The organism is Cryptosporangium sp. NPDC048952, from assembly GCF_043197895.1.
In the GTDB taxonomy this organism is placed as follows: Bacteria; Actinomycetota; Actinomycetes; order Mycobacteriales; family Cryptosporangiaceae; genus Cryptosporangium.
In genome coordinates, this window is record NZ_JBICTY010000003.1 from 734335 (window position 1) to 847028 (window position 112694).

The 112694-nt window shown below is 70.8% G+C and carries 109 protein-coding genes (2 of these 109 only partly in view); 51 read left to right on the forward strand and 58 right to left on the reverse strand.

The features are described from left to right. From ACGFY5_RS19475 to ACGFY5_RS19495, 5 genes are all read right to left on the reverse strand, one after another. Positions 1-799: the 5' portion of a sensor histidine kinase gene (locus ACGFY5_RS19475; RefSeq protein WP_392721557.1), read on the reverse strand. It extends 437 nt beyond the left edge of the window; 799 of the gene's 1236 nt are visible here — the first part of the coding sequence; it begins with the start codon at positions 797-799; its stop codon lies beyond the left edge, outside the window. A gap of 7 nt (positions 800-806) precedes the next feature. Beyond that, on the reverse strand, positions 807-1559 hold the full coding sequence (locus tag ACGFY5_RS19480; RefSeq protein ID WP_392721559.1) for an ABC transporter permease: 753 nt from the start codon (positions 1557-1559) through the stop codon (positions 807-809). After that, on the reverse strand, positions 1556-2488 hold the full coding sequence (locus tag ACGFY5_RS19485) for an ABC transporter ATP-binding protein (protein WP_392721561.1): 933 nt from the start codon (positions 2486-2488) through the stop codon (positions 1556-1558). The genes ACGFY5_RS19480 and ACGFY5_RS19485 overlap by 4 nt, the downstream gene beginning before the upstream one ends. Further along, the gene (locus ACGFY5_RS19490; RefSeq protein WP_392721563.1) at positions 2485-2724 is read right to left on the reverse strand and encodes a hypothetical protein; all 240 of its coding nucleotides are present in this window, start codon (positions 2722-2724) and stop codon (positions 2485-2487) included. The genes ACGFY5_RS19485 and ACGFY5_RS19490 overlap by 4 nt, the downstream gene beginning before the upstream one ends. Positions 2725-2813: 89 nt before the next feature. Then, positions 2814-3704 carry a neutral zinc metallopeptidase gene (locus ACGFY5_RS19495; RefSeq protein ID WP_392721565.1) on the reverse strand — a complete coding sequence of 297 codons (891 nt, stop codon included), beginning with the start codon at positions 3702-3704 and terminating at the stop codon, positions 2814-2816. A 190-nt stretch (positions 3705-3894) separates the two neighbouring features. Here ACGFY5_RS19495 and ACGFY5_RS19500 point away from each other — a divergent pair, with 190 nt between their 5' ends. Beyond that, on the forward strand, positions 3895-5496 hold the full coding sequence (locus ACGFY5_RS19500; protein ID WP_392721567.1) for an ABC-F family ATP-binding cassette domain-containing protein: 1602 nt from the start codon (positions 3895-3897) through the stop codon (positions 5494-5496). Positions 5497-5593: 97 nt separating this feature from the next. On the opposite strand, the gene ACGFY5_RS19505 is transcribed toward ACGFY5_RS19500, so the two are convergent. The 3 genes from ACGFY5_RS19505 to ACGFY5_RS19515 form a co-directional block, all read right to left on the reverse strand. Next, positions 5594-6238, reverse strand: a complete 645-nt coding sequence (locus ACGFY5_RS19505) for a hypothetical protein (protein WP_392721569.1) — start codon at positions 6236-6238, stop codon at positions 5594-5596. 224 nt (positions 6239-6462) lie between these two features. Then, on the reverse strand, positions 6463-7689 hold the full coding sequence (locus ACGFY5_RS19510; protein ID WP_392721570.1) for a hypothetical protein: 1227 nt from the start codon (positions 7687-7689) through the stop codon (positions 6463-6465). A gap of 107 nt (positions 7690-7796) precedes the next feature. Continuing rightward, positions 7797-10112 carry a hypothetical protein gene (locus ACGFY5_RS19515; RefSeq protein ID WP_392721572.1) on the reverse strand — a complete coding sequence of 772 codons (2316 nt, stop codon included), beginning with the start codon at positions 10110-10112 and terminating at the stop codon, positions 7797-7799. Between the two features lie 146 nt (positions 10113-10258). Between ACGFY5_RS19515 and ACGFY5_RS19520 the strand changes: the two genes are divergently transcribed. Beyond that, positions 10259-10948 carry an enoyl-CoA hydratase/isomerase family protein gene (locus tag ACGFY5_RS19520; protein WP_392721574.1) on the forward strand — a complete coding sequence of 230 codons (690 nt, stop codon included), beginning with the start codon at positions 10259-10261 and terminating at the stop codon, positions 10946-10948. A gap of 161 nt (positions 10949-11109) precedes the next feature. Here the strand turns inward: ACGFY5_RS19520 and ACGFY5_RS19525 are convergent, their stop codons facing one another. Next, on the reverse strand, positions 11110-11898 hold the full coding sequence (locus ACGFY5_RS19525) for an exodeoxyribonuclease III (RefSeq protein WP_392721576.1): 789 nt from the start codon (positions 11896-11898) through the stop codon (positions 11110-11112). 92 nt (positions 11899-11990) lie between these two features. Between ACGFY5_RS19525 and ACGFY5_RS19530 the strand changes: the two genes are divergently transcribed. After that, the gene (locus ACGFY5_RS19530; RefSeq protein ID WP_392721578.1) at positions 11991-13868 is read left to right on the forward strand and encodes an ABC transporter ATP-binding protein; all 1878 of its coding nucleotides are present in this window, start codon (positions 11991-11993) and stop codon (positions 13866-13868) included. On the opposite strand, the gene ACGFY5_RS19535 is transcribed toward ACGFY5_RS19530, so the two are convergent. From ACGFY5_RS19535 to ACGFY5_RS19545, 3 genes are all read right to left on the reverse strand, one after another. Then, positions 13831-16110 (reverse strand): bifunctional polysaccharide deacetylase/glycosyltransferase family 2 protein, encoded by a 2280-nt coding sequence (locus ACGFY5_RS19535; protein ID WP_392721580.1) that lies wholly within the window; start codon positions 16108-16110, stop codon positions 13831-13833. The two genes, ACGFY5_RS19530 and ACGFY5_RS19535, sit on opposite strands and share 38 nt — an antisense overlap. A gap of 53 nt (positions 16111-16163) precedes the next feature. Continuing rightward, on the reverse strand, positions 16164-16391 hold the full coding sequence (locus ACGFY5_RS19540) for a hypothetical protein (RefSeq protein WP_392721581.1): 228 nt from the start codon (positions 16389-16391) through the stop codon (positions 16164-16166). A gap of 216 nt (positions 16392-16607) precedes the next feature. Continuing rightward, positions 16608-17969, reverse strand: coding sequence for a peptidoglycan-binding protein (locus tag ACGFY5_RS19545; RefSeq protein WP_392721583.1), 1362 nt, complete (start codon positions 17967-17969; stop codon positions 16608-16610). Between the two features lie 269 nt (positions 17970-18238). Here ACGFY5_RS19545 and ACGFY5_RS19550 point away from each other — a divergent pair, with 269 nt between their 5' ends. Continuing rightward, positions 18239-18955 (forward strand): class I SAM-dependent methyltransferase, encoded by a 717-nt coding sequence (locus ACGFY5_RS19550; RefSeq protein ID WP_392721586.1) that lies wholly within the window; start codon positions 18239-18241, stop codon positions 18953-18955. Positions 18956-18984: 29 nt separating this feature from the next. Here the strand turns inward: ACGFY5_RS19550 and ACGFY5_RS19555 are convergent, their stop codons facing one another. The 5 genes from ACGFY5_RS19555 to ACGFY5_RS19575 all read right to left on the reverse strand — a co-directional run bounded on the left by ACGFY5_RS19555 (position 18985) and on the right by ACGFY5_RS19575 (position 25134). Further along, complete coding sequence (locus ACGFY5_RS19555; RefSeq protein ID WP_392721588.1) at positions 18985-19557, reverse strand: helix-turn-helix domain-containing protein; 573 nt, start codon at positions 19555-19557, stop codon at positions 18985-18987. 135 nt (positions 19558-19692) lie between these two features. Beyond that, positions 19693-22527 carry an aconitate hydratase gene (locus ACGFY5_RS19560; RefSeq protein WP_392721590.1) on the reverse strand — a complete coding sequence of 945 codons (2835 nt, stop codon included), beginning with the start codon at positions 22525-22527 and terminating at the stop codon, positions 19693-19695. Positions 22528-22710: 183 nt separating this feature from the next. Beyond that, positions 22711-22965 carry a hypothetical protein gene (locus ACGFY5_RS19565; RefSeq protein WP_392721593.1) on the reverse strand — a complete coding sequence of 85 codons (255 nt, stop codon included), beginning with the start codon at positions 22963-22965 and terminating at the stop codon, positions 22711-22713. 203 nt (positions 22966-23168) lie between these two features. Beyond that, positions 23169-23591, reverse strand: a complete 423-nt coding sequence (locus ACGFY5_RS19570; protein ID WP_392721594.1) for a hypothetical protein — start codon at positions 23589-23591, stop codon at positions 23169-23171. 73 nt (positions 23592-23664) lie between these two features. Then, positions 23665-25134 carry an aminopeptidase P family protein gene (locus tag ACGFY5_RS19575; RefSeq protein WP_392721596.1) on the reverse strand — a complete coding sequence of 490 codons (1470 nt, stop codon included), beginning with the start codon at positions 25132-25134 and terminating at the stop codon, positions 23665-23667. Positions 25135-25222: 88 nt separating this feature from the next. On the opposite strand from ACGFY5_RS19575, the gene asnB reads away from it, so the two are divergent. Continuing rightward, on the forward strand, positions 25223-27154 hold the full coding sequence (gene asnB, locus ACGFY5_RS19580; protein WP_392721598.1) for an asparagine synthase (glutamine-hydrolyzing): 1932 nt from the start codon (positions 25223-25225) through the stop codon (positions 27152-27154). A 52-nt stretch (positions 27155-27206) separates the two neighbouring features. On the opposite strand, the gene ACGFY5_RS19585 is transcribed toward asnB, so the two are convergent. Next, positions 27207-28016, reverse strand: coding sequence for an MBL fold metallo-hydrolase (locus ACGFY5_RS19585; RefSeq protein WP_392721600.1), 810 nt, complete (start codon positions 28014-28016; stop codon positions 27207-27209). Beyond that, positions 28013-28450 (reverse strand): thioesterase family protein, encoded by a 438-nt coding sequence (locus ACGFY5_RS19590; protein ID WP_392721602.1) that lies wholly within the window; start codon positions 28448-28450, stop codon positions 28013-28015. Before ACGFY5_RS19590 ends, ACGFY5_RS19585 begins: the two co-directional genes overlap by 4 nt. Positions 28451-28561: 111 nt before the next feature. Between ACGFY5_RS19590 and ACGFY5_RS19595 the strand changes: the two genes are divergently transcribed. Both ACGFY5_RS19595 and ACGFY5_RS19600 read left to right on the forward strand, forming a co-directional pair. Next, positions 28562-29335 (forward strand): NAD-dependent deacetylase, encoded by a 774-nt coding sequence (locus tag ACGFY5_RS19595; RefSeq protein ID WP_392721604.1) that lies wholly within the window; start codon positions 28562-28564, stop codon positions 29333-29335. A gap of 81 nt (positions 29336-29416) precedes the next feature. Continuing rightward, positions 29417-30697: a phosphatase PAP2 family protein gene (locus ACGFY5_RS19600; protein ID WP_392721605.1), complete on the forward strand. Its 1281-nt coding sequence runs from the start codon at positions 29417-29419 to the stop codon at positions 30695-30697. A 104-nt stretch (positions 30698-30801) separates the two neighbouring features. Here ACGFY5_RS19600 and ACGFY5_RS19605 read toward each other — a convergent pair whose 3' ends face one another. From ACGFY5_RS19605 to ACGFY5_RS19615, 3 genes are read right to left on the reverse strand one after another with little or no spacing between them, the layout of a single operon-like run. After that, entirely contained in the window at positions 30802-32511 is a 1710-nt protein-coding gene (locus ACGFY5_RS19605) for a PH domain-containing protein (protein ID WP_392721607.1), read from the reverse strand. Further along, positions 32508-33014 carry a PH domain-containing protein gene (locus ACGFY5_RS19610; RefSeq protein ID WP_392721609.1) on the reverse strand — a complete coding sequence of 169 codons (507 nt, stop codon included), beginning with the start codon at positions 33012-33014 and terminating at the stop codon, positions 32508-32510. Before ACGFY5_RS19610 ends, ACGFY5_RS19605 begins: the two co-directional genes overlap by 4 nt. A gap of 35 nt (positions 33015-33049) precedes the next feature. Beyond that, entirely contained in the window at positions 33050-33235 is a 186-nt protein-coding gene (locus ACGFY5_RS19615; protein ID WP_392721611.1) for a hypothetical protein, read from the reverse strand. Positions 33236-33451: 216 nt separating this feature from the next. On the opposite strand from ACGFY5_RS19615, the gene ACGFY5_RS19620 reads away from it, so the two are divergent. The 6 genes from ACGFY5_RS19620 (at position 33452) to ACGFY5_RS19645 (ending at position 39206) form a co-directional block, all read left to right on the forward strand. Next, complete coding sequence (locus ACGFY5_RS19620; RefSeq protein WP_392721612.1) at positions 33452-34561, forward strand: AAA family ATPase; 1110 nt, start codon at positions 33452-33454, stop codon at positions 34559-34561. 5 nt (positions 34562-34566) lie between these two features. Next, entirely contained in the window at positions 34567-35616 is a 1050-nt protein-coding gene (locus ACGFY5_RS19625) for a DUF58 domain-containing protein (RefSeq protein WP_392722553.1), read from the forward strand. Continuing rightward, positions 35613-36563, forward strand: a complete 951-nt coding sequence (locus ACGFY5_RS19630; RefSeq protein ID WP_392721614.1) for a VWA domain-containing protein — start codon at positions 35613-35615, stop codon at positions 36561-36563. The genes ACGFY5_RS19625 and ACGFY5_RS19630 overlap by 4 nt, the downstream gene beginning before the upstream one ends. A gap of 63 nt (positions 36564-36626) precedes the next feature. Further along, a complete protein-coding gene (locus ACGFY5_RS19635) occupies positions 36627-37331 on the forward strand; it encodes a beta-ketoacyl-ACP reductase (RefSeq protein WP_392721615.1) in 705 nt (234 codons plus the stop codon). A 17-nt stretch (positions 37332-37348) separates the two neighbouring features. Further along, positions 37349-38128: an enoyl-ACP reductase FabI gene (fabI, locus tag ACGFY5_RS19640; protein WP_392721617.1), complete on the forward strand. Its 780-nt coding sequence runs from the start codon at positions 37349-37351 to the stop codon at positions 38126-38128. Between the two features lie 43 nt (positions 38129-38171). After that, positions 38172-39206, forward strand: coding sequence for a ferrochelatase (locus ACGFY5_RS19645; protein ID WP_392721619.1), 1035 nt, complete (start codon positions 38172-38174; stop codon positions 39204-39206). A gap of 30 nt (positions 39207-39236) precedes the next feature. On the opposite strand, the gene ACGFY5_RS19650 is transcribed toward ACGFY5_RS19645, so the two are convergent. Next, entirely contained in the window at positions 39237-40031 is a 795-nt protein-coding gene (locus ACGFY5_RS19650; protein WP_392721620.1) for a hypothetical protein, read from the reverse strand. A 105-nt stretch (positions 40032-40136) separates the two neighbouring features. Here ACGFY5_RS19650 and ACGFY5_RS19655 point away from each other — a divergent pair, with 105 nt between their 5' ends. From ACGFY5_RS19655 to ACGFY5_RS19670, 4 genes are all read left to right on the forward strand, one after another. Next, positions 40137-40283 carry a GPGG-motif small membrane protein gene (locus ACGFY5_RS19655; RefSeq protein ID WP_157018194.1) on the forward strand — a complete coding sequence of 49 codons (147 nt, stop codon included), beginning with the start codon at positions 40137-40139 and terminating at the stop codon, positions 40281-40283. Between the two features lie 221 nt (positions 40284-40504). Beyond that, a complete protein-coding gene (locus tag ACGFY5_RS19660) occupies positions 40505-41326 on the forward strand; it encodes a DUF3097 domain-containing protein (protein ID WP_392721622.1) in 822 nt (273 codons plus the stop codon). 63 nt (positions 41327-41389) lie between these two features. Next, positions 41390-41824 (forward strand): NfeD family protein, encoded by a 435-nt coding sequence (locus tag ACGFY5_RS19665; protein WP_392721623.1) that lies wholly within the window; start codon positions 41390-41392, stop codon positions 41822-41824. Further along, entirely contained in the window at positions 41824-42957 is a 1134-nt protein-coding gene (locus ACGFY5_RS19670) for an SPFH domain-containing protein (protein ID WP_392721625.1), read from the forward strand. The genes ACGFY5_RS19665 and ACGFY5_RS19670 overlap by 1 nt, the downstream gene beginning before the upstream one ends. 47 nt (positions 42958-43004) lie before the next feature. Here ACGFY5_RS19670 and ACGFY5_RS19675 read toward each other — a convergent pair whose 3' ends face one another. Genes ACGFY5_RS19675 through ACGFY5_RS19695 form a run of 5 tightly spaced genes read right to left on the reverse strand, consistent with a single transcriptional unit; the run spans position 43005 to position 47309 of the window. Then, positions 43005-44240: an MFS transporter gene (locus ACGFY5_RS19675; RefSeq protein WP_392721627.1), complete on the reverse strand. Its 1236-nt coding sequence runs from the start codon at positions 44238-44240 to the stop codon at positions 43005-43007. Continuing rightward, positions 44237-44815 carry a helix-turn-helix domain-containing protein gene (locus ACGFY5_RS19680; RefSeq protein ID WP_392721629.1) on the reverse strand — a complete coding sequence of 193 codons (579 nt, stop codon included), beginning with the start codon at positions 44813-44815 and terminating at the stop codon, positions 44237-44239. Before ACGFY5_RS19680 ends, ACGFY5_RS19675 begins: the two co-directional genes overlap by 4 nt. A 45-nt stretch (positions 44816-44860) precedes the next feature. Continuing rightward, positions 44861-45517: a response regulator gene (locus ACGFY5_RS19685; RefSeq protein WP_392721631.1), complete on the reverse strand. Its 657-nt coding sequence runs from the start codon at positions 45515-45517 to the stop codon at positions 44861-44863. Beyond that, positions 45514-46659, reverse strand: coding sequence for a sensor histidine kinase (locus tag ACGFY5_RS19690; protein WP_392721632.1), 1146 nt, complete (start codon positions 46657-46659; stop codon positions 45514-45516). Before ACGFY5_RS19690 ends, ACGFY5_RS19685 begins: the two co-directional genes overlap by 4 nt. Positions 46660-46673: 14 nt before the next feature. Then, positions 46674-47309, reverse strand: a complete 636-nt coding sequence (locus ACGFY5_RS19695; protein ID WP_392721635.1) for a maleylpyruvate isomerase N-terminal domain-containing protein — start codon at positions 47307-47309, stop codon at positions 46674-46676. An 86-nt stretch (positions 47310-47395) separates the two neighbouring features. Between ACGFY5_RS19695 and ACGFY5_RS19700 the strand changes: the two genes are divergently transcribed. Next, the gene (locus ACGFY5_RS19700; RefSeq protein ID WP_392721637.1) at positions 47396-48190 is read left to right on the forward strand and encodes a TrmH family RNA methyltransferase; all 795 of its coding nucleotides are present in this window, start codon (positions 47396-47398) and stop codon (positions 48188-48190) included. Here ACGFY5_RS19700 and ACGFY5_RS19705 read toward each other — a convergent pair. From ACGFY5_RS19705 to ACGFY5_RS19715, 3 genes are all read right to left on the reverse strand, one after another. Continuing rightward, positions 48172-50094, reverse strand: a complete 1923-nt coding sequence (locus tag ACGFY5_RS19705; protein WP_392721638.1) for an acyl-CoA dehydrogenase family protein — start codon at positions 50092-50094, stop codon at positions 48172-48174. The two genes, ACGFY5_RS19700 and ACGFY5_RS19705, sit on opposite strands and share 19 nt — an antisense overlap. A gap of 75 nt (positions 50095-50169) precedes the next feature. Beyond that, positions 50170-51066, reverse strand: coding sequence for an RNA polymerase sigma factor SigF (locus tag ACGFY5_RS19710; RefSeq protein ID WP_392721640.1), 897 nt, complete (start codon positions 51064-51066; stop codon positions 50170-50172). Continuing rightward, on the reverse strand, positions 51063-51515 hold the full coding sequence (locus ACGFY5_RS19715; protein WP_392721641.1) for an ATP-binding protein: 453 nt from the start codon (positions 51513-51515) through the stop codon (positions 51063-51065). The genes ACGFY5_RS19710 and ACGFY5_RS19715 overlap by 4 nt, the downstream gene beginning before the upstream one ends. 211 nt (positions 51516-51726) lie before the next feature. On the opposite strand from ACGFY5_RS19715, the gene ACGFY5_RS19720 reads away from it, so the two are divergent. After that, positions 51727-52164, forward strand: a complete 438-nt coding sequence (locus ACGFY5_RS19720) for a phage holin family protein (RefSeq protein WP_392721644.1) — start codon at positions 51727-51729, stop codon at positions 52162-52164. After that, positions 52140-52424 (forward strand): DUF3618 domain-containing protein, encoded by a 285-nt coding sequence (locus tag ACGFY5_RS19725; RefSeq protein ID WP_392721645.1) that lies wholly within the window; start codon positions 52140-52142, stop codon positions 52422-52424. The genes ACGFY5_RS19720 and ACGFY5_RS19725 overlap by 25 nt, the downstream gene beginning before the upstream one ends. A 48-nt stretch (positions 52425-52472) precedes the next feature. Here the strand turns inward: ACGFY5_RS19725 and ACGFY5_RS19730 are convergent, their stop codons facing one another. From ACGFY5_RS19730 to ACGFY5_RS19740, 3 genes are all read right to left on the reverse strand, one after another. Next, complete coding sequence (locus ACGFY5_RS19730) at positions 52473-52874, reverse strand: ChaB family protein (protein ID WP_392721647.1); 402 nt, start codon at positions 52872-52874, stop codon at positions 52473-52475. A gap of 73 nt (positions 52875-52947) precedes the next feature. After that, positions 52948-53370, reverse strand: coding sequence for an STAS domain-containing protein (locus tag ACGFY5_RS19735; RefSeq protein ID WP_392721649.1), 423 nt, complete (start codon positions 53368-53370; stop codon positions 52948-52950). Positions 53371-53464: 94 nt separating this feature from the next. Next, positions 53465-54499 carry a Ku protein gene (locus ACGFY5_RS19740; protein WP_392721651.1) on the reverse strand — a complete coding sequence of 345 codons (1035 nt, stop codon included), beginning with the start codon at positions 54497-54499 and terminating at the stop codon, positions 53465-53467. Positions 54500-54595: 96 nt separating this feature from the next. Between ACGFY5_RS19740 and ligD the strand changes: the two genes are divergently transcribed. Further along, positions 54596-55537 (forward strand): non-homologous end-joining DNA ligase, encoded by a 942-nt coding sequence (gene ligD / locus ACGFY5_RS19745; RefSeq protein ID WP_392721652.1) that lies wholly within the window; start codon positions 54596-54598, stop codon positions 55535-55537. Positions 55538-55703: 166 nt separating this feature from the next. Next, positions 55704-56912 carry a SpoIIE family protein phosphatase gene (locus ACGFY5_RS19750; RefSeq protein ID WP_392721653.1) on the forward strand — a complete coding sequence of 403 codons (1209 nt, stop codon included), beginning with the start codon at positions 55704-55706 and terminating at the stop codon, positions 56910-56912. 201 nt (positions 56913-57113) lie between these two features. Here ACGFY5_RS19750 and ACGFY5_RS19755 read toward each other — a convergent pair whose 3' ends face one another. The 3 genes from ACGFY5_RS19755 to ACGFY5_RS19765 form a co-directional block, all read right to left on the reverse strand. Further along, positions 57114-57542 (reverse strand): STAS domain-containing protein, encoded by a 429-nt coding sequence (locus ACGFY5_RS19755; RefSeq protein ID WP_392721655.1) that lies wholly within the window; start codon positions 57540-57542, stop codon positions 57114-57116. A 158-nt stretch (positions 57543-57700) separates the two neighbouring features. Continuing rightward, complete coding sequence (locus ACGFY5_RS19760) at positions 57701-58492, reverse strand: site-2 protease family protein (RefSeq protein ID WP_392721656.1); 792 nt, start codon at positions 58490-58492, stop codon at positions 57701-57703. 125 nt (positions 58493-58617) lie between these two features. Beyond that, positions 58618-60030: an MFS transporter gene (locus tag ACGFY5_RS19765; protein WP_392721657.1), complete on the reverse strand. Its 1413-nt coding sequence runs from the start codon at positions 60028-60030 to the stop codon at positions 58618-58620. A 208-nt stretch (positions 60031-60238) separates the two neighbouring features. Between ACGFY5_RS19765 and ACGFY5_RS19770 the strand changes: the two genes are divergently transcribed. Continuing rightward, positions 60239-61861: an ATP-dependent DNA ligase gene (locus tag ACGFY5_RS19770; protein WP_392721659.1), complete on the forward strand. Its 1623-nt coding sequence runs from the start codon at positions 60239-60241 to the stop codon at positions 61859-61861. Here the strand turns inward: ACGFY5_RS19770 and ACGFY5_RS19775 are convergent. Continuing rightward, on the reverse strand, positions 61858-63228 hold the full coding sequence (locus tag ACGFY5_RS19775) for a hypothetical protein (protein ID WP_392721660.1): 1371 nt from the start codon (positions 63226-63228) through the stop codon (positions 61858-61860). The genes ACGFY5_RS19770 and ACGFY5_RS19775 overlap by 4 nt on opposite strands. A 3-nt stretch (positions 63229-63231) precedes the next feature. Then, positions 63232-63639 (reverse strand): hypothetical protein, encoded by a 408-nt coding sequence (locus ACGFY5_RS19780; RefSeq protein WP_392722590.1) that lies wholly within the window; start codon positions 63637-63639, stop codon positions 63232-63234. A gap of 17 nt (positions 63640-63656) precedes the next feature. Between ACGFY5_RS19780 and ACGFY5_RS19785 the strand changes: the two genes are divergently transcribed. After that, positions 63657-64340 (forward strand): hypothetical protein, encoded by a 684-nt coding sequence (locus tag ACGFY5_RS19785; RefSeq protein ID WP_392721662.1) that lies wholly within the window; start codon positions 63657-63659, stop codon positions 64338-64340. Between the two features lie 13 nt (positions 64341-64353). Here the strand turns inward: ACGFY5_RS19785 and ACGFY5_RS19790 are convergent, their stop codons facing one another. From ACGFY5_RS19790 to ACGFY5_RS19805, 4 genes are all read right to left on the reverse strand, one after another. Continuing rightward, on the reverse strand, positions 64354-64548 hold the full coding sequence (locus ACGFY5_RS19790) for a hypothetical protein (RefSeq protein WP_392721664.1): 195 nt from the start codon (positions 64546-64548) through the stop codon (positions 64354-64356). A 448-nt stretch (positions 64549-64996) separates the two neighbouring features. Continuing rightward, on the reverse strand, positions 64997-66847 hold the full coding sequence (locus ACGFY5_RS19795; RefSeq protein ID WP_392721667.1) for an ATP-binding protein: 1851 nt from the start codon (positions 66845-66847) through the stop codon (positions 64997-64999). Positions 66848-66886: 39 nt separating this feature from the next. Then, complete coding sequence (locus ACGFY5_RS19800) at positions 66887-68119, reverse strand: cation:proton antiporter (RefSeq protein WP_392721669.1); 1233 nt, start codon at positions 68117-68119, stop codon at positions 66887-66889. Positions 68120-68266: 147 nt separating this feature from the next. Then, positions 68267-68755 (reverse strand): cation:proton antiporter regulatory subunit, encoded by a 489-nt coding sequence (locus ACGFY5_RS19805; RefSeq protein WP_392721671.1) that lies wholly within the window; start codon positions 68753-68755, stop codon positions 68267-68269. 111 nt (positions 68756-68866) lie between these two features. Here ACGFY5_RS19805 and ACGFY5_RS19810 point away from each other — a divergent pair, with 111 nt between their 5' ends. After that, positions 68867-69424 (forward strand): methylated-DNA--[protein]-cysteine S-methyltransferase, encoded by a 558-nt coding sequence (locus ACGFY5_RS19810; RefSeq protein ID WP_392721673.1) that lies wholly within the window; start codon positions 68867-68869, stop codon positions 69422-69424. Here ACGFY5_RS19810 and ACGFY5_RS19815 read toward each other — a convergent pair. Beyond that, the gene (locus tag ACGFY5_RS19815; RefSeq protein ID WP_392721674.1) at positions 69421-70005 is read right to left on the reverse strand and encodes a Uma2 family endonuclease; all 585 of its coding nucleotides are present in this window, start codon (positions 70003-70005) and stop codon (positions 69421-69423) included. The genes ACGFY5_RS19810 and ACGFY5_RS19815 overlap by 4 nt on opposite strands. A gap of 109 nt (positions 70006-70114) precedes the next feature. Between ACGFY5_RS19815 and ACGFY5_RS19820 the strand changes: the two genes are divergently transcribed. Further along, positions 70115-72019, forward strand: a complete 1905-nt coding sequence (locus ACGFY5_RS19820; protein ID WP_392721676.1) for an ATP-binding protein — start codon at positions 70115-70117, stop codon at positions 72017-72019. Here ACGFY5_RS19820 and ACGFY5_RS19825 read toward each other — a convergent pair. Continuing rightward, the gene (locus ACGFY5_RS19825; RefSeq protein ID WP_392721678.1) at positions 72016-72816 is read right to left on the reverse strand and encodes a serine hydrolase; all 801 of its coding nucleotides are present in this window, start codon (positions 72814-72816) and stop codon (positions 72016-72018) included. The genes ACGFY5_RS19820 and ACGFY5_RS19825 overlap by 4 nt on opposite strands. Positions 72817-72985: 169 nt before the next feature. Between ACGFY5_RS19825 and ACGFY5_RS19830 the strand changes: the two genes are divergently transcribed. Then, entirely contained in the window at positions 72986-74359 is a 1374-nt protein-coding gene (locus ACGFY5_RS19830) for an NADP-dependent succinic semialdehyde dehydrogenase (RefSeq protein WP_392721680.1), read from the forward strand. Positions 74360-74379: 20 nt separating this feature from the next. On the opposite strand, the gene ACGFY5_RS19835 is transcribed toward ACGFY5_RS19830, so the two are convergent. Further along, the gene (locus tag ACGFY5_RS19835) at positions 74380-75540 is read right to left on the reverse strand and encodes a hypothetical protein (protein ID WP_392721681.1); all 1161 of its coding nucleotides are present in this window, start codon (positions 75538-75540) and stop codon (positions 74380-74382) included. An 85-nt stretch (positions 75541-75625) separates the two neighbouring features. Between ACGFY5_RS19835 and ACGFY5_RS19840 the strand changes: the two genes are divergently transcribed. The 8 genes from ACGFY5_RS19840 (at position 75626) to nagA (ending at position 84294) form a co-directional block, all read left to right on the forward strand. After that, positions 75626-76390, forward strand: coding sequence for a GntR family transcriptional regulator (locus ACGFY5_RS19840; protein ID WP_392721682.1), 765 nt, complete (start codon positions 75626-75628; stop codon positions 76388-76390). Beyond that, positions 76387-77916, forward strand: a complete 1530-nt coding sequence (locus ACGFY5_RS19845; RefSeq protein ID WP_392721684.1) for a glycoside hydrolase family 3 protein — start codon at positions 76387-76389, stop codon at positions 77914-77916. Before ACGFY5_RS19840 ends, ACGFY5_RS19845 begins: the two co-directional genes overlap by 4 nt. Positions 77917-78019: 103 nt before the next feature. Continuing rightward, positions 78020-79318: an extracellular solute-binding protein gene (locus ACGFY5_RS19850; protein WP_392721686.1), complete on the forward strand. Its 1299-nt coding sequence runs from the start codon at positions 78020-78022 to the stop codon at positions 79316-79318. A 117-nt stretch (positions 79319-79435) separates the two neighbouring features. Beyond that, a complete protein-coding gene (locus ACGFY5_RS19855; protein ID WP_392721688.1) occupies positions 79436-80401 on the forward strand; it encodes a carbohydrate ABC transporter permease in 966 nt (321 codons plus the stop codon). Next, the gene (locus tag ACGFY5_RS19860; protein ID WP_392721690.1) at positions 80401-81216 is read left to right on the forward strand and encodes a carbohydrate ABC transporter permease; all 816 of its coding nucleotides are present in this window, start codon (positions 80401-80403) and stop codon (positions 81214-81216) included. The genes ACGFY5_RS19855 and ACGFY5_RS19860 overlap by 1 nt, the downstream gene beginning before the upstream one ends. After that, positions 81213-82223, forward strand: coding sequence for an SIS domain-containing protein (locus ACGFY5_RS19865; protein ID WP_392721691.1), 1011 nt, complete (start codon positions 81213-81215; stop codon positions 82221-82223). The genes ACGFY5_RS19860 and ACGFY5_RS19865 overlap by 4 nt, the downstream gene beginning before the upstream one ends. Then, complete coding sequence (locus ACGFY5_RS19870) at positions 82220-83080, forward strand: N-acetylmuramic acid 6-phosphate etherase (RefSeq protein WP_392721693.1); 861 nt, start codon at positions 82220-82222, stop codon at positions 83078-83080. The genes ACGFY5_RS19865 and ACGFY5_RS19870 overlap by 4 nt, the downstream gene beginning before the upstream one ends. After that, on the forward strand, positions 83077-84294 hold the full coding sequence (gene nagA / locus ACGFY5_RS19875) for an N-acetylglucosamine-6-phosphate deacetylase (RefSeq protein ID WP_392721695.1): 1218 nt from the start codon (positions 83077-83079) through the stop codon (positions 84292-84294). Before ACGFY5_RS19870 ends, nagA begins: the two co-directional genes overlap by 4 nt. Positions 84295-84332: 38 nt before the next feature. On the opposite strand, the gene ACGFY5_RS19880 is transcribed toward nagA, so the two are convergent. Next, positions 84333-85448 (reverse strand): serine hydrolase domain-containing protein, encoded by a 1116-nt coding sequence (locus tag ACGFY5_RS19880; RefSeq protein ID WP_392721696.1) that lies wholly within the window; start codon positions 85446-85448, stop codon positions 84333-84335. Positions 85449-85505: 57 nt separating this feature from the next. After that, a complete protein-coding gene (locus ACGFY5_RS19885; protein ID WP_392721698.1) occupies positions 85506-85925 on the reverse strand; it encodes a MarR family winged helix-turn-helix transcriptional regulator in 420 nt (139 codons plus the stop codon). A gap of 68 nt (positions 85926-85993) precedes the next feature. On the opposite strand from ACGFY5_RS19885, the gene ACGFY5_RS19890 reads away from it, so the two are divergent. The 4 genes from ACGFY5_RS19890 (at position 85994) to ACGFY5_RS19905 (ending at position 90678) form a co-directional block, all read left to right on the forward strand. Further along, a complete protein-coding gene (locus ACGFY5_RS19890) occupies positions 85994-86860 on the forward strand; it encodes an NAD-dependent epimerase/dehydratase family protein (RefSeq protein WP_392721699.1) in 867 nt (288 codons plus the stop codon). A 77-nt stretch (positions 86861-86937) separates the two neighbouring features. Then, positions 86938-87435 (forward strand): NUDIX domain-containing protein, encoded by a 498-nt coding sequence (locus ACGFY5_RS19895; protein ID WP_392721701.1) that lies wholly within the window; start codon positions 86938-86940, stop codon positions 87433-87435. A 108-nt stretch (positions 87436-87543) separates the two neighbouring features. Further along, positions 87544-89211 carry an FAD-dependent oxidoreductase gene (locus tag ACGFY5_RS19900; protein WP_392721702.1) on the forward strand — a complete coding sequence of 556 codons (1668 nt, stop codon included), beginning with the start codon at positions 87544-87546 and terminating at the stop codon, positions 89209-89211. Positions 89212-89229: 18 nt separating this feature from the next. Next, on the forward strand, positions 89230-90678 hold the full coding sequence (locus ACGFY5_RS19905; protein ID WP_392721704.1) for an ATP-binding protein: 1449 nt from the start codon (positions 89230-89232) through the stop codon (positions 90676-90678). A 199-nt stretch (positions 90679-90877) separates the two neighbouring features. On the opposite strand, the gene ACGFY5_RS19910 is transcribed toward ACGFY5_RS19905, so the two are convergent. The 4 genes from ACGFY5_RS19910 to ACGFY5_RS19925 all read right to left on the reverse strand — a co-directional run bounded on the left by ACGFY5_RS19910 (position 90878) and on the right by ACGFY5_RS19925 (position 94745). Continuing rightward, positions 90878-91042 carry a hypothetical protein gene (locus ACGFY5_RS19910; RefSeq protein WP_392721705.1) on the reverse strand — a complete coding sequence of 55 codons (165 nt, stop codon included), beginning with the start codon at positions 91040-91042 and terminating at the stop codon, positions 90878-90880. A gap of 100 nt (positions 91043-91142) precedes the next feature. Continuing rightward, entirely contained in the window at positions 91143-93914 is a 2772-nt protein-coding gene (locus tag ACGFY5_RS19915; RefSeq protein ID WP_392721706.1) for an ATP-binding protein, read from the reverse strand. 95 nt (positions 93915-94009) lie between these two features. Further along, positions 94010-94396, reverse strand: a complete 387-nt coding sequence (locus ACGFY5_RS19920; RefSeq protein ID WP_392721707.1) for a hypothetical protein — start codon at positions 94394-94396, stop codon at positions 94010-94012. After that, on the reverse strand, positions 94389-94745 hold the full coding sequence (locus tag ACGFY5_RS19925) for a hypothetical protein (protein ID WP_392721709.1): 357 nt from the start codon (positions 94743-94745) through the stop codon (positions 94389-94391). The genes ACGFY5_RS19920 and ACGFY5_RS19925 overlap by 8 nt, the downstream gene beginning before the upstream one ends. A gap of 127 nt (positions 94746-94872) precedes the next feature. Between ACGFY5_RS19925 and ACGFY5_RS19930 the strand changes: the two genes are divergently transcribed. From ACGFY5_RS19930 to ACGFY5_RS19955, 6 genes are all read left to right on the forward strand, one after another. Continuing rightward, positions 94873-95697, forward strand: coding sequence for an LLM class flavin-dependent oxidoreductase (locus tag ACGFY5_RS19930; protein ID WP_392721710.1), 825 nt, complete (start codon positions 94873-94875; stop codon positions 95695-95697). Between the two features lie 159 nt (positions 95698-95856). After that, on the forward strand, positions 95857-95997 hold the full coding sequence (locus tag ACGFY5_RS19935) for a hypothetical protein (RefSeq protein WP_392721711.1): 141 nt from the start codon (positions 95857-95859) through the stop codon (positions 95995-95997). A 62-nt stretch (positions 95998-96059) separates the two neighbouring features. Next, positions 96060-97082 carry an aldo/keto reductase gene (locus ACGFY5_RS19940; RefSeq protein WP_392721713.1) on the forward strand — a complete coding sequence of 341 codons (1023 nt, stop codon included), beginning with the start codon at positions 96060-96062 and terminating at the stop codon, positions 97080-97082. A gap of 129 nt (positions 97083-97211) precedes the next feature. After that, positions 97212-97481: a hypothetical protein gene (locus ACGFY5_RS19945; RefSeq protein ID WP_392721714.1), complete on the forward strand. Its 270-nt coding sequence runs from the start codon at positions 97212-97214 to the stop codon at positions 97479-97481. A gap of 65 nt (positions 97482-97546) precedes the next feature. Continuing rightward, a complete protein-coding gene (locus ACGFY5_RS19950) occupies positions 97547-97792 on the forward strand; it encodes a hypothetical protein (RefSeq protein ID WP_392721715.1) in 246 nt (81 codons plus the stop codon). Positions 97793-97957: 165 nt separating this feature from the next. Then, positions 97958-99397, forward strand: a complete 1440-nt coding sequence (locus ACGFY5_RS19955; RefSeq protein ID WP_392721717.1) for a serine hydrolase — start codon at positions 97958-97960, stop codon at positions 99395-99397. Here ACGFY5_RS19955 and ACGFY5_RS19960 read toward each other — a convergent pair. Genes ACGFY5_RS19960 through ACGFY5_RS19975 form a run of 4 tightly spaced genes read right to left on the reverse strand, consistent with a single transcriptional unit; the run spans position 99387 to position 104357 of the window. Then, positions 99387-101309: a glycoside hydrolase family 127 protein gene (locus tag ACGFY5_RS19960; protein ID WP_392721718.1), complete on the reverse strand. Its 1923-nt coding sequence runs from the start codon at positions 101307-101309 to the stop codon at positions 99387-99389. The two genes, ACGFY5_RS19955 and ACGFY5_RS19960, sit on opposite strands and share 11 nt — an antisense overlap. An 11-nt stretch (positions 101310-101320) precedes the next feature. Beyond that, positions 101321-102067, reverse strand: a complete 747-nt coding sequence (locus ACGFY5_RS19965; RefSeq protein WP_392722555.1) for a carbohydrate ABC transporter permease — start codon at positions 102065-102067, stop codon at positions 101321-101323. A gap of 56 nt (positions 102068-102123) precedes the next feature. Continuing rightward, a complete protein-coding gene (locus ACGFY5_RS19970) occupies positions 102124-103050 on the reverse strand; it encodes a carbohydrate ABC transporter permease (protein ID WP_392721719.1) in 927 nt (308 codons plus the stop codon). A gap of 11 nt (positions 103051-103061) precedes the next feature. Then, a complete protein-coding gene (locus ACGFY5_RS19975; RefSeq protein WP_392721721.1) occupies positions 103062-104357 on the reverse strand; it encodes an ABC transporter substrate-binding protein in 1296 nt (431 codons plus the stop codon). A 174-nt stretch (positions 104358-104531) separates the two neighbouring features. Between ACGFY5_RS19975 and ACGFY5_RS19980 the strand changes: the two genes are divergently transcribed. Next, positions 104532-105512: a LacI family DNA-binding transcriptional regulator gene (locus ACGFY5_RS19980; RefSeq protein ID WP_392721723.1), complete on the forward strand. Its 981-nt coding sequence runs from the start codon at positions 104532-104534 to the stop codon at positions 105510-105512. Positions 105513-105536: 24 nt separating this feature from the next. Here ACGFY5_RS19980 and ACGFY5_RS19985 read toward each other — a convergent pair whose 3' ends face one another. Then, complete coding sequence (locus ACGFY5_RS19985) at positions 105537-106295, reverse strand: tyrosine-type recombinase/integrase (protein WP_392721725.1); 759 nt, start codon at positions 106293-106295, stop codon at positions 105537-105539. A gap of 192 nt (positions 106296-106487) precedes the next feature. Here ACGFY5_RS19985 and ACGFY5_RS19990 point away from each other — a divergent pair, with 192 nt between their 5' ends. Genes ACGFY5_RS19990 through ACGFY5_RS20000 form a run of 3 tightly spaced genes read left to right on the forward strand, consistent with a single transcriptional unit; the run spans position 106488 to position 108667 of the window. Continuing rightward, positions 106488-106823 carry an STAS domain-containing protein gene (locus ACGFY5_RS19990; RefSeq protein WP_392721728.1) on the forward strand — a complete coding sequence of 112 codons (336 nt, stop codon included), beginning with the start codon at positions 106488-106490 and terminating at the stop codon, positions 106821-106823. 39 nt (positions 106824-106862) lie between these two features. Next, positions 106863-107582 carry a lysophospholipid acyltransferase family protein gene (locus ACGFY5_RS19995; protein ID WP_392721730.1) on the forward strand — a complete coding sequence of 240 codons (720 nt, stop codon included), beginning with the start codon at positions 106863-106865 and terminating at the stop codon, positions 107580-107582. Positions 107583-107584: 2 nt separating this feature from the next. Beyond that, positions 107585-108667, forward strand: a complete 1083-nt coding sequence (locus ACGFY5_RS20000; RefSeq protein WP_392721732.1) for a magnesium and cobalt transport protein CorA — start codon at positions 107585-107587, stop codon at positions 108665-108667. Here ACGFY5_RS20000 and ACGFY5_RS20005 read toward each other — a convergent pair. After that, positions 108641-109738: a hypothetical protein gene (locus ACGFY5_RS20005; protein WP_392721733.1), complete on the reverse strand. Its 1098-nt coding sequence runs from the start codon at positions 109736-109738 to the stop codon at positions 108641-108643. The two genes, ACGFY5_RS20000 and ACGFY5_RS20005, sit on opposite strands and share 27 nt — an antisense overlap. Before the next feature lie 102 nt (positions 109739-109840). Here ACGFY5_RS20005 and ACGFY5_RS20010 point away from each other — a divergent pair, with 102 nt between their 5' ends. Both ACGFY5_RS20010 and ACGFY5_RS20015 read left to right on the forward strand, forming a co-directional pair. Beyond that, complete coding sequence (locus ACGFY5_RS20010) at positions 109841-112591, forward strand: AAA family ATPase (protein WP_392721734.1); 2751 nt, start codon at positions 109841-109843, stop codon at positions 112589-112591. Positions 112592-112687: 96 nt separating this feature from the next. Further along, positions 112688-112694, forward strand: partial view of an ABC transporter ATP-binding protein gene (locus ACGFY5_RS20015; RefSeq protein ID WP_392721735.1) — the 5' end (the start) only. 752 nt of this gene lie beyond the right edge of the window; 7 of the gene's 759 nt are visible here — the first part of the coding sequence; its start codon is at positions 112688-112690; its stop codon lies off the right edge, out of view.

Consider the following 112694-nt stretch of genomic DNA (forward strand, 5'->3'; position numbering starts at 1 on the left):
GCAGATCGATCGCCCGGTACCCGCGAACCGCCTCCCGGACCTGACGCAGCGAGTCCTGCGCGATCGTCCGCACCTCCTCGGCCCGCTCCGCGGCTTCCGGGCGTCCGCGCCGGGCCAGCTCGGCGACCAGGTCACTGGTGACAGCGATCGCCGACAGGTCCCGCCCGACGATGTCGTGCAGATCGCGGGCGAAGCGCAACCGCTCCTCGGCGACCGCGAGTTCCGCCCGCGTCCGATCCGCGTCCGCCAGCCGCCGGACGAGGTTCACCAGCCAGATCGACAGCTGCGCCGCGACCGCCACCGTGAACAGCAAGAACGACATCTGGACGATCAGCGCGACGAGAAGCGGTGGCTGGTCCAGCACCGCCGACTGGAGCGCGATCGCACCGACCATCCCCAGGCCGATCGGCACGTAGTACCGCGCTCCCAGCGCCCCGAACGGGGCGATCGCGAACGCGGCGATCAGCAGGAGGCCGACGCCGCGGGCGTCCCCGATCGGGAGCAGCGCCACGACCACCGCCGAGATCAGCGTGGCCGTGGCGAGGAGCGCGACATAGGTGCGGGTCAACGGCCTGCCGAGGATCTGCCGGTCGACGATGAACGCGGAGACCACGGACATGCCCAGCACGGCGGCGGTGAGCCCCAGCACCACCGGCTCCGGGAGCTCGTTCGACCGCACGGAGGGCACCGACAGGATGACGAGCGGCCCGATCAGCAGCAACGGGAGCAGGGAACCGCGCGTGTACAGCGTCACCCGGCCGAGATCGTCGGTTTCCCGCCACCATCGCCCTACGCTCATGCCCCGATCATGCCCGGGGCGACCAGCGGAACGAGGCTCGCACCAGCAGAGACCCGAGCACGATCCAGCCCAGCACGATGCCGATCTGCCCGGCCGTCCCCGCCAGGTCGCCCTCACCGAGCCAGCCGTTGCGCGTCAGCTCGAGCACCGGCGCGAGCGGAGTGAACTCGCAGATCCGGGCCAGCGTCGAGGGCATCACGTCCAGCGGAACCGCCAGACCCGCACCGAACAGGAACAGCGCGAGCACCGGCAGGCTGGTGATCTGCACCGACTCGACGGTCCGCGAGATCACCGCGGTGAGCAGCCCGACGATCGCCAGCATCACCGCGCCCAGCACCACCGCCACCAGGACGACGAGCGGGTTCGACGGTGCGGGCAGGTCCAGCACCAGGGCACCGACCACCGCGAACAACACCACCTGGGCGAGCGCGACCACCGTGCCGGGCAGCGCGAGCGCGCCCAGGATCTCAGCGTCGCCGGCCTCACCGGTGCGCAGCCGTTGCAACACGCCTTCTTCCCGGCGCGCGACCGACGCGCTCAGCACCGTGTAGTAGACGACGAACAGCAGCACCATGCCGGTGAACAGGCTCACCATGTCCGCGGCGGCTTCGTCGTCCATCCGCCCGTCCTGAGCGCTCGCGAGCGCGGCGACGAGCCCCAGCGGCACCAGCACGGCGGTGAACAGCAGCGTCTTGTTGCGGCGCAGCAGCAGTACCTCGGCGCGCCCCAGTGAATAGGTGCGAGTCAGCGCGGCAGTCATCGGACAGCTCCCTCGAGCTCGTGGGCGGCGGGTTCGTCGGCGCGGGCCACTGCCAGGAACGCGGTCTCCAGCGACGCGGGCGTGGCGCGCAGTTCGGGCAGCGCGAGACCGTCGTCCTCGGCCCACCGCAGCACGCGGCTGAGCGTCCGCTGCAGGTTGCCGGTGCGGATGACGACGTGCCTGCCTTCGGTCTCGACGGCCTCGCCACCATCGAGGACGCCGGCCGGAGGCCGGCCGACCGCCGAACCCCAGCGGATCTCCGCGCGGTAGGTGCCGACGACCTCGTCGAGCGTTCCCTCGGTGACGATGCGGCCGCGGTGGAGGATCGCGAGCGCGTCGGAGAGCTCCTCGGCCTCCTCCAGATGGTGCGTGGTGAGCAGCACCGCGGTGCCGTTGTCGACCAGTTCGCGGATCAGCGTCCAGATCCGGCGGCGACTCTCCGCGTCGAGCCCGGTCGTCGGCTCGTCCAGCATGAGCAGTTCGGGACGGCCGAGCAGTGCGATCGCGAGGTCCAGGCGACGGCGTTCACCGCCGGAGAGGCTCTTGATCGGCACGTCGACGCGCTCGACCAGGTCGACGGCCTCGATCGCCTCGGTGGCCGGACGGGGTGCACGCATCGTGCCGGCCCACATCCGCACGGCCTCGGAGACGGTCAGTTCGCCGGGTAAGCCGCCCGACTGCAGGACGACGCCAGTGCGGTGCCGGATCGCGCGGCGCTCCCGGATCGGGTCGTGACCGAGTACCCGGACGGTCCCGCTGGTCGGCGCGGCGAGCCCCGCGATGACGTCCATCGTGGAGGTCTTGCCGGCGCCGTTCGTACCGAGCAGGCCGAACACCTGCCCGGGTTGCACGGAGAAGCTGATGCCGCGGACGGCCTCGGCGCCGGACTTGTAGGTACGGGTCAGGTCGCGGACGTCGACGGCACTCATCGCGGGCCCGCCTTCGCGGAGGCCTGCTTGCGAGCGGACAGCACGAGGCGGATCGCCAGGTAGGCGGCGACCACGATGCTGAAGACCGTCAGGAACCCCTGGTTGTCCACGAAGATCCACGCCACGCCGAGGATGATCAGCGTGGAGACGGTGACCGCCAGTTCCCGGCGGACGGTCGGTGCCGAGGTGAACGACATCGAGTCGGCTACGAAGTTCGACAGCGCGTTGTTGGCCATGACTCAAGCCTGGAGCCGGTCGGAGCCTCGAACCTGTGCGCCGCTACACGAGGTTTCGGGTGGGCCTCACGGCCCACCCATGACGAACCTCACGCCTGCTTGAGCGTGTTGCACGACTGCGGGTCACCGCTGTTGCGGCCGACGTCGAACCACTGCTCGCGCTGGGCAGCCGAGCCGTGCGTCCACGTCTCGGGGTTCACCTGGCCACCCGCCTGCTCCTGGATGCGGTCGTCACCGACGGCCTCGGCGGCGCCGATCGCGGACTTGATGTCCTCCTGCGAGACACCCTCGATCAGGCTCTGCGCACCGCCCGTGGCGTTCGCGGTCCACACCCCGGCGTAGCAGTCGGCCTGCAGCTCCAGCGCGATCGAGTACTGGTTCTCCTTGGTCGGGTTCTGCTGCTGCAGCTTGCGGATCTCGCTCTCGAAGCCGCTCAGGTACTGGATGTGGTGACCGAACTCGTGCGCCAGCACGTACGCCTGGGCGAACTCGCCGGGCGCGCCGAAGCGCTGCGCCAGTTCGTCGTAGAACCCGAGATCGATGTAGATGCGCTGGTCACCGGGGCAGTAGAACGGCCCGACGGCGGACGTGGCGTTGCCGCACGCGGTATTGACGGACTGCGTGAAGAACCGCAGTTTCGGGTCCTGATACTGCGCGTCGAGCGCCTTGGTGCCGTCGGTGGCCCAGTAGTCACGCAGGTCGTCGAAGACCGCGACCTGCCGGCACTGGACGAGCTCGAACCGCTGCTGGTTGCTCGTCGCGCACTCCTGCGCGAGGTTCGCCGAGCTGCTGGGCGCCGGGCTCGACGACGAGTCGCTGCCGAGCGTGTTGTAGCCGAGCAGGGCGAGCACCACAGTGACGATCAGCCCCAGTGCACCACCGCCGATGACCATCGGGCCGCCGCCGAAGCCGCCTCCGCCGCCGCCCCTTGCGTCCTCGACCTGGGAGAGATCCAGGTTGGCGTCGTCGTCGAAGTCCATCGTTCGCACCGTCCTAGGCGAAGCGGTCCTAACCACCGCCGATCCGGTACCCGGCCGGAGGCGGTGCCAACCTACCGGGATCACTGCCTCCGAATTCGTTCGGGGCGGCCGGGTAGAATGGTTCTGTGCGCTCGTAGACCGACCCTCGCCTTGTGTCCGTCCGGCCCGTCCGTCTGCGAGGAATAGTTCAGTGATCACCGTTACCGGCCTCGAGCTGCGCGCGGGTGCGCGCATCCTGCTCTCCGACACCACGCTGCGCGTCCAGCCGGGTGACCGGATCGGCCTGGTGGGGCGCAACGGCGCCGGTAAGACGACGACGCTCAAGGTGCTGGCCGGCGAGGGCCTCCCGTACGCGGGCGAGGTCAGCCGACGCGGTGAGGTGGGCTACCTCCCGCAGGATCCCCGTACCGGCGACCTCGACGTCACCGCCCGCGACCGTGTTCTCTCCGCCCGCGGGCTCGACGTCCTGCTGCACGACATGGACAAGGTGCAGGTCGCGATGGCCGAGGCCGTCACCGACAACGACCGCGACAAGCTGGTCCGCCGGTACGGCCGCCTGGAGGACCAGTTCGCGGCACTCGGTGGTTACGCCGCCGAGAGCGACGCCGCCCGCATCTGCGCGAACCTGGGCCTGCCCGACCGGGTGCTCGGTCAGCCGCTCCGCACGCTGTCCGGTGGTCAGCGCCGCCGCGTCGAACTGGCTCGGATTCTGTTTTCCGACGCCGAGACGCTGCTGTTGGACGAGCCGACCAACCACCTCGACGCCGACTCCATCACCTGGCTGCGCGACTACCTCAAGGGCCACAAGAGCGGCCTGATCGTCATCTCGCACGACGGCGACCTGCTCGACGCCGTCGTCAACAAAGTTTGGTATCTGGACGCCAACCGCGCCGAGGTGGACCAGTACAACCTCGGATGGAAGGCCTATCACGCGCAGCGTGAGGCCGACGAGCGGCGCCGCAAGCGCGAGCGCGCCAACGCCGAGAAGAAGGCCGGCGCGCTGATGACCCAGGCCGACAAGATGCGCGCGAAGGCCACCAAGGCCACCGCCGCCCAGAACATGGCGAAGCGGGCCGAGAAGCTGCTGGCGGGGCTCGCCGAGGAGCGGGTCTCCGACAAGGTCGCGAAGGTGCGGTTCCCCACGCCCGCGCCCTGCGGGCGCACTCCGCTCACGGCGTCCGGGCTCTCCAAGAGCTACGGATCCCTCGAGATCTTCACCGACGTCGATCTGGCTGTCGACCGGGGCACGCGCGTCGTGGTCCTCGGGCTGAACGGCGCCGGGAAGACGACGCTGCTGCGCCTGCTCTCGGGGATGGAGCAGCCCGACACCGGCTCCGTGGAGCCCGGGCACGGGTTGAAGATGGGGTACTACGCCCAGGAGCACGAGACGCTCGACACGGAGCGCACGGTGCTGGAGAACATGCGGTCGGCGTCGCCCGACAGTTCCGACGGTGAAATCCGGCGGTTGCTCGGTGCGTTCCTGTTCTCGGGGGACGACGTCGACAAGCCGGCCGGGGTGCTGTCGGGCGGCGAGAAGACGCGGCTGGCGCTCGCCGGGCTGGTGAGTTCGGCGGCGAACGTCCTGCTGCTCGACGAGCCGACGAACAACCTCGACCCGGCGAGCCGGATCCAGGTGCTGGACGCGCTGACCACGTACACAGGGGCTGTGGTGCTGGTGACGCACGACCCGGGGGCGGTCGAGGCGTTGAAGCCGGAGAAGGTGATCCTGCTGCCCGATGGGGTGGAGGACAACTGGTCGGACGATTTGATGGAACTGGTGTCGTTGGCCTGATCGGTTCCTTCTCACGACGAAGGGCCTCACCCCCGCGGGGGTGAGGCCCTTCGTCGTGTGGGTTGTCGCCCGGCTCTGACGGGTGGTCGGTGTGGCTCTACGGAGTCGTGGCGCCTGCTCCCGTTCCGGGGGCGTCGTTGGCGCCCGCTCCCGTGCCCGGGGCGTCGTTGGCGCCTGCTCCGGTGCCCGGGGCGTCGTTGGTGACGCCGGAGGGCGCTGTGGACGGCGCAGGGGCGGTCGTGGGGGCCGTGGTGGGTGCCGTGGTCGTCGGAGCCGCCGTGGGTGCCGTGGTGGGGGCGGTCGTCGGTGCGGTCGTCGGGTCGTTCGCGACCGGCTGGGTGCTCGGGGTGACGACGGCCTTCGTCGGCGACGGCTTGACCGTCGCAGTGGCGCGCGGCTCGACGCTACGGGCGGTGACCGGCTGCTGACTGCTCGTCTCGGACGAGGTGGTGGCCTTCTTGGACGCGGCCGGCGACGTGGTGGGCTCGGCCGAGGCATCGGTTCCGACGGCCCGCTGACCGTCGGGGAACAGGGTGTTCAACCCGACCGAGCTGCCGGTGAAGAGGCTGAAGGCTAAGAGTCCGATGTAGAGCAGGCAGGCGCTGGAGACGACCACACCCACGAAGCGGACTCGACGGCGGCGACGGCCGGTGGTGTCGAGGAAGACCGGGGCGTTGGAGCTGAGTTCGTCACTGATCGGTTCGAGACGCTGAGTGACGTCGGAGGGGGCGACAGGGTTCACGGATTCGACAGTAATGACTGATTAGAGCTTGTTGAGCTCACTGTCAGTAAGGGGTAGTAAGGGTGGTATACGGACAAAGTCACCGCCCAATTGAGGCTTAGATCGGACAAATCCGAGATGGGGTAACGAGTTTGGCTATCAGGTAACTCACAGTTCATTTGTGTCGGGTGTGTGACACATAGTTACTATGAGTGACCGGCCATATGCGAGGGGTGAAATTGGGCTCACGAGGTCCAGGGGAACAGGGTGTCGAGGAGGTCCTCGACGATGCCGCCGTCGCTGGCGGAGGGGGCGGCACTGGCCGGTGTGGACGGGTTCGCCGGCGCGGGGTTCGTGGGTCCGGAGTTCGCCGGGGCCGGCGGGGTGCTGGGGTTCGCGGATGCCTGGGCCGGGCTGGGCTTCGCGGATGCCGCAGGGGTGTTCTGAGCGCCGGCTTTTCGGGGTGTCGCTTGTGAGGTGGTGGCCGCGCTGGGTCGCGCGGGGTCGGGTTGCGCGGCGGGGGCCTGCCCGACGGGGGCGCCGGTGCGGGGGATAGCTGCCTGCTCGCTGGCGACCGGCGCACCGGTCGCGGCGGGGGAGTGGCCTTCCGGCCGGTACTCCGGCGAAGCCAAGGACTGCGTGCTGTGACCGGACAGCAGGCTCAACACCAGCACCGTGGCATAGGTGAGACCAGCGAGGCTCACCAGCCACAGCAACGCCCGCAACCGCCGTCGCCGACGCCCGGTGGTGTCGAGGAAGACCGGTAACGCCTCATCTCCGATCCGCCGCAAAGCCTGCGTATCGGCAGTCGGATTGACCTCCACCTCCGCAGGTCCCGCCCCCACGCCACGCGCCTCCGCGCCGGCGGACTCGCCAGCCACGCCACGCGACTCCGCGCCGGCGGGTTCCGCATCGGTGTCGCGCGTCTCCGCGCCGGTGGAGTCGCCATCCGTGCCGCGCGCCTTCGCGCCGGTGGAGTCGCCATCCGTGCCGCGCGCCTTCGCGCCGGTGGAGTCGCCATCCGTGCCGCGCGCTTTCGCGCCAGCGGGGTCCGCATCGGTGACGCGCGTCTCCGCGGTCGCGGGCCTCGCGTCGGCGTCCGACGCCGTCGCGCCCGCGGGGTCTGCGTCTGTGTCGCGTGCCGTCGCGTTCGCGAGCCTCGCGTCCGTGCCTAACGCCTTCGCGCCGTGCGCCGCTGCGCTCGGTTCTGGTGCGTCCGAGGGCTGGGTCAGCGCGTCCACGCTCTGCGCACGCGCGGCCGGGGTGTGGGGTGTGGGCGTCGGGCCCGTGATCGTGAAGCGGGCTTGGATGCCTGCGGCGGATGCGGGCGTGGCGTCCTCGCGGGGCGCGCCACGCGGGGGCGGGGTGGGGGTGGGTTGCTGCGCTTCGTCAGGTCTGGTCGACTTCGGAATCGAAGGGGTCCAGAACGCCGGAGCGACGCCTGTGGTGTCGTCGGTAGGGACGAGAGGCATGCCCCCAGGCTATGCGTTCCCGAACGTTCTCAACCAACCCCGTACCCTGAAATGTCCCACTTATCGACAACTTCCACTGGGGGCAATAACAATGCCCCCAGCAGAATTCACCCGTTGTTTCCGCCGCCGCGCCGCGGGTTCTCCGACGCGGTCGGGTCGCCCGGCGTGCCTTCGCTCGCCTCGGGAGACGTGCTGCGAGTGCGCGTCCGAGTTGGAGCAGCCTCAGTCGGCTCGGGCTCCTCTTCCTCCTCCGTCGCAGCAGGTGGCGGGGCCGCGGCCGACGGAGTGGGATCGGTCGCCTGAGTCTTCCGGGTAGCCACCGGCGCGGGCGCCGCCGCGGAGGCCGACGCAGACGGCCGCGCCTTCGCCGGCGCGGACGTCACCGACACGGACGGCGACGGAGTTTTCTCGTCCTTCTCGCCGATCGTGCTCTTCATGACGTCCGGCCCCGCGACGAGGCTGACGATGATGCCGATCAGGAACAGCAGCGCGATGATGCCGATGAGGCGGAACAGCAGCTTGAGGCGCTTCTGCCGCTTACCGCTGCTGTCGACGAAGACCGGGCGCAGGTCGTCGGGCCGGTTGAACATCTGCGTGGCCTGGTCGTCGCTGCCGGCCGGCAGACCCTCGATCAGCGGCATCTCTTCCGGGCGCCGGATCATCTGGGTGGCGGCGTCGTTGGCGGGTGGGCCGCCGACCCGGGTCGCGCCGAGGCCTGCCGCGCCGAGGCCTGCCGCGCCGAGGCCTGCCGCGCCGAGGCCTGCCGCGCCAAGGCCCGCCGCTCCGCCGTGGCCGGGCGGCGGGGGGCCGCCCGCGGCGCCCGAGGACGGCCGCGGGATGAACATCTGCGTGGCCTGGTCGTCCTCGTCGCGTAACGCGCGGTCGAGAGGGGACCGGTCCGTGGCCTTGGGGAGGATCATCGTCGACTCGGAGTCGATCTCCGGCGGGGGGACCGGGATGTCGCGGCGCGGCGGCGGACCGTCGGCCGGCGGGCGTGCGGCCGGGATCGGCCGGGTTTCCGGGCCGGACGGGGGCGCGTCGCGGCGGTTCAGGGCCGGGAGGCCCAGGTCCTCCGGGCGGACGCGCCTCGTTGCCTGCTCCGGCTCGTCGTCGTAGCCACCCCGGCCACGGCCCCGGTCGTCGTACCCACCCCGATCGTCGTACGCGGCCCGGTCGCGGTCCCGCCCCCGGTCGCCGTACTCGTCCCGACGCCCCCGCCCGCGGTCGTCGTACCCGCCCCGGTCGTCGTACCCGCCCCGCTCGTCCCGACCCCGATCGTCTCGACCCCGATCGTCTCGACCCCGATCGTCTCGACCACGCCCGTCCCGCGCACCGAGGTCGTCGCGCGCGCCACGCCCGTCGCGGGCACCGAGGTCGTCCCGGCCACCACGATCGTCGCGGGCCCCGCGTCCGTCACGGCCCCCGAGATCATCGCGGCCACCGCGGTCATCGCGGCCGCCTCGATCGTCGAAGCCACCGCGGTCATCGCGCGAGCCGCGTCCGTCACGGCCACCGAATTCGTCGCGTCCGCCCCTGTCGTCGCGGCTACCGCGGTCGTCGCGTCCCGCACGGTCGTCGCGTCCGCCGCGGTCGTCGAAGCGGGCCCGCTCCTCGTACCCGCCGCCGTCGTACCCGCGGTCGTCGCGGCCGGACCGGTCACCGCGCCCGGAGCGCTCGTCGCGTCCGCCGCGGTCGTAACCCGCGCCGTCGTACCCGCGGTCGTCGAAGCTGGGGCGGTCGTCGCGCGAGCTGCCGCGGTCGTCGCGGGCGGAGCGGTCGTCGTAGCCACCGCGCTCGTCGCGTCCGCCGCGGTCGTCATAGCGGGCCTGCTCGTCGTACGGAGCCCGCTCCTCGCGCGCACCACCCCGCTCGTCGCGGGAAGCCCTGTCGTCGCGCCCACCGCGCTCGTCGCGCGCGCTGCGGTCATCGCGTCCGACGCGGTCGCTGCCGCCGCGTTCGTCGTAGCCGCCCCGGTCAGCGGCGCCCCGCTCGGTGCCGATGCGGTCGGTGGCGCCCCGGTCGCTGCCCATGCGGTCACTACCGGCGCGGTCGCCGGCGATGCGGTCGTCTCGGCCGGCGCGGTCGTCGAAGGTGTTGCGGTCGGTGGCGGGACGGTCGTCGCGGGAGGGGCGGACGGGTCGCTCGTCGTACCGGTCGTCCCCGCGACGGCCGGTGTCGGAACGGCGGTCACCGTAGCCCTCGTCGTCGTAACGGTCGCGGGACTGGCGCGGCGGGGCGGGCGGGCCCGGCGGAAGGGGCGGCTGACGGGTTGGCTCGGAGCCGGAACGGCCACGCGGACGGTACGCGTCACCCTCGGACGAACGCGGCTGACGGTAGGCCGTCGCATCAGCGTCCGCACCGCGGGGAAGGTCGTACATCCCACCGCTGGAGCGGGCGTCGTCATACCGATAGCCGGGAGCCATGGCTTTCAGGGTAAAGCGTTCGGTGTGTGACTCACGATCTGGAGGTGACAGTTCAGTCCGTTCGGACACCTAACCGGCAACGTTCGCTCATCCTTGACGGTGCGTAGTCTCGATCCGAACAGGTGCGATCGGGTGGGGTGAGCTGGGTGGACGTCGATCGGCAGGGCGTTCTGACCGTTGTCGTGGGCAACGTCTGCCGATGGGACGGAAACGCGGTTTCGGCGCTGGAAGCGCTCGCTGCCACCGGTCGAGGGCTGTCCGGGGACGTTCGGGTGGTGGTGGTGGAGCTCGAGGGGTCGGTTGCCGCGAGTGATGATTCCGTTGCGGGGAGTGTTCTCAGTGGTCTGTCCGAAGAGGAGTGCGACGCGGTCCTCGCGAGTTTCCAGGACGCGGTGGCGTGGTTCAGGCGGGCCGACACGGTGACCGTGGCCACCGCACGGGGTCGGCTCAGCGGGCCGGCCGTCGAACTCGCCCTCCTGTGCGACCTGCGTCTGGTGGCACATGATGCGTCGTTCGCACTCAGCGACCCGCCACTGCTGGGGGTGACCAGTCGTCTCGCCGCCCTGATCGGGGCCGGCCGAGCGGCCGAACTCGCGCTCACCGGCCGGTCCGTGGCCGCGGCCGAGGCCGAGCGTCTTGGGCTGGCGACCCGCGTGGTCCCCGGCTCGGACCTTCCCGCCGCCACCGACGAGCTGGTCGCCGGCCTCCTGGCCACCGACCGCGCCACCCTCACCGAAACCAAAGCCCTCTACGCGCACCTGCGCGCCCCCCGCGACCAAGCCGCCGCCGAACGCGAATCCTTCGCCCGCCTGACCCGCCCCTCCGCCGCGGACTGACCTGCGACGGCTGCGCCCCACGCCGGCCCGCACCCCGCACCGCCCCGCGGCGTCCGCCCCGCCCCGGGCCTCGCCCCCGGGCCGTGCCCCCGTGCCCCGGGCGGTGCCCCGTGCCCCGGGCGGTGCCCCGTGCCCCGGGCCGTGCCCGGGCCGTGCCCGGGCTACGACGCCGGGAGCGGTGTGGAGACGTCGACTACTACCGGCGCGTGGTCCGACGGGCCCTTGCCCTTGCGAGCGTTCCGGTCCACGTACGCGTCGGTCACCGCGGCCGCCAGCGTGGCGTCGGCGTAGAACAGATCGATGCGCATGCCCTTGTTGTTGGGGAACGCGCCCGCGCGGTAGTCCCAGTACGTGAACGGGTGGTCGTACTTCAGCGGACGCGGGAACACGTCGACCAGACCGGCCTCCCGGAGCGAGGCCAGCGCTGCCCGCTCGGGCGGAGTGACGTGCGTGGACTCCACGAACAGGGCCGGATCCCACACGTCGTCGTCCGTGGGAGCGACGTTGAAGTCACCGGTCACCACGAACGGCCCAGCGCCGAGCTCAGTGGCCACCGTCCGCTGCAAAGCCGCAAACCACGCCAACTTGTACTCGTAATGCGGATTAGTAGGCTCCCGCCCGTTCGGCACGTAGATCGACCACACCCGCACCCCGCCACAGGTCGCCCCGATAGCCCGGGTCTCCTGGTCGGGAAAACCGGGCTCGTCGACCAGTCCTCGCGTGACGTCGTCCAGCCCGACCCGCGACAGGATCGCCACCCCGTTCCACCGCCCGTTGCCGAACGCGGCCGTCTCGTACCCGAGCTCGGCCACCGCCTCGGACGGGAACGCCTCGGTCGTGGTCTTGATCTCCTGCAGGCAGAGGACGTCCGGTTTGGTCTCGGCCAACCACTCGAGCAGCCGGGGGAGCCGCGCGGTCACCGAATTCACGTTCCAAGTCGCCAGGCGCACGCGTCCCATCCTTCCAGCGCCCCCGTCCGTCGGCGATCCGGACGAAGGCCGGCGACCCGGAATCCGGCACGTGATTACAGCGTTACACGGCCATGACCCAACCGATGGCCGCGCTCGAGATGATGCGGGCACTGCGCCGTGACCGCGGTGACCAGCGCAAGCTTCCGCCCGGCACCTGGAAGCGGATCCTCGCGTTTGCGCAGCCCTACCGACGCGACATCGTCGTCTTCCTCGCCGCGACCGTCGTCTCGTCCGTGATCGCGGTCATCACACCGCTTCTCGCCGGCCGGGTCGTCGACGCGATCAGCCGGGGCGGACCCCGCAGCACCGTGGTCACCGTCGCGCTGGTCATCGCCGGTCTCGCCGTGTTCGACACGGTCCTGTCGATGGTCGGCCGCTGGTTCTCGTCGCGCATCGGCGAAGGCATCATCCTGTCGCTGCGCAGCAGCGTGTTCTCCCACGTGCAGCGCATGCCGGTCGCGTTCTTCAGCCGGACGCAGACCGGCGCGCTGGTCAGCCGCCTGAACAACGACGTGATCGGCGCGCAGCGGGCGTTCACGTCGACGCTGTCCGGAGTGGTCTCGAACGTCATCGCGCTGGTGCTGACGCTGGCCGTCATGTTGACGCTGTCCTGGCAGATCACGCTCGCCGCGCTGGTCCTCCTGCCGGTGTTCGTGCTACCCGCGCGGCGGGTCGGGCGCCGACTGGCGTCGATCACCCGCGAAGCGGCCGAGCTCAACGCGTCGATGAACACGACGATGACCGAACGCTTCAACGTCGCCGGCGCGATGCTGGTCAAGCTGTTCGGCCGTCCGGAGGACGAGGAGGAGGCGTTCAGCCGCCGCGCCGCACGGGTCCGCGACGTCGGTGTGCTCTCCGCCGTGTACTCCCGCGCATTCTTCGCCGCGTTGACGCTGGTCGCCGCACTGGCCACGGCGCTGGTCTACGGCGCGGGCGGCTGGTTGGCGCTGGCCGGGAACCTGTCCGCCGGCACCGTCGTCAGCCTGGCGTTGCTGTTGACGCGCCTCTACGGGCCGCTGACCGCGCTGTCGAACGTCCAGCTCGACGTGGCGAGCGCGCTGGTGAGCTTCGACCGGGTCTTCGAGGTGCTGGACCTGGAGCCGGCCCTCACGCCGGGCCCCGAGACGATCCCCGCGAACGCGCGCAGCGTCGAGTTCCGGAGCGTGTCGTTCAGTTACCCGGCCGCCGAGGAGGTGTCGCTGGCCTCGCTGGAGGACGTCGCGGTCCTCGACAGCGCCCCACGCACCCAGGTGCTGCACGACATCGACTTCGAGGCCCGCCCGGGCCAGCTCGTGGCGCTCGTCGGCCCTTCCGGAGCCGGGAAGACCACGATCTCGTCCCTGGTACCGCGCTTGTACGACGTCGACAGCGGAGCGGTGCTCGTCGGAGGCGTGGACGTGCGGGAGGCGACGACGGCCTCGCTGCGGGACACGGTCGGCGTCGTCACGCAGGAGGCGCACCTGTTCCACGACACGATCCGCGCCAACCTGCTGTTCGCCCGGCCGGACGCCACCGAGGAGCGGCTCTGGGACGCGCTCGACCGCGCCCGGATCGCGACCCTCGTGCGGTCGCTCCCGGACGGTCTCGACACGGTCGTGGGTGAGCGCGGCCACCGGCTCTCCGGTGGTGAGAAGCAGCGGTTGGCGATCGCCCGGCTGCTCCTCAAGGCGCCGGGCGTCGTCATCCTGGACGAGGCGACCGCCCACCTCGACGCCGATTCCGAGCGCGCCGTGCAGCAAGCCCTGGACGAGGCGCTGACCGACCGCACCGCGCTGGTGATCGCGCACCGGCTCTCCACGGTCCGCGACGCCGACCTGATCCTCGTCGTCGATCAGGGCCGCATCGTCGAACGCGGCACCCACGACTCCCTGATCGCCGCGGGCGGCCTGTACGCGTCGCTCTACGAGACGTTCAGCGGGGCACCGTCTGAACGTCTCCGGTCCGTCTGAGTTTTTGCCAGCGCAGGCGCGCACCCGTGAGCGCGGTGGTGACCGACTGGATCAGAACCACGTACATCAACTGCCGGTAGACGATCTGCTGCAGCGGAAACGCCCACAGGGGCCAGAGCGGCTCCTTGTCGAGACGGAACGCCACCACCGCGATGACCAGCTGGACGGCCAGCATGCCGAGCCAGCCCAGCACCGTGAGCGTGGTGTCGTAGTAGAGCAGGCCATAGATGAGGAAGATGTCGATCAGCGGCGCCAGCAGCGGCAGCACGACGCCGAACAGCGCCAGGAACGGCAGCCCGATCCGTCCGAAGCGGCCGGACGGCCCGCGGTCGAGGAACGCGCCGCGGTGCTTCCACATCGCCTGCATCGTGCCGTACGTCCACCGGTAGCGCTGGGTGGCGAGCTGGCCGATCGTGGCCGGGGTCTCGGTCCAGGCCCGCGCTTCCTCCTGGTAGACGACGTGCCACCCGGCCCGGCTCAGCGCCATCGTCAGGTCGGTGTCCTCGGCGAGCGTGTCGTCGCTGACGCCGCCGGCCTGCTCGAGCGCCTCGCGCCGGAACGCGCCGATCGCGCCGGGCACCGTCGGCATGCAGCGCATGATCTCGTAGGCCCGGCGGTCCACCGCGAAGCCGGTGACGTACTCGATGTGCTGCCAGCGTCCCAGCAGGCTGCGGCGGTTGCCGACCTTCACGTTCCCGGCCACCGCACCCACGGACGGGTCGGCGAACGGCCGGGTGAGCGCGCTGACCGAACCCGGCTCGAACAGCGTGTCACCGTCGACCATGACGACGATCGGGCAGTCGGTCTCCGCGGTGCCGATGTTCAGCGCGCGGGCCTTGCCGCCGTTCGCGACCCGGATGACCTTGACGTTCGGTAGTCCGAGCGCCTCCACCAGGTCCGCGGTGCGGTCGGTGGAGCCGTCGTCCACGACGACGACCTTGACCGGCACCTGGTTCCCGTCCGCGTCCCGACCCACATAGTCCGACGCGACCAGCGATCGCACCGCGGCTTCGATACCGGCGCTCTCGTTGTACGCCGGCACGACGACGGTGACCGGCAGCGTGACCGGCGTCGGGTAACCCTTCCGGCGCTTGATCAGGTGCCGCACCGTCAGCAGGAGCATCAGCGCGAGCCGGCCGATCGTCAGGACGCCGACGACGAGGATGAGCACCGTGCACCAGAGGACGAACTGGTGGGCCAGCCAGATGCCGTACAGCACCGCGCGGCCACGCAGCAGTTCGCTGCCCGTCGCGGCGCGGTGCACGGTGGCGGTGACGTTCGTGTCGCCGAAGTCGATGCCCTCGGACAGCGTCGTGAACGTGTAGCCGAGCTTCCGCATCTTCGGGATGTAGATCTCGAGCGCTGCGACGGTCTCGGCGCGGTTGCCGCCGGCGTCGTGCATGAGCACGGTCGCGCCCCGACCGTCCTCGGGCGTGGCGTTCTCGACGATCTGCTTCACGCCCGGGCGGGCCCAGTCCTCGCCGTCGACGTCCGCGACCACTGTGACGTAACCCAGCTCGCCGGCCTCCTTGATGATCGGCCAGTACGTGTTGTCGATCGCGTCGGCGGTGGAGGAGTACGGGAACCGCAGCAGCGACGTGGTGTCACCTGTTGCGCCGACCACTGCCATCTGGGTCGCCGAGTACTGCAGGCGCCGCTCCCAGGCGGGAATCGTCGACATGTCCGAGTGGGTGAACGTGTGGATTCCGATCTCGTTGCCCTCGCGGTGCACGCGCCGGGTCATCTCCGGGTCCTCGGCGATGCGTGCGCCGATCATGAAGAACGTGCCCGGGACGTCGTGCTTGTTCAGCACGTCGAGGATCTTCGCGGTCCACCGGGGGTCCGGGCCGTCGTCGAACGTCAGCGCGATCGTCTTCTCCTTCATGCGGAAGGAGGAGGTCGTGCGGCCCTGCGTCGTGTCGATGACCGGTCCGCCGTCGGTGATCTGGTGCGGCACGTCGTCCGAACTGCCGGCCTCGTGGACGGTGCTGGAGGCTCCGACCGAGGCGGTCGCGACCGCGTTCAGGAACAGGATCGCGCACAGGAAAACCAACAGAATGATGACGAGAGGCACCCGGCCGCGGTTCTTGCGCTCGCCGCGCTGGCGGTCGTGGGGGCTGGGTTTGCGGTGCCGCTTACCCCGTCGGAACCGCGTGGCCGCCGGTGGCCGCGGCTCCCCGGAGTCCGTGCCTGGGGTGGACCCGTCGGTGGTGGGGTCCTGGGGGTGGTCGGACCGGGGCATCGCAGTCCTTTGGTCGGCGGGCGGATGCTGGCCGCCACGCCAGGCCCTCCGGACTAGCCTGCGCTGGCACTCGCGGTTGCCGAGGCACTCGCGGTGGGCGTCGGCATCGCGGTGGTCAGATCCACCGACGAGCCGAACAGTCCGCTGGCCAGGACGCCCAGGTAGGCGACGACGGCGAGGCAGAGAACGACCGCGAGGAGTCGTAACCGGCGGGCACGACGTCCGGTGGAGTCGACGAAGACGGGGCCTTGAGTGACGGTGAGTAGTTCGGTGCGTTGCATGACATCAACTGTAGAAGCATCATGAACAGCACTAATCGGACTCACAGGATTAACAATTCGCCCAAAACGGCCACGTAACCGCCTCTGAATGCGGACATATCAGCACCAGTTTACCGTTAGTAGCCGCTACTCCTCGTCATTCTGGTGTTGTGCCGCTATCCGTTCGACGGGCTGATACATCCGGACGGCTCGAATTCCGCTACGGTGCGTGATTGGCTACGCGCCGAGGGCGATCCAGGTGGCGCGGTTGACCACGCCGGTGACCGGGAGGCGGTGCGTGCGCTGGAACGTCTTGACCGCGGCCTGGGTCTTGGAGGCGAAGGTTCCGGTCACCGTCGGTAGCTTGAGGCGCCGCTGCAGAGCGGTGACCGCCGCGCCCTTCGAGCCGACCTTGAGCGTCGTGTTCCGGTACTGCGCAAGCGCGTTCACCGGCTTGGCCACCGGCTTCGCGGCACCCGCCGCCGGCGTGGCCGGGCTGGCCGGGACAGCCGGCTTCGCGGTGCTGGCGGCCGGGACGGCCGGCTTGGCCGGGGTGGCGGTGGGCGTTGTGGGCTTCGTGGCGGTGGCGGGCTTGAGGGTGGTCAGGAGGACGCGCCAGGTTGCGGCGTCGACCACGCCGTTGGCGGGGAGGCCGTGCGACGACTTGAACGCGACGACGGCGGCGGTCGTCGCCGGGCCGAACGACCCGTCCGCGCTCAGACCGAGCCCGGTCTGCAGCGCCTTCACCGCGTTCCCGTTCGCACCGGCCTGCAGCTGAGCGCCAGAGAACTTCACCAGACCGGCGTACCCGGCGCTCGACCCCGCCGGAGCCGCAACCGTCGAGTAGTTCGTGCACTTGGTCGTGTTGACGCCCCGGTAGGGCGCCGCGTAATTCAGGTCCGACGTCCGGCACGGTCCGTAGTCGTTCGCCGCGACCGATCCGGTCCAGAACGACGTCCGCTTCATCGCACCGGCCCACGACAGGCTGAAGTGCACGTGGTCACGGTGGCAGGTGGTGTCCCACCCGGCCTCGGGGTGCGACGCACACGTCGAGTACGGCTTCCAGGTCTGGTTGTAGCTACCCCAGATCCGACCGTCCCAGATGATGTACATGACGCCGAGCCGGCGCGCGTTCGCGAACTTGTTACCCGCCGCGTCGGTGGCGAACAGCCAGTTCAGCACCGCGGTGGCCTGCGCGGCCTGCGACGGCTTGCGGATCGAGTTCATCCAGTCGACGGCACGGCCGTCGTAGTGCTCGCTGGTCATCGTGCCGGTGCAGCCCCGCGTGACCCCGTACGACGTGTCCGGGTACGTGGTCTTCAGCAGCGTGCCGAACGCGATCGAGCCGGGCTTGTCGACCCACTCGCAGGACGTCTGCGGCACGTACGGCGCGAGCGACTCAATACCGGCGGGGAGGCTCGCCACCGCGGCGGGCGTCTTCACCGGCGTCGCGACCGGCGCGGCGCCCGGCGTCGCACCCGGGGTGGCCGCGGCGGCGGCGACGGGGGCCGCACCGAGGCCGGTGAGCACCGACAGGGCGAGAGCGGCACCGAGGGCACGGACGCGGCGGCGAGTCGTCGAAGGCAGCGAGTTCGTCACGGATGCCTAGTCGGCGCCGAACGGTTGCACCCTGACCGGATTCATACCCGCGCACCCGCCGCGCACCGGAGTCGCTCCCGCGCGCTCCCTGAGCGGACCGCGCGCTCACTCGCGCCCACCCCGCGCGCTCACCGAGCGTCACCGGAAGTGGTTGAAACGGACACCCAGTCCTATGAGTGCCTCAAGATTTGGGATTGGGCCTGCCGCAAGGCTGCACGCTGCACTTAAGGTCCGCACAGATGTGTCGGAGCTGAAGGGGGTGGGCAGTGGTGGACGGTTACGCGGCTGCGGCGCAGTACTACGACCTGCTGCATGCCGAGCGGTCGGCCGCCAGGACCTCCGCGCTGCTCGCGGCGGCACGGAGCGAAGTCCGGAAGGGTGTTCTCGATCTGGGTGCCGGTACCGGGGCGGTGTTGGCCGCGCTGGCCGAGAACCTGCCCGAGGTGCCGATCGTGGCGGTGGAGCCGTCGGTGGGGATGCGTACCGCGCTTTACGCCCGGTTGGCCGCGGACCCCGCGTTACGGACGCGCACGACCGTGCTGTCAGAGACCGCCGAGCGGTTCGCGGTGGCCGAGTTCGCCGACCTGGCGGTGTGCCTGGACACGAGCCCCGCGTTCCCGCCCGCGTACCGGTCGGACATCTGGGAGCGGGTGCACAACGCGCTCGTCCCCGGTGGGTTGTTCCTGCTCGACGAGCCGCAGCTGACCGAACCGGCCGTGCAGCAGCCGCGTGAGGTCGGTCGGGCGACGGTCGGTGCGCACACGGTCGTCGGGTCGGTGCGGGGGGAGCCCGCCGGGCAGCGGCAGTGGTGGGAGTACCGGTACACGGTGCTCGATGCCGAGGGCGAGACGGTCTCCGAGGCCGAGACCGAGTTCTACACCTGGCCGGTGACGCCGGCGGAGCTCCGCGAGGAGCTGACGGACGCCGGCTTCAACCTCAAGGACGACCTGAACGTCGGCGGACCAGTAATCCAGGCCCGCCGCTAGTGGGCGGGCTCCAGGTCGGAGCGCGACGCCTAGCGGCGTCGGACTGCTTCTTCGACCAGGTCGAGGACGGTGCCCAGCTTCGCGGCTGGGCGGCCCATGGCCAGGTGGAGGACCAGGCCGTCCAGGGCTAGTTCCAGGAAGCGCTGGAGCGTGTCCACGTCGACGTCCTCGCGGAGCACCCCGGCCTCGCGCTGACGTACCAAGCGGTCGTGGGTGGCCTGGGAAATCGCCTCGGAGCGGGCCGCCCAGCGTGCCGCGAAGTCCTTGTCGGTGCGGAGGCGCCGCGACACCTCGAGTTGGGTGCCGAGCCAACCGGCTTGCTCGGGGCTGAACTCGTCGTCCAGCAGATTGCGCATCACCTGCACGAGGCCCTGCTCGGCGACGACCGCTGCCATCTCGGCGGCGTCGTCCTCGGCGACGGCGAGGAACAGCGACTCCTTGTCGCGGAAGTGGTGGAAGATCGCGCCTCGGGAGAGGCCGGTTTCTTCCTCGAGCCGCCGCACCGTTGCGCCCTCGTAGCCGTGTCGGGCGAAACATGCCCGGGAGCCGGCGAGGATCTCCTGCCGTCGGGCGTCGAGGTGCAGTTGGCTGACCTTGGGCATGTGCCGATCGTGACACCCTGCCCGGATTCTTGCAATCCGTACGTCTGGTTTACAAAGCTAACGGCCCCGCAGCAAAGCCGCAGGGACGGGCGGGGCTGCGCCTGCCCGTCCCTGCGGCTGCCGCCAGCGGCTGGCTCAGCCGAGGAGGCTGCGCAACACGTACTGCATGATTCCGCCGTGGCGGTAGTAATCGGCCTCGCCGGGGGTGTCGATGCGAACGACCGCGTCGAACTCCACACCGGTGTCGGTGGTGACCTTCACCGTGCGGGGCGTGCCACCGTCGTTCAGGGCCGTGACGCCGGAGACCGAGAACGTCTCCTCGCCGGTCAGACCCAGCGACTCCGCCGACTCACCGGCGGGGAACTGCAGCGGCAGCACCCCCATGCCGATCAGGTTCGACCGGTGGATCCGCTCGTACGACTCGGCGATGACGGTCCGCACGCCCAGCAGCGCCGTGCCCTTCGCCGCCCAGTCACGCGACGAACCGGAGCCGTACTCCTTACCCGCGAGCACCACCAGCGGCGTCTCCGAGGCGGCGTAGTTCTGCGCGGCGTCGTACACCGTCGTGACCGGTGCGTCCGAGACGGTGAAGTCGCGCGTGAACCCACCCTCGGTGCCCGGAGCGATCTGGTTACGCAGGCGGATGTTCGCGAACGTGCCGCGGATCATCACCTCGTGGTTCCCACGTCGGGACCCGTACGAGTTGAAGTCCCGCCGCTCCACGCCGTGCTCGGTCAGGTACTTACCGGCGGGGGAGTCCGCCTTGATCGCACCGGCCGGCGAGATGTGGTCGGTCGTCACCGAGTCGCCGAGCTTCAGCAGCACCCGCGCGTCGGCGATGTCGGTGACCGGCGACGGCTTCGACGGCATCCCCTCGAAGTACGGGGGCTTCCGTACGTACGTCGACTCGGCGTCCCACTCGAACGTGTCACCGGTCGGCGTCGGCAGGTTCTGCCACCGCTCGTCACCGGCGAAGACGTCCGCGTAGTCACGGGAGAACATCTCGCTGTGGATCGCGGAGGCGATGACCTCCTCGACCTCCTGCGGCGACGGCCAGATGTCCGAGAGGTACACCGGCTTGCCGTCCGAGCCCGTTCCCAGCGGCTCGGTGGTGATGTCGATGTCCATCGACCCGGCCAGCGCGTACGCCACGACCAGCGGCGGCGAGGCCAGGTAGTTCATCTTGACGTCCGGGTTGATCCGACCCTCGAAGTTCCGGTTGCCGGAGAGCACCGCGGACACCGCGAGGTCGGCCTCGTTGATCGCCGCGGAGATCTCGTCCTGCAGCGGGCCGGAGTTGCCGATGCACGTCGTGCAGCCGTAACCGACCAGGTTGAACCCGATCTTGTCGAGGTACGGCGTGAGCCCGGCGCGGTCGTAGTAGTCGCTGACGACCTTCGACCCCGGGGCCAGCGTCGTCTTCACCCACGGCTTGCGGGTCAGGCCGCGCTCGACGGCCTTCTTCGCCAGCAGCGCGGCGCCGATCATCACCGACGGGTTCGACGTGTTCGTGCACGACGTGATCGCCGCGATCGTCACCGCGCCGTGGTCGATCTCGAACGACGTGCCGTCCGCCAGCGTCACCGGCGTCTTCTTCGACGGGCGGCCGTTGCTGCCCGGCGCGTTGTGGTGCGGCTTGTCGGCCTCGCTGTTGCGGCCGTTGGCGGGGGAGTCCGACGCCGGGAACGACTCGGCGGACGCCTCATCGGCCGGGCCCTCGGCCACGTCCTCGGCGGCCGAGTACTGCTCGTCGTCGGTCACGTAGGTGCGGATGTCGCCGCGCCACTGCGCCTTCGCGTCGGCCAGCACGATCCGGTCCTGCGGGCGCTTCGGCCCGGCGATCGACGGCACGACCGTCGACAGGTCCAGCTCGAGGTACTCCGAGAACACCGGCTCGACCGACGGGTCGTGCCACATGCCCTGTTCCTTCGCGTACGCCTCGACCAGCGCGAGCTGCTGCTCGGGCCGGCCGGTCAGCCGCAGGTAGTTCACGGTCTCGGCGTCGATCGGGAAGATCGCGGCGGTGGAGCCGAACTCGGGGCTCATGTTGCCGATCGTGGCGCGGTTGGCCAGCGGCACCGCCGTGACACCCTCGCCGTAGAACTCGACGAACTTGCCGACCACACCGTGCTTGCGCAGCATCTCGGTGATCGTCAGCACGAGGTCGGTGGCGGTGGTGCCCTCGGGCAGCTCGCCGTTCAGCTTGAAACCGACGACCCGCGGGATCAGCATGCTCACCGGCTGGCCGAGCATCGCGGCTTCGGCCTCGATACCGCCGACGCCCCAGCCCAGGACGCCCAGCCCGTTGACCATCGTGGTGTGCGAGTCGGTGCCGACGCACGTGTCGGGGTACGCGGTCTTCGCCTCGCCCCGGACCATCACCACGCGAGCCAGGTGCTCGATGTTCACCTGGTGGACGATGCCGGTGCCCGGCGGCACGACCTTGAACTCGTTGAACGCGCCCTGGCCCCAGCGTAGGAACTGGTAACGCTCCAGGTTGCGCTGGTACTCCAGCTCGACGTTGCGCTCGAACGCGTCCGGCGCGCCGAAGACGTCGGCGATGACGGAGTGGTCGATGACCAGCTCGGCCGGCGCCAGCGGGTTGATCTTCGCCGGGTCGCCGCCGAGCTCCGCGACGGCCTCACGCATCGTGGCGAGGTCGACCACGCACGGAACGCCGGTGAAGTCCTGCATCACGACCCGGGCGGGCGTGAACTGGATCTCGGTGTCAGGCTCGGCCTGCGGATCCCAGTTCGCCAGCGCGCGGATGTGATCGGCGGTGACGTTCGCGCCGTCCTCGGTTCGCAGCAGGTTCTCGAGCAGGACCTTCAGCGAATACGGAAGCTTCGCGATCTTGTCCTGGAGACCGTCGACGGCGTTCAGCCGGAAGATCTCATAATTCTCGTCGCCGACCGTGAGCGAGCCGGCCGACCCGAAACTGTCGATGCGCGGGGGGGAGCCCTCTGACACGTCGCACTCCTTCGTCGGTTCTCTTCGCCAGTCTCGCCTACCGGTCACGCTCCGCTGCAGGCGGCTGGGCAGTGGCATTAAAACCGTACGTCCGTCTTGCATCGTACCCGATACGGGTCGACGCTCTGTCTTCGGCTTACCCAAACCCCGCGCAGGGAACTACGGGAGGCGATCCGGATCGGATCAGAACTCCGACCAGTCGGGCCGGTCGGGGGTGCCGGTGGTCTGCAGGCGGGCGTCGTAGTCGCTGCCGAACCAGTCGGTGCCCACCAGGAAGGAGCGGTTCAGCGCCGAGTCGACGCCGTAGATGTCCGCGCGGTGGGCGCCGTCGTCCGGATCGAACGTCGTCGTGGTGCAGTTGCCGGGCGTCACCGTGGTGGTTCGCGAGCCGTCGCGGAAGACGGCATAGGTGGGGTACGAGCCCCGCGCACAGAGCATGAGCGTGCTCCCGTACCGAGGCTCGGTCGGGCTCGCCGAGGTCGAAACCTGCTGCTGTGCGGCGGCCGACGGCTCGGCCGTGTCGGGAGACGCCGCTGAACAGCCCGTCAGCAGGACTGCTGACAGCAGGAACCCGGTACCGGTTCGTATCTTCGGGCTGCACACTTTGGCGGAATGCCCGGTTTTACCTATTTGAACGGCGTCTAGTCGATCGCGTAGTCGGGTGCCTCGACCGTGCCGGTGGTGTTGACCTTGCTGTCGGTGCCGACCTCGTCCTCGCCGACCTCGAACGGCGTCGTGCCCTCGAGGCCGAAGATCTTGACGGCGTGGTTTTCCTCGTCCGCGAGGGGCTGCGTGACGCACTTGCCCGGCTGCGCGGTGGCGCTCTTCTTGTTGCCGTCGTCGGTCAGCGTCACGTACGCGGCGTAATTGCCTTTCGCGCACAGCTGGAACGACACGGGCCCCGCCGGGTCGCCCGCAGCCGGGTCGGCGCCCGAGTCGTCCTCGGTCGCCGCCTCGGTGACATGGGGCTTGGCACCCGTGGCCTCGGCCCAGGCGACGGATCCTCCGATCACCACGATCGAGACAACGGAGAGTACAGGCAAGAACCACGACGACGCGCGCACGCACACATCCTGACCGCTGACGGCGACAACAAACCAATTCGGGACGGGTTCTCAGCGCATCCTTAACGGAAAATTAGCCCGGAAGGCGCATACCGGCGGCGCGCTCGGCGGCCATCCAGGCCTCGACCTCGTCGGGGTGCCGGGGCAGCGCCGCGGACAGCACGTCCGCGCCGTCCGCGGTGACCAGGACGTCGTCCTCGATGCGGACGCCGATGCCGCGGTACTCCTCCGGAACCGTCAGGTCGTCGGGCTGGAAGTACAGGCCCGGCTCGACAGTGAGCACGTTGCCCGCGGCCAGGACGCCGTCCAGATAGGTCTCCGCCCGTGCCTTCGCGCAGTCGTGGACGTCGAGCCCGAGCATGTGCCCGGAGCTGTGCAGCGTCCAGCGGCGGTGCAGCCCCACCTCGTCGTCGAGGGACTCGGCCGCCGGCACCGGCAGCAGCCCCCACTCGGCGAGCGCACCGGCGATCACCCGCATGCACGCGCGGTGGATCTCCCGCCACGACACGCCCGGCCGGATCACCGCGATACCGGCCTCCTGCGCGGCCAGCACGGTCTCGTAGACCCGGCGCTGGACCGGTGAGAACCGCCCGTCGACCGGCACGGTGCGGGTGATGTCAGCGGTGTACAGGTGCCGGTTCTCGACCCCGGCGTCCAACAGGAGCAGTTCTCCGGGACGGCAGACGCCGTCGTTGCGCCACCAGTGCAGCGTGCAGGCATGCGCGCCGGCGGCGGCGATCGTGCCGTAGCCGACAGTGTTGCCGTCGTGCCGGGCGCGCAGGCCGAACACGCCGTCGACCAGCCGCTCCGCCGACTCGCGGTCGGCCGGCATCGCGCGGACGACGTCGGCGAACCCGCGGACGGTCGCGTCGACCGCGTCGCGGAGCTGGGTGACCTCCCACTCGTCCTTTACCAGGCGCAGCTCGCTGAGCGTGGTGGCGAGCTGCCCGTCGCGCAGGCCGTCGTCGGTCCGGGTCACCGTTGCGTCGACTGTCGGGTCGTAGCCGCGCAGCACCCGGGTGGTGGCCGGGTCCAGCTGTTCGAGCGCCTTGTCCAGGTCGTCGAGGGAGACGCACGGGAGCCCGAGCGCCGTGGACCACTCCTCGGCCGACCGGCGCGCGCCGACCCAGAGCTCGCCGCCGCGGCTGCGGAAGAACTCGTCGGACTCGCGGGAGGCCCGCACGCGGACGTAGAGCGTGGTGCTCTCCGGGCCGGCGACCAGGACCGCGTCCTGCTCGTAGCAGGTGGTGAGCCAGGCCAGGTCGGAGCCGGGGCGGAACTCGTAGGAGGAGTCGTTGCTGCGGACCTTCGCGGTGCCGCTGGGGACGACGAGCGTCTCGCCGGGGAAGCGTTCGGCCAGCCGGGCGCGGCGGGCGGCGGTGAAGGCGGCCGACTGCGCCGGGGTTCCGGTGACGGCCGGGGGTTCCGCCCACCCGGTACGCATGAATTCGGCGAGCCGCTCGGGGACCGGGAGATCGTGGCTCGCGGTCGTGACCGTCGGATCCGTCTCGGCCAGCTCACCGTCAATTTGGTTCTCGGTCATGCCCCGGAAACTACCGCGCACCTGCGGTGATCGAGTAGGCCGTGCCCGCGCGCGGACGGCCTAGGCGGACAGTGGAAAAATAGCCCCCATGTGCGGACTGCTCACCTACGTCAGTGCCTGCGGCGACGCTTCCCATCGCCGGAACGGCGTCGCCAGCGCGTTGGAGAGCATCCACCACCGCGGACCGGACGAGACCGGCGTCGTGGTCTCCGGCGACGACGTCGTGCTGGGCTTCAAGCGACTCGCGTTCATCGACGTCGAGCACTCGCACCAGCCACTCGAGTACGCCGACGGCCGCTACGTCATCACGTTCAACGGCGAGATCTACAACTACCTCGACCTGCGCAAGCAGCTGGCCGAGGTCGGCGCGAGCTTCGCGACCGAGGGCGACACCGAGGCGATCGTCGCGGCCTACCACTACTGGGGCCCGGAGTTCGTCAGCCGGCTGCGCGGCATGTTCGCGTTCATCATCTGGGACCGGTTCGAGCGCACCGCGTTCGCCGCCCGCGACCACTTCGGCATCAAGCCGCTGCACTACATCGCCGCCGAGACCGGCATCTACGTCTCCAGCGAGAAGAAGGCGCTGCTGCCGTTCTCGCACGCGGCGGCGTCCGGCGACGGCGGCCTCGACCCGGCCGGGCTCTCCTACTACCTGACGCTGCAGTACGTGCCGGAGCCCGGCACGCTGCACAAGGACATCCAGCGCCTGGAATGCGGCGAGTCGATGACCTGGAAGCCCGGTCAGCAGGTCACCCGCCACCGCTACTTCAAGCCCGACTTCCGGCCGACGCCGACCGACAGCCCCGAGCGTCTCTACGCCGAGATCCGCGACGTGCTGCACGAGTCCGTCGGCCTGCACCTGCAGAGTGAGGTGCCGATCGGGGCGTTCCTGTCCAGCGGCATCGACTCCACAGCGATCGTCGCGCTGGCCCGCGAGCACAAGCCCGACCTGCTGACGTTCACCGCCGGCTACGAGGTCGACGGGTACTCCGAGATCACGGTCGCGGAGCAGTCGGCGAAGTGGCTCGGGGTCAAGAACATCCCCGCGCTCATCACCGCGAACGACATGATGGACTCGCTGCCGCGGATCGTCTGGCACCTCGACGACCCGGTCGCCGACCCGGCGCTGGTGCCGCTGTACTTCGTCGCGAAGAAGGCGTCGGAGCAGGTCACCGCCGTGCTCTCCGGCGAGGGCGCGGACGAGTTCTTCGGCGGGTACGGCATCTACCGCGAGCCGCTGTCGCTCAAGCCGATCACGTCGCTTCCCGACCCGCTGCAGAAGGGCCTGCGCGCGGTCAGCAAGGTGATCCCCGAGGGCGTGAAGGGCAAGAGCTTCCTCGAGCGCGGCACGACGCCGCTCGCCGAGCGCTACTACGGCAACGCGCGGATGTTCACCGAGGCCGAGAAGCAGAAGCTCATGCGGCACTACGACTCGCGCTTTCAGTACACCGACGTCACCGAGCAGCACTACCGGGACGCGGCGTACCTCGACGAGGTCACGCAGATGCAGTACATCGACCTCTTCACCTGGCTGCGTGGCGACATCCTGGTGAAGGCCGACCGGATGACGATGGCCCACTCGCTCGAGGGCCGCGTGCCGTTCCTCGACGTCGGCGTGTTCGACGTCGCGCGGAAGATCCCGCAGGAGTTGAAGGTCACCAGCAAGGGCATCCGGAAGTTCGCGCTGCGTCAGGCACTGGAGCAGGTCGTGCCGCCGCAGATCGTCAACCGGCCGAAGCTGGGCTTCCCGGTGCCGACGCGGGTGTGGCTCAAGGGCGTGATGTTCGACTGGGCGCGGGGGATCCTGGCCGACTCGAAGGCCGACGAGCTGCTCGACCTGAAGTACGTCGACCAGTTGCTGCAGGCGCACCGGGACGGGGAGGCCGACAACTCCCGCAAGGTGTGGACCGTGCTGGTGTTCTGCGTCTGGCACTCGATCTTCGTCGAGGGACGCATCGACCCCCGCCCGGCGCCGGCGGAGTCCGCGCTCCTCACGAAGCGCGCCATCCGCCAGCGCTAGCGGCCAGGGCGGCTGGCGCGTGCCGCCAGCCGCCGCCGGCACGCGCGCGGCGCTACAGCTGGCCGTCCAGGAACGCGTATGCGCGCTGGACGGCCAGCTCGGAGGAGAAGGGGGCCTTCGCGGCCACCTCCGCCGCGGGGGCGTGGTCGCGCCAGCCGTCGCGGCAGGCCCACTCGAGGGCGGTGAGGTCGGCGTGCTGGGCCCGGACCTCGTCGAGGCTCATCGCGACGCCGTGGCCGGGCACCACGGTGGCCGGTGCCAGCTCGACGAGCGACGCCACCGTTCCGGCCCACTCCAGCGGCCACGAGTCGTCGAACGAGGGCGGTGCGCCGTTCTCCACGATGTCGCCGGCCACGACGACGTCCGCGTCGGGCACCACGACGACGAGGTCGTTGTCGGTGTGCGCGCGCCCGAGGTGACGCAGCTCCACCGTGCGGTCGCCCAGCTCCAGCGTGGCCTCGCCGGACACCGGGTGGCTCGGCGCGCGGAGCGTCACGGTCTCGACGCCGGGGATGTCGAACTCGGCGGCGATCTCGGCGACCCGTGCCGCTCCGCCGTCCTCCGCGGTCCACCGCTCGAAGCGGGCCACGCACTCGCTGTGGGCCCAGATCTCGGTGCCGGGTTCCGCTGCCAGCACCGCGTTGCCGAAGCAGTGGTCGAAGTGGTGGTGGGTGTTGACGATCCGCCACGGCAACGGCGTGACCCGGCGGACGGCGTCGGCCAGCTCGCGCGCCTGCGCCGGCGTCGAGAGCGTGTCGACCACGAGTGCACCGGCTCCGCCCACTACGAGCACCGCGTTGACGTCCAGCGCGGGCTGACGCCACACCAGCACGCGGTCGGCCACCTCGACCCAGTCGGTCATTCCGTCCCCTTGATCTCGGGCAAGCGCGCCATGAACCGGGCGCGGTCGATCGCCGCGCGTTCCACGGTGACCTCGGCGACGATGCGACCGTCCGGCGCATCGCCCTGCTCATCCAGGTACTCGGCGTCGACGTCGTCGCGGACCACCACCGCGAACCGCAACGCGCGGCCGTCCACGGACTCCAGTTTGGCCGTCGCGGTCGCGGTGGCACCCACCGGCGTCGGCAGCCGGTGCGCGAGTTCCACCCGGACGCCGACCGACGTCAGCTCCGCGGGAAGCGCCTCGCGGACAGCGTCGACGGTGGCCGCCTCGGCGAGCGCGAGCAGCCGCGGCGTCGCGAGCACCGGGACGTCACCGGACCCGACGGCCTCCGCGGTGTCGACGTCGGTCACCGTGAGTACGGCCTGACCGGTGAGCCCCAGCGGCAGGTACATGCCGCAAACCCTATTCGGTGGCGCTCGGCACCAAAATTTCGCCTACTGACGTCCACCGGACACGCTCGTACGGCTGGCCCTCAGCGTCGTGTACGCATAGCGTTTGTGCGCATGAGGGACGGGCAGGCGGTCGCGGGCTGGATCGCGGACGCAAATCGGGTGACCGCATTGACGGGTGCGGGAATCAGTACCGATAGCGGCATTCCAGACTTTCGTGGACCCAATGGTTTGTGGACCCGCAATCCGGGCGCTCAGCGCCTGTTCACGCTGCGGGATTATGTGTCCGACCCCGACATCCGGCGGGAGGCCTGGCAGATCCGTCGGGCCCACGCGGCCTGGACCGCCAGACCGAACGCGGCGCACTACGCGCTGGTCGATCTGGAGGCCGGCGGGCGGCTACGCGCGGTGATCACGCAGAACATCGACGGGTTGCACCAGCTGGCCGGCACCAGCGAAGACCTGGTGATCGAGGTGCACGGGTCGCTCTACGAGGTCGAGTGCCTCTCGTGCGGCTCGCGGTTCGCGATGTCCGACACGCTCGAGCGCGTGGCCGGTGGCGACGAGGATCCGGCGTGCCTGCGGTGCGGGGGCATCCTCAAGGCGGGCACGATCTCGTTCGGGCAGCCGCTGGTGCCCGAGGTGTTCGCGAAGGCACGGGCCGCGGCGGCGGACTGTGACCTGTTCCTCGCGGTCGGCACGTCGCTGTCCGTGCAGCCCGTGGCCGGTCTGATCGACGTCGCGAAGAAGCAGGGCGCGAAGATCGTCATCCTGAACGCGGAACCGACGCCGTACGACGGTCTCGCGGACGCGAAGCTGTCCGAGCCGGTCGGCACGCTGCTGCCGCGCCTGGTGGGCGGGGACTCGCGGACGGCGTCCGCGGGCTGACCGCCCGGATGACAGTGGGGCCCGCCGTTCGGTGAACGGCGGGCGAAGGCTGTCGTGCGGAACGGCTGTACCCTCGGCCGGGTGATCTTGGAGGACACCGCCACCCAGCCGCCCGCTCCGGAAACACCGAGTCGATTCCGGGAGTTGCTGGCCACCCGGCGGGTGTCGGTTCCGCTCTTCGCTGTCGCGTTCGCGCTGTGGTGGTTCTTCGTCGGGCTGCCGACCGACCCGATCCTGGCCGCGCTGTGGCTCTGGTTCGGCACGATCGCGTTCCGGCCCGACCAGCCGTGGCGCTACCACCTCGGGTTCGCCCGGGACTGGATCCCGATCGTCCTGCTGCTGGTCGCGTACGACTTCAGCCGGGGGTTGGCCGACAACGGGGTCGCTCCGCACGTCACCGAGATGATCCATGCCGACGAGTGGCTGACCGGCGGGGTGATCCCCACGGTCTGGGCGCAGGAGCATCTGTACGACCCGAACCAGATCCACTGGTACGACGTCCTGGCGTCGTTCGTGTACTTCTCACACTTCGTGGTGTGCCTCACGATCGCGGCCGTCCTGTGGTTCCGGAGCCGGCCGCTGTGGGGCGCGTTCATGCGGCGCTGGTTCACGCTGACGGCTGCGGGGCTCGTGACGTACTTCGTGTACCCGGCGGCTCCGCCGTGGTGGGCGTCCGAGCACGGGTACATCGCCGCTGAGGTCATGCGGATGTCCGGTCGTGGCTGGGAGGCGATCGGGCTGCACGGCGGGTCGAAGATGCTTGCGGTCGGGCAGTCGATGTCGAACCCGGTCGCGGCGATGCCGTCGCTGCACTCGGCGTTCGCGATGTGCGCGGTGGCGTTCTTCCTCACGCGGGTGAAGAAGCGTTGGATCCCGCTGTTGCTGGCATATCCGGTGCTCATGTCGTTGACGCTCGTGTACACCGGTGAGCACTACATCATCGACGCGATCGTCGGGTACGCGTACGTCGGGATCGTGTACCTGGTCGTGTGGCTCGGGGAGCGCTGGTGGGCCCAGCGCCAGGCCGGCGAGGCCGCCGAGTCCCTCCTCCGCGCCGCCGCTCCTCCGACTGCCGCCGCGAGCGACGCGTCCTCCGCTGGCGCGTCCTCGGCCGGCGCGTCCTCCGCCGAGGTGGGCGCCGCCCCCGCCGTGCCGCCCACCGCCGTGCCGCCCACCGCCGTGCCGTCCGCCGCCGAGGTGGGCGCCGCTCCCGCCGTGCCGCCCACCGCCGTGCCGCCCACCGCCGTGCCGCCCACCGCCGTGCCGCCCACCGCCGTGCCGTCCGCCGCCGAGGTGGGCGCCGCGCTCGCTGAGGAGCGCGCGGCGAGCGAGCCCACACCCGACCGCGCCTCCCGCGACTGACGGCGAGCGCAGGTTCTCGGCCCTACGACGGAATCCCGGGCCTACGACGAGTTCGCGGGCCTACGGCGGCTCGTCGTAGGCCCGCGAACTCGTCGTAGGCCCGACTACCTGTCGCCCGGCGCTGGCGCAGCGTCCACTGGCGCTGCGTCCGCTGACGCTGACGCTGCGTCCGCTGACGCTGGCGCGGCGTCCGCAGGCGCTGGCGCGGCGTCCGTTGACGCGGCGTCCGTTGACGCTGCGCCCGCCGACGGTGGTGCTGCGTTCGGTGACGCTGCGCCTGCGGGGGGCGGGCTGGGGGCTGGGGGCGTTGGGGTCGGGTCTGCGGTGACCGGGGTGGTGGTGCGGTGGGCTCGGGCCAGGTCGACCAACTGGGTCGCGATGTGGCCGGCGTCCCGGGTGCCCTGGTGCAGCACGGTGGGCGTGGTGTGACCGCCGGCGGGGTCGAGGTGCACCGACGCGAGGTCGAGTGACCGCTGCCACGGCCCCTGCGAGATCCGGACGCTCTGCGCGCGGGCGAACAGCGCGACGTCGTGCCGCGCGGTCAGCCACCCCGACCGCGTCACCAGCGCGATGTCGGTGATCGCGTACGCGAGCCGACGGTGCTGGAACGGCGCGCGCCGCCGGGCCCGCGGCGGAGCCGGGGTGAGCCCGAGCGCGTCGGGCCCGGCCGCCGGCACGGTGGGCAGGACCGCGTTCAGCACCGCGAACGCGTCCGCGGCGAGCGCGACCGGCACGAGCGCGCTGCGCCCGTTCTCCTGCTGCCCGCCCTGCCCGTAACCGGCGACGTCGATCTCGATCCGTACCCACCCGAACGGCCGCCAGAGCAGCGGCTGCCGGATCCGCACGGCCTGGATCCGCGAGATCGGCACGGTCTGGTTGCGGACGTCGAGCATGCCCCGGTGGACGCGCAGCCCGTCGGCGTCGCGGCCGACGGTGAACCCCCACTCGCCGAGCAGGCGGCGCACCGGCACCTGGATCAGGCCCACGATGCCCGACACGAAGGTGAAGACGGTCGCGGTGGAGGGGTCCTCGCTGGTGAACTCCAGAATCGGGAACACCAGCAGGAACGGCGCCGAGAGAGTGTTGAACGTCAGCAGCTGCGACAGGACCAGCAGCCGGTGGTTCACCTTGAACAGGCCGCCGACCGCGGTGGTCACGCTCGGGGCATCGGTCGGCTGATCGGCGTCGATATCGGGGAGAGCAACCGCCGGGGCGGGAGCGCCCGCATCGGCGGCCAGCCGGAGCAGGTGGACCCGGAGTCGTTCGGCCTCGGCGACCGTGAGGTAGGCGAGCGGGGCCTCGGCGTCCTTGCCGCCGCCGACGACCTCCATCCGCACCTCGGCGAGCCCGAACGGGCGGGCCAGCGCGGGACGGACGACGTCGACGGCCTGGACGCGCTCCAGCGGGATCGTGCGCTGGCGCCGGGACAGGATGCCGTCGCGGACGTGCAGTTCGCGGGCCGCGACGAAGTAACCGGTGAACCGCCAGGCGATCCAGGCGACGACGAACCAGCCGAGCACGATCACGGCCGCGGCGATCGCCACCGCGCGCCAGCCCGCGGAGCCCCACGCCTGGTACGAGACGAGCGCCCCGACCACACCGATGCCCCGGGCACCCCGGATGAGCGGACTCAACGGATGCAGCCGCCGGAACTCACCGCCCACTTGACCCGCAAGCGGCGCCTCTGCCGCCGGACCGGGCACCGGCTCGGTGTGCGGGGCGTCGGGCGCGCCGAGCCGGTATTCGGGTGCCTCGCTGGAAGCGGTCAGCGGGGGCCCACTGATCGGATCGGGAGCGGGCGGGTGGTCGGTCACAGGCCTGCTGCCCGGGCCTCGCCGAGGGCGGCCAGGCGGTCGCGGAGGCGGGCGGCCTCCTCGGTGGGCAGGCCGGGGATCGCCGCGTCGGAGGCCGCCGCGGCCGTGTGCAACTGCACCGTGGCGATGCCCAGTGCGCGCTCGAGTGGCCCCGCTTTGACGTCGACGTATTGCATTCGGCCGTAGGGGACGACCGACAGCCTGCGGACGAGGATGCCGTGGCGGACCAGCAGGTCGTCGACCCGCTCGGCGTACCCCCAGGAACGGACGCTGCGCGTGACGGCGAACAGGCCCCAGCCGAGGGCGCCGAGGCCGACCACCGCGATGGTCCAGGGGAGCCAGGTGAGGTCGGTCCAGATCGCGGTGGACGCGACGGCGGCGAGGAGCGGCACGAGCAGCGTCGACAGCCCGGCGCGCCGCACCCACGCGAGGCGGGGGGAGACCGGCTGCCACGGGGCGTCTTCCGGCCAGAGCGCCGGGTTGGTCTGTACGGGGGCAGCCATGTGTTCAGCGTAGTAGTTAACGCCGAACGCGGCCCTCAGTGCGTCAGTGGCTCGACGCCGAGCAGGAAGCCGCGGAGGTCGAGGAAGTTCGACAGGTGCTCGCGGTGCTCGTCACAGGCGGCCCAGGTCTTGCGGCGATCCGCGGTGTGGAGCTTCGGGTTGCGCCAGACGATGAGGTGCTGCGCCTCTTGCCTGCACCCCTTGGCCGAGCAAATGGTCATGCGCACCCCTAGACACAAAGCGACGCCAGGCGACCACGGGGGAAGCCGCCTGACGTCGCCTGAATCTTACACCGCGCCGTGCAGTCGATGTCCAGATCCGAAATCTGTTCACGATTCGTCCAGCGGAGCCGTGATCGCCAACGGCGTCTTGTCGCTTTCGCCTGGCAGAGTAGTAGCCGACATACCCGGCGGACGAGAACCTGGCGGAGGCGATCGGTGTCCGAGCAGCACACACCGGCGGAAGACGCGACCCAGCTCGAGCGAACCCTGTTCGAGGTCAAACGGGTCATCGTCGGTCAGGACCGGATGGTCGAGCGGATGCTGGTCTGTCTGCTCGCCCGCGGCCACTGCCTGCTGGAGGGCGTGCCCGGCGTGGCGAAGACGCTCGCGGTCGAGACGCTCGCCCGGGTGGTGGGCGGCACGTTCGCGCGCATCCAGTTCACGCCCGACCTGGTGCCGGCGGACATCCTCGGCACCCGGATCTACAAGCCGAGCAGCGAGGCGTTCGACGTCGAGCTCGGCCCGGTGTTCGCGAACTTCCTGCTGGCCGACGAGATCAACCGCGCGCCGGCGAAGGCGCAGTCGGCGTTGCTCGAGGTGATGGCCGAGCGGCAGGTCTCGATCGGTGGGCAGACCTACAAGCTGCCGAACCCGTTCCTGACGCTGGCCACGCAGAACCCGATCGAGCAGGAGGGTGTCTACCCGCTCCCCGAGGCGCAGCGTGACCGGTTCCTCATGAAGGTCGTCGTGGGGTACCCCACCGACATGGAGGAGCGCGAGATCGTCTACCGGATGGGCGTGAACCCGCCCTCCGCGGAGACGGTGCTGAGCCCCGAGGAACTGCTCCGGCTGCAGACGACGGCCGACAACGTGTTCGTGCACAACGCGCTGGTCGATTACGCGGTGCGGCTGGTGCTCGCCACGCGGACGCCGGCCGAGCACGGCCTGCCCGACGTGGCGCAGTGGATCTCGTACGGGGCGTCGCCGCGGGCGTCGCTCGGTCTGGTGGCCGCGACCCGGGCGCTCGCACTGATGCGGGGGCGGGACTACGCGCTGCCCCAGGACGTCGTCGACCTGGCGCCGGACATCCTGCGGCACCGGCTCGTGCTTTCCTACGACGCGATCGCGGACGGGGTTCCGCCGGAGCACATCGTCCAGCGGGTGCTGGAGACCGTGCCGCTGCCGACGGTGTCGCCGCGGCAGCAGGCCGACCCGCGGCCGCTGTCGGCTGCGCCCGGGTCGCCGTCGGTGCCGGTGGCGTCGTTCGCCGCTCAGCCGGCCTCATGGCCGACCGCCTCCGGCAACGCGGGGGAGCGGCCGGCGTGATTCGGCTGGCGGGGCGCCGCCGGGCGCCCGGTTCCGACGCCGGCGGTCCCGGGGCTCCGGGCTCCGGGGCGTCGCGTTCCGGCGCCGGCGACGGGGCGTCGGCTGATCTTGCTGCGGAGACCGCGGCGGCGGAGGCGGTGCTCAAGCGTCTGCAGTTGACGATCACCCGCAAACTGGACGGGCTGCTGCTCGGGGACTACCTCGGGCTGCTGCCGGGACCGGGCAGCGAGGCGGGGGAGAGTCGCGAATACCGCGCGGGCGACGACGTCCGCCGGATGGACTGGGCGGTCACCGCACGCACGACCGTGCCGCACGTCCGGCAGACGATCTCCGACCGCGAGCTGGAGACCTGGCTCTGCGTCGACCTCTCGGCGAGCCTCGACTTCGGCACGGCACGCTGCGAGAAGCGCGACCTGGCCATCGCGGCGGCTGCCGCGATCGGGCACCTGACCGTGCGCGGGGGCAACCGCGTGGGTGCGGTGGTGACGAACGGCGAGTCGCTCAAGCGGCTGGCGGCCCGGCCCGGACGGATGAACGCGCACGGCATGCTCCGCCGCGTCGCGCTGACGCCCCGGGCACCCGCCGGCGGCACCGCCGACCACGCGAACTACCTCGCCGAGGCGGTCGACGCGCTCAACCGGCCACCGCGCCGACGCGGGCAGGCCGTCGTGATCTCGGACTTCCTGACCGACGACATCGTGCAGTCGGACTCACCGGGCGAACCCGCGTGGGAGCGGCCGCTGAAGAAGCTGGCCGTCCGGCACGACGTGCTCGCGATCGAGATCGTCGACCCCCGGGAACTGTCCCTGCCCGCCGTCGGCGTCCTGACCGTCGTCGACCCGGAGACGGGGGACGTGCACGAGGTCTCGACCGACGCGAAGGTTCGGAAGGCGTACGCGGACGCGGCGACGACGCAGCGCGAAGCGATCGCGGGGGCGCTGCGCCGAGCGGGCGCGGCCCACCTCCGGCTGGCCACCGATTCCGACTGGCTGCTCGACATCGTCCGGTTCGTGGCCGCGCAACGGCGCGGGCGAAGCAGGGGGACCACCCGATGATCCGATTCCTCAGCCCCTGGTGGCTGCTCCTGCTGCTGGCGGTGGCGCTGCTGGCGGCCGCCTACGTCTGGGTGCAGCTGCACCGCCGGACGTACGCGGTGCGCTTCACCAACGTCGCCCTGCTGAAGTCGGTGGCGCCGAAGGCACCGGGCTGGCGACGCCACCTGGGTGCCACGGCGTTCCTGCTGTGCCTGTTGATCCTGGCGCTCGGCATGGCCAAGCCGTCGACGGACGTCAAGCAGCCGCTGGAGCGCGCGACGATCGTGCTCGCGCTGGACGTCTCGCTCTCGATGCAGGCCACCGACGTCGATCCGGACCGCATCACCGCGGCCAAGGCGGCGGCGAAGCAGTTCGTCGAGGAGCTGCCGGAGAGCTACAACCTCTCGCTGGTCTCGTTCGCGAAGAGCGCCACGGTCGTGGTGTCGCCGACGAAGGACCATTCACAGATCAAGTCCGCGATCGACGGGCTGGAGCTGCAGGAGTCCACAGCGATCGGCGAGGCGATCTACGCGTCGCTGCAGGCCGTCCAGTCGGTGCCGGCGGACGGCGCCAGCGGTGCACCGCCGGCGCGGATCGTCCTGCTCTCCGACGGTTACACCACGTACGGACGGCCGAACGAGGAGGCCGCGAAGGCCGCGCAGACGGCGAAGGTGCCCGTGTCGACGATCGCGTTCGGCACCCAGGAGGGCATCGTCGACCTGAACGGCACGCGGACGCCGGTGCCGGTGGACCGCGACGCGTTGCAGGCGATCGCGCAGCAGACCGACGGGCGTTTCTACTCCGCGGTGACGGCTCAGCAGCTCAAGGACGTCTACCGAGACCTGGGCAGTTCGATCGGTTACCGCACGACGCCTCGCGAGATCACGCAGTGGTTCGTCGGAGCGGCGCTGATCTTCGGGTTCGCCGGTGCGGTGATGAGCCTGCTGTGGACGTCCCGCCTGCCCTGAGCTGCGGTCGCGGGGTGCGCACCGGTAGCCTCGGGCGCGGTTCGGCGTCTATGGGAGGTTCGGGTGTCACGCAGCGTTCTGGTCACGGGTGGTAACCGGGGGATCGGATTGGCGATCGCCCAGGCGTTCGCGGCGCAGGGCGACAAGGTGGCGATCACGCACCGGGGGTCGGGGGCGCCGTCCGGGCTGTTGGGCGTCCAGTGTGACATCACGTCCGGCGAGCAGGTGGACGCCGCTTTCGCGGCCGTCGAGGAAGCCCACGGGCCGGTGGAGGTGCTGGTCGCCAACGCCGGCATCACCGACGACACGCTGCTGCTGCGGATGTCGGAGGACCAGTTCACGCGGGTTCTCGACACGAACCTGACCGGTGCCTACCGGGTCGCCAAGCGCGCGTCGTCGAAGATGCTGCGCAAGAAGTTCGGGCGGATCATCTTCATCTCGTCGGTGGTCGGGCTGACCGGTTCGGCGGGTCAGGTCAACTACGCGGCGTCCAAGGCCGGTCTGGTCGGCATGGCCCGGTCGATCGCCCGTGAGCTGGGCTCGCGCAACATCACCGCGAACGTCGTCGCGCCCGGTTTCGTCGAGACCGACATGACCGCGGAGCTGCCGGAGGCGCGGCAGAAGGAGATCCTCGCGCAGGTGCCGCTGGCGCGGTACGCGCAGCCTTCCGAGGTCGCCGGGGCGGTCACGTGGCTGGCGTCGGATGCGGCCGCGTACGTCAGCGGCGCGGTGATTCCGGTTGATGGTGGTTTGGGTATGGGTCACTAACGTTGGGAGGGGGCCGGGTGTCCGGTCTTTTGGAAGGTAAGCGCGTCCTCGTCACCGGTGTGATCACCGATGCGTCGATCGCGTTCTCGGTGGCTCGTCTTGCGCAGGAGCAGGGCGCGACCGTCGTGCTGACCGGATTCGGGCGTATGTCGTTGGTCGAGCGGATCGCGAAGCGGCTGCCCTCGCCGGCGCCGGTGATTCCGCTGGACGTGACGTCCGCCGACGATCTGGCCGCACTGCCGGACCGCGTGCGCGAGCACGTCGACGGGCTGGACGCGGTGCTGCACTCGATCGGGTTCGCGCCGGCGTCGTGCCTGGGTGCGCCGTTCATGGACGCGCCGTGGGACGACGTTTCGACGGCGATCCACGCGTCGACGTTCTCGTACAAGTCGCTGATCGAGGCGGCGCTGCCGTTGATGCCGACGTCCGGTGGTTCGCTCGTCGGCCTCACGTTCGACGCTTCGCAGGCGTGGCCGGCGTACAACTGGATGGGCGTCGCGAAGGCGGGGCTGGAGTCGGCCAACCGGTACCTGGCGCGGGACCTCGGGTCGCGCAAGATTCGCGTGAACCTGGTGGCGGCCGGGCCGCTGCGGACGATCGCGGCGAAGAGCATCCCCGGGTTCTCGCAGCTGGAAGAGGCGTGGGGGCCGCGTGCTCCGCTGGGCTGGGACCTCAACGACCAGGAGGCCGCGGCACGTGCGTGCGTGGCGCTGATGTCGGACTGGTTCCCGGCGACGACCGGCGAGATCGTGCACGTGGACGGTGGGTTCCACGCCGTGGGGTTCGGCGCCCTGTAGTTCCCGGCGCGCCGTTCCCTCCACGCGGTGGGAGGATCGACGCGTGACCGATTCGTACGACGCGGTACTGCTGTTGTCCTTCGGAGGCCCGGAAGGGCCGGACGACGTTCTGCCGTTCCTGCAGAACGTCGTCCGCGGCCGGGGTGTCCCGGCCGCCCGGTTGGCGGAGGTCGCCGAGCACTACCAGCACTTCGGTGGGGTCTCGCCGATCAACGAGCAGAACCGCGAATTGCTCGCCGCCCTCGGCACGGAGTTCGCGGCCCACGACATCGACCTGCCGCTGTACTGGGGCAACCGCAACTGGCATCCGATGCTCGCCGACACGCTGCGTCAGATGCGCGCGGACGGCGTACAGCGGGCGCTGGCGTTCGCGACGTCGGCGTATTCGTCGTACTCGTCGTGTCGGCAGTATCGGGACGACATCGTTGCGGCGCGCGCCGAAATTGGGCCCGGGGCTCCCTACGTGGAGAAGCTGCGGCACTTCTACGACCACCCGGGGTTCGTCGAGCCCCACGTGGACGCTGTCAAGGCGGCGTTGGCGTCGCTTGGTGCCCGGTCCTCCACCCGGCTCGTTTTCACCGCGCACAGCGTCCCGGTTTCGATGGACGCTGCGGCGGGGCCGGACGGGGGGCTGTACTCCGCGCAGCTGCGGACGGTGGCCGGGTTGGTGTCGGCGGCGGCCGCGCCCGACGTGCCGTGGGACCTGGTGTGGCAGTCGCGCAGCGGGCCGCCGCAGGTGCCGTGGCTCGAGCCCGACGTCAACGACCACCTGCGTGCGCTGGCCGCTTCCGGTGTCACCGATGTCGTGGTGAGCCCGATCGGGTTCGTCAGCGATCACCTCGAGGTGATCTGGGATCTGGACAACGAGGCTTCCGAGACGGCTGCTTCGTTGGGGCTCGGGTTCGCCCGCGCTGCGACGCCAGGCACGGACCCGCGGTTCGTCGCGATGGTGCGGGAGCTCGTGAGCGAGCGTCTGTACGCGTCGTCGTCGGGGCGTCGGTTGGCCCCGTGGGAGGCGTCGGGGCCGTCCTGCGGCCCCGGGTGCTGCCCCGCGCCGGTGCGCCGCCCGGCGCGCTGAGGCCGCGGGCGCACCGGGAAGTCGTCGGGGTCAGAGGTCGAGTGGGGCGTTGATGGCGGCGGCGCGGGCTCGGCGGGCGGCGGTGGCCAGGGGGCGGAGAGCGGCGTCGCGGGCCTGGGTCTCGTAGGCGTTGACCGCGGCGCCCGACGTGTCGACGGACGCCAGCGCGAGCACGCCTGCGATCGTCGTCGCGCGGGCGCTCAGCCGCCGGGCGCGTGGCCCGTACCCGACGGGGAGTTCCGGGCCGTGCGAGTCGTCGCCGCGGAGCGCCGCAAGCCCCTTCATGAAGCTCGGGGGGAGCCGGGCGACGTCGAGGTGGCGGAGTGCGCCGATGGTTTCGGTGAGTGCCATCGTCAGGTCGTGGTCGGCCTCGGCGACCGTGAGCGGCTCGGCGGGGACGGGTGCGGCCGGGAGCGGGTACGCCAGCCAGCGGGTGCCGGCCCAGCGATCGGCCGGGTCGAGGTGGGCGTTGTGGTGCTCTTCGGGCACGAAGCCCGTCGTCCCGAGGATGACGCCCTCGCCGGCGACGAGTGCGGCAGAGCTGAACGGGCCGGGGCCCGGAAGGCCGCGCGGGTCACCGGCTGCGGGGAGCACGACCCGTACGTCGTCCGGTGAGACTTTGGCGAATGTGGACAAAGCAGACGATAGTGATACTTCGGTGTGGTCCGGGTGGCGCACCAGGTGGTCCTCGTCACCGGTCGTCTCGTCCAGGACCTCGTCGAACGAGACGAGCCCGGCGCGCCACGAACGCGCCCACGCCGCGAGCGTGGCGCTGCGCTGACCGGGTGGGGCAGGGATCTGCTGGTCGGAGCCGCGAGGAAGCACGTTTTGAGCCTATCTGGCGAGCTTTCAACAATGCCCCCGTTAGGCGGCTGGTAAGCGTGACGTGGGTCCGGTTTAGAGATCCGTTGCACCGGTAACCAAACCCGCATGATCGGCATCCTGCTCACCATCATCGCGGCGATCCTCGTGATCTACGGCATCTTCCGGATCGTCCGGGGCGACCTCCTCTGGGGCATCGTCCTGATCGTCGTCGGCCTGCTCGTTGGTCCCGGCGGTTACAGCATCTTCGGTTGAGCCGTGTCCTGCCGGCCGGTCATGACCGGCCCCAGGACACGGCGCCCCCTCGACCCCCTGCGGGGCCGATTCCCCACATCCCCTAACCCCCATGAACCCCCAACCCCCCGATCCCCGAGCGGCACCCAGCCGCCCGGGGATCTTTCACGTCCACACCGGACGTCGGGGCTCTCCGGCGCGCCTTCGGGATTTGAGTGGCTGGGTTCGCTACGGTGCCCCGCGTGCGCAGCAAGGACTACCGAGACGTTCTCGCGGGAGACTGGCGCAAACGCCGCACGATCCCGACGGTCGAAGCCGAACGCGACCTCGTCGTGGAAGAAGCCGGCTCCGGCTTCTGCGGCGCGGTGATCTCCTGCGCGAAGGACGTGGTCACCCTCGAGGACCGGTTCGGCAACCGGCGCCTGTTCCCCCTCGCGCCCGCCGCCTTCCTCATCGACGGTGAGCCCGTCACGCTCACCCGCCCGACGTCGAACGCGCCGGTCACCCCGCAGCGGACGGCGTCCGGCTCGATCGCCGTGACCGGCGCCAAGGCGCGCGTCGCGAAAGCCAGCCGCATCTACGTCGAAGGTGTGCACGATGCGGCCCTCGTCGAACGCGTCTGGGGCGAGGACCTCCGGATCGAGGGTGTCGTCGTCGAGCCCCTGCACGGCGTCGACGACCTCCCCGCGCTCATCCGCGAATTCGGCCCGCGCGAGAACCGCAAGCTCGGCGTGCTCGTCGACCACCTCGTCCCGGGTAGCAAGGAAAGCCGCATCGTCGCCGAGGTCAGCTCCCCGCACGTGCTGATCACCGGCCACCCGTTCGTCGACATCTGGCAGGCCGTGAAACCCGAGTCGGTCGGCATCAGGCAATGGCCGACCGTCCCCAAGGGCCAGGACTGGAAGCAGGGCGTCTGCGATGCGCTCGGCGTCGACGACCCCCAGGAGATGTGGCGCCGCATCCAACGCAGCGTGCACACCTACGCCGACCTCGAGACCGAACTGCTCGGCGCCGTCGAACGCCTCATCGACCACGTCACCGCAGACGTCTACGGCACTGACTGAGCGTATTTCCAAACCGTTACCCGCCATCGCGCCGGAAGCGCGTGATCGTGGAACACTTGTTCTGTGAGCGCGTGGGTGATCTGGCTGATCGTCGCTGTCGGGCTGCTCGTGGCCGAAATCTTCTCTCTCGACCTCGTGTTGGTCATGTTCGCCAGCGGTGCGCTGGCGGCTGCCGTCGCTGCGGGCGTCGGTAGTCCTCTTCTCGTACAGGCACTGGTCTTCGCGCTGATCTCGGTCGCGTCGCTGGTCGTCGTGCGCCCGCTCGCCAAGCGAAAATTCGAGGTCGCCCAGGACCCGGTCAAGCACGGGATCGAAGCGGTCAAAGGCGCCAACGCACTGGTGCTGGAAGCAGTCGACGAGCACCACGGGCTGGTGAAGATCGGCGGCGAGCAGTGGACCGCTCGCGCCTACGACCACACTCAGGTGATCGAGCCTGGCCAGACGGTCCAGGTCGTAGAAGTAAAGGGCGCTACCGCGCTCGTCTGGAGGGTGCCCTGATGGACAGCGCCGCGCTGCTCATAGTCTTCGCAGTAATCATTCTGGTGGTCCTGTTCGTCCTGGCCCGTGCGGTGCGGATCATTCCGCAGGCCCGTGCGGCCGTCGTCGAACGACTGGGCCGCTACAGCCGGACGCTGACGCCCGGCCTGACCGTCGTCGTCCCGTTCATCGACAAGGTGCGGCCGCTGATCGACCTGCGCGAGCAGGTCGTCTCGTTCCCGCCGCAGCCGGTGATCACCGAGGACAACCTCGTCGTGAGCATCGACACGGTCATCTACTTCCAGGTCACCGACCCGCGCGCCGCGACGTACGAGATCGCCAACTTCATTCAGGCGATCGAGCAGCTCACTGTCACCACGCTGCGGAATGTCATCGGTGGCCTGAACCTCGAGGAGACGCTCACCAGCCGTGACCAGATCAACGGTCAGCTGCGCGGCGTGCTCGACGAGGCCACCGGCAAGTGGGGCATCCGGGTCAACCGCGTCGAACTGAAGGCGATCGACCCGCCGCACTCGATCCAGGACTCGATGGAGAAGCAGATGCGCGCCGAGCGTGACCGGCGTGCCGCGATCCTCACCGCGGAGGGCGTCAAGCAGTCGCAGATCCTCACCGCCGAGGGGGAGAAGCAGTCCGCGATCCTCCGGGCGCAGGGCGACCGGGAGGCCCGGGTGCTGACCGCCGAGGGCCAGGCGCGAGCGATCGAGACGGTGTTCGCCGCGATCCACGCCGGCAACCCGGACGAGAAGCTGCTCTCCTACCAGTACCTGCAGATGCTGCCGCAGATCGCTCAGGGCAGCGCGAACAAGGTGTGGATCGTGCCGGCTGAGCTCGGTAAGGCCCTCGATGGCTTCGGCCGGGCCTTCAACCCGGGCGCGGCCGCGTCGGAGAACGGTTCGATCCCCTCGGCACCCTCGGCGCCGGTCCCGCCCGTACCCCCGGCTCCGCCGACGCCCGCGTCGGCTGCGCCGGATGCCTCGGCTGCGCCGCGCTCCTCGGCGGCTACGCCGGAACAGACCGCGGCGGCCGAGGCCGAAGCCGAGGCTGCTGCTCGGGAAGCAGCAAAAGCCGTTGCCGACGCCACGAGCAGCACACCCGGCGGTACGACCGGAGTCGTCGGGCTCGACCGCGCGTGATGAATGAACCGTTCTCCCCGCCATAGCGGGGAGAACGGTTCAGCCATTCACGGGGACGACGGTTCAACCACGGGCGCGGGAGCGTCCACGCGGCGGAGGCGTCGGACACTCGGGGTGAATGCCGCAACCACCGCCGCGGTGAAACTGAGCACCGCGGCGCCGACCAGCGTCGCGCTCATCCCGATTCCCCCGGCGATCGGCCCGGCCACCACCTCGCCGACCGGGATCGCCACGAACGATCCGAGCATGTCGTACGAGATCACCCTGGCCAGCTTGTCGGCCGGGACGTGCTGCTGGATCGTCGTCTCCCACGCGACGCTGAACTGCTCGACCCCGATGCCGGTGAGGAACCCCAGGGCGAGCAGTACCGGCAGGTGCGGGGCCACCCCGAGCCCCACCAGGAAGAACGACTCGAGCGCCATGAACAGCATCGCGGCGAGCAGCGGCCGCTGAAACCGCGTGCGGAGCGCGATCACGCCGCCGGCCACGAACCCGGCCGTCTGCGCCGCGAGCACCATGCCCCAGCCGCTGCGGCCGATCGTCTCGTCGGCGACCGCGGGGCCGAGCACCTGCATCGCGCCGATCGTCCCGTTGATCACCGTGAACGCCACGACGACCACCCACACCCAGGTGCGCGCGGTGAACTCGCCCCAGCCTTCGCGCAGGTCCGCGACGATGCTCCCGCCGGAGGTCGACGCCACGTGCGGTACCCGGATGCCGACGAACACGAGCCCCGCGAGCAGGAACGAGGCGGCGTCGACGGCGAGACCCCAGCCGGGGCCGACGAACGCCACCAGCGCGCCGCCGGCGGATGCGCCGAGCACGATCCCGGCGTTGGCGCCGATACGCATCACCGCGTTGGCCTGCTGCAGGATCTCGGCAGGCACGGTCTGCGGGGTGAGCGCTGCCGTCGCCGGACGGCTGAGTGCGGACAAGGCGCCGTTGAGGGCGGAGAGCACGACGAGCGCAGGTACGTGGGCGACGCCGGCGAGCACGAGCGTCGCGACGACCGCCTGGGTGACGCCGCTCAGCACGTTGGATCCCACGAGCACCAGCGGGCGGGGCAGCCGGTCGGCGAGCACGCCTCCCAGCAGCAGGAACGCAACGTCCGCCAGCGAGCGGGCACCGACGATCAGCCCGAGCATCGACACGGAGCCGGTGAGGTCGAGCACCGCGAACGCGAGCGCGATCGGAGCGATCGCACTGCCCACCGTGTTGATCGTGCGCCCAGCCAACAGACGTCGATACGCCGCGAACCGCAACGGCGCCACCGCCCCACTCACGACTCCCCCTCCGCAGGCGACTCGGCGATCATTCGGAAGAGGGCGACGGTTGCGTTGACTCGGATCGTGCCGGGGGAGCGGGGTGGTCGTGCGGCGCGGTGCAGGGCGTAGGACGCGTCCCGCATGGCCGTGACGACGGCCTCCCAGTCCTCGGGCGTCACCCAGAACTCGGCGTCGGTCTGCGCGCCGCGTCCCTCCGGTGACAGCAGGCCCGCGCGACGGCTGAGCTCCTCGGCGAGCACCAGGTAGGCGCCGCGCTGGGCGTCGACCTCGTCGGCAGTGCGAACGGCAGCCGAGCCGGAGTGCGGCTCGCGGGTGACGTCGTACCGGTAGCGCTTGCTGCCGCCACGACCGGGACCACCCTCGTGCTCCACCACGATCGACGGCAGCACCAGCAGCTTGCGCAGGTGGTAGCTGGCGTTCGCGTGCGTGACGTCGAGCTCGTTCGCCACCTCGGTCGCGGTCATCGCCGCACCGGTGAGCAACGACAGGATCCGCAGCCGCAGCGGATGAGCGGCGACCCGCAACACGGTGACCCGGTCCACATCGCTTGAACGAGCACGATCCAAAGACATGTTGGGAATTATGGCAGCCGAGTCAAACAGTTATTGGAAAAGACCTCAGACGCTGACGATCCCGTTCCGGTACGCGTACACCACGGCCTGCACCCGATCACGCAGATCGAGCTTCGTGAGGATCCGCGACACGTACGTCTTGACGGTCTCCTGACTCAGGAACAGCGCGGCCGCGATCTCGGCGTTCGACATCCCCTGAGCGATCAGCCCCAGCACCTCGGCTTCCCGCGGCGCGAGGACGTCCGGCCGCTGCCCGGCGGCGTCCACCGGGCGGAGCCGCTCTCCGAAGTGGCCGATCAGCCGACGGGTGACCGAGGGCGCGACCAGCGCCTCGCCGGCCGCGATCGTGCGCACCGCCCCGACCAGCTCGGCCGGCGGGGCGTCCTTGAGCAGGAACCCGCTCGCTCCGGCGCGGAGCGCCTCGTACACGTACTCGTCGAGGTTGAACGTCGTCACGACCAGCACCCGGGTCGGCTCGACGACGTCAGGCCCGGCCAGCTGCCGGGTGGCTTCGATGCCGTCGAGCACCGGCATCCGGATGTCCATGACGACGACGTCCGGGCGCAGCTCGCGCGCGGCCGCCACCGCCGCGGCCCCGTCGCCCACCTCGCCGACGACCTCGAAGTCGTCCTGCGCGTCGAAGATCGTGACGTAGCCGGTGCGGATCAGCGCCTGATCGTCGGCGACCAACACTCGAGTCATGCGGTCACCTCGGTGCGCGCCTCGGCGGGGAGTGAGGCCCACACGCGGAAGCCCGCGTCGGTCGGGCCGGCCTCGAACGAGCCGCCGAAGACGCTCACCCGCTCGCGCAACCCGGCCAGGCCGCGCCCGCTGGACGCCGCGCCGCCGGCCATCGTGGCCGTGCCCTCGGTGGTGACCTCCACCGTGACCGCGGACGAGGAGTGCTCGACCCGCACCGTGGTCGGGCACCCGTGCGCGTACTTCACCGCGTTCGTCAGCGCCTCCTGCACCACCCGGTGGAGCGCGAGTGCCACGTCGTCCCCGTCGGTGACGAACTCGATCGGCTGGCCCATCGCGCGTGTGCGTTCGATCAGATCCTCCAACTTGCCCGCTGTGGGTTCCCGCGTCGCGTCTTCGGTGGGGTCGATCACCTGCAGCAAGTGCCTCAGCTCCGTCAACGCCTGCCGCCCCGTGCTGCTTACCGTGGCCAGCCCGGAAGCGGCCTTCTGCGGCTTCGTCTCGATCAGGAACCCCGCCGCGTCGGCCTGCACGACCATCGCGGTGACGTGGTGGGTGACGACGTCGTGCAGCTCGCGGGCGATTACCGCCCGCTCGGCCGCGAGCGCCGCGGTCACGCTGGCTTTCCGGAGCGCCTCAGCGGTGTCACGCTGACGCCGCATCCAATCCCCGGCAGCGAAGGCCACGGCCAGGACGGCGTAGAACGTCACGTACTGGAGAGGCCGCTCGGGTGATCCTCGCTGGCTCAGCAGCACCGCGAACACCGCGTACGCGATCGTGAACGCGGCGGTCAGTGCGCGCCGGTGACGCAGTTGGTAAGCGCCCAAGCTGTAGAGGGCGATCGCCACCCCGAGGCTGGCAGCGGTGCGGGGATAGGTCAGATACTGGTGGATCCCGGTCGCGGTGAACGCCAGGGCGGCGCAGACGATCGGCGCGGCACGGCGGAGCACGAGCGGCACGCACTGGGCGATGACCAGCAGTGTCGCGAACGCGTCGGCCGGTCGGTGGGACGAGAACTCAGCCAGGTCCATGCCCAGGCCGGACGCCGTGGGGGTGTACGCGACGACCAGTAAGCCGACCGCGAGGACGGCATCCCGCGACACCACGCCCAGGCTGCGCCAGGGACGCAACACCCTCTCCCACATGCCCGGCACTCTAGTCATCCCAAAAGGGGATAACCGTTCGGGCCCGGGAGCCGTCCGGAACCCGCCAGCACGTACGTGACGTCGTCCCAGTCAGGCGGCCGGATCACGTCCCCGCGGAGGCCGTCCAGCGTTCGCACCACCATCGACACGTCCGGCTGCGCTCCCGGTAGTTCGACCAACACGTCGAGGTGGTGAATGGCGATTTCCACGACCCAGGTGGCCACGAAATCACCGATCGGCAGGACGTGCCCCTGGAACGCCACGCACCCGTCGTCGGTGTCCGCGACGAAACGGCGCAGCGCGTCGAGCGTCGGACGAAGGTGTTTCAGTAGTCCGGTCGGGCGGCCGTAGGCCGACGCGAGCAGGCGGGCGAAGCGGATCTGCCCGACGGCGGCGTCCGGATCGGGCTCGGGGTAGCCGGACCAGTACGTCAGGAAGTCCGTGTCCGCCGGGCCCGGCACCCGGTAGGCGAAACCGGTCATCATCTCGGTCAGGCCGAGGTGCAGGTGCGCGAGCACGTCCGCGACCACCCAGCCGTGGCACCGGCTCGCCGCGAGCAGCCGCTCGTCGGTGAGGGTGTCGAGGAAGCGGTCCAGGTTTGCGGCTGCGATCTCGAACGCGTCCTGGGCCTCGCGGAGCGCAACGGTCACGGCACACACGTTAGCCAGCACCGACCTCCGCCCGCCCGCCGATCCCGGCGCCGGGACCCGCGGTGGGGGCGCGGAGAATCGGTGATGTGGCGGCTATTGAGATCACCGACCCCGAGGATGCTCGGATCGCGGACTACCGCGCGCTGACCGACGTCGCGCTGCGGGAGGCGTTCGAGCCTCCGCACGGGCTCTTCATCGCCGAGGGCGAGCTCGTCCTGAAACGCGCCGTCCGCGCCGGCTACCGCATGCGCTCGATCCTGGTCGACGCCAAGCGCGTCGACCAGGTCGACACGATCGCGCCTGACGCACCCCTCTACGCGGCGACCCCGACAGTGCTCGAGGCGATCACCGGCTTCCACGTCCACCGCGGGGTGCTCGGCTCGGTGCACCGCCCGGCCCCGAACACACCCGCCGACCTCCTCGGCACGGCGAAAAAAGTCCTCATCCTGGAAGACGTCAACACCCACACCAACGTCGGCGCGATCTTCCGGACCGCCGCAGCGCTCGGCATGGACGCGATCCTGCTCAGCCCGTCCTGCGCCGACCCCCTCTACCGCCGCAGCGTCCGGGTCAGCATGGGCGAGGTCTTCGCGGTGCCCTACGCCCGCCTGGACCCGTGGCCCACGGCGCTGGAAACCGTCCGGGAAGCCGGCTTCACGCTCCTGGCCCTCACCCCGGGCCCGGAGGCGATCAGCCTCCGCGACCTGTCGCCGCACCAACGGCAACGGCCCGCGCTCCTGCTCGGCGCCGAGGGCCCGGGCCTCTCCGGCAAGGTCCTCACGGCCGCCGACGCCCGGGTGCGCATCCCGATGCACCGGGGCGTCGACAGCCTCAACGTGGCCACCGCAGCGGCCGTCGCCTGCTACGAGCTGGGCGGCTGAACGACCCTTCGCTGGTTCTCCTTGGAAGTGGGACCAGACTCAGCCGGCATGATCCACGGCCCGTCGTCCGACGGATCGAGAATCCCCTCCTCCAACCACTGGTACCGCCCGTCCAGCACCCGCTCGGCCAACATCCGGTCGGTGTCGTCGCTGTTCGTCCACAGCGCGTCGAACAACGCGTCGACCCGAACGGTCGCCTGCCGGCAGAACGCGTCAGCGAGTTCCATCGCGGTGGCTCCCCGCTGCGGCGGGCCCGCCTCCTTGGTCGACGCCGCACGCACGCACGCCGCACTCATCGCGAACAGCTCCGCCCCGATGTCGACGATCCGCGCCAGGAACCGCTGCCGGTGCTCGAGCCGCCCCTGCCACCGCGACATGCCGTAGAACGTCTGACGGGCCAGTTTGCGGCTGGAGCGCTCGATGTAACGCAGGTGCCGGGCGAGTGGCCCGAACTCGGCGAACGCCGTCGGCAGCTGCCCGGCGCCCACGGCCAACGTGGGCAGCCATCCCGCGTAGAACTTGCCGGCCTGCGCCGCCGCCTTGCCCTTGTCGCCCATCGACGCGTCCGGATCGATGATGTCACCGGCCACCGACAGGTGCGCGTCCACGGCCTCGCGCGCGATCAGCAGGTGCATGATCTCGCTCGAGCCCTCGAAGATGCGGTTGATCCGCTGGTCGCGGAGCGCCTGCTCCACGGGCACCGCGCGCTCGCCGCGCGCTGCCAGCGACTCCGCCGTCTCGTACGCGCGCCCGCCGCGGATCTGCACCAGTTCGTCGGAGACCAACCACCCCATCTCCGACGCGTAGAGCTTGGCGAGCGCGGCCTCGATGCGGATGTCGTTGCGCTTCTCGTCCGCGAGCTGGCTGGTCAGATCCAGCACGGCTTCGAGTGCGAACGCGGTCGCGGCGATGAACGCGATTTTGCCGGCGACCGCGTCGTGCCTACCGATCGGGCGGCCCCACTGCTCGCGCGCGTTGCTCCACTCACGGGCGATCTTCAGCGACCACTTCGCGGTACCGGCACAGATCGCCGGCAGCGACAGACGGCCCGTGTTCAGCGTCGTCAGTGCGATCTTCAGGCCTTCGCCCTCGCGGCCGATCCGGTTCGCCGCCGGGACCCGTACCTGGTGGAACCGGGTGACGCCGTTCTCCAGGCCGCGCAGGCCGAGGAACGCGTTGCGGTTCTCGACGGTGATGCCGGGGGAGTCGGCCTCGACGACGAACGCCGTGATGCCGCCGCGGTGCCCCTCGCTCTTCGGCACCCGCGCCATGACGACGAGCAGCTCCGCGACGACGCCGTTCGTGGTCCAGAGCTTGACGCCGTCGAGCACGTAGTCGTCGCCGTCGGGGACCGCGGCGCACGCCAGGCGGGCCGGGTCGCTGCCGACGTCGGGCTCGGTGAGCAGGAACGCGCTGATCGCGGTGGTGGCGCAGCGGGGGAGGAACTCGCGCTTCTGCTCCTCGGTGCCGAACTGCACGACCGGCTGGGGGACGCCGATCGACTGGTGCGCCGACAGCATCGCGCCGATCGCCGGGTTCACCGAACCGGCCAGCATCAGCGCCTTGTTGTAGTAGACCTGCGTGAGGCCGAGGCCGCCGTACTCGACCGGGATCTTCATGCCGAACGCGCCGAGCTCCATCAGCCCGTGGAGCACGTCGTCGGGGATGCGGGCATCGCGTTCGATCGCGGCCGCGTCGACGGTGGCCAGGAACGGTGTCAACCGGGCGAGAAACTCCTCGCCGACCTTCCGGGCCTCGTCGCCGGGTTGTGGTTCCGGGTGGATGAGATCGAGCGGGAACCGGCCGAGGAACAGTTCCTTGGCGAAGCTGGGCTTCGTCCACTCGGTCTGCCGTGCGGCTTCGGCGACCTGGCGTGATTCCCGTTCGGTTGGGGCGGTCGTCATGGACGTCTCCGTTCCGGGGCACAGTAGTTACCTACCGGTAGCTACTGTGCCCCGAACGGGTGACGTGCGCCACAGTTACTCGTCGACGAGTAGGCGTTCGCGCAGTTTCACGAGGGTCTGGGACAACAGACGCGACACGTGCATCTGGGAGATACCCATGCGGTCGGCGATCTGCGACTGCGTCATGTTGCCGAAGAACCGCAGGATCAGGATCTTCCGCTCGCGCGGCGGCACCTGGGCCAGCAGCGGCTGCAGCGACTCCCGGAACTCCACGTGCTCCAGCGCCGCGTCCTCGTCACCGAGCGTCTCGGCGAGCGTCGGCATCTCCCCGTCGCCACGCACCGGGTCGTCCAGCGACGAGCTGCGATAGGCGTTGGCGGCCTCCAGGCCCTCCAGCACCTCCTCACGGGAAAGCTTGAGGTGCTCGGCCAGCTCCGACGCGTTCGGCGCCCGTCCGTTGCGCTGGGACAGCTCCGCGGTGGCAGCCGTCAGCGACAGGTGCAGCTCTTTCAGGCGACGCGGGACGCGCACCGCCCAGCCGTGGTCACGGAAGTGCCGCTTGATCTCGCCGACGATGGTGGGCACCGCGTAGGAGAGGAAGTCGGCGCCGCGCTCGGCGTCGAAGCGGTCCACGGAGTTGATCAGGCCGACGGTCGCGACCTGAACGAGGTCTTCCAGCGGCTCGCCGCGGTTGTTGAACCGCCGGGCCAGGTGCCGCACCAGCGGTAGGTGCATCGTGACGAGCTGGTCGCGGATCTGCTGGCGACGCGGCGAGTCCGCGGGTAGCGAGTCGCGCTCGGCGAAGAGCGCGGCTGCCTCGCGGCGGGACTCCGAACGTGCGTCGGCGACCTCGTCGGCGGCCACGTCGGTGATGTCGACCTCGGTGTCGTCGTCCTTGGCCGCAGCCTTCGGGTCTTCCACCGGAGGCTGTTCGCTCTGCGGCGCTGTCACGCCGGTTGAGCGCTCGTTCACGCGAGCGCCTCGAGCCTGTGCTTGACGAGCTGGATGTGGACGACGTTCCCGTCGGTGACCCAGGTCTGCACCTCGTCGACCAGCGCGGTGAGCACCCGCCAGCCGAACGTGTTCTCGGCCGGCACGACACCGTCCTTGGTGGTGGCCGAGACCGACACGCGCAGCGCCTCTTCGTCGGCGCGGAACACGCACCGCAGCCGCCCGGGGGCAGCCGCCTTCGCCACCAGCTCGGCGCAGGCCTCGTCGACAGCCATCCGCAGGTCGGACACCTCGTCGAGGTCGTAGTCGAGGCGAACCGCCAGGTCGGCGGCGAGCGCACGCGCGACGGGGACGTGCACCGGGTCGGCAGGCAGGGTCAGTTCGATGTCGCTGCTTCCCCCATCCAGCGACTCAGTCTCCGAAAGCTCCGTCTCCGAAGGGTCCGAGCTGCTCCGTTCGGGCACCGCCATCAAACTTGCTCCTCGTTCACTCCATCCAATCCCCGGGTGGGGACCCGGGGAGCACACGCGGACTTACCCAGCCCACGCAGGGCCGAACCTACCGTCCTCGACCGTTCGCCGGGGCGTCGGGCCATACGCAGGGAGCATTGCTCCCGTTCCGTGGGAGGGTGGTCTCCGGCACGTTCCGGTTGACGGTGCTGGCAGTGGGGAGGATGCAGTGGTGACGTCGGATACCAGTACCAGGGGCAGGTCCACACCGCGGCCTGCGGTCGAACGTGCCCGGGAACCTTCGGTCGGACAGCTGGTCAACGACGTCGCCGCTGGCGTCTCGAGCCTCGTCAAAGCCGAGATCGCGCTCGCGAAGGCGGAGGTGGCCCAAGAGGCCAAGAAAGCCGTCGCCGGGGTGGCCGGTCTGGCCGTCGCGGCGGCCGCCGGGCTGATGATCGTGCCGCTGCTCTCGCTCGCCGCGGTGTACGCGCTGAGCGAGGTGATGGCCGGTTACTGGGCCGCGCTGATCGTCGCCGGGATCTGGGCGTTGATCGCGGGGATCGCCGGCCTCTTCGGTGCGTTGCGCTTGCGTAAGGTCAAGCCCGTTCCCACGGGTGCGATCGAAGCGGTGAAGGAGGATGTGCGGTGGGTCCGCGACCGGAAGATTTAGAACGCGACATCGCGTTCGCCCGTGAGCAGCTGCGGCGGGACGTGGACGAGTTGGTGGGCCGGGTCCGCCCGCAGGCCGTCGTCGCTCGTCAGACCGAGAAGCTCACCCAGCGGGCCCAGGGCGCCCTGGCCTCCGTGGGGCCGCTGCTGCGCAACAGTCGTGACCAGGTGCTCAGCCGGCCCGCGCTGCTCGGCGTCGGGGCGGGGCTGACAGTGCTCACGCTCGTCACCGTCGTCTGGCGGGTTCGCGCCCGCCGCTGAACGAACACGAAAGCGGGCCCCGGATCCCGGGGCCCGCTTTCGGCGTTTTCAGCGTGCGGCGGCCGTCTTCTTGCGGTTCGCCTTCTTGATCGCCTCGACGAGTTCGCTCTTCGACATCGTCGATCGACCGCGGATGTCCAGCGTGCGGGCGACGTCACGCAGGTGCGTCTTGGACGCGTTCGCGTCGACGCCCTCCTCGGTCTTGCCGCCCCGGCGGGCGGCGGCACCGGTCTTCTCGGACTGCTTGTCCGAGGGGCCCTTCTGCTTCTTGGGCTCCCAGTGGTCGCCGACCTTTTCGAACGAGTGCTTCAGCGACCCGAACGCGGTGCGGTGGGCCCGTTCGCCCTCGCCGTACTCCTCGACGGCCGAGTCGTGCGTCTTGATCCACGTCTCCTGCGCCTTCTTCGGCGAGCGCTTCAGCGTGGACGGCAACTCCTTGCGGCCGGGCATCGGAACCTCCTCGCAGCGAAAACCACCGGTACCACAGGGTTTCCCGTGGCACCGGTGTCAAACGCCCGAGGACTCAGCTGCCGGCGGCCGGCAGGTCGGTGTACGACTCGTAGAAGTCGAGCACCTGGTCCAGACCGGTGAGGGTGAGCGGCCGGCTGACCGTGCGGTTCGCACAGACCAGCCGGAACTTCGTCCCGACGGTCTCCGCCTGCTGGGACAGTTCGACGAGAACGCCCAGGCCGTTGGAGCCGAGGAACGTCACCGCGTCAAGATCCAGCACCACGTCCGAGCCGGGTATCGCTACGACCGGTGTGAGGGCGTCACGGAGCCGGGGTGCGGTGAGCATGTCGATCTCGCCGCCGACCCGTACTACCTGCCGCCCGTCGTCCGACGGCGGAACTTGTTCCACCGACAGAACCGCGTCCGTCGCGTCACCGAGCGCACCGGTCGCGGCACCGTTTCGCTGCGGGGCCGCCGAACCAGCGGGGTCGACCATTACGTACTCCCTCCATCGCTGCCCTGAACCCTAGCCCGGACGACGCATCGCTGCGGCAGAGGCCGGAAGGCACTCGGGAGTAAACCGCAGTGACTCAAGCAGTCTTGCGTTGGCTTGTGCTTTTCGTGGTGGTTCGAGCCGTCGTGGACTTGGCTGCGGTCTTCTTCGCCGTCGATTTGGCTGCAGTCTTCTTGGCGGTGGTCTTCGTCGTGCTCTTCGCGGCGGTCTTCTTCGCGGTGGTGGCGGTGGCCTTCTTGGGGGCCGCCTTCCGCGGGGTCGCCTTCGCGGGGCTCGCCTTCTTCGCGGGCGCCGCCTTCTTCGCGGCCGGGCGGCTCTCCTCGACGGTCTCGCCGCGGGCCCGCTTGGCCTCGGCGACGCTGGCCTCCAGCGCCGCCATCAGGTCCAGGACCGCGCCGCCGCCCTCGCTGGGCGCCTCCGGCTGCTCCACCTCGTGGCCCTGGATCTTCGCGTCGACGACCTCGCGGAGCGCCACCGCGTAGTCGTCGGTGAACTCGTCCATGTCCAGGTCGCCGGTAAGTGTCTGGATGTAGGACTCCGCCATCTGCATCTCCTGCGGGCGGACCGCGATGTCGGAGTCCGGCGCCAGCTCGGCGGGATCGCGGATCTCGTCCGGCCACAGCATCGTCTGCAGGAGCAGCACGTCGCCGTAGGGGCGCAGCAGCGCGAGCGCCTCCCGCTGACGCAGCGCGACCTTCACCAGCGCGACCGTGCCGGCCTTCTCCAACGCCTCGCGGAGCAGCACGTACGGCTTCGCGCCCGGCCCGTCGGCCTGCAGGAAGTAGCCCTTGGACAGGTACAGGCCGTCGACCTGCTCGGTCGGGACGAACTTCTGCACGTCGATGTTGCGCCCGGAGGCGATCGGCAGGTTCTCGAAGTCGGCGTCGTCGAGGACCACGACCTGCCCGTCCGGCAGCTCGTAGCCCTTCGCGATCTCGCTGTACGGAACCTCCACGCCCTCGGCCTCGCAGACCCGGCGGTACCGGATGCGGCCGCCGTCGGCCGCGTGGACCTGCCGGAGCTGGACGTCGTGTTGCTCGGTGGCGGAGAACAGCTTGATCGGGATCGTGACGAGCCCGAACGAGACGACGCCCTTCCAGATCGCACGCATTGGCGGTGCCCCCTGTGGGTAACTGAGCTAGTCGAGGGATCGACGGGACTACTCTGCGTTTACCGCCGGGGGGAAGTCCAGCGTGGAGGTGTCGGCGTGGCGAAGGCTTCGGGAACGACCACGGTTGCCGTGGCCGCTCGTCAGCTCGCTTTGTCGAACCTATCCAAGATTCTCTACCCGGAGACCGGCACGACGAAAGGTGAGGTGATCGACTATTACTCGCGGATCACGCCCGTTCTGATACCTCATCTGACGGGTCGTCCCCTCTCGCTCAAGCGCTATCCCAACGGCGTCGACGGGAAGGGGTTCTTCGCGAAGAACGTGCCGAACGGCGCGCCCGACTGGGTGCGCACCGAACGTCTCCCGGCTCCCGGCAGCACGATGAACCGGGACGAGATCGACTACCTCGTGCTCCCGGAGGACGAGGGTGACGCGTTGGCCACCGTCGTCTGGCTCGCGAACCTCGCGGCGCTCGAACTGCACGTCCCGCAGTGGCAGGTGGGCCCGCGCGGGGGCGTCCGCGGGACGGATCTGCTCGTCTTCGACCTCGATCCGGGTGCGCCGGCCACCGTTGTCGAGTGCTGCGCCGTCGCACTGCGGCTCCGTGAGGTCCTGGACGACGACGGGCTGGTCGCGGTGGCAAAGACGTCCGGCTCGAAGGGCATGCAGGTCTACGCGGCGATCAAGCCGGTTGACCCGGGCCGTACGTCCGATTACGCGAAGGCCGTCGCTCAGCAGTTGGAGCACGAAAATCCGCGGAACGTGACTTCGGTCATGGCCAGGGCGGTCCGGCCGGGCAAGGTCTTCATCGACTGGAGCCAGAACAACACCGCGAAGACCACCGTGGCGCCGTATTCGCTGCGGGCGCGCCCTGCGCCGACCGTCTCCACGCCCCTGCACTGGAACGAGGTCGCTGCCTGCGAACGCCCTGAGGAACTGGTGTTCACGTTCGATGCCGTACTGGAGCGTGCCGCTGCCGAGGGTGATCTATTCCTCGATCTGCTCACCCGTGAACGCCCGGCGTTGCCGCGTCGTTGAATCAGTGCGGACGGGTGTGGGGCTCTTGCATGGCCGGTCGCGGCGAGGATAATCCGAGCCGTCCCTTCCGTGACGCGGTCGTCACGGTGGGCATGCGACACGCTCGGTATCAGGAGGAGACCCTGACCATGACCATTGGCGAGTTGACCGTGCACGGAGCGCGATCATGACGCCGGTCGACGCAGTCCCGGCGACGCAGTCCGCCGGCTCCGGGCTCTCACCCGCTGAGCCTTCGCTGGCTGCGCCCGCCGAGGGCGACCTGGTGGTCGAACGCCGGATCGCCGACCCGAGCGCGTGGTGCGAGGCCCTCACCGCTGCCGCCGGTCGCACGGTCCTGATCTCCGGGCGCGTGCTCTCCGACGGCACGCCCGAGAGCGCCGAGGCGGCCGTCCGGTTCGCCGGGCAGCTCCGGATGGCGGTCCGGGCGATGGCACGGGTCGATCTGGCCCCTGCCGAGGCGCTGGGGCAGCTCGACGGCCTGGTGGCCGAGTGGGAGGAGCCGTTCCGCGCCCGCCTGCTCTACGGCGTGTTCGACCCGGTGGACGGGGCGTTCTGCTTCGCCCAGGCGGGTCACCCCGGGCCCGTGATCTGTGCCGTGAAGGGGGCGGCGGTGGCTCCGCCCGCTCCCGAGGGCGGCCCGCTCGGCGGGTTCCTGAGCATCGGCGCCTCCTACGGCGAGCAGACCGTGGCGATCCCGCCCGGCGGCAGCGTCGTCGTGACGTTGCCGAGCGCGCTGGCCGACGACGCGCAGTTCGCGGCCGGCGGGTTCTCGGTGGAGACGTACCGCCGGTCGGCGGCGGTGGACGGGGTCGCCCCGTCGGTCGCCGCGGCGCTGGGCGTGGGGGTCTGCGAGCCGGTTGCGGTCGCCGACGCCGTCGTGGGCTCGGTGCCGGGCAGCAGCGTGCTCGCCGCCGGGTGGCCGACCGGGTTGACGGTCGGGCCGGTGCGGGTGATCGAGCTGGAGCTCGGCGAGGGTGAGGACCCGACCCGCCGGGCGCGGGCGTTCTGCTACGGCGTGCTGAGCACGTGGCAGCTGACGCCGCTCGTGCGGGACGACATCGTGCTGGCGGTGTCCGAGCTGGTCGCGAACGCGCTGCTCTACGGTGGTGCCGCGGAGCAGCTGCGGTTGCGCCGGTCGGCGAGCCGGATCGTGATCGAGGTGTTCGACCGGGAGCCGGCGATGCCTCGGCCGCGCATCGCGGATGCGGACGCCGAGAGCGGCCGCGGCCTGTTCCTCGTGCGCCGCGTGGCGGCACGGTGGGGTGCCCGCGCAGTGCCGGGCGGCAAGGCCGTCTGGGCCGAATTCGACCTCAACGCGCCCCCACGCACGACGGACGACGAACCCAACGAGCCCACGCTCGAGGCCGCAGGGTAGGGCGCCGAGTTTCGGGGTTATGCGACGAGAATGCGGGCTCATCCCGGCCAGGATGAGCCCGCATTCTCGTCGCATAACCCCAGAAACCCGAGGGTGGGCGATCAGCCACGCACGGAGTGGCGGGGCGACTCGGGCCGCAGAGCCGCGCGCCGGTCGCGGAAACGACCGGCGCGAGCCATGCAGGCGTACAGAAGAGAAGGATCAGCCGCCGGCGGCGCTCAGCCCGAGCGCCTTTTCGGCGTCCTCGATCGTGGTGACCAAGGGGACTACGCGGTCGACGCCGGTGAGGCGGAAGACGCGGGCGACGATGCCGGGCGTGGTGACGACGACGTGGAGCGACCCGTCGCGGTCGCGGAGTCTCTTGTGGTCACTGACCAGGATGCCGAGCCCGGTGGAGTCGAGAAAGGTGACTTCGCGCAGATCGACGACGTGCCGGTGCTTGCGCTGCTCGACCAGTTCGTGAAGTGGCTCGCGCAACTGCGTGCCGGTGGTGACGTCGACCTCACCGGCGACGGTGACCAAGGCGTAGTGCTCGCGGTCGTCGACGGTGACCCGCAGCCGGCCGAAACTCTCCGGCTTGGACCGGGCGGCGTTCCTCGCCCCCACGGCCCGACCCTGACGCTCACGCATGGAACCCGACCTTCCTCATACGGTTCCCGAACCTTGCTGGTGTTGCTTGCGGCCCGTCCGAGTGGTCACGCGGGCAGTCTAATCGCGTAACGGACCGTCATCGGACCTCCCCCATCTTTCTCTCAGTAGACCCAGATTTCGATCCCAGGATGGAGATTTCACCCCATCCAGAACTGGAAAAGACTCTGCCCGTAGGCGATGTACACCCCTGGAATGCCCAGCAGACCGAGGAACCACCCCACGATGCTGAAGAACGCCTGATTCACCGGGGGGATCCACAGCAGCACGAACAGCAGCAGCACCGCATACGGGGCGATCGGGGCCACTTTTCGCAGCACCTTGTTGGACAGGTACGGCTGGATGACGCCGAAACCGTCCAGCCCCGGCACCGGCAGCGAATTCAGCACCGCTGCGGTGACCTGCAGGAACGTGAGGAATGCGAACGCACCCCAGAATTCGACGTGGGCCCGGTCGTCGGGCGCGAACATCGTGAACACCACCGCGAGCACGGCGGCGAGGATGATGTTCGTCATCGGCCCGGCGAGCGACACGAGGCTGTTCGAGAGCCTGCTGCGCAGGTAACGGCGGTCGATGAAGACCGCGCCGCCGGGCAGGCCGATGCCGCCGAGCAGTACGAACAGCAGGGGCAGCAGGATGCTGTACGCGAAGTGGGTGTACTTGAGCGGATCGAGCGTGAGGTAGCCGCGTTCGACGACGGACCGGTCACCGTTGCGGAAGGCGACGAGTGCGTGCGCGAACTCGTGCAGACACAGCGAGATCACCCAGGCGCACGCGACGAACACGAACGCCGTGAGGCCGGTGGGTGCGCTGCGGGTCCAGAGGGCCCACCCGGACACTGCCGTGGCCAGCACCAACCCGAGGAAGATCGGGCTGGGCCACCGGCTCACCGAGGCACCCGGCCGCTGGCGTACCGGTTCTCCGGTCGTCACTGTTCTCCTCTTCGCGCTGTGGCCCTTCCGTGACCATCCTGCCTCGCCGATGCTCGTTCTGCCTGTCCGGTAGACGCAACAGGGCGGCTACCGGTTGCTTCCGGTAGCCGCCGTGTAGCGGAACGTCAGTCGGCCACGCGGGTTTTCACGATGCCCAGCGGCTTCGCGATCGACTCGAGCGACTTCCGTTCGGCGTCGACGCCGAGGAACCACGCGACGAAGCCACCGACGATCATCAACCCGGCACCGAGCAGGTACCCGCCGAACAGCGGGCCCCGGCTCTCGCCCTCACCGATGAGCTGGCCGAACAGCCACGGCGCGATCACACCACCGAAGAACTGGGAGATCGCGAAGAAGAACGCGATCGCCTGGCTCCGCAGCTCGAGCGGGAAGATCTCGCTGACCGTCAGGTAGCCCGAAGACGCCGCCGCCGAGGCGATGAAGAAGATGACGCACCAGAGGATCGTCTGCGTCACCGCGGTCAGGACGTCGGCGTAGAACAGGTAACCGGTGATCGCCAGCAGGATGCCGGAGGACACGTAGGTGCCGCCGATCATCTTGCGTCGCCCGATCGTGTCGAAGAACGGCCCCAGTACCAGTGGGCCGATCAGGTTGCCGATCGCGAACGGGAAGAAGAAGTACGGGATCGTGCCGCTGTCGACGTCGTAGAACGTGCCCAGGACCAGCGCGTACGTGAAGAAGATCGCGTTGTAGAGGAAGGACTGGGTGGTCATCAGCGTGAACCCGAGGATCGTGCGGCTCGGGTACTGCTTGATCATGACCTGGGCGATTTGCCGGTAGGTGACCGGCGGATGCGGTTTGACCTCGGAGGCCTCCGAGTCGGGGACCGGCGTCACTTCTTTGCCGCTGGCGCGGACCCGGGCCTCGATCTCGTCGACGGTGCGTTCGGCCTGTTCCTCCTGGCCGTGCGTCATCTGCCAGCGCGGGCTCTCCGGGATGTGCCGGCGCAGCGGCCAGATCGCCAGACCGATCAGCGGACCGAGGAAGAATCCCAGCCGCCACCCGATGTTGTCGGAGAAGAAGTCCGGGTTCAGGAAGACGATCTGCGCGGCGGACGCCAGCGCGGCGCCACCCCAGTACGTGCCGCTGATCGCCAGGTCGACGCGACCGCGGTAGTGCGAGGGGATCAGCTCGTCGATGGCGGAGTGGATCGCGGCGTACTCACCGCCGATGCCCATACCGGCGAGGAACCGGAACAGCAGGAACTCGTAGAACGTGAACGAGAAGCCGGTCAGACCACTGGCGACGAGGTAGAGCGTCAGCGTGATCAGGAACAGCTTCCGGCGTCCGAGCCGGTCGGCCATGCGGCCGAAGATCAGCGCACCGACGACTTCACCGAACAGGTAGACCGACGCGGAGAGCGTCACCTGCTGGGCGCTCAGACCCAGTGCGCCGTCCTCGGTGAGTTTGTCGGCCACCGTGGAAGCGATCTGGATCTCCAGACCGTCGAGGATCCAGGTCACACCGAGCGCGATCACGACCAGCCAGTGGAACCGCGACCAGGGCAAGCGGTCCATTCGCGCTGGTACCAGGCTTCTGAACGTCCTTTCGGGGCGCTCTGTTTCCGTTGACGCCATCGTCCACCTCCCCAGGGAACTGCGGGTTGCCCTACCCAACGAAAACTGGGGTGAACCCTGCGGAACTTTCTGATGTTGGGCTTCGTTCGCGGGCGACCCCCGAACGGATGCCGTCGGGTTTTGTCGGTGGTGGGGGTCAGAATGGGTCATGTTTCTCGCCGAGATCGCTGCGACCGGGCGTGACGTCGCTGCGGTGAGTTCTCGCAAGGCCAAGGTCGTGCGGCTCGCGGAGTGTCTGCGTCAGCTCGCCCCCGACGAAGTGGTGCCGGGCGTCGCATGGCTCTGCGGTGAGCTGCGGCAGCGGCAGATCGGCGTCGGGTGGGCGTCGCTGCGTGATCTCCCGGATTCGTCGGCTGCGGAGCCGACGTTGACGGTGCTTATCGTGGACGGGATCTTCGCCGAGATCGGCGGCATGGCGGGGCCCGGTTCGCAGGCGGCGCGGCGGTCGGCGCTGGCGGGGCTGTTCGCCCGGGCGACGCCCGAGGAGCAGGCGTTCCTACGTGCGCTGCTGGTCGGAGAGGTGCGGCAGGGTGCGCTGGCCGGCGTGATGATCGACGCGGTCGCTGCGGCCACCGACGTGCCGTTGGCCGCGTTGCGGCGGGCGCTGCTGTTGCGCGGTGACCTGCGCGCGGTGGCGGAGGCGGCGCTGCGGGACGGTGCGGCTGGGCTCGCCGCGTTCCGGTTGGAGGTCGGGCGGCCGTTGGCTCCGATGCTCGCGCAGTCGGCCGAGGATCTGTCCGACGCGCTCGCGCGGTCAGGAGCGGCGGCCGTCGAGGAGAAGCTCGACGGGGCGCGCGTGCAGGTGCACCGGTCCGGGTCGGACGTGCTCGTCGTGACGCGCAGCCTGGACGACATCACCGCGCGGGTGCCCGAGGTGGTGGAGGCTGCGTTGGCGTTGCCGGTGCGTTCGGCTGTGCTCGACGGGGAGGCCATCGCGTTGCGGCCGGATGGGCGTCCGGAGGCGTTTCAGGTCACCGCGTCGCGGGTGGGGAGCCGGGCTGACGTCGCTACCGCCCGGGAGAAGATCCCGTTGTCGGCGGTGCTCTTCGACGCTTTGCACCTCGATGGTGAAGACCTGCTCGATCGTCCCGCCGGGGAACGGTTCGCCGCGTTGTCGGCGGTTGCGCCTGCCGAGAGCGTGGTCCGTCGCGTTCTGGTTCCCGCTTCTTCGGTCGACGCCGATCGAGTGGTCGCCGATGCGGGCGACGCCGAATCGGGGGGAGCTGTGGCGGCGGGCGCTGTGGGGCAGGTGGCGGCGACGGAATTCGTGGCGGACACCTTGCGGCGGGGGCACGAAGGGGTCGTGGTGAAGTCGCTGGCCGGCCCGTATGCGGCCGGGCGGCGCGGGGGTGGTTGGTGGAAGGTGAAACCCCGGCACACACTGGATCTGGTCGTGCTCGCGGCGGAGTGGGGGCACGGGCGGCGCCGGGGGTGGCTGTCGAATCTGCACCTCGGGGCGCGGGATGCGTCGGGTCAGGTGGGGGAGGCCGGAGGGTTCGTCATGCTCGGCAAGACGTTCAAGGGCATGACCGATGCGATGCTGAAGTGGCAGACCGAGTATCTGCTCGAGCGGGCGGTGAGCCGGGATTCGTACACGGTCTACGTGCGACCGGAGCTGGTCGTGGAGATCGCGTTCGACGGGGTGCAGCGGAGCACCCGGTATCCCGGGGGAGTGACGCTGCGGTTCGCGCGGGTGAAGGGGTACCGCACCGACAAGCCGGTCGCCGAGGCCGACACCCTCGAAGCGGTCCAGGCGCTGCACCCGGCCTAGGGGCGCGCGTTGCGGAGGGCGGCGTCGCGGTCGGCTCGGTATTCGGCTAGGCGTTCGGCGTAGGAGGCGCGGAGGTCCGCGAGGCGCTGTTCGGTGTGTTCGGCGGTAGCTGCGAGCTGGGCTCGGAGGGCGTCGCGGTCGGCCGTGACGGTGGCTAGTTCGGCACGGACGGTGCCGATTTCGGCGCGGGCCGCGGCCGCGGTGTCGTCCGCGACGGCCCGGAGCCGCTCGGCCTCGTCGCGCGCGGCACCGGCTCGCGCGTGCTCGCGTTCCGCGGTGTCCCGCGCCTCGTCCGCAGCCTGCTGCGCCTGTTCGGCCGCTGCGCGTGCCTGTTCGGCCGCGGCGAGTGCCCGCTCGGTCTGCTCGAGGTCAGCGCGGGCGCGCGCGAGGTCGGCGGTGGCGCGGTCGAGTTCGGCGCGGGCGCGTTGGGCGTCGGCGGTGGCGTGCGCGAGGTCGGACTCGGCGCGTTCGGCTCGGCGTTCGGCGTCTCGGTTCGCGGTGGTGGCGGTGTCGGCGCGGAGGACTGCGGCGTCGAGGTCGGTGCGTAGGCGGTCGACCTGGTCGCGGAGGAGGGTCAGAGCTTGCTCGGCGTGGCCGGTGCGCTCCTCGGCGAGCGCGGCGCGGCGCTCGGCGTCGGTGGCGGCGGTGCGCTGCGACTCGGATTCGCGCTCGGCGGCGTCGGCGCGCGTGCGGTGCCGGCTCTCGGCTGCCTCGGCGGCCGCTGCCCGCTCGTCGGCGGCGTCGCGCTCGGTGGCGGCCTGGTCGCGTTCGTCGCGGATGGACGCCAGCTCGGCGGTGAGTTCGTCCGCGCGGCTCTGCGCGGTGTCGCGGGCGGCTTCGGCCTGGCGGCGGGCCGCACGCACCTCGCTCGCCGCGTGCTCGACCTGCAGCGTGCGCGCCTCGGCGGCGGCGACCGCGGCGTCGGCGGCGGCCCGGACCGCGGTGACCTCGGTGACCAGCGCGGCCGGGTCGCGGCCGACGCTCAGGTCCTCCAGGACGCGGTCGCCGAGCGCGCGCAGATCCGCTGCCGCTGCCGCGAACCGCTCGATCGCGCGCTCCATCCGCGCGCCGGCCGTCGTGACCGGACGGTCCGCGACGGGCGGCGCGTCAGCGACGGCCGCACTCGCGGTCACCTCGAGCGCCCGCCGACGCCGCTCGGCGAACGCGGCCGCGCGGTTGTGCCCCGGATCCGAGCAGTACTCCGGTGCCCGCCCCGGCCCGGACGAGGGCGCCGCCGACCGCTCACACCCCGGATACCGACAAAGCTTGACCCCGCCCGCGCGGCTCTGGGGGGACGGGGTGGTGGGGCGGGGGATGGGGTGTGTTGCGGGCGCGGGGGAATCCGTGCCTTCGGGGGGAGGGTTCACGGGTTACCGGGAGCCGCGGTGCCGGCCGGCGCGGCGCCCACTCGCGCGAACCGCCCGGTCGCGCAGTGCGTCGAGCTGGCCGGGACGTGGCCCGGACACCTCGGTGGCGCGATCCCGCAGCGCACGCAGCCGCCCGGCCACCGTGCGATACGCCGCCCGCCCGCGCTGCCCCACCGCGTCGACCGCGCGCCCCGCCGGGCCGCCACCCGTCTCGGCAGGACCCGGGCCCAAGCCCGCAGGACCGGGCGGGGGACCGTCCGGGGTGGAGGCCTCCTCGATGCGGAGGTGCAGACGCGCTCTGATCTCCTCGGGCGTGTAGGCCCGACGCCGAACCTCGGCACGCGCCACCGCGACACCCGTCGCGGCGACCCCGGCCAGCCCGGCCAGCCCGATCACCTTCCACAAACGCATCTGCCTAGGCTATCGGCATGCCCGGCACCCGGATGACCCTGACCGAGGCGGTCGACGCCACTCGCACCGGCGATCTGTGGCTGTTCCGCGGCCGCACCGCCGCTGACCGGGCGATTCAGACCCTCACCAACGCTCCGGTCAACCACGTCGGCATGGCGGTCACGCTCGACGACATGCCGCCGCTGATGTGGCACGCCGAACTCGGCCGCTCGCTGCCCGACATGTGGGCCGGGGCGCACGTGCGCGGCGTCCAGCTGCACGTCCTCGCCGACGCGGTCCGCGTCTGGGGCAACCGCTACGGCCAGCGGGCCTGGCTGCGCCAGCTCGACCTCGAGGTGACGCGCCCGATGGAGGACGCGGTGCTGCGCACTGTCGCCCGCCTCGACGGCACCCCGTTCCCGTCCACCGCCGGGCTCGCGGGCCGCTGGGCACGCGGACGCACGCGTCGTCGCGTCGACGCGGTCCGCGCGAAGGGCAGGGCGGCGCTCGGCCTCGAGCGCGCCGAGAAGCAGGGCCTCGACAACCCGCTCGAGTCCGCGTACTGCGCCGAGGTCGTTGCGCTGACCTACCAGGCAATGGGCCTGCTACCGGCCAGCAGGGCGTCCGACTCGTACGACCCGGGCAGCTTCTGGAGCGGCGACAAGCTCGATCTCCAGCTCGGCGCCCGACTCGGCGACGAGATCGAAGTCGTCCTCGACTGACCGGCCCCGAAGACTAGGAGCGGCGGCGCGAGACGTGCAGCACCGTGCCGTCGGCCCCGGTCACGACGGTCAGGCCACCACCGGAGAACCGCGTGCGATCCGGGTTGTCCTGCTCGGGCGCGACCCGGGACGGCGACGCGAGGACGTCGGCCACTTCGGCGTCGGTGATCCCGAAATCAGTGGCGGAACGCCGCGCACCACGGGTCATCCGAACGGCCTCGGAACTCTTCGAAGCAGACGGGGTGCGACGCCGCTGACCAGCGGGTTCCCGGCCACCGGCCGGATGCCCGGAGGGGGCGCTGCGCTGACGCTGAACGGGCGGGGCCTCGGAGTAGCCCGCGGAGTCGTCACCGTCTGCTGACGGGTCGCTCGGCGGCGCGAGAAAGAGCATGGCCGGTGCGGGCGGTGCAGACGAGCGTGAGGGCATATCGTCCCTTCGGGTTGATGCTTCGGCGCGCCGGCGTGCCGCATGAACAGCCCGTTGTCGTACGGGAGCGGCTGAGCTCTGCCTTCCGGCTTCTCGAGGACGGCCGGCGTGCCGTCTAATGGGGGTCGCGGCCTCGCGATGGGGACCCGCCACCAACCATACCCGCAACCACGCCGTCGCGCTGCGGTGTGAACGGCGGTCGAGCCCGTGACATGCGTCGGCCCGTACGTCAGCTCACCGGCGAAATCGCTCCCACAAGGTGGGTTCCGATATCGATGACCGGTTCCCCCGCGTCCTGCGCCGCGGGAAGCGTGAACCGGACGACAGTGCCACCCCCGGCGTTGTCGGTTGCCGCGATCGTGCCGCGGTGCCGCTCCACGATGCGTCGACAGATCGCCAGCGTCAGATCGCTCTCCGGATAGAGCCCGGTGCCGGGATCACCCGGACTGAACAACTGCGCGTGACGACCGGGCGGAATCCCGATCCCGTGGTCGGCGATCTCCACCCGCACCCACTCACCACCCGGCACCGGGTGCGCGCGCACGGCGAGCCGCGGCGTCTCGTCCGGGGGTGTGTGTTTCAGGGCGTTGCCCAGCAGACCGGCGAACAGCCTGCGCAGCAGGTGGGCATCACCGCGGACCGGCGGAAGCCGGCGCACGATGACGTGCGGCGCGCGGGTGCGTGCCACGGGCAGCACGACCGCGAGCATCTCGGTCACCACAGCATCCAGATCGACGTCGGTCAGCTGCAGATCGGTGTCGCGGGTGGCCGCGTAGGCGAGCAGGTCGTCGACGAGCCGGCGCATGCGCTCGGTGACGGTCCGGACGCGGGCCAGCCGCTCGCCGGTCAGCACGTTCCCGGCCTGGTCGAGGTACCCCAGCACGGTCGCCAGCGGTGCCCGGAGGTCGTGCGCCGCGATGCCGGCGAACGCGGTCAGGTCCGCCTCGTGCGCGCGCAGCGCGGTGACGTCACGGGAGACGGCGAGCGCCCCCTGCCGGTCGGATCCCAGGTCGAGCGGCTGTGCCGCCACCCGCACGCGGACGCCGTCCGGCCGGGCGGCGCTGCGCACCACGAACTCGTCCGCGCAGGCGGCGCCGGTGAGCGCGCGGCGCAGCGGCAGGTCCGTGCCCGGGAACGGCGTGACCCCGTCGAGGCGGAACACCCCGTTCGGCGCCTCCGCGAGCATCGCCTGCGCGGGTGAATTGAGCAGCGCCACCGTGCCGTCCTCGTCGGCGACGGCCACCCCCTCGTCGATACTCGTCAGCACCGCGTGGAGCAGCGTGGCCTGCTGCCGCGCGGACCGTTCGACGCGGTGGACCTCCGCCGCCGCCCCGGCCACCCGGGCCCGGTCGCGGGCCCGGGCGAGGGCGAGCGTGTACACCAGCAGACCAGCCACAATGCTCAGGGTGACGCCAGTCGCGAGCGCAACCTCGTCGAAGTGCGAATCCACCGGCGTACCGCCGCCCGCGGGGCGTGTCGCAGCGAGGAACCGCTGCTCGTCGAGGTCGAGAACGACCCAGCCGCGGGTCCGGGAGATCGGCGCGGCCACCGTTCGCGCGGTACCGCCCGACGCCGGATAGGGGTCGGAGACCACGACGTCCGAACCCAGCGCCGCCACGGCCTGGGGCGCGGCCGCGAGGTCACGCCCGACGCGGGGGAGCGTGCCGTCGAGCGGGCGGTCGAGCACGGCGAAGTAGTGGTCGGCCGCGCTGCGTGCCGGTTCGAGCCGCACGGCCGGCCAGGACTTCCGGGCGGTCGCGGCCGGGACGACCACGCTCACGCCGCTGACGCCGGGCAGGCTCGGCAGCGTCGCCGTGACCGCGGTGAGCCCCGCCTCGTCCAGCGGCGCGAGGTCGCGGAGCGCGGTGGACACCTGTCGGGTCGAGTCGGAGTACCGGCGCATGCCCGCGGCGACCGCGGCCCGGGCCGTCGCGGCGCGCTGTTCGGCGAGCCGGTGCTGTCCCCGCTGCTCCAGGGACCGGAAACCCTCGGCGGCCAGCACGGAGAGCGCGATACCGAGGACGACCACGGCAGCCGCCAGCGCGGCACCCCGGGGATCGACCCGGGCGCGTTCTCGCATAACGTCGATTATGGGACGTAGTGCGAGTTACTTCCCGTATTAGTCGACAGCGGGTTGCGGCGTGGGGCTGACGATCGGCGTCGTCGGCTCCTCGTCGCGCTTGCGGCTGAAGACGCGCCGCGGCTTCTTCTTCGAACGGTCGAGGTCCGACAGGCGAGCCAGCAACGGACCCGACACGACTGTGATCAGCACGTACGCGGTGGCGAGCGCGCCCAGCTGCTCGTCCACCCCCGCGGCGACGGCGAGCCCGGCGATGACGATCGAGAATTCGCCGCGCGGCATCAGCGCGAGCCCGGCACGCAGACGGCCCTTCGACGCGATACCCGCCCGCCGGGCGGCGTACCAGCCGGTCAGTACCTTCGTGCCCATCGTCACGACGGCCAGGCCCAGCGCGGGGAGCAGTACCGGCGGGATCGTCTCGGGTGCCGTCGACAAGCCGAAGAAGACGAAGAAGACCGCGGCGAACAGGTCACGCAACGGGCTGAGCAGCGCGGTCGCCGAGTGCGCGACCTCACCGGAGAGCGCGATGCCGACCAGGAACGCGCCGACCGCTGCCGACACCTGCAGCTCCGACGCGATGCCGGCCACCAGCAGCGTCAGACCGAGGACGCCGAGCAGCAGCGCCTCCGCGTCCTCGGCGGAGACCAGCTTGGTGATCCAGTCGCCGAACTTCAGCGCCAGGACCAGCACGACCGCGACCGTGCCGAGCGCGATGCCGAGCACCACCGAGCCCTGGGCGAAGCCGACGCCGGCCAGCAACGCGGTGAGGATCGGCAGGTAGAGGGCCATCGCGAGGTCCTCGATCACGAGGATGCTCAGCACGATCGGCGTCTCGCGGTTACCGAGCCGCCCCAGGTCGCCGAGCGTCTTCGCGATGACGCCGGACGACGACACCCAGGTGACGCCGGCGAGCGCCACCGCGCCGACCGGGCCCCAGCCGAGCACCAGCGCGAGCACCGCACCGGGGATCGCGTTGAGCAGACCGTCCACGAGACCGGCCGGAGCCGCCGCGCGGACGTTGCTGACCAGCTCCGACGCCGTGTACTCCAGACCCAGCGTGACCAGCAGCAACACGACGCCGATCTCGGCGCCGACCTCGATGAACTCTTCGCTGGAGGAGAGCGGCACCAGGCCGCCGTGGCCGAATGCCAGACCCGCGAGGAGGTACAGCGGGATCGGGCTCAAGCCCACGCGTCGACCGGCTCTGCCCAGCAGAGCGAGCGCGAGCAGAATCCCGCCGACCTCGATCAACAGCGTCGCGGAGGAATGCACCGGCCTCCCTCGTCGTGCTCTGTCCAGTTCTTCGTTGCCCGGGCCCTCGTCGGCCACGGCACAGCTACACGGCCACCGCGAAGGTGTGGCCCGTTCTTCCCTGTGTCGCCCCGCCGCACGGCGGTGCTTTGTCTTTCCTAAGGACGCTCAGGCGTCCCGGCGGAGGATCGACGCGACGCCGTCGACACCCTCCCGCGTACCGACGACGACCATCATGTCGGCGGCCTCGAACTCGAACGAAGGGCCGGGCGACGCGATGACCTCGCCCCGCCGAAGTATCGCCACGATCGACGCGCCGGTTCGGGTGCGCGCCTGGGTGTCGCCCAGTTGACGCCCGACGTACGCCGAGCCCTTGAGCGGCAACTGCTCGGTGAGTACGCCGACGACCTGTTCCTGCAGCTCGGCGAGGTGCCGGACGAGCTGGGGCGCGCCGAGGAGTTCCGCGAGGGCGTTGGCCTCGTCACCGTTGAGCGGGATCGTCTCGCTGGCGGCATCGGGGTCGTCGACGTCGTACACGACGAGCTCACGGTGACCGTCCCGGTGGGTCAGCACGCCGATCCGGCGACCCGCCCGGGTCACCACGTCCTGGCAAACGCCGATCCCGGGGAGGGCCCGCTGCTCTACCCGCGCACTCATCCTCGTCCTCCGGCTCATTGCCCCGTGGCCCCCCGCCTCTTGCCCCGACCCTATCCTGCGCGATCCGGGTTCTGAGCAGGACTGTCGGTGGGGAGGGGTACGTTGCGGTGCGTGACGGATGAAGCTCGGGTCGAGGCCGAGACGTGCGCTGCCGTCGAGCTGTCGACGCCGATCGGGCCGCTCGGGGTGGTGGTCACCGAGCGCGGGGTGCTCGCTGTCGGGCTCTCCGGGCTGCGGTTCGCCGAAGAGGCAGCGGCGGGGTTGCCCGGGCTCGAACCGGGGGAGTTGCCGGGGCCGCTGGAACGGGTCCGGGAGGAGTTCGGTGCGTACTTCGCCGGGCGCCTGCGCCGCTTCACGTTGCCCGTCGATTGGCGTCTGAGCAGTGGTTACGCCCGGGACGTGCGGGAGGCGCTCTACCGGAGCGTCGGGTACGGCGAGACGATCAGCTACGGCGCGCTCGCCCGCCGGGTGAGCGATGCCGACGTGGAGGGCGAGTTCGGTGCTGCCCGTGCGGTCGGGCGGGCGATGGCGACGAATCCGGTGCCGGTCGTCGTGCCGTGCCACCGGGTCCTTGCCGCTGACGGCAGCCTTCACGGGTTCGGTGGCGGCCTCGAAATGAAGCGCCAGCTCCTGGCCCTCGAAGGCGCCGTCCCCGACGTCCTGTTCTAGACGTCTCCGAGCAACTCGCCCAGGTCCACGACGACCGTCCCTACCCCGAACGACAACTCCGCTGATGCGGGATCCTCCTCGTCGTCCAGAGACAGTCGCGCGACGCGGCTGTAGGTGGCACCTTCTTCGAGCGCAAAGGCCTCCAAAGCGCGGTCGCGGGGGTCCACCACCCAGTAATGCGGCAGCCCCACGGCCGCGTACTTCGTGGTCTTGACCACGAGGTCGTCGCCACGGTTACTCGACAGCACCTCCACGGCAAGGGCTGGAAGGCCAGTGAAGCGTACGTTCTCGTCCGTGTCCGGGTAGACCATCAGGTCCGGGATGAACTCATTTCGGTCCGGCTTCCACCCCCAACCGGCGGTGACCTTATAGCCCGGCGGCACGGCAGCCCTCAGCCAGATAACCAGCTGGATGCAGATGTCTTGATGCGCACGACTTGGACTGGGGGACACCACCAAGTTCCCATCGATGTATTCGCCGCGGACGTCGGGACCGAGTTTTTCGTACTCATCCCAGGACATCGGCTGACCGATCGGAACAGCCTGGGCAGCGTGCACCATAACGCCTCCCCTCGAGCTCATGTCCTCAGCGTAGGGCTCAGGTGGGGGATACCGCTCGGATGGCGGTGAGGAGGCCCGCGCGTCCGCAGCGGACGTGTCAGTGCGAGTCGAATGTCGTTAAGCTGGCTATATGTCCGTTTATCCGGCAGTGGTCGGGAGACACGCGAGGCTGCCGCACTGGGCCTCGCTCCCCGTGGTTGTCGCGGTGCTCGGGCTGAGCGTGACGTTGCTGGTCACCGGTGTGCTGCACCAGTCCGAGCAGCGGCGTGCCCAGGCGCTGCTGGAGCGTCAGGCAACCGGTGTCGAGGCGGCGATCACCGCCGAGGCCAACCGTTACGTCGACACGATGACCGACCTGACCGCTGCGATCAGCGCCCAGAACAGCCTCACGGCCGGGGACTTCGTCGCGGTCATGGCCGGGCTGAACGCCAACCGCCTCTACGGGGCGTCCGGGGTGTCGCTGGTGATGCCGACCGCGTCCTCCGAGCTGCCCGACCTCGCCACGGACTGGACGCCCGGCTCCCAGGCCGACGCCCTGGTTCCCGACACGGTGGGTGCCGCGCTCTCGCTGCCGCACCGGTACGTCGTCCTCAACCGGACGTTGGACGGGTCGGCTGCGCGCGTCGGCCGGGACCTCTCGACGATCGGCCCCGCGCGCGAGGCGATGGATGCCGCCATGCGGCTCGGTCGGCCGATCGCCAGTCGGACCTACGTCCTGCGCAAGGACGTGGAAGGGCTGCCCGCCGCGCAGCGGCAGTCGTCGTTCGTGGTGGCCTCGCCGGTGCGGCTCGCGGGCAACGCGGGGGACGGGGAGCCGCGCGGCTGGCTGCTGATGGGGATGCGTGGGGAGGACTTCCTCGAGCGGACGCTGCAGCGCGCCGCCGCCGGTCAGGTGCGGGTCGAGCTCCGTGACGTCGACGGGGCGAACACCCAGCGGGTCGCAAGCTGGCCACGCGGCGGCGCTAGCCTGCTCGTCCCGGCCGACCGCCCGGGCGCCGCCGGCCGCGCACAGGCCGACGGCGCATCACCCGATCCCGCGCAGGCGGGCGGCGCTACGCCTGATTCCGCGCACGCCGCATCGTGGCAGGTCGCTGGCGTCGAGCATCGGTGGGTCAACGTCGCCGGGCGCACCTGGCTGCTCTCGGTCGCGCCGATGGATTCGGTCGTCCACCCGGACGGAACCCTCGACACCGTCGTGCTGGTCGCCGGCACACTGATCGGCCTGCTGCTCGCCGCGCTCGTCGGCGTCCTCACCCGCTCCCGCGACCGTGCTCTGGTCGACGTCCAGCTGGCCACCGCCGCCCTGCGCGCCGACGTCGCCCGGCGCGAGGAGGTCGAGGTGGAGCTCCGCCGCCGGGAACGGGAGCTGGCCGGGTTCGCCGGGGTCGCCGCCCACGACCTGCGCAGCCCGCTGACCGCCGCGTCGGCCTACCTCGAGGTACTCGAGGACGAGAGCGGCGCCGGGCTGGACGAGGCCGGGCACGAATTCCTCGGCCGGGCCCGGTCAGCGGTAGCGCGCACCGACCGCATGCTCAACGACCTGCTCGAGTACGCCACCGCGGAACACGTCGACCTGAACCGGACGCAGGTGAACCTCGGAACGGTCGTCGCCGAGGTGGTCGCGGACCGCACCGACCGCCTCGAACCCGACCCCCACCGAGTGACGGTGGGCGAACTCCCGGTCGTCTCGGGCGACCCCGGCATGCTCCGGCAGGTACTCGACAACCTGATCGGCAACGCGGTGAAGTACACCGCGCCGGGCCGGCCGCCCCGGGTGAGCGTGCGCGCGCAGCGCGGGGACCTGACCTGGCGGATCGAGGTCGCCGACCAGGGCATCGGCATCCCCGCCGACGAACGCGACGGGGTGTTCGACGCGTTCCACCGCGGCGCGGGGAGCGGTGCGTTCTCCGGCAGCGGCCTGGGCCTGGCGATCTGCCGCAAGATCGTCGAGCGGCACGGCGGGACGATCGGCGTCGAGGACAACCCCGGCGGCGGCAGCGTGTTCTGGTTCACGCTGCCGGAACCGCCCCGTTAACCGAACAAGATCTCGTTGACGTGCGACGTCGTCTCGACGCCACTCGCATACGTGCCCTTCGAGCGCTGATCGGCCATCACCGCGACCACGTACCGCTGGTGCGCCCCGACCCACCCGGCGGAGTTGATCACCCACCCGGCGCGGTAGCGGAACCAGCCGTTCTTGTTGCCGCGGATCCACCCGGGCCCGGCCGACCACACACCCCACCGCTGGTTCTCGGCGACCCCGCGCATCCGCGCGATCAGGTACTGCCGCACCTCGCTCGGCGTCTCCCGGACGATGTAGCGCACCAGGCGACGCAGATCGGCGGCGGTCGTCTTCATCGATCCCCAGTGCCGGGCGAGGCCGGGCACGAACCCGGTGTCGGTCATCCCGTACGCCGACCAGTGCGCCACCATCGACGCACCGCCGTAGCGGTTCCACAGGTGGTTGGCAGCGGCGTTGTCGCTGCTCACCAGCGCCGCGTACAGCCAGCGCGCTTCCGTGGTGGTGAGCTCGAACTCGCCCCGGTGCTGTCGCATCAGGATGTCCAGCGCGATCGCGAGCTTCGCCGTCGACGCCGCGTAGATCGGACGGTCGGCGTAGTCGTTGCGCCACACGCGGTCGCGCCAACCGTCCGAGATCGCCAGGCCGGTATAGCCCGGCCGGGTCCCGAGGTAGGCGTCGGCCTCGCGGACACGCTGCGCGAAGGCGCAGTCGAAGCCGGTGGCATCGTCGACGCAGCCGTCGGCGTACGCAGGGTTCATCGGAACGAGGAGGCCACCCAACAGGGCGGCCACGGCCAGAGATCGAGACATGCGGACGTGCACGGTTACCCTCCGGGAAGAGCAGTCCCTGAAGTCCTTGAACGTCACGCTAATGCCGATTTGTACCAAAAGTGAGTACCACTCGCGGCGGGTCGCGAGGAGGGAATCCCGGCGCGAAAACGGGTATTGCTCCCGCAGACCAAACTGGGGAGGTGGCACGGTGCCGATCGCGACGATCGACCCGACCGACGGCCGGGTCCTGAAGAACTTCGACCCGCTGACCGACGCGCAGATCGAGGAACGCCTGGCGCGGGCGGTCGACGGCTTCGCGGCGTTGCGCTCCGCCACGTTCGAACAGCGTGCGTCGTGGCTGCGCGCCGCGGCCGACATTCTGGACGCCGAGCGCGACGAGATCGCCCGCACGATGACCGTCGAGATGGGCAAGACGCTGCCCGCGGCGAAAGCCGAGGTGGCCAAGTGCGCGGTGGCGTGCCGGTACTACGCGAAGAACGCGCCGGCGTTCCTCGCCGACGAGGCCACCGACCCCGCCGCCGTGAAGGCACGCCAGGCCTACGTGCGCTACCAGCCGCTCGGCCCGGTGCTCGCGGTCATGCCGTGGAACTTCCCGCTCTGGCAGGCGATGCGGTTCGCCGCTCCGGCGCTGATGGCCGGCAACGTCGGCCTGCTCAAGCACGCGTCGAACGTCCCGCAGACGGCGTTGTTCATGGAGCAGTTGTTCTCGCGCGCGGGCTTCCCCGAGGGTGCGTTCCAGACGCTCCTGATCGGCTCCGACCAGGTCGAGGCCGTGCTCTCCGACAAGCGGGTCGTCGCGGCGACGCTCACCGGCAGTGAGGGAGCGGGGCGCTCGATCGCCGCGATCGCCGGGCGCGAGCTGAAGAAGACCGTCCTGGAGCTGGGCGGCAGCGACCCGTTCGTCGTCCTGCCGTCAGCCGACGTCGCCAAGGCCGCCGCGGTCGCGGTCACTGCACGCTGCCAGAACAACGGTCAGTCCTGCATCGCCGCCAAGCGGTTCATCGTGCACACCGACGTGTACGACGCGTTCGCCGCGGCGTTCGTCGACCGGATGGCCGCGCTCACCGTCGGTGACCCGATGGACGAGAAGACCGACGTCGGGCCGCTCGCGACGGAGCAGGGGCGCACGGACGTCGAGGAGCTCGTGCAGGACGCGAAGGACCAGGGCGCCACCGTGCTGTGCGGCGGAACCGCGCCGGATCAGCCGGGCTGGTGGTACCCGCCGACGGTGGTCGCCGACCTCACGCCGGAAATGCGGATGTACCGCGAGGAGGTGTTCGGGCCGGTCGCCGGGCTCTACCGTGCGTCCTCCTACGAGGAGGCGATCGAGATCGCGAACGGTACCGACTTCGGTCTGGGCTCCAACGTGTGGACCACCGATCCGGCCGAGCAGGAGCGGGCGGTCAACGACCTGGAGGCCGGTGCGGTGTTCGTCAATGGGATGGTGACCTCCTACCCGGAGCTCCCGTTCGGCGGGATCAAGACCTCCGGATACGGGCGGGAACTCTCCGCCCAGGGCATCCGCGAGTTCTGCAACGTGAAAACCGTCTGGGTCAGCTAGCGCCCGTCAGCTAGCGCCCGTCAGCTAGCGTCCGATGGCTCGGCGACCCAGGCGGAGAACACCGGGACGCCGTGCCACGGCCCTCCGTGCTGCCGGGCCACCGCCACGACCGCGTAGGGCCGCCCGAACCGCACGGTCGCGGTGCGCCGGATCCCCGGCCTCGGCGCCGGGGGCGCGCTGGTCATCCACGCCATCGCGGTCACCGCGGCGGCCCGGAACCCGACCCGCGTGTACTCCGCGCGCGCGACCTGTCGCGCCCCGATTCCGAGACCGGGACCGATCAGCCCCGCCACCGCGGACCCCGCCGCGTCGAAACCGAGGCTTGCGTCCGCGAGGAGGTCGTGATCGGAGGACGCCGTCCACGCGGGCAGCACCGCGTCGTACGCCTCTTCCCGCCCGGACTCGGTGCGGGTCGGCGCGTCCTCCTCGGTGATCGTCCAGGCATGGCCCTCGCCCAGCGGCAGGTCGAACAGCGACTGCCCGTGGACGCCGTGCAGCGCCGCTCGGTGCGCGGCGGCCAGCACGGCACTGGCCGGCACGTCCGGCGCGCCGATCACCGACACCACGGTCAGCCCGTCGCTCCAGCCCTCGAGCGGCTTCGCTTCGGTGCTGTGCACGACGACGTCACCGGCCTCGTCGTCGGCGACGATGCGCACGGTGTGGCCGGACGGGGCGCGGAGCGCGGTGGTGAGTTCGCCTGCCCACTCCGAGTCGCCCAGCGCCTCGGCGGTGGTGGTCTCGAACGGGACCGTCCAGGAGACGTCGGTGCCCAGGGCCGAGGCGAGCACCAGAACCACCTCCGGGGTCAACGTCAGCGGGAACGCGTCGATCAAGCCTCTGGTGTTCTCGCTGGCCCAGGCGTCGGCCTCGGCCTGCGACGGGAGTGGACCCTTCTGGACGCCGGTCGCCCAGTCGGTCGGAACGGACTCTCGGGCCCAGAGCGCGGCGGCGGCCGCCACCAGCGGGTGCGGCTCGGCGAGCAGGGCCGCGGCGCGCTCGGCCGCCTCGTCAGCCGGCTCACCGAGCACTTCCTCGATCGTGGCCCGCTCCGCGCCGGTCGCCGCGGGCGCGGCCAACGCCAGGACCACCCAAGCGCCGAGCGGGGAGGCGACGTGGTGCTCCGTGCCGATGGCTGTGTGCAGCGCGGTCGCGTACGCGGACAGTGCGTCGGGGAAACCCATGCCGCCAGTCTCGCCCTTGACGGCAACGATCCCGAAGTGGTCTAGTCCGGGCCAGACCACCATGACGGCCGAGTGGAGACCAAGCTTGAGCGCCGCCAACCCACCCGCCGCGATCGACGCGCGTAGCCCGGTACCGAAGTACTACCAGCTCCGCGAGATCCTGCTCGACCTGATCGAGCGGGAACTGACCGTCGACGCCCCGGTTCCGTCCGAACGTGAGCTGGCCGCCCGGTACGGCCTGTCCAGAATGACCGCCAGGCAGGCCATCGAGCACCTGGTCAGCGAGGGCAAGCTCTACCGCGTCCAGGGACGCGGCACGTTCGTCGCACGGCCGAAGATCGTCATGCCACTGCGGCTGACGTCGTTCAGCGAGGACATGCGGGCCCGTGGCATGATCCCCGGCGCCCGTGACCTGGGCCGCCGCTCGATCGACGCACCCGCCGCGGTCGCCCGCGAGCTGGGCGTCGAGGCCGGTGCGCCGCTCTACGTCGTCGAGCGCCTGCGTACCGCGGACGGCGTCCCGATGGCGCTCGAACGCTCGCATCTGCCGGCGCGGTTGGTGCCGGGCCTGCTGGACCAGTCGCTCCAGGACCGTTCGCTCTACCAGCTCCTCGCGCAGGAGTACTCGCTCGCGCTCGACCGCGGCGACCAGGTGATCGAAGCCGGCATCGCCGACCGTGGCGACGCCGAGCTGCTCGGCCTCGCGCCCGGCAGCGCGGTGCTCCGGCTGCAGCGGCGTTCCTGGGCCGGTGCGGTGCCGGTCGAGTACGTCGTGTCCACGTACCGCGCGGACCGGTACCAGCTGCGTGCGTCGCTCGACATCGACCCACCGGGAGGCGTCTCGTCATGACAGGGCTGGTCGACAAAACCCGGCTGGTCGACAAAACGCTGCTCGTCGGCTTCGAGGAGCCCGACCCGCCGGAGTGGTTCCGCCGGGCTGCGCCCGGCCTCGGGGGAGTGGTGCTCTACGGCCAGAACCTGCGCGTCGACACTGACGCCGCCCGTCTGGCGTCGGTTCTGCACCAGGATTCCGACGTCGTGCTCGCTGTCGACGAGGAGGGCGGCGACGTCACCCGGGTGCACTATCGCAACGGCAGCCCGGTGCCCGGCAACTACGTGCTCGGAGCGGCGGACGACGAGGGGCTGACCGGCGCGGTCGCCACCCGGATCGGCGTCGGCCTGCGGGCGGCGGGGATCGGCTGGAACCTGGCGCCGGACGTCGACGTGAACTCGGCGCCCGAGAACCCGGTGATCGGTGTCCGGTCGTTCGGGGCGGATCCCGACACGGTGAGTCGGCACGCGGCGACCTGGGTGTTGGCGATGGAGAACACCGGCGTCGCGGCGTGCGCCAAGCACTTCCCCGGGCACGGGGACACCCGCTCGGACTCGCACTACGGGCTTCCGGTGGTCGACTGCGACGAGGCGGAGTGGCGTCGGGTGCATTTGCCGCCGTTCGTCGCGGCGATCGACGTCGGGGTGCGGTCGATCATGACCGCGCACGTGGTCGTGCCCGCGCTCGACGACCAACCGGCGACGATGAGCCGTCGCATGCTCACCGACATCCTCCGGGGTGAACTGGGTTATCAGGGCGTCATCGTGACCGACGCGCTCGACATGGGCGCGATCAAGAACGGGGTCGGCCTCGGGGCCGGCGCCGTCGCCGCGCTCCGGGCGGGCGCGGACGCACTCTGCCTCGGCGCGATCGGCGGGGAAGGGCTCTACCAGGAGGTCCGTTCGGCGGTTCTGGCCGCCGTCGACGACGGTGCGCTGCCGCTGCGCCGCCTGGAGGAGGCCGCCGAGCGCGTCGAGGCCCTGCTCACCTGGGTGCGCAATGCCCCGCCCCCGCAACCGGGCCCCGCCGGCCGCGCGGCGGCTGGAGCCGGCGGCCTGGCCGCCGCGGCCCCTGGCGCTGCGTCGCCGGACGCGTTCGATCCGGGCATGGAGGCCGCGCGGCGGGCTGCGCGGGTGTTCGGTGACCCGGTCGTCAGCGGGCCGCCGGTGATCGTCGAATTGAGGGCCACACCGAACCTCGCGGTCGGGGAGGCGTACTGGGATCTGGCTGCGCCGCTCGCCGAGCGGGGACTGGCGCCCCGCGCCGTGCACCGCCTCACGGACGCGACGTCACTGTCCGAAGTGCTCACCGCAGTCGAGGGCCAGCCGCTGGTCGTCGTCGGCCGGGACGTACCGCGTCACCCCTGGCAGCAGAAGGCCTGGCACGTCCTGTCCGGACGGTGCCCCGACGCGGTCCTGGTCGAACTCGGCCTGCCCTGCCCGGACGTTCTCACGACCGGACAGCGCGTGTTCGTCGGTGGCGCCGGACGTCCAAATCTGCAGGTAGCAGCGGAGCTGCTCAGCGGGGACCGTCACCGACCGTAGCGTTACCGAACTGATGTCTTGACGGCCCCTGTGGGCCGTGCCACAGTCCCGGGCTAGACCGGTATGGACCACTGGCCGGACCAATCCAGAATGAGGAGGCGACGTGCGCGTTCGCCGAGCGTTGACCGTGGGGCTCACCACCCTGGTCGCCGCGTCCCTGGCGTTATCGGGCTGCAGCAGCAGCGACGACAGCGGTAGCGACGGCGGCGGTACCAAGAAGCTCACCGTCTGGCTGATGTCCGGCTCCGCACCGGACGAGTTGGTCAACGAGATCAACTCGGAGTTCACCAAGGCCCATGAGGGCTGGACCGTCGACTACCAGGTCCAGCAGTGGGACGGCATCCAGGACAAGCTGACGACGGCGCTGGCGAGCAACACCCCGCCGGACATCGTGGAGCTGGGCAACACGCAGTCGCCGCGGTTCGTCGAGTCCGGTGCGCTGGCCGACCTGTCGAAGTCCAAGGACGACCTGAACGGCAAGAACTGGCTCGACGGCCTGGCCGCGACCGGTGAGAAGGACGGCAAGACGTTCGCGACGCCGTTCTACGCCGCGAACCGCATCGTCGTCTACCGCAAGAGCATGTTCACGAAGGCCGGCATCACCGCGCCGCCGAAGACGATCGACGAGTTCATCGCCGCCGGTAAGAAGCTGCAGGCCGCGAACAAGGCCGACAAGCAGTTCCAGGCGCTCTACCTGCCCGGTCAGTCCTGGTACACGCTGCTCAGCTGGGTGTGGGCCAACGGCGGCGACGTCGCCAAGGACAACGGCGGCAAGTGGACCGGCACGCTCGACAGCCCCGAGGCCCAGAAGGGCTTCCAGGACTACTCCCGGATCTACAAGGAGCTGTCGAAGGCACCCGTAGACCAGGACGAGGCCAACCCGCAGCAGTCGACGGTGTTCGCCAAGGGTCACGTCGCGATGTTCATCGGTCTTCCCTGGGAGATCGGCACCGCGACCGCGCCCGAGGGCGGCGACCCGAAGCTGAAGGACGACATCGCGACGTTCGAGATCCCCGGCCCGACCGGCCCGGCGCCGGTCTTCCTCGGCGGTTCGAACCTCGGCGTCGCGGCGGCCAGCCCGAACGCGGACGCGGCCACCGACTGGCTGAAGCTGATCCTCGGCGACAAGTACCAGACGAAGCTGGCCGCGGGCGGCGTCGTCCCGGCGCTGACGAACCTCGGTGACACCGTCTACGGCGACAACGAGGCGGCCAAGGTCATGGCTGCGGCGGCCACCAACGGCGGCAAGGTCACGCCGGTCACCCCGGCCTGGGCCGCGGTGGAGAGCGGCACCAACCCGATCAAGAACGCGATGACGAAGGTGCTGCGTGGCACCGACGTCGCCACCGCGTCGAAGGAAGCCAGCACGTCGATCACCGACACGATGGCCAAGGCCAAGTAGTCGTCCCGGCCGCCGGGCTCCTCACGGGGGGAGCCCGGCGGCCCCGTCTCACCCGAACGGCTCCGCGCACGGTGCTGCCGCGCGCGGACGTTCCGACGTCAGGAAGGAGCCGTGCCGATGAGTGTGCCGACCCCGACACCGACCGCGTCGCGGGAGCTCCCTGAGCAGAGTCCGGCCGGCGCATCGGTCGCCCCGCCGCGGCCGGCCGGCCGGCGACGCCGGGAGCCGCTGCCGTACCTGCTGCTGGTGCCGAGTCTGGTCGCGCTGGGCGCGCTGTTCGCCTACCCGGTGTACCTGCTGTTCCGGATGTCGTTCCAGCAGCTCGGTTTCGGTGAGCTGGTCCGCCGGGTGACGATCTTCACCGGCGTCGACAACTACACCGAGATCCTCGGCGACCCGGAGTTCTGGCAGGTCGTGTGGCGCACCGTCGCGTTCACCGCGGTCTGCGTCGGCCTGACGATGGCGCTCGGCACCGGCATCGGCCTGTTGCTGGTCAAGCTCGGCACGAAGATGACGATCGCGGTCTCGATCTCGTTGGTGCTGGCCTGGGCCATCCCGATCGTCACCGCGACGACGCTCTGGCAGTGGATGTTCGACTCCACGTACGGCGTCGTGAACTTCCTGCTCGGCACGCCCGGCCACGACTGGTTCGCCAGCGGCCTCTCGACGTTCGCGGTCATCGTCATCATCATCGTCTGGCAGGCCGTGCCGTTCGTCGCGTTCACCGTGCAGGCCGGTGTACTGACGATCCCGGACGAGTACTACGAGGCCGCCCGGATGGACGGCGCGAGCGGGTGGCGCGCGTTCCGCGCGGTGACGGTGCCGATCCTGCGCCCGATCCTGTTCGTGCTCGCGTTCCTCTCGACGATCTGGGACTTCAAGGTGTTCACCCAGGTCTGGGCCGTGCGGCAGGGAGGCCCGGACGGGCAGACCGTGACGCTGCCGATCTACATCTACGACATGGGCATCGCGTCCAGCCGCTACGGCCTGGCGGCTGCCGGTGCCGTCGTCATGGTCGCGATCCTCGGGGTCGCGATGGTCGTGTACCTGCGACACATGCTTCGAACGGAGTTGGAAGACTGATGCGGAAGGTCTGGCCCAACGCGCTCGGCGTCGTTGTCATCTTCTTCTTCGCGTTCCCCGCGTACTGGATGCTCCGGACGGCGTTCCTGCCGACCGTCGACATCCAGAGCGATCCGCCGGTGTTCGTGCCGACCGACGGCACGTTCGACCACTTCGTCACGGCCGTCAGCCGGCCCGGCTTCTGGAACTACGTCCGCAACAGCCTGTTCGTGACGCTGGTCGCGGTGGCGCTCTCGACGATGGTGGCGCTGCTGGCCGCGGTCGCGGTGGCCCGGTTCCGGTTCCGGGGGCGCAAGGCGTACCTGGTGCTGATCCTCGCGGTGCAGCTCGCGCCGTTCGAGGCCCTGTTCATCCCGTACTTCCTGGTGTTCCGGCAGTTCGACCTGCTCGACAAGCTGCCCGCCCTGATCCTCGTGTACTTCGTCTCGATCCTGCCGTTCACGATCTGGACGCTGCGCGGGTTCGTCGCCGCGGTACCGGCGGAGCTGGAGGAGGCCGCGCTCGTCGACGGCTGCACCCGCTGGCAAGCGTTCCTGCGGGTGGTGTTGCCGCTGCTCGGACCGGGTCTGGTGGCGACATCGATCTTCGGGTTCATCACCGCGTGGAACGAGTACCTGTACGCGTTCGTGTTCATGCGCAACGAGGACCACTACACGCTGCCGGTGTGGCTGGCGACGTTCCGCACCGCGTTCGGTGACGACTGGGGCGGCGCGATGGCCGGCTCGGTGCTGTTCACGTTGCCGGTGCTGATCTTCTTCCTGATCGTGCAACGCCGGATGGTCGGTGGGCTCACCGCTGGCGCGGTGAAAGGATGACAGTCGTGACAAATACCGCACCTGGTTCTTTGATGGCCGCCGAGATCGGCGAGCAACCGTCGATCCTCGCCGCTCTGCTTTCTTCGGCGGACGCCATTCGCGCTGTCGCTTCGGCGGTGCGCGAACGAGCTCCACGTTTCGTGATGCTCGCGGCCCGGGGCACCAGCGACCACGCCGCTCTCTATGCCAAGTACCTGGTGGAGACCCGGCTGGCATTGCCCGCGGGGCTGGCTTCCCCCTCGTCGATGACGCTGTACGGCAGTCGTCCCGACCTTCGTGACGTGCTTTTCCTGGGCGTGAGTCAGTCCGGGGCCTCGCCGGACCTGGTCGACTCGCTCACGGTCGCGGGGGAGTGCGGGGCCACGACGGTCGCGGTGACGAACGACCCGGCGTCCGACCTGGCTTCGGCTGCGGAGTTCAGCGTCGACGTGCGCGCCGGGGTGGAAAACGCGGTCGCGGCGACGAAGACGTACACCGCTGAGTTGCTGGCGTTGTATCTCCTGCTCGGCGGCTCGGCTTCCGAGGCGGCGGCGTTGCCGGACGCCGCGGCCGCGACGCTCGAGGGGGCAGTGGAGACCGCTGCTGCCCGGTACCGCTTCGCCGAGCGGCTGGTCGTCACCGGGCGGGGATTCGGATATCCGACCGCCCGGGAGGCCGCGCTCAAGCTGATGGAGACCAGTTACCTGTCCGCGCAGGCGTTCTCCACCGCCGACCTGCTGCACGGGCCGTTCGCGATGATCGACTCCGGGGTTCCGGTGATCGCGGTCGCGACGCCGGACGCGGGCGGCGAGGCCGTGACACCGGTCGTCTCGCGGTTGCGGGAATCCGGTGCGGACGTGCTCGTGGTGGGCGCCGATCTTCCGGTCGTCCGGGACGGGGTTCCGCACGCGCTCTCCCCGGTGCTCGACATCCTGCCGCTGCAGCGGCTGGCCCGGCAGATCGCCCTGGATCGGGGCGAGAACCCGGACCGTCCGCGTGGCCTGTCGAAAGTGACACACACTCGATGACTGACATCCCACTCGACCAGCTCTCCGCACAGGGCGTGGCCGAGCGGCTGTTCGACGCGGAAGCGCGGGTCCTGCCCGCGGTCCGCGCGGCGGCGCCCCGGGTGGCCCAGGCCGCCGAGCTGATCGCCGCCCGGATGGCCGACGGTGGCCGGCTCGTGCTGATCGGCGCCGGTACGTCCGGGCGCCTGGCGGTGCTCCAGGCCGCGGAGTTGCCCGGCACGTTCGGCCTGGCGCTCGACCGGGTCGCCGCGCGTACCGCCGGTGGTGGCCCCGGTGGGCTGACCGGCACGGACGGCGACGAGGACGACGTCGGCGCCGGGCGTGGCGACCTTCTCGACACCGGGTTCGCGGGCGGGGACACGCTGGTCGCTGTCGCCGCCAGTGGGCGGACGCCGTACACGCTGGCGGCTGTCGCGCTGGCGCGGGAGCTGGGGGCGCGCGTGGTGTCGGTGACGACCGCGTCGCCGTCGCCGCTGGCGGAGGCCGCCGACGTGGCGATCGAGGTGCCGATGGGGCCGGAGGCTCTCCGCGGCTCCACCCGGCTGACGGCCGGGACCACGCAGAAGTTGCTGTTGGACGCGCTGACCACGGCGGCGATGGTTCGCCTCGGTCGCGTGCACGGTGACGTGATGATCGACGTCGTTCCGGCGAACGCGAAGCTCAAGGCGCGCAGCGCCGGGCTGGTGGCCGAGATCGTCGGCTGCGAGCCCGCGGAGGCGCTGGGTGTGCTGGACGAGTGCGGGGGCAACGCCCGGGCGGCGGTGCTCGTGCTGAGCTCGGGCCTCGGCCCCGACGACGCCGCGGCCCTCGCCGCCGGCCACCGAACCCTCCGAGCAGCAATGGCGGCCTCCCGATGACGGCCACGATCCCGCCGGCGCCGGACGCCGCGGGCCCTTCGGCCGGGCCGGCCGCATCGGGCGGGCCGGCCACGCCGGACGCCCGGGCCGTGGTGCTGGCCGGCGCGCGGGTGGTGACGCCGGACGGGGTCCTGGATCCCGGATGGGTGTCGCTCAGCGGCTCCTCGATCGCCGCGATCGGGAGCGGCGCGCCACCGGCCGATGCCGGCGAGGTGGTGGACCTCGGGGGTGGCTGGTTGCTGCCCGGGTTCATCGATCTGCACGTGCACGGCGGTGGAGGGCACGACTTCACGGCGTCGCCGGACGACCTGGCGGCGGGTGTCGCCTACCACCTGTCCCGCGGCACCACGCGAACCCTCGTCTCACTGGTGACCGCGCCGGTCGACGCCCTCGTCACCCAGCTCGGCTGGGTAGCCGACGCCGTCGAAGCTGACACCGGTGTCATCGGCGCCCACCTCGAAGGCCCGTTCCTCGCGAGCGCCCGCTGCGGCGCACAGAACCCCGCCCACCTCATCGACCCGACCCCCGAAGCCGTCGAACGGCTCCTCAAAGCGGGCCGGGGTCACGTCCGCGTCGTCACCGTGGCGCCGGAACGCCCGGGCGGTCTCGAGCTCATCGAGCACCTGGTCGCCGAGGGCGTCGTCGCCTCGGTCGGCCACACCGACGCCGACTACGACACCTCCCTGGCGGCGTTCGAACGCGGCGCGTCACTGGTCACGCACGCCTTCAACGGCATGCGCGGCGCACACCACCGCGAGCCCGGCCCCGTACCGGCCGCACTCGACGCGGGCGTGCCGTGCGAGCTGATCAACGACGGTGTGCACGTGCACCCCGCGGCAGCGCGACTGCTCCTGCGCGGCACCGACCGGCTCGTGCTCATCACCGACGCGATCGACGCGACCGGCGTCGGCGACGGCACGTACACCCTCGGCGGCCAGGACGTCGTCGTCAGCGACGGGCAGGCCCGCCTGGCGTCGAGCGGATCACTCGCCGGTAGCACGCTGACGATGGACGTCGCCGTGCGGCGGGCGGTGACCGACGTCGGCCTCGACATCGTCGACGCCTCGGTCGCGGCGTCCGGCACGCCCGCACGCCTGCTCGGCCTGGGCGGCGTCTGCGGCGCGATCGCCCCGGGCCTCGACGCCGACCTCGTGCTCCTCGACGACGGGCTCGAACTCTCCCGCGTTCTGCGGGGAGGACGCTGGCTGAGCTGAAGCTCGGGGCCCGCGTGGGAACGTGGGCCCCGAACCACTCATCCGCAGAGGGCGTGGTCGATCAGCGCGTTCGCCGCGTCCTCCGACCCGAGCGTGTCGGTGGTGATCGACACGACGACACTGCGGGTGCCCCGCTCGTTGATCCCGTTACGGATCGAGTAGCCGGGCACGTCACCGCTGTGCGACCACACGCCGCCGCACGGGCTCTCGCTCCACTCCAGGCCCAGCCCGTACCGCCAGACGCGCTTCGAGCTGCTGGACGTCGGCTCGGGCACGGTCTTCTTCATCTCCACGAGCTGCGCGGGTCGCAGAACCCGACCGTCGAGCAATGCGGAAAGGAAGCGGTTGACGTCCGACGTGGTGCTGATCATCGACCCGGCCGACGCGAACCAGGTCGGGCTCATCCGGGTCGTGTCGACCGGCTCACCGAGCTTGCCCTCGTCCGGCGTCGTACCGGGGGCGGGGAAGCGGTGGTAGCCGGGCGCGTGCGGCTCGGGGACGTCGAGTGACGTCCGCGGGGCGGACGTGTCCCGCAGACCGAGCGGACGGAGGATCCGGCGGCTGACCTCGGTCTCCCAGCGGTGCCCGGTGACGCGCTCGATGAGCATGCCGGCCAGCAGGTAGTTCGTGCTGGAGTACTGCCAGCGTGCGCCCGGTGCGAACTCCGGCGCGTGGGTCTGGGCCTGCGCGACCAGCTGCGCGGACGTCTGCTGCTTCGCCCCGTTGGCGCGGAAGGCCTCCTCGCTGCGCAGGAGCGCCGGAGCCGCCACGTACTGGACGTAGTCCGGCAGGCCGCTGGTCTGCTGCAGCAGGTGCCGAACGGTGATGTTCCTGCCGTTCTTCACCACGCCGGGGAGGTACTTCTCGATCGGGGCGTCCAGTGCGATCCGGCCTTCGCCGACGAGCTGCAGCGTCGTCGCGGCGACGAACGTCTTCGTGGTGCTGCCGACGCGGAACTTCGCGTGCTCGGGCACGTCGCCCGCCCGCACTGTGGTCGAGCCGTCGGGCGTGACGACCTCGGCGATCACCGCGGGTGCACCCTGCGCGACCAGGGCGTCCGCGTCGTCCTGGAGCCGTGAGCCGGCCTGCGCCGGAGCCGCGGCCAGCCCCACCAACGTCACCATCACCGTCGAAAACAGAAAGATTCTTTTCATGCGGGAACGCTAGAAACCGCACCGCCCGGAGTCGTCACACCCGAGCGCCACATCGGACTAGCTCTCAGGAGCTAGGGCCCGGATGATTTTGTGGAGGGCGGATTCGGTGGCGGCGCGCTCTTCCGGGGTGAGCTCGGCCGTGACGTGTCGGGCCAGCGCTGCGCGGGCGTCGCCCACCGGCTTCTCGGCCGCGCGGCCGGTGTCGGTCAGGTAGAGGCGCACCAGGCGGGCGTCGGCGTCGTCGCGTCGGCGGGTGATCAGGCCGGCCGTCTCCATCCGGGTCGCGGCGTTCACGACGGTCGGCGTGCTCACCCGCAGTCGCGCCGCCAGCTCACCCGGCGTCAGACCGTCCTCCGCCCACAGCACCTCGAGCACGAGGTTCTGCCCCACCCGGACGCCGTGCGCACTCATCGCCTCGTCCGTCGCGGCCTGCAGCAGCTTGTGCGCCCGCGTGAACAGCCGGAGCAGATCGGTCATGCGTGGAGCCTATTGCCCTCCAGTTCGTTAGCCAGCTAACGTTAGCTAGCTAATGAGTAGGGGAGACCATGATTCTCGTGACGGGCGGCCGGGGCTTCATCGGGACGCACACGACCCGGGCGCTGCGTGGCCTCGGCGAAGATTGCCTGCCGATCGGGCGCGGGGACGCGGATTGCACCGACCTCGACGCGTTACGTGCCCTGGGCGCGAAGTACTCGATGACCGGCATCGTCCACCTGGCCGCGATCCACCTCGGCGGGGCGCCGGCGGCCGAGGAACTGCGGGCGAACCTCACCGCGACGCTGAACATCGCGACGGTGGCCGCCGAGTGGGGCGTCGGCCGGGTGGTCTCCGCGAGCACTATCGGCGTCTACGGGGGTGTGCCCGGGCCGGTCTGGCGCGAGGACGCGCCGCTGCCGCCGCGTGCGGCGTTCGCCATCCCCGCGTCGAAGAAGGCTTCAGAGATCGTGGTGCCGCTGGCGGCGGGGGACGCCGTCGAGGTCGTGCACGCCCGGATCGGCTCGATCTGGGGGCCGCTCGGCCGACCGTCGTCGCCGTTCATGGCGGTGCCTGCCCTCGTGCACGCCGCGGTGCGCGGCACCGAACCCCCGGACGCCTACGCCGAGGACGCGATCGACATCGGGTACGTGCGCGACTGCGGGCGGGCGCTCGCACTGCTGGCCACCGCGCCCCGCCTGCGGCACGCCGTCTACAACGTCAGCGGCGGCGCCGCCGTCAGCAACGCCCGGTTCGTCGACGCCCTGCGGAACGCGGTACCGGACGCAGTGCTCCCGCTGCACCCCGGCCCCCGCCCGGCCGCGGCCCGCCTCGACCTCACGCGGTTGACCGACGACACCGGCTACCGCCCCGCGTTCGACCTCGACGCGGCCGTCGCCGACTACGTCGGCTGGCTGCGCGCGGGCAATACGCGCTGACCCGGCCCTCGCGGGCGACCGCGCCACGCGCGCGGGCGAGCGCGGATCGGGAATCGCCCGGCGGTAGCGTTCGACTCGTGATCAAGGAGGCGACCGCGACGGTCTTCACGTTCGGGCTGGTCGAGGGGCGGTACTGCCTCGGGCTCGTGTTCCACCCCCGGCTGGGCGTGTGGATCCCGCCCGGCGGCCACGTGGAGACCGACGAGACCGCGGCCGAGGCGGCGCTGCGCGAGGTGGCCGAGGAGACCGGGCTCACCGCCCGGCTGCTGCCCCCGCCGCACGAGCGGTATCCCGACGGCTATCCGCACCCGCCGGTCTCCCCGCCGTGGTGGATCGTCGAGGTTCCGGTCGGCCCCGACCGCCACACCGACGCCGACCACGTGCACGTCGACCACATGTTCGTCGCGCTCGCGGCGTCGGGCACCGCGGGGACCGCCGACCACCCGTTCACGTGGCGCACCGAGGCCGATCTGAGCGAGCCGGACGCGATCATCGCGGACGCCCGTGGCCAGGCCAAACTACTGTTCGGGCGGATCCACGGGATGCTCGGGGAACAGACCGGCTGGCCGACCTAGCGGGTTCGATTCAGCAAAGACCGGTCTGACCGGTGCCGACGCCCCCGCGGCAGGGCAGACTAGGTGACGGTCAGGGCGCGCCGGCGCCCTGCGTGTCCGGGAGGGCTGATGGGCAAGCCGGTCCTGCTCACCGTCGACGACGATCCGTCGGTGTCGCGCGCCGTAGCGCGCGACCTGCGGCGTCGGTACGGCGAGGACTACCGGGTGATGCGGGCCGACTCCGGTCCGCAGGCACTGGACGCGCTGAAGGAAATCAAACTGCGCGGCGACCGGGTGGCGGCGATCCTCGCCGACTACCGGATGCCCCACATGAACGGCATCGAGTTCCTCGAGGCCGCGATGGACCTGTTCCCGCGCGCCCGCCGTGCACTGCTGACCGCCTACGCCGACACCGACGCCGCGATCCAGGCGATCAACGTGGTCGACGTCGATCACTACCTGCTCAAGCCGTGGGACCCGCCGGAGGAGAAGCTCTACCCGATCGTCGACGCGCTGATCGCCACCTGGCAGGCCGCCGGCGACTCGCCGGTCGAGGAGATCAAGGTCGTCGGGCACCAGTTCTCGCCCGCGTCGTTCGAGCTGCGTGACTTCCTCGCCCGCAACCAGGTGCCCTACCGCTGGTACCTGGCCGACACCGCGGAGGGGCGGCGGCTGCTCGAATCGGCCGACGCCGACCCGCAGCAGCCCGACGTCATCCCGCTGGTGGTGACGCCGGAGGGCGAGGTCCTGCGCAACCCGTCGCCGAACGAGCTCGCCGGCAGGGTGGGTCTCGCGACCAACCCCGCGGAGAAGTTCTACGACGTCATCATCGTCGGGGGCGGCCCGGCCGGGCTCGGGGCCGCGGTCTACGCGGCGTCCGAGGGCTTAAGGACCGTCCTGGTCGAGCAGCAGGCCACCGGCGGCCAGGCGGGTCAGAGCTCGCGCATCGAGAACTACCTCGGCTTTCCCGACGGCGTGAGCGGCGCACAGCTGACCGACCGCGCCCGCCGGCAGGCGATCAAGTTCGGCGCCGAGATCCTGACGACGCGCAAGGCCTGCGAGCTGATCGTCAAGGGTTCGGCACGCGGCGTGAAGTTCGAAGACGGTACCGAGATCGCGGCGCACGCGGTCGTGCTGGCCACCGGCGTCTCCTACCGGCGCCTGCAGGCCGACGGAATCGACGACCTGACCGGGCGCGGCGTCTACTACGGCTCCGCTGCTGTGGAGGCCCCGGCTTGTGCCGGGCAGGAGGTCGTCATCGTCGGCGGCGCCAACTCGGCCGGCCAGGCGGCGGTGTTCTTCTCCAAGCACGCGTCGAAGGTGCGGCTGGTCGTCCGTGGCCCGAACCTCGAGGCGTCGATGTCGGCGTACCTGATCAAGCAGCTCGCCGAGATCGAGAACGTGCAGGTGCAGACACGCACGACCGTCTGCGCGTGCCTGGGCGAGGGGCGTCTGCAGCGCATCGACCTGAAGAACGAGGACACCGGCGCAATCGAGGCGGTCGACGCCGGGTTCTGTTTCGTGTTCATCGGCGCTGCCCCGCTCACCGGCTGGATGGACGGAGTGCTGGTCCGCGACGAGGCGGGGTTCGTGCTCGCCGGCACCGACCTGCTCGGCGAAGACGGGGCCCGTCCGAAGGGATGGAATGCCGACCGGGATCCGTTCCCCTTGGAGACGAGTGTTCCGGGTGTCTTCGTCGCGGGAGACGTTCGGTCGCAGTCGGTGAAGCGGGTCGCGTCCGCGGTCGGCGAAGGCGCCATGGCGGTCACGCTCGTTCATCGGTATTTGAGTTCGTAGGCGAAGGAGGACGCTGCGATGGCTGACCGGGTGAGCCCTGACGAGCTCCAGAAGCTGTTCCTGTTCGAGGCGCTCAACCCCGAGCAGCTGGCGTGGTTGTCCGAGCACGGTGCGGTCGAGGAGTGGGAGCCGGGCACCGTGTACGCCGAGGGGGACCCGGCGACGTGCTTCTTCGTCCTGCTGTCCGGGACGGTCAAGCTGAGCCGGACGGTCGGTGGTGCGCGGGTCGAGATCTCGCGCACCGACAAGGCCGGCTCGTACGCCGGTGCCTACCTGGCCTACCTCGGCGACCGGGTGCCGCAGCGGTACCTGCAGACGGTGAGCGCGCTGACCAAGGCGCGGTTCTTCGTCCTGTCCTCGGACGACTGGGCGACCGTCGTCTCCACGTGGTTCCCGATGACCGTCCACCTGCTGGAGGGTCTGTACTACGGCGGGCAGGCCAGCCAGGCCACCGTCGGGTCGCGGGAGAAGCTGCAGGCGCTGGGGTCGCTGACCGCCGGCCTCACGCACGAGCTCAACAACCCGGCCGCCGCCACCGCGCGTGCCGCGTCGTTGCTGCGCGAGCGCGTGGCCAAGTCCCGCCACAAGCTGGCGGCGCTGGCCCGCGGCGACATTCCCCGCGAGCGGCTCGCCGTGCTCGTCGACCTGCAGGAAGACGCTGTCGAGCGGTGCGCGAAAGCGAAGGATCTGTCACCGGTCGAGGCCAGCGACCGCGAGGACGAACTGGGTGACTGGCTCGAGGAGCGCGACGTCCCGTTCGCGTGGGACCTGGCGCCGACGCTGGTCGCGGCCGGTATCGACGTCGACTGGGTGGAGGACGCCGAGGAGCGGCTCGGCGGGCACCACCTCGACAGCGCGCTGCACTGGATCGGCTACACGCTCGAGACCGAGCAGCTGATGCAGGAGATCTCGCAGGCGTCGGGGCGCATCTCCGAGCTGGTCACGGCCGCGAAGCAGTACTCGCAGCTCGACCGGGCGCCGCACCAGTGGATCGACGTCCACGAGGGTATCGACAGCACGCTGGTGATGCTCTCCGGCAAGATCAACAAGAAGGACATCACGGTCGTCAAGGAGTACGACCGGACGCTCCCGCAGGTGCCGGCCTACCCGGGTGAGCTCAACCAGGTCTGGACGAACCTCATCGTCAACGCGATCGCGGCGATGAACGGCAAGGGGACGCTCACGATCCGCACCAGCCTGCGGCGTCCGGAGGATCCGGACAGCCCGGTGCAGGTCGAGGTCTGCGACACCGGTTCCGGTGTTCCGGACGACATCAAGGAGCGCATCTTCGAGCCGTTCTTCACGACCAAGGGGGTCGGTGACGGCACGGGGCTCGGACTCGACATCTCGTGGCGGATCGTCGTCAACCGGCACGGCGGTGACCTGAGCGTCGAGAGCGTGCCGGGCGACACCCGCTTCATCGTGTGCCTGCCGCGCAACGAGCCGGCGCGGATTGTGCCGAGTTAGGGCCTGACTCGGTGGGCGCCACTCCCTCGGACGCCCACCGAACAGGCCGGCCCCCCCCGGGCCGGGCACCACCCCCACCCACCGGACCGGAGCGCCAACGGCCCCTGCTGGAGCCCCAGGCCCGGTGTGGTGTGCTTGGAAACCTACGGTGACGGGGGGACTGCGCGGAACGGGGAGCGACCCCGGACTTTGGGGTGACTCACCCTGGCCCGCCGCCGTCGCCCGGTGCACGTAGATGCTGCTCCAAAACCCCGACCAGTTCGACGATGCCCTCGAATTGCAGTTCGTCGACCGAATCCGGGCGCGCGACACTGCCTTCGAGCCGTCCCTGCGGGGTTTGGCTCAGCTCAATGATGAGACGCATTCCGCCCCCCGTAGCTGCCACTGGCCAGACAGCGTAGAAAGCGGGAACCTTCGTTGTCTTCCGGGGGCGACCCTTGGTTTTGGGGGCACGACCCCTGGGGTCAGCCTGCCGCGGGTCGGGTGGCGAGATCCCGGAGTTCGATCCTGCCGTCGACGCCGAGCTTGCGGTAGACCGCTGTGAGGTGGCCCTCGACGGTCTTGACGCTCAGCGACAGCTCGGCGGCGATCTGCTTGTTCGTGCGGTTGGCGCCGATGAGCCGGGCGATACCGCGCTCGGTGGCGGTGAGGCCGGCGAACACCGCCTCGGGGGTTTCGATCGACAGGCCCAGCTCCTGGGCGGCCCGGGTGGCCTGGTCGACGTACGCGGTGGCCCCGAGGGTGCGTGCCTGCAGCAGTGCGGTGCGTAACGCGGCCACCGCCGGTGCGGGCCGGTCGAGCGCGGCCAGGCAGCGCGCGGTCAGCAGGTTGACGCGGGCCACCTCGAGCGGCAGCCCGACCTCGGTGGCCAGCGCCAGAGCGTCGGTGCACTCGGCCAGCGCCTCCTCGGCGCGGCCGCGGGCCAGCGCGATCCTGGCCCGGACCCGGGCGACGCTGAGCAGCGCCGAGCGGCGGTCGGGCCGCGCGAGGTGGGACAGGTACACGTCCAGGGCTTCGTCGGCTTCGTCGGCGCGGCCGAGTTGGGCCAGCGCGTCCGCGCGGAGCGGTCCGAACAGGTGGGTACCGGGTTCCTGGGAGTCGTAGTGCTTCTCGATGTCGGTTGCGGCGGCGAGCAGCGCGACCGGGTCGTCCTTGGCCTGCGCGATCGCCGCGAGCCCGCCCGCCGCGTACGCCAGGCCGCTGCCGGCGCCGACCAGACCGGCCCAGTGTGCGGCCGACCGCACGTGTGCCTCGGCAGCTCCCCACTCGGCGCGGGCCGCCCGCGGGTAGCACGCCAGCGCGTGCAGGATTGCGAACTCCCAGATCCGGACGTTCTCCTCGGCGTCACCGAGGGCGAGTTCGGAGTGCAGCACCGAGTCGGCCAGCTCGCCGCGCCGGTACTCGACCTCGGCGAGGAACCCCAGCGCCTGCCCGATGCGCAGCGCCTCACCGGCGGTGGCGCGGGCCACCGACTGCCGGAGGTCGCGGTCGGCGTCGACGAGGCGGTCGGTCCAGAGCGCGATCATGCCCCGGGCGCACAGCGCGTCCAGGGCGCCGGCCGCGCCCGGGGCGTCGGCGTCGGCGAGCGTCTCGATCGCCTCTTCGGACCGGCCGGAGAGCGTGAGGCCGATTGCGAGGGAGAAGTGGGTGTAGGCGGCCACCCAGGGTTCGGTGGCCGGTGCTCCGACGGCTTCCTCGCCGTACCGGATCATCTCGCGGTAGTCGAGCGTCAGGATGCCGATGATCGCGAGCTGCGCCGCGACCCGAGCATGCAGATCCCCCGACGCGGGCGCGCCCGGTTCCAGCGGGGCACCGGCTCGGACGGCTGCGAGGGACTTCTCGAGTTCCACTGTGGCTTCGGGGATGCGGCCGGCCAGGAGTAGCTGGTAGCCCGCTACGTAGTCGCGCCAGGGACCGGCGGGCGCGCCCTGGACGTCGATCTCGTAGTCCTGGGCGCCTGCGGCGTCGCCGGCGACGATGAGCGCCTCGACGGTGGTGAGCACCCGTCCGGACCGCACCGGCCCGCGGGGCGTCAGCTCCAGCGCGTGCCGGTACAGGGCGGCGGCGACGGTCAGGTCACCGCGGCGCCACCGCTCCCGGGCGGCGCGCTCGGTGTCGTCGGCCAGAGTTTCGTCGGGGCCACCGGCGGCGGCGGCGAGCCGGTGATCGAGCGAAGCGGGTCCGCCGAGCGTCGCCGCCCGCCGGTGCAGCTCCTGGCGGTGCGCCAGCGCCCGGTCGTGGTAGAGCGACGAGCGGGTCAGCCGATCGGCGAACAGGAACTCCCGCCCACCACTGTTGGGTACCTCGGCGACGAGCCCGACCTCCAGCGCCTCGGCGATCGCGCTGCTCAGCGTCGCCCCGGACAGCTCGGCGACGGAGCCCGCGTCGCTCAGCCGGAACCGTTCCCCGAGCACGGCCGCCGCGGACACGAGTTCCCTGGCCGGGGCGCGGCACGTCGCCAGCTGGGACGCGATCGTCGCGGAGATCGAGTGCGGTGCCGGCAGCGGGTTGCTGTCCGCGGCCAGCGTCCGCATCGAAAGCTGAGGCAGCAGGTGACGGACGTGTAAGGGGTTTCCGTCGGTGAGGCGCCAGAGGCGTGCCGCGGCGGCGGGCGAGAGACCGGACCGGCCGGCGTGTGCGGCGAGCTGCATGAGCTCGTCGGGCGCGAGCCCGGTCACCTCGAGTTCTACCCCGCGGTCGGACTCCACCATCCGACGCCAGCCGTCGGGCAGGCCGGGGTTGGGCCGGCCGTCGGGGATCCGCCGCACCGCCCCGGCCGGGTGATGGATGACGACGACGAGCAGGGGCGCCGCGTGCGTGCGCCGGGCGGCGTACCGGATCGCCTCGATCGACGCCCGGTCGGCCCAGTGCGCGTCGTCGACGATCAGAACGGCCGGACCCAGGCGCTGCAGGTCACCGGCGAGCGATTCACCGACGAACACCGGGTTGGCCTGCGGATCGATCGACTCGCCGGCAGCGGAGGAAGGCAGCCGGGAGACGGCCTGCCGCAGCACCTCCCACTGCAGGTCGACCTCGTTCTCGTCCGCGGACACCCAGATCGACGTCGCGTCGGGGAGGCCGCCGACGAAGTGCTCGACCAGCCGGGACTTGCCCGCCCCGGGCACCCCGGTCACGCTGACGACGCGGGGGTTCCCGGCCAGCGTCGCGGCCCACGCGTCGGCGAGGACGGCCTGCTCCGGGCCACGTCCCACGAACGAGCGTCTGGCGGTGTCCATCGTGCTCCCCGGGGCGCGAAAGCAACGGATGTGGGGCCGAACCCAGCCAGCTTAGGAACCTCTGTGGACGATGGCCAAACCGTGGAGGGCTAAGATCACCGGTCCGGCCGAGTACGCCATAGCCAGATCAGTCCGAGTACGGGCAGGACGAGAGGGACGAACCCGTATCCGCTGCCGTAATCCGACCAGACCGTCGCGTCCGGAAAATCGTCCGGCAGCAGAAGGCTGGCGGTGCCCACCGCGAGCACCCCGACGAGTTCGATCGAGCAGCAGACCAGCGCCGCGCGCCACCACTGCCGGGCGAGTGCGACGGTGGCGCCGATGTACACCAGCGCGGCGAACCCGGACAGCAGGTACGCGATCGGCGCCTCGGAGAACTTCGTCGCGAGCTGGACGCCGGCCCGGGCGCCGGCCGCGAGCGCGAAGAGCCCGTAGACCGCGACGAGGATGCGACCCGGGCCGTGGGCGGTGCCCTCAGCCATGCCACACCTGGTTCATCCGCAGCACCAGCACCGGGATCACCAGGCAGGCGACGCCGAGGACGCCGGTCGCCGACCGGTTCTTCTCCGACCAGGCCCAGAAGTACGCGGCCGGCAGAATGATCAGCGACGCGATCAGGTACCCGAGGAACGTGGCGAGCTCGTCCGGCGTGCGGTCGGTCGCCAGTTTCACGACGGCGACGACGACCTGCACGACGAGCAGCGCTTCGAGCCCGGCGACCCCGGCCAGCAGCGGCCTGCGCGGTGCCTTGTTCCGGATGACCTCGATCAACGCCCATGCCGCGAGCACCAGCGCCACGACCGTCACCGCGGTGGCCAGCCCGTCGACCACGTGTCCTCCCTGATCTCCGGCGCTGAACCTACTACGCGGTGTCGTCAGGTCTTCGGCAGGCCCTGCGGGGGCGTCACCTTCAGTCTATCCCTATTGAATCGATAGGAATTGTTGCTACGGTGAGGGTATGGAAGTTCCCTTGACGTTCGGCATCCGTCTCTCCGTCGGCCGCACCGGCCGGCCGCATCTCTCCCCGTCGGTCGACAACGACGCGGCTGTGGCGCAGGCGCGTCGGCTCACCGCGCTCGCCGACATCCTCGGTCTCGACTACGTGTTCAGCGGGGGTGACGCGGGGTTGTCGAGCGAGACGACGCTCGCGTTGCTCGGTGCGGCGCGGCGGCTCACAGTGGTCGCGCCGATCTCGGTGGCGGCGTGGCATCCCGCGCTGCTCGCGCGGTTCGGCGCGGTGGCGGCACGGGTCTCCGGTGGACGGTTCGCGATCGACCTGCGGAGTGGCCCGCACCCCGATGACCACCGTGCGGAGGAGTTCGCGCGGATCGTGCGGGGGTTGTGGCGCGGTGAGTCGGTCGACGTGGACGGTCAGCACTTCCGGGCGCGAGGGTTGCGGCCCACCGTGCAGCCCGGGGTGGCGCCGGAGATCGTGGTGTCCGGCGGCTGGCGCGCCGCCCAGCCCCTGGCCGCCCGCATCGGCGACTGGTTCCTCCACCCCGAACTCGCCCCCACCGAGGTCCCCGGCCGCGTGGCCGCCTTCGAAGGCGAAGCGGCCGTGACGAACCGCCACGTCGGCTTCGCCTTGGCTGTGCCGCTCAGCCTCGGCGGCGCGGACTTCGACGTGGTCGCGGAGCAGTTGGTGGGGTATTCGCGGGCGGGGGTGGGTCTGATCGTGGTGGAGCTGGGGGATCCGGAGGCCGAGTTGCCGGTGTTCGCGCGGGAGATCGTGCCGCGGGTTCGACGCCTGGAGCGGGCTCGGGCGCTCGTCGCCGCAGGGTGACCAATGTGACCTGCGTTACCGCTGAGGTGTCTGAATTGGACTGGTCCGGCCGACGCGCCGGGGTCGTACTGACACGCCAGAGATAGGCATTGATTCCCGGGGACGGGGTAACTCCGTTCCGAACGCGGCGCCGGGCCGCAGCCGTTGCCGGGAGGCGGAATGTTCATCGTCCTGTTACTGGTGGCCATGGCCGCCGTGGTCGGCGCCATGCTCACCGCACTGCCCCGCATGGAAGGCCGCTTGGTCGAGGATCTCGGGCCCGCGCCCGTCGAAGCTTCGGCACCAACCGGAACTCCCTGATTGTCCCGGTTCATCCCCCGGCTCCTGGGGAACCCGAATTCACCGAGGGTAATCTGAGCAGGATGAACATGCCGACCAGAGCACTGGGAGCTTCCGGGCTCACCGTGAGCAGGCTCGCGCTGGGTTCGTGGCGAACGTTCGAGCGGATCTCGCGCGACGAGGGCGTCGCGGTGCTGAACGCCGCCCGCGAGGCAGGGATCTCGTTCCTGGACGACGCGCGTTACGACGACGAGACCGGCACCGCCCCGATCCCCACCGGGTATTCCGAGATCGTGTTCGGCGAGGTGTTCCGGGCCTCCGGCTGGCCGCGGGACGAAGTTGTCGTCGCGAACAAGCTGTGGTGGGAGTTCTGGCCCGAGCAGGACGCTGCCGCGGAGCTCGATGCCTCGTTGCGGCGGATGGGGCTCGATCACGTCGACGTGATCTACGCCGAGTCGTTGCCGGAGGGGTTGCCGCTCGACGCGGCGATGGAGCAGATCGTCGGGCTGATCGAGGCGGGGAAGGCCCGCGCCTGGGGTGTGCTGAACTGGAGCGCCGACCAGGTGCTGGAGGCGGCGCAGATCGCCGACATGGCCCGGGGTCCGGCCCCGGCCGCCGCCCAGCTGCCCTACAGCCTGATCAAGCGTGACGTCGTCGAGGACGACCAGCTCGTCCGCGCCTTGGCAGCCGCCAACACCGCCGTAGTGGCCTCCTACGCCCTCGCCGGCGGCCTCCTGACCGGCAAATACGCCGACGAGGCCCCCGCCGCAGCCGGCGGTGGCCCGGCGGCGGGGGATGCGTCCGGAGCGGCGCCGCAGGTGAGGCACGCCGAGGCGGGGAAGGATCCGCGGTTCGCGGAGGCGGTGGCTGCGGGGCGGGAAGTGGCTGCGCTGGCGGCGGAGCTGCAGGTCGAGCCGGCCGCGCTCGCGCTGGCGTTTCCGCTGCTCAACACCGCTGTGGCGAGCGTGCTCTTCGGCGCGACCCGTCCGGACCAGATCCACGCCGACATCGCGGCACTCGACCTGGCGGAGAGCCTCGACGAGGACACCGCAGCCCGGCTCCGCGCGATCGGCGCACCCCGCGATCTCGAGGTTACCGCCGGGTAGCGTGACCTGGACGACGAAAAATTCCCCTGACGACTTCTCATCCGACTCTTACGGATGCCGACACCTCTGTTGCAACGACCGGACCGCTGGCACGGATGCCGAAGGCCGGTTTGCCCAGAGGAGGTCGGGATGTCCGTAGGAACCGTAGGCGGGTCTTCGTTATCAGGTCTGTTCGCCCCGGCTCGGACGACGGGCACCAACAGCCGCGTCGAGGAAGCAAACCGGGCAGTCAAGGCCGACCAGCAGCAGGTGGATCAGCGCAAGGCCGACGCCGAGAAGAAGGCCCAGGCCGCGCAGCAGGCGACGTCCGAACTCAAGGCCGCGAAGGCCGCGGTCGCCAAGGACCAGGCTGAGCTCAATCAGGCGAAGTCCCAGGCCGCGTTCGACGTCTACACCTGACGCGGTGCCGGCGGGCGAGCCCGCCGGCACCGACCATCCCCAACCCTGTTCACGAGGAGCCTTGAATGTCGATCAGCAGCGTCTCCGACCCCCGTCCCGCCGCCTACGCGTTAGTCCGCAGCGCCATGGAGGGCCAGGAGGACCAGGCCGCCGTGGCGTCGAAGCAGAAGGGCGAGGCGGTGCGTGCCATCGCCGAGGCCGGCGCGCAGCAGCGCGTCGCCTCGCAGGAGGCACGGGAAGCCGAGGCCGCCCGCCAGCACGCCGCGCTGGTGCAGGCCACGACCGGCACGTCGCTGAACGTGTACGCCTGACCGAAGTTCATCCCCGATAGGGGCCGAGTGGCGCTGGGCAGAGCGCCGCACCGGCCCGACCCTGGTCGGCCAGGAGTGAGTCCATCACTCCTGGCCGACCCTGTTTTTCCGTAATGTCCGCGTGTTCCGGCGCGAACTTGCGTTCCCGTTGGTTCAATACGCTCCATGCGCCGGACGCGACGGCTGGTACCTGTGCTCGCCTCGGTGGTCGTCGGAGCCGTGCTGGGAAGCGGCCTGATGACCGCCTGCGAAGGCGACGACGAACCCGCGCAGACCCAGCGCAGCGAGGCCGCCCCGCTCGCGCCGGCGAATTCCAGCGCGCCGCCGCCCAGCCCGGGTGTCGGTGCGGCCGGGCCCGACGCGGAGCGCTCCGCGTGGCTCGGTAAGCGGCTGCGTGACATCGTCGACGCGCAGGACTTCGACGGGGTCGTCAACACGAAGACCGGCAAGCGGCCGCCCGCGGTGCCGAATGTCGACGTGGCGGTCATCGAGCTCGACGACGCCGGTCGGCCGGTCGCTGCGGCGAACACGCTGCTCTCCCAGGACTACCCGAACGGTGTCGTGGTGCCGGTCACGCGGAACATGGCTGCGCCCGGCGTCCGGTGGACGCGCTGGAGCAACGACACCTGGGCGGCGAAGCAGTCCGCCGAACCGATCCTGTCCGGGCGTGGCGACGCCCCGCTGGAGTTCATGTCGCCGTACCCGGCGTCGGTGTTCAAGCTGATGGTGGCGTTCGGTGTCGGGCGTCTCCATGACCGGGGTGGCGTCCGGTTCGACGAGACGTACGACTACAAGCCGCGGAAGGCCAGCTGCCCCGATGGGGCGAAGCCCGGCAGGCACACGGTGTCGGAGTGGCTCGACGCGATGATCACGTATTCGAGCAACAGCGCCACGTGCGCGTTGCTGATGATGTTGCACGAGCGGGGCGGCGTCGATCCGATGAACGCGGCGCTGCGGTCGCTCGGGTTGACGACGTTGCGGGTGGTGGACACCGACCCGACGGACGGGGGCGGTTGGTCGTTCGAGGGCCTGACGATGACCGCGTTGGACACCTCGCGGCTGCTGTTGTTGTTCAGTGAGGCGCCCGGAATCCTGTGGACCACCCCGAACGGTGATCCGGTGACGGTCGGGACGCTCAGTCGCGAGTCCCGGGCCGAGGTCTACGCCGGTCTCCGGGATCAGGGGCTCAACCAGGCGCTCTCCACCGCCAACTGGTGCGGGCAGGATTATCCGGCTCGCGGGATCCCGCAGACGGTGGCGGGGCGCTGGATCGACCCGGAGTCGGGGGAGGTCCGGGTGGAGAAGCGCAGGTACAGCGGTGACGTGCGGCGGTGCGTCGCGGACGCCGAGGTGGACTTCGCCCACAAGACGGGGCTGGTGCCGAGTGCCGGCGCGGACGCCGGCATCGTCACCGCGTTGCCGGGCAAGGCGCCCCGGCGCTATGTCGTCTCGGTGTTCACCAACCTCGGCTGTACGTGGGTGGATTTCGTCGGGGCGTACGGCGGTGAGTGTCGCTACACCCAGAAGCTCGCGACGCTCGGCGCTGAGATCGACGCCCTCATGACCAAGACCGCCGGCCGCCCCACCCCCGAACTCACGCGGTAGGCACCCATACCCGCATCGCCCCGGCCGCCCGATTCGCCCACAGGAAGTAGGGCACAGCCGTGAGCACAACCGGCGCGCCCGCCGCGGGCCCGCCCTCTGCGGCGCCACCGCCGGCGCGGTAGAGCGGCGCGCCTGCCGGGTCGCGGTGGCGGCCGACAGCGCGCAGCACGATCGGCGCGATACCCCCGGCGACCGCGTCGCCGCCCGGTGCGGCGCCACTGAAGGCGTCGCCGCCCGGAGCGGCGTCCACCGGTGCTGACGCGTCCAGGGACACGTCGTCGAGGAGGACGTCGGCGGGGAGGTCGGTCTGTTCCAGGCAGTAGACCAGCGGGCCTCGCAGGAGCGCGGCGCAGCCGCGGATCGCGTCGACTCGCGGGTGCGCGGAAACCACCCGCGCAGGCATCGGCAGGTCGAGCGTGACGACGTCACCGGGCTGCCACGCGCGGGTGACCTCGGCGTACTCGCTCGCCACTGGCTCCCCGTTCAGGAGGGGCGAAGGGCACCAGCCCGGTATCCGGAGAGCGAGCGTCCACTCCGCCCCCGGCTCGGAGGGCGTGACGGTGATCGACACCCGCCCGTCCCACGGATAGTCCGTGCTCACGACGAGCTCCCCGTGCGGCGTCACGACGTGCCCCTGCGCATACAGGTGCACCTGCACCCCCGTATCGGACACCGTGGCCACGTAACACTGCAGCGACGCCACGAGCCGCGCCAGATTCGGCGGGCAGCACGCGCACGAATACCAGCTCAACCGCTGCGACGGCGCATCCTCGTGCGAGCCGTCGTGCCCGGTCCGCAGCTGCAACGGGTTGGAGTAGAAATAGTGCCGACCATCCAGCGCGGTCGACCCCGCGATGCCGTTGTAGAGCACCCGCTCGAGCTCGTCCGCGTATCGGTGACCACCGGTGGCCAACAACATCCGCCAGTTCCACGAGAAGCTGGCGATCGCCGCACACGTCTCGGCATAGGCGCGGTCGGACGGCAGCTCGTACGGGTCACCGAACGCCTCGTCACGGTGCCGGGAACCGTGCGCGCCGGTCAGATACGTCTTCGTGTCGAACGCGGACTCCCACAACCGCGTCGCCGCCTCGAGCAGTGACGAATCAGCGGTCTCCACCGCGACGTCCACGACCCCCGCCAGCAGGTACAACTGCCGCACGGCGTGCCCGGTGACCTCGTCGGCGTCACGCACCGGCTCGTGGTCCTGGTAGTACCGCGCGCCGAACTTCGGCTCGTCGCCCAGGAGTCCGTGCCCGCGTAGGTCGACGAACCGCGCGGCCAGGTCGAGATAGGGCCGGTGCCCGGTGACCCGGTACAGCTCGACCAGCGCGGTCTCGATCTCGGGGTGCCCGCAGACGCCGTCCACCTCACCGAATCGCGTGACGAGCAGATCCGCGAACCGCCGCGCCAACGGCAGCAGCCGAGCGCCGACCCCGGCCCGGGAAGCCGCCACCGCAGCCTGGATCAGGTGTCCGGCGCAGTACAGCTCGTGGCTCCACACCAGCTCGGCCCACTGCTGATCCCGGTGGTCGGTCTGGAAGTAGGAGTTGAGGTACCCGTCGTCGTCCTGGGCGCGTTCGAGCAGCTCGACGGTGTCGTCCAGGAATTTCTTCGCGCCTTTCGTGAACTCGGTGGCGTCCGGGCGGCGGCCCAGCTCCCAGGCCGCGGCTTCGAGCGTCTTGTAGACGTCGGAGTCGGCGAACCACATGCCTTGAAACTTCCCGTCCGCGGTACCGACGCGGCGCAGGTTGTCGATGTTGCCGGCGAGCTCCAACTGCTCCGTGCAGTGCGGAAGCGTCTGCTCGGCGTTACGCCCCTGCCACGCGCCGAGCAGCCCGGCGGGGTCCAGCGTGACGGCGTCGAGGCCCAGGGGGTGCAGGGAACCGGTGGTCGGTGCGGCAGGTCCTGTCATGGACGTTCCTTTCAGCCTTTGAGCGCGCCGGCGCTGAACCCGCTGACGTAGTAGCGCTGGAGCAGCAGGAACACCGCGACGCACGGCAGCGCCGCGGTCACCACCCCCGCTTGCAGCGCACCGAAGTCGATCGAGCCCAGGTTCCCGGACTGCAGGTTGTACAACGCGACCGGCAAGGTGAACTTGCTGCCGTCGGTGAGGAAGATCAGCGGTGCCACGAACTCGTTCCACGACGCGAGGAACGAGAACAGCGCGACGGTCACCATCCCCGGCGCGACGCCGCGCAGCAGCACCCGCCACAGCGCGCCGCCGGTCGAGCAGCCGTCGATCAGCGCCGCTTCCTCCAGCTCCGTCGGCAGGGCCTCGAACGAATTACGCATCATGAAGAGGCCGAACGGCAGCTGGAACATCACCAGCACCAGACCGAGCCCGATCAGCGAGTTCTGCAGCCCGAGCCAGCCCAGCACGATGTAGAGCGGGATCAGGATCGTCGTGTAGGGCACCATCAGGATCGCCAGCGTCAGCAGGAACAGCACGTTCTTGCCGCGGAACGACAGCCGCGCCACCGCGTAGCCGCCGAGCGTCGTCGTCACCACGGTCAGCGCGACCGTCACCACCGCCACGACGGTCGTGTTCAGCACGTAGGAGGCGATCCCGTCGCCGTAGGCGACCATCCGCTCGTAGTTCGCGACGCCCCAGCCGTCCTGACCGTTCGCCGCCCGGACGCCGTGCAGCGACTGGTAGACCGTCCAGATCATCGGGAGCAGGAACAGCACGGCCAGCGCGGACGTCGTCGAGTAATAGCCGGCGCGCTTCACGAGGAGTCCTTCCGCCGCAGGAGGCGCAATTGCGCTCCGTTGATCAGGATCAGCACCAGCAGGAGCGCCACCGACACGGCCGCCGCGCGCCCGAGGTCCTGGGAGAGGAACGCTTCGCGATAGATGTCGACGGCGAGCGTCGTCGTGTCGTGCCGGCCACCGGTCATGATGAAGAACTGCTCGAACGCCAGCAGCGAGCCGGTCACCGACAGCACCAGCATCAGCGCGAGCGTCGGGCGCAGCAGCGGCAGCGTGACGTGGCGCATCGTCTGCCACCGGCTGGCACCGTCGGTGCGCGCGGCCTCGTAGAGCATCGGGCTGATGCTGTGCAGGCCTGTCAGCAGAATCAGCATGTAGAACCCGGCGAAGCGCCAGGTGATCATGCCGATCGTGGAGAGCAGCGCGCTGTTGTTCGTCCCCAGCCAGTCGACCGGGCCGATGCCGATCGCGTCGAGCGTGGTGTTCAACGGCGAGTCGCCGGTGTTGTAGAGGCCGTAGAACAGCAGGCTCGCCGACCCGAGTCCGACCGCGGCCGGCAGGAAGTAGATCGTGCGGAAGAAGCCGACGCCGGGCCGGATCTCCTGCACGAGCAGCGCCATCCCGAACGCGACGAGGCTGAGCACGACGGTCGTGACGACCGCGTACTTCACCGTGAACCACAGCGCCCGCACGAACAGCGGGTCGGACAGCGCCCGGTAGTTCTCGACACCGTTCGGTGCCGACGCCCCGAGCAGCGGCCAGTGGTTGAACGACATCCAGAACATCAGGGCCAACGGCAGGACGAAGAACACGACGACGACGAGGGCCATCGGCGCCGAGTAGAGCCAGCCCAGCCGCTGGCGGCGGCGAGCGAGTTCGGAGGTCGGCTTCTTCGATCGGGCGGCGGCCGGGGTCCCGCCCGTTGCCGGGCGGGACGGGAGCACGGAAACCACGATCAGCCGCCCGACGCCAGCGACTCGGTGATGCTCGGGTTGTGCTTCTTCAGGGCATCGGCCGGGCTGCCGGCGCCGAACACCGCGTCGATGATCGTCGCGGTCCACGGGCCGTTGGGGTCGTTGTACGTCTTGCCGAAGTTCACCGAGATCGGCGTCTGACCCTTGCCCGCGAGGTCGTTGAAGACCTTCAGCCGCGGGTCCTGCTGGGCGTACTTGTTGTCGGCCAGGTCGCTGCGCACGGTGATGTTCTTGTTCTTCGCGATGACCTCGACCTGCGCGTCCTCCGACAGCGTCCAGGAGATGAAGTCCCAGGCCTGGGCGGCCTTCTTGCTGTTCGAGCTGATCCCGATCACGTCACCACCGACGAACGAGCTCTCGCCGCCGGTCAGGCCAGGGATCGGTGCGACGCCGATCTCCAGCGCGGGACCCTCCTTGAACGTCTGGAGCGCGGTGGCGCCGAGCGGCTGGATGCCGATCTTGCCTTCGCCGAACGCCTGTACCCAGGTGGGGCCGCCCTCGTTCTTGACCGCCTTCGGCACCAGGCCCTCGGCGTACATCTTCTGGTAGAGCTCGTAGATCTTCGCGGCCGTCGGATTGTCCACGGTGGATGCGGTGCCCTCCTCGTTGAGGACGGACTCGCCGGAGGCCCAGATCATCGGCCAGGTCGTGAACAGCGTGCAGCCGGGGCAGGCGCCGCCGAAGAAGTAGCCGTCGACGCCCTTGCCCAGCGCGTCGATCTTCTTCGCGTCCGCGTAGACCTCTTCCATCGTCGTCGGCGGCTTCTCCGGATCGAGGCCCGCCTTGCGGAACAGCACCTTGTTGTAGAAGACGGCCGACAGGTCGATGTCGTGCGGGACGCCGTAGACCTTGTTCTCGTACGTGGCGGTCTTCATGTGGGCCGGCGCCAGCGTGTCCTTGAACGACAACGTGTCGACGCGTTTGGTGAGGTCCTGGAAGACGCCCTTCGAGGCGTAGTTCGGCGCGTAGACGACGTCGGTGGCCAGGATGTCGGGAAGCTGTTTCGCACCGCTCGCCGACCCGACCTTTTGCTGGTACGTGTCGGCCGGGATGACGGTCAGCTTGACTTTGTTCTTGTGGGACTTGTTGTACGCGTCGATCAGCGTCTGGGTGAACGCGGCCGTCGGCGAGCGGGTCCACATCGTGATCGTCGCGCCGTCGTCCTTCGCTGTGGTGTCACCCGAGGCAGTGGTGTCGCTGGCGCTCTGGCAGGCGGCGCTGAGCAGTAGGGCGACGGCGGCGAAGCTGGTGAGCAGTAATCGGCGGGGCTGGCCCATCGTGCCTCCTTGGACGTGGGGCCTGGCGGTGTGAGCGTTAACATTGGGAAACTCAGAAACCGATTGCCGAAACCATAGGGACGCTCCTCTTGCGCTGTCAACGCTGTGAAGTAGCCTCTTCTGAGCATTGGCCGAGCCCGCCGGAGGAAACGCGTGCGGAAACTTGATCGACTCGTGACCATCCGAGACGTGGCTGCGGCGGCGGGGGTATCGGTCGGGACGGCGTCCAAGGCGCTGAACGACCGCGGCACGCTGCGCGCGGAGACCCGGCAGCGGGTGCGTGACGCCGCCGACCGGCTCGGGTTCGAGGCCAACGCGGTGGCGCGCACGCTCAAGGCCGGGCGCACCTACACGGTCGGAATGATCACCACCGACAGCATCGGGCGGTTCAGCATCCCGTTGATGCTCGGTGCCGAGGATGCGCTGGGCGCCGGTCAGATGTCGGTGCTGCTGTGCGACGCGCGGGACGACCCGATCCGGGAGCAGTACTACCTGCGGACGCTGTTGACGCGACGCGTCGACGGGATCGTCGTGACCGGACGGCGGGCCCAGGCGAGGCCGCCGCTCGGTACGGACCTGCCGGTGCCGGTGGTCTACGCGTTCGTGAGTTCGACGGACCCGTCCGACTGCTCGGTGGTGCCCGACGAGGCCGGTGGGGCGCTCAAGGCGGTGGAGCATCTGCAGGCGATCGGGCGGCGGCGGATCGTGCACGTCACGGGGCCGGAGCACCACTCGTCAGCGCAGGTGCGGGCGGGTGCGGCGGTGCCGGCGTTGAGTCGGCCGCCGCTGTTCGGCGAGTGGAGTGAGGCGTGGGGGCGGCAGGCTGCGGCGATGCTGCTCGCTGAGGATTTCGACGCGGTGTTCGCCGGGAGCGACCAGATCGCGCGGGGGATCGCCGACACGTTGCGTACCGCGGGGCGGCGGGTGCCCGACGACGTCGCGGTGATCGGGTTCGACAACTGGGACGTCATGGTCACTGCGAGCCAGCCGCCGCTCAGTAGCGTCGACATGGATCTGGACGGGCTCGGCCGAACGGCGGCCAATCTACTGCTAGCCGCCATCAACGGCGAGCCGGCCCCGGGCCGCCATGTCCGGCCGTGCCGCCTGGTACTGCGGGAGTCAACGGCGACAGCCGGCCCGGTGCGGCCGGTCTGACGCGCGCCGGTCGGTGCGGCGGGCTCAGGTGTCGGTGGAGCGGTGGGCCAGGGCTGAGCGGCGTAGTTGGTGGAGATCCCAGCCGGGTTCGCCGTCGGGCGTGCGGGTGTACTGGTCGAGCAGGATGCGGGCGCGGTCGTATCCGAGCCGGGCCCGGCCGGTGTACGGGCAGAGTTCCGACCGCGCCGGACGCCGGGCAGGCGGCGGACGCCGCTCGGAGAGGAACAGCGGGCCGCGCGAACGCCCCTCGATCAACCGGGGCAGCAGGAACGCGGTGCCTTCGCTCCAGTGCAGCGTGCCGGCCCGACGCTTCCGCAGGTCGAGGTGTTCGATGTTGAGCGCGAGCACGTCCGACACCCGCCCGGCCGACTCGTAGAGCAGCCGCCAGAGCACCCGCTCGCGCAGCGGAACGTCCTTCGTGGAGAGAAGTGCGTCGACGGCCTCGCGCGAGAGCACCGTGGCCGGTTCACTCTCGTCGGGCCGCCGCTCGACGTCGTCGGACAGCGTGGGCGCGTCCTGCCCGAGCGTCCGGCACCAGGCCAGCCATCCGGCCACGGCCGAGCGGTTCCGGTTCCACGTGGCCGCGGCCGCGCTACCCCACAGGCCACGGATCGCGACTGTGAGTTCTTCCTCACCGATCTCAGTCAGCGGGCGGTGGCCGCCGAGGAAGCCCGCGAGCCGGTCGAGCACGCTGCGGTACGCGCGATTGGTGTTCTGGTTCGCGAGCTGCGGAGACGAGAGGTACGACTCCACGGCGGAGTCAACGGTGACTCCATCCGTCATCGCCGATCACCGCCCCTTCTCCGTACCCGGGAAGCTCAATCGATGTACCAGATAACGTGTTGGGTGTGAACTCACCGCATTCGAGGTCACAGCGAGTATCCTACGCGAGATGTACCGGATAACGGGTGTCACGAGCGGAGGCCAGCAGTGGGTTCAGCCGCGTGGTCGGAAGATACGTCCGGGACGCCCGGCGTGACCGGCGCGTCTCGCGTCGTGCTGCCGGCCGAGCGTCCGGGGGCGGTAGCGGTCGAGGCCGACGCCGAACGGCTGCGTATCCGATTGTCCGGTGCGGTCGACGCCGTGCTCGCGCCTCGGCTGGACGGTGTGGTCGCCGACGTCGTCGCAGCTCAGCCTGCCGACGTCCGGCTCGATCTCGCCGATGTCGACTTCCTCGGATCGCACGGCATGGCGTTCCTGGTGCGGGTGCAGCACGCGGTGTGCGCGGCCGGTCGCGCCGCGGCGATCGATGCGGCCTCGCGCCCCGCACGCATCGCGCTACGCGTCGCCGGGCTGGAGCACTACCTGTAACCTGGCGTCCCGCCCGCCTGAAAGGTCCAACCGCCACCCATGTCGGCCGACTCGCCGCCCGCCCCCGTCCAGGCACCCGTCGACCGCAGCGGTTACCTGTACTGGGTCTTCAAGGTCCTGCTCACGCTTCCGATGACGCTGTACTTCCGGCCGCGCGTCGAGGGCATCGAGCACGTTCCCGCGCGTGGGCCGGTGATCCTCGCGAGCAACCACGTGTCGTACCTGGACTGGCTGATCCTGCCGCTGGTCGTCCGGTGGCGCCGGATCAGCTTCCTGGCCAAGCACGACTACTTCATCGAACCGGGCCTCCGCGGGCGGTGGAAGCGCTACTTCTTCACCGCGACCGGGCAGGTGCCCGTCGTACGCGGCGGTGCCTCGGCCGGGGACGCCGCGTTGAACACCGCCGTGGGCCTGCTGCGCGACGGGCGCGTCGTCGGGATCTTCCCGGAGGGCACCCGGACGCGTGACGGCCGGCTGTACCGGGGCCGTACCGGGCTCGCCCGGATCGCGGCCGCGAGCGGTGCGCCGGTGATCCCGTGCGCGACGATCGGCGTCTTCGAACTGGCGCCTCCCGGTGCGAAGTTCCCCCGCCCGGGCCGGGTGACGGTGAAGTTCGCCCCGCCGATGCGGTGGGGCACCGAGGAACCCGACCGGGAGCTGCTGCGCAAGCGCACGGACGAGCTGATCACCGTGATCCAGTCGCTCTCCGGCCAGGAGTACGCGGGCGTGGACGCCCAGCTCCCGGGTCGGGAGTCGTAGCGATGCGTGCATCCGCGTTCCGCCGGTTGGCGCGGTTCCTCGATCCGACGCCGTCGGCGCTGGACGTTCCCGCGCCGGAAGAAAAGGCGCTCCCCGCCGAGCACGCGGTCGTCGACTGTGCCCGGTACGTGGACGGCGTCCGGAAACCGGGCCGCATCCCGCTGCGCGACGCGCCCCGGGCCCTGCACGAGCGGCACGGGTTCGTCTGGGTCGGCCTCCTCGAGCCGACCGAGGAACAGTTCGACGAGGTGGCCGAGCGGTTCGCGCTGCCCCCGCTCGCGGTCGCCGACGCCGTCCGCGCACACCAGCGTCCGAAGCTGGATCGCTACGGCGACATCCTGTTCGCGATCGTCAAACCCGTCCGCTACGTCGACGCCGACGAGGTCGTGGACGTCGCCGAACTCGCGCTGTTCGTCGGGCCGCGGTTCGTCGTGATCGTCCGCCACGGAAAGACCGACGTCCCGGCCCGCGTCCGCGCGCTGGCCGACTCCGACCCCGACGTGAGCAGGCACGGCCCGATCGGCGTTTTGCACCGGGTCATGGACCTCACCGTCGACGGTTACACCGACGCGATCGACGGCATCGACGAGAACATCGACGACATCGAGTCGCAGGTGTTCGGCGGCGACGAGAACGACCACGCCGAGCGCATCTACAAGCTCAAGCGGGAGGTACTCGAGTTCCGCCGGGCCGTGAAGCCGCTGGCGGGAGCCGTGGCGAAGCTGTCCGACACGTCCGACGAGCCGCTGCGGCCCTACTTCCGCGACGTGCACGACCACCTGATGCGGGTCGCGGACGCGATCGACAACTACGACAGCCTGCTCACCGACGTCCTGCAGGCCGACCTGGCGCAGGTCAGCGTCCGGCAGAACCGCACCGCGATGCGTCAGAACGAGGACATGCGCCGGATCTCGGCGTGGGCGGCGATCGCGCTGTTGCCGACCGCGATCGCCGGGCTCTACGGGATGAACTTCGACCGGATCCCGGGGGCGCACTCGCCGTACGGGTTCTGGATGGTCATCGGCGTCCTCGCCGCGCTCTGCGTCGTGCTGTGGGCACTATTTCGCCGCAACGACTGGCTCTAGCGTCCCCGGCATCGGCAGTTCCGCGGTGCGGTCCGTGCGGTTCGGCAGCACGTTCGTGACCAGCACCGCGAGCGTGCCGAGCCCCGCGTAGAGCCCGAGCACCAGCAGCGGATGGCCGAGCGGGGCGTCCGGGAAGTACAGGCTGTCGCGGACGTACTGGGTACCGGCGCCGGTCGGCAGCGCCTGCCCGAGGTGCTGGCCCCAGGCGGGGAGGAACTCCGGCGGGATGCTCGCACCGGAGATCACGGTGCCGATCGTGAAGTAGAGGAAACCCGCCGCGGCGCCCGCCGGACCGACCAGCGCGACCAGCCCCGCCGTCGAGCCGGTGATCGCCAGCGACACGAGGCTGAAGCCCCAGTAGAGCGTCCAGTGGTCGGCGTCCGCGCCCACGCCGAACCAGCTCATCGACTCCAGCACGATCGCCGCCGACGCGAGCGCGTACACGATCAGCGTCGTCACGTGCCCGACGCCGCGGCGCCAGGAGCGTCGGGTGCGGGGGATCAGCCGACCGAGCCCGAGCGACGCGATCGTGCCGCCCAGTGCGAGCGCCTGCACGAGCATGCCGAGCGACCCGCCGTTGCGGTCGTCGGCAGGCAGCGGCACGACGTCGGTGATCGTGCCGGGTGTCGTGAGGGTCTGCACGGTCGTGACCGGCACGGGGCCCTGCAGTTGGGCGACCGCTGCGGCGGTCTGCTTCTGCAGGACGGTGGTGAACGTCGTCCGAAGGACGGTCGCGGCGGCGGGTCCGGCCGCGGTGGCGAGGTAGAGGTGGGGTGTGGTGCCCGCGACGTCCAGGCCCCCGTAGATCTCCCGGTGTTTCGTCGCGGTGATCAGGGCGTCCGCGTCGGCGTAGCGGGTCACCCGGTAGGTGCCGGTCGCGTTCAGCTCGGCGTGCAGTTCGGTGGCCCGCGCGTCGGACGCGATCAGGCCCACCGGCAGGTGGTGGGGTTTCGGGGCGTGCGCCATGCCCAGGTAGTAGCTGGTGAGCGCCAGCTGCACGAGTACTCCGACGAGCGCCACCGCCGCCGCGATGCGGCGGAACTGCCGGCCGGTGGTGATCGGTGCGTTCATATGTACCCTTTACCCGTTTTTATCGACGTCCGGCGCGGTGCTGACGGACAGGCGGGCAGAAAGTGCAGACGGCGCCGTTACCGGCAGGTAACAATCTCGGCTATGAATCTGGTCGGGCGCTCGGCGGAGATGCGCAGGATTTCGGCGCTCGTGGAGAGGGCGCGTTCCGGGGCCGGGGGCGGAGCGCTGTTCGTCCACGGCGCGCCCGGCACCGGGAAGAGCGCGCTGCTGCGGCAGGAGGTTCCGGGGTTCCTGGTGCTCGAGGCGGCGGGGGTCGACGCCGAGTCCGATCTGCCGTTCGCCGCGCTGCAGCAGGTGTTGATGCCGGTCGCCGAGCTTCTCGACGAATTGCCGGAGGCCCAGGGCGCGTTGCTGCGCCGGGTGCTGGAGACCGGGGTCGGGGAGGCGCGGTTCCCGCTCTGCGTCGCGGTGCTGAACCTGTTGGTGCTCGCCGGACGTCGGCAGCCGGTGCTGGTGCGGGTGGACGACGTCGAGGTGATCGATGCGGCGTCGCGGGACGTGCTGGCGTTCGCGGCGCGGCGGGTGGCGTCGGAGAACGTCGTGGTCCTGGCGGCGGGGACCGACCAGGCGCTTCCCGGGGTCGAGCGGTTGCCGCTCGCCGGTCTGGACGTCGAGGCCGGGCTGGAGCTGATCGCGTCGGCCGAGCTGAGCCACGAGGTGGCGATCGAGCTGGTGCAGCTGTGCGCCGGGGCTCCACTCGCCCTGCGCGAAGTGGCCGGATCGCTCTCGGCCGAGCAGGCGCGCGGCCGGTCGCCGCTCCCGGTCGAGTTCCCTCGCGGCAGCCGCATCCGCCGCGCCTACGAATCCCGCCTCCGCGCCCTACCACCCCCCACGCGCGACCTCCTCCTCGTCATCTCCGCCGACCCCGACGGCTTGGACCTCGACACGGTCACCGAGCTGGCCTCCCGGCCTCCGACGCCGGGACCCGCGGCCGTCGACGGCCGGGCCGCGGAGGCGGCCGGGTGCTCCGGTGCGGACGCGTTGGAGGCGGCGGAGGTCGCGGGGTTGGTTCAGGTGGTGGACGGGCGGATGCGGTTCGTTACGCCGCTGGTGGGTGGTGGGGTGTACCGGGCGGTGACGCCGGAGGTGCGGCGGACCGTGCACCGGCGGATCGCGGACGTGCTCGACACGAGCGTGCCGGAGCAGCGGCTCCGGCACCTGTGGCACCTGGCCGCCGTCGAGCCCTCGGAATCGCTCGCGTGCGAACTCGCTGCCACCGCCGAGGAGGTCCGCGACCGCGGCGACCACGCCGCGGCGTCGCTCGCCTCCGAACGCGCCGCCGAACTGAGCACGAACAGCGCCGAACTGCTCCTGGCCGCCGCCCGTGACGCCTGGCTCGCCGGCCGACCCCACCGCGCCGGTGTGCTGCTCACCCGGCTGCGACCGACCGCAGCCACCGTCACCACCGGCGGTCGCCGCGACCTGCTCCGCGGCCAGATCGAGCTGCGCGCGGGCTCCCCGGCGGCCGCCCACGAGACGTTGCTCGCGGCGTCCGACCGCCTCGTCCCCCGCGACCGTACCGCCGCGATCGTCGCACTCCTGCACGCCGGCGACGCCAGCTTCCTCACCGGCAACCTCCGCCGGTACGTCGAGATCTCCCTGCGCGTCCTCGCGCTGCGCGAGGGTGGCGAACCACCCGACCGCGAGCTCATGTTCGAGTACGCCGCCGGCATGATGGCGCTCTTCCGCGGACGCCACGGCGAGGCCGTCCGCCACCTGCGCAACGTCGTGGAACTGGTGCCGCGCACCGACGATCCCACCGCGCTGAACTGGGGCACGCTCGCGGCGCTGATGCTCGGCGAGGAGTCGCTGGCGTTCGGGCTGAGCGAACGGTCCGGCGCGGTCGCCCGGGCCCGCGGTGAGCTGGCGCTCGTTCCCCGCACCCTCGAACTGGCGACGTTCGCGCAGCTCTGGCTCGGGCGCTACAACGGCGCGCTGGCCTCGGCCCAGGAAGGCTTACGGCTCGCGCAGGAGGCCGGGCTCGACAACTCGGTGGCGTTCCACCGGTCGATGCTCGCGCTGTTCTCGATGTTCCAGGGCGACGACGAGGCCGGCCTGCGGTACGCGAACGCGGCGGCGGCCACCGCGACCGAACGCGGCCTCGCGATGCCGCACTCGCTGGCGTCCTGGGCGCTGGCCCACCGCGACCTGTCCGCCGGGCGGTCCGCCGACGCCGCCGGGCGGCTGCGTGCGGTCGCCACCGCCGGGGGCGGGCCGGGGTACGTCACCGGTCGGGTGCTGACCGCGCCGCACTTCGTCGAAGCGGCGATGCGCTGCGGGGACCGGACCGGGGCGGTCGAGGCCACCGCCCTCTTCGGCCGCTGGGCGACGACCACCGGCAGCGCGGCCGCCCGGGCCCTGCTCGCCCGCTGCCAGGCGCTCACCGCCACCGACCCGGACGACGCCGAGGACGCCTACCGGGAGGCGATGCGGCTGCACCTGCTCGCCGACTCGGAGTTCGAGCGCGCCCGCACCGAACTGCTCTACGGGCGCGAACTGCGACGCCGACGCGGGCCGTCGGCGGCACGCACCCATCTGCGGTCCGCGCACGACACGTTCGACCGGCTCGGCGCCACCGCCTGGGCGGAACAGAGCCGGGCGGAGCTGCGCGCGACCGGCGAGTCGGTCCGCCCGATCGCGACCCGGCTGGAGAGCGCGCTCACCGCGCAGCAGCTGACGATCGCGCGGATCGTCGCCGACGGCGCCACGAACCGCGAGGTGGCCTCGCAGCTGTACCTGAGCCCGCGGACCGTCGATCACCACATGCGGAACATCTTCGTGAAGCTCGGGGTGCGCTCCCGCGTCGAGCTGGTGAAGCTGCTCCAGGAATAATTCGGGCGATACCTACACCGGCGATATCGCCGATGCGGGTAAGTGCGCTGGTCACCGAGTATTTCGTCGTCGACGACGACGAGGGGGCCCTGCGCAGTGGACA

Excerpts from the sequence above, each read along its gene's own strand:
- ACGFY5_RS19480 (WP_392721559.1), bottom strand. The coding sequence starts at position 1,559 with ATGACTGCCGCGCTGACTCGCACCTATTCACTGGGGCGCGCCGAGGTA.
- ACGFY5_RS19485 (WP_392721561.1), bottom strand. The coding sequence starts at position 2,488 with ATGAGTGCCGTCGACGTCCGCGACCTGACCCGTACCTACAAGTCCGGC.
- ACGFY5_RS19490 (WP_392721563.1), bottom strand. The coding sequence starts at position 2,724 with ATGGCCAACAACGCGCTGTCGAACTTCGTAGCCGACTCGATGTCGTTC.
- ACGFY5_RS19495 (WP_392721565.1), bottom strand. The coding sequence starts at position 3,704 with ATGGACTTCGACGACGACGCCAACCTGGATCTCTCCCAGGTCGAGGAC.
- ACGFY5_RS19510 (WP_392721570.1), bottom strand. The coding sequence starts at position 7,689 with ATGCCTCTCGTCCCTACCGACGACACCACAGGCGTCGCTCCGGCGTTC.
- ACGFY5_RS19515 (WP_392721572.1), bottom strand. The coding sequence starts at position 10,112 with ATGGCTCCCGGCTATCGGTATGACGACGCCCGCTCCAGCGGTGGGATG.
- ACGFY5_RS19530 (WP_392721578.1), top strand. The coding sequence starts at position 11,991 with ATGACCCAACCGATGGCCGCGCTCGAGATGATGCGGGCACTGCGCCGT.
- ACGFY5_RS19535 (WP_392721580.1), bottom strand. The coding sequence starts at position 16,110 with ATGCCCCGGTCCGACCACCCCCAGGACCCCACCACCGACGGGTCCACC.
- ACGFY5_RS19540 (WP_392721581.1), bottom strand. The coding sequence starts at position 16,391 with ATGCAACGCACCGAACTACTCACCGTCACTCAAGGCCCCGTCTTCGTC.
- ACGFY5_RS19555 (WP_392721588.1), bottom strand. The coding sequence starts at position 19,557 with ATGCCCAAGGTCAGCCAACTGCACCTCGACGCCCGACGGCAGGAGATC.
- ACGFY5_RS19565 (WP_392721593.1), bottom strand. The coding sequence starts at position 22,965 with ATGCTCTGTGCGCGGGGCTCGTACCCCACCTATGCCGTCTTCCGCGAC.
- ACGFY5_RS19575 (WP_392721596.1), bottom strand. The coding sequence starts at position 25,134 with ATGACCGAGAACCAAATTGACGGTGAGCTGGCCGAGACGGATCCGACG.
- asnB (WP_392721598.1), top strand. The coding sequence starts at position 25,223 with ATGTGCGGACTGCTCACCTACGTCAGTGCCTGCGGCGACGCTTCCCAT.
- ACGFY5_RS19585 (WP_392721600.1), bottom strand. The coding sequence starts at position 28,016 with ATGACCGACTGGGTCGAGGTGGCCGACCGCGTGCTGGTGTGGCGTCAG.
- ACGFY5_RS19590 (WP_392721602.1), bottom strand. The coding sequence starts at position 28,450 with ATGTACCTGCCGCTGGGGCTCACCGGTCAGGCCGTACTCACGGTGACC.
- ACGFY5_RS19595 (WP_392721604.1), top strand. The coding sequence starts at position 28,562 with ATGAGGGACGGGCAGGCGGTCGCGGGCTGGATCGCGGACGCAAATCGG.
- ACGFY5_RS19610 (WP_392721609.1), bottom strand. The coding sequence starts at position 33,014 with ATGGCTGCCCCCGTACAGACCAACCCGGCGCTCTGGCCGGAAGACGCC.
- ACGFY5_RS19615 (WP_392721611.1), bottom strand. The coding sequence starts at position 33,235 with ATGACCATTTGCTCGGCCAAGGGGTGCAGGCAAGAGGCGCAGCACCTC.
- ACGFY5_RS19630 (WP_392721614.1), top strand. The coding sequence starts at position 35,613 with ATGATCCGATTCCTCAGCCCCTGGTGGCTGCTCCTGCTGCTGGCGGTG.
- ACGFY5_RS19655 (WP_157018194.1), top strand. The coding sequence starts at position 40,137 with ATGATCGGCATCCTGCTCACCATCATCGCGGCGATCCTCGTGATCTAC.
- ACGFY5_RS19670 (WP_392721625.1), top strand. The coding sequence starts at position 41,824 with ATGGACAGCGCCGCGCTGCTCATAGTCTTCGCAGTAATCATTCTGGTG.
- ACGFY5_RS19680 (WP_392721629.1), bottom strand. The coding sequence starts at position 44,815 with ATGTCTTTGGATCGTGCTCGTTCAAGCGATGTGGACCGGGTCACCGTG.
- ACGFY5_RS19685 (WP_392721631.1), bottom strand. The coding sequence starts at position 45,517 with ATGACTCGAGTGTTGGTCGCCGACGATCAGGCGCTGATCCGCACCGGC.
- ACGFY5_RS19690 (WP_392721632.1), bottom strand. The coding sequence starts at position 46,659 with ATGTGGGAGAGGGTGTTGCGTCCCTGGCGCAGCCTGGGCGTGGTGTCG.
- ACGFY5_RS19705 (WP_392721638.1), bottom strand. The coding sequence starts at position 50,094 with ATGACGACCGCCCCAACCGAACGGGAATCACGCCAGGTCGCCGAAGCC.
- ACGFY5_RS19715 (WP_392721641.1), bottom strand. The coding sequence starts at position 51,515 with ATGGCGGTGCCCGAACGGAGCAGCTCGGACCCTTCGGAGACGGAGCTT.
- ACGFY5_RS19730 (WP_392721647.1), bottom strand. The coding sequence starts at position 52,874 with ATGCCCGGCCGCAAGGAGTTGCCGTCCACGCTGAAGCGCTCGCCGAAG.
- ACGFY5_RS19735 (WP_392721649.1), bottom strand. The coding sequence starts at position 53,370 with ATGGTCGACCCCGCTGGTTCGGCGGCCCCGCAGCGAAACGGTGCCGCG.
- ACGFY5_RS19740 (WP_392721651.1), bottom strand. The coding sequence starts at position 54,499 with ATGCGTGCGATCTGGAAGGGCGTCGTCTCGTTCGGGCTCGTCACGATC.
- ACGFY5_RS19750 (WP_392721653.1), top strand. The coding sequence starts at position 55,704 with ATGACGCCGGTCGACGCAGTCCCGGCGACGCAGTCCGCCGGCTCCGGG.
- ACGFY5_RS19755 (WP_392721655.1), bottom strand. The coding sequence starts at position 57,542 with ATGCGTGAGCGTCAGGGTCGGGCCGTGGGGGCGAGGAACGCCGCCCGG.
- ACGFY5_RS19765 (WP_392721657.1), bottom strand. The coding sequence starts at position 60,030 with ATGGACCGCTTGCCCTGGTCGCGGTTCCACTGGCTGGTCGTGATCGCG.
- ACGFY5_RS19770 (WP_392721659.1), top strand. The coding sequence starts at position 60,239 with ATGTTTCTCGCCGAGATCGCTGCGACCGGGCGTGACGTCGCTGCGGTG.
- ACGFY5_RS19780 (WP_392722590.1), bottom strand. The coding sequence starts at position 63,639 with ATGCGTTTGTGGAAGGTGATCGGGCTGGCCGGGCTGGCCGGGGTCGCC.
- ACGFY5_RS19785 (WP_392721662.1), top strand. The coding sequence starts at position 63,657 with ATGCCCGGCACCCGGATGACCCTGACCGAGGCGGTCGACGCCACTCGC.
- ACGFY5_RS19790 (WP_392721664.1), bottom strand. The coding sequence starts at position 64,548 with ATGACCCGTGGTGCGCGGCGTTCCGCCACTGATTTCGGGATCACCGAC.
- ACGFY5_RS19795 (WP_392721667.1), bottom strand. The coding sequence starts at position 66,847 with ATGCGAGAACGCGCCCGGGTCGATCCCCGGGGTGCCGCGCTGGCGGCT.
- ACGFY5_RS19805 (WP_392721671.1), bottom strand. The coding sequence starts at position 68,755 with ATGAGTGCGCGGGTAGAGCAGCGGGCCCTCCCCGGGATCGGCGTTTGC.
- ACGFY5_RS19815 (WP_392721674.1), bottom strand. The coding sequence starts at position 70,005 with ATGAGCTCGAGGGGAGGCGTTATGGTGCACGCTGCCCAGGCTGTTCCG.
- ACGFY5_RS19820 (WP_392721676.1), top strand. The coding sequence starts at position 70,115 with ATGTCCGTTTATCCGGCAGTGGTCGGGAGACACGCGAGGCTGCCGCAC.
- ACGFY5_RS19825 (WP_392721678.1), bottom strand. The coding sequence starts at position 72,816 with ATGTCTCGATCTCTGGCCGTGGCCGCCCTGTTGGGTGGCCTCCTCGTT.
- ACGFY5_RS19835 (WP_392721681.1), bottom strand. The coding sequence starts at position 75,540 with ATGGGTTTCCCCGACGCACTGTCCGCGTACGCGACCGCGCTGCACACA.
- ACGFY5_RS19845 (WP_392721684.1), top strand. The coding sequence starts at position 76,387 with ATGACAGGGCTGGTCGACAAAACCCGGCTGGTCGACAAAACGCTGCTC.
- ACGFY5_RS19855 (WP_392721688.1), top strand. The coding sequence starts at position 79,436 with ATGAGTGTGCCGACCCCGACACCGACCGCGTCGCGGGAGCTCCCTGAG.
- ACGFY5_RS19860 (WP_392721690.1), top strand. The coding sequence starts at position 80,401 with ATGCGGAAGGTCTGGCCCAACGCGCTCGGCGTCGTTGTCATCTTCTTC.
- ACGFY5_RS19865 (WP_392721691.1), top strand. The coding sequence starts at position 81,213 with ATGACAGTCGTGACAAATACCGCACCTGGTTCTTTGATGGCCGCCGAG.
- ACGFY5_RS19870 (WP_392721693.1), top strand. The coding sequence starts at position 82,220 with ATGACTGACATCCCACTCGACCAGCTCTCCGCACAGGGCGTGGCCGAG.
- nagA (WP_392721695.1), top strand. The coding sequence starts at position 83,077 with ATGACGGCCACGATCCCGCCGGCGCCGGACGCCGCGGGCCCTTCGGCC.
- ACGFY5_RS19880 (WP_392721696.1), bottom strand. The coding sequence starts at position 85,448 with ATGAAAAGAATCTTTCTGTTTTCGACGGTGATGGTGACGTTGGTGGGG.
- ACGFY5_RS19885 (WP_392721698.1), bottom strand. The coding sequence starts at position 85,925 with ATGACCGATCTGCTCCGGCTGTTCACGCGGGCGCACAAGCTGCTGCAG.
- ACGFY5_RS19890 (WP_392721699.1), top strand. The coding sequence starts at position 85,994 with ATGATTCTCGTGACGGGCGGCCGGGGCTTCATCGGGACGCACACGACC.
- ACGFY5_RS19900 (WP_392721702.1), top strand. The coding sequence starts at position 87,544 with ATGGGCAAGCCGGTCCTGCTCACCGTCGACGACGATCCGTCGGTGTCG.
- ACGFY5_RS19905 (WP_392721704.1), top strand. The coding sequence starts at position 89,230 with ATGGCTGACCGGGTGAGCCCTGACGAGCTCCAGAAGCTGTTCCTGTTC.
- ACGFY5_RS19910 (WP_392721705.1), bottom strand. The coding sequence starts at position 91,042 with ATGCGTCTCATCATTGAGCTGAGCCAAACCCCGCAGGGACGGCTCGAA.
- ACGFY5_RS19915 (WP_392721706.1), bottom strand. The coding sequence starts at position 93,914 with ATGGACACCGCCAGACGCTCGTTCGTGGGACGTGGCCCGGAGCAGGCC.
- ACGFY5_RS19920 (WP_392721707.1), bottom strand. The coding sequence starts at position 94,396 with ATGGCTGAGGGCACCGCCCACGGCCCGGGTCGCATCCTCGTCGCGGTC.
- ACGFY5_RS19930 (WP_392721710.1), top strand. The coding sequence starts at position 94,873 with ATGGAAGTTCCCTTGACGTTCGGCATCCGTCTCTCCGTCGGCCGCACC.
- ACGFY5_RS19935 (WP_392721711.1), top strand. The coding sequence starts at position 95,857 with ATGTTCATCGTCCTGTTACTGGTGGCCATGGCCGCCGTGGTCGGCGCC.
- ACGFY5_RS19940 (WP_392721713.1), top strand. The coding sequence starts at position 96,060 with ATGAACATGCCGACCAGAGCACTGGGAGCTTCCGGGCTCACCGTGAGC.
- ACGFY5_RS19945 (WP_392721714.1), top strand. The coding sequence starts at position 97,212 with ATGTCCGTAGGAACCGTAGGCGGGTCTTCGTTATCAGGTCTGTTCGCC.
- ACGFY5_RS19950 (WP_392721715.1), top strand. The coding sequence starts at position 97,547 with ATGTCGATCAGCAGCGTCTCCGACCCCCGTCCCGCCGCCTACGCGTTA.
- ACGFY5_RS19955 (WP_392721717.1), top strand. The coding sequence starts at position 97,958 with ATGCGCCGGACGCGACGGCTGGTACCTGTGCTCGCCTCGGTGGTCGTC.
- ACGFY5_RS19960 (WP_392721718.1), bottom strand. The coding sequence starts at position 101,309 with ATGACAGGACCTGCCGCACCGACCACCGGTTCCCTGCACCCCCTGGGC.
- ACGFY5_RS19965 (WP_392722555.1), bottom strand. The coding sequence starts at position 102,067 with ATGATCTGGACGGTCTACCAGTCGCTGCACGGCGTCCGGGCGGCGAAC.
- ACGFY5_RS19975 (WP_392721721.1), bottom strand. The coding sequence starts at position 104,357 with ATGGGCCAGCCCCGCCGATTACTGCTCACCAGCTTCGCCGCCGTCGCC.
- ACGFY5_RS19985 (WP_392721725.1), bottom strand. The coding sequence starts at position 106,295 with ATGACGGATGGAGTCACCGTTGACTCCGCCGTGGAGTCGTACCTCTCG.
- ACGFY5_RS19995 (WP_392721730.1), top strand. The coding sequence starts at position 106,863 with ATGTCGGCCGACTCGCCGCCCGCCCCCGTCCAGGCACCCGTCGACCGC.
- ACGFY5_RS20000 (WP_392721732.1), top strand. The coding sequence starts at position 107,585 with ATGCGTGCATCCGCGTTCCGCCGGTTGGCGCGGTTCCTCGATCCGACG.
- ACGFY5_RS20005 (WP_392721733.1), bottom strand. The coding sequence starts at position 109,738 with ATGAACGCACCGATCACCACCGGCCGGCAGTTCCGCCGCATCGCGGCG.
- ACGFY5_RS20010 (WP_392721734.1), top strand. The coding sequence starts at position 109,841 with ATGAATCTGGTCGGGCGCTCGGCGGAGATGCGCAGGATTTCGGCGCTC.